At 68.3% G+C, this 114,319-nt stretch carries 105 protein-coding genes, 4 tRNA genes, 2 pseudogenes and 1 riboswitch (1 of these 112 cut by a window edge); of the genes and pseudogenes, 53 read left to right on the top strand and 58 right to left on the bottom strand.

All coding sequences use genetic code 11. From position 1 onward, the window contains the following. The 5 genes from FDK12_RS00550 to FDK12_RS00530 all read right to left on the bottom strand — a co-directional run. Positions 1–613, bottom strand: partial view of a DNA-directed RNA polymerase subunit beta' gene (locus tag FDK12_RS00550; RefSeq protein WP_137367774.1) — the 5' end (the start) only. The gene continues 3,281 nt to the left of window position 1, outside the view; only the first 613 of its 3,894 coding nucleotides appear in the window; the start codon lies at positions 611–613; its stop codon lies off the left edge, out of view. Positions 614–788: 175 nt separating this feature from the next. After that, the gene (rpoB, locus tag FDK12_RS00545; RefSeq protein ID WP_137367773.1) at positions 789–4,298 is read right to left on the bottom strand and encodes a DNA-directed RNA polymerase subunit beta; all 3,510 of its coding nucleotides are present in this window, start codon (positions 4,296–4,298) and stop codon (positions 789–791) included. Positions 4,299–4,611: 313 nt separating this feature from the next. Further along, positions 4,612–6,234: a phytoene desaturase family protein gene (gene crtI, locus FDK12_RS00540; protein ID WP_137367772.1), complete on the bottom strand. Its 1,623-nt coding sequence runs from the start codon at positions 6,232–6,234 to the stop codon at positions 4,612–4,614. After that, positions 6,231–7,130 (bottom strand): phytoene/squalene synthase family protein, encoded by a 900-nt coding sequence (locus tag FDK12_RS00535; RefSeq protein ID WP_223263001.1) that lies wholly within the window; start codon positions 7,128–7,130, stop codon positions 6,231–6,233. Before FDK12_RS00535 ends, crtI begins: the two co-directional genes overlap by 4 nt. Next, positions 7,131–8,198, bottom strand: coding sequence for a polyprenyl synthetase family protein (locus FDK12_RS00530; protein ID WP_137367771.1), 1,068 nt, complete (start codon positions 8,196–8,198; stop codon positions 7,131–7,133). A 165-nt stretch (positions 8,199–8,363) separates the two neighbouring features. Between FDK12_RS00530 and idi the strand changes: the two genes are divergently transcribed. Both idi and FDK12_RS00520 read left to right on the top strand, forming a co-directional pair. Then, positions 8,364–8,951 carry an isopentenyl-diphosphate Delta-isomerase gene (gene idi, locus FDK12_RS00525; RefSeq protein ID WP_137368225.1) on the top strand — a complete coding sequence of 196 codons (588 nt, stop codon included), beginning with the start codon at positions 8,364–8,366 and terminating at the stop codon, positions 8,949–8,951. Positions 8,952–9,019: 68 nt separating this feature from the next. Further along, entirely contained in the window at positions 9,020–10,237 is a 1,218-nt protein-coding gene (locus FDK12_RS00520; protein ID WP_223263000.1) for an acetyl-CoA C-acetyltransferase, read from the top strand. Between the two features lie 115 nt (positions 10,238–10,352). Here FDK12_RS00520 and rplL read toward each other — a convergent pair whose 3' ends face one another. The 7 genes from rplL to FDK12_RS00485 form a co-directional block, all read right to left on the bottom strand. Then, on the bottom strand, positions 10,353–10,733 hold the full coding sequence (gene rplL, locus FDK12_RS00515; RefSeq protein WP_104118797.1) for a 50S ribosomal protein L7/L12: 381 nt from the start codon (positions 10,731–10,733) through the stop codon (positions 10,353–10,355). A gap of 57 nt (positions 10,734–10,790) precedes the next feature. After that, positions 10,791–11,390, bottom strand: coding sequence for a 50S ribosomal protein L10 (rplJ, locus tag FDK12_RS00510; RefSeq protein ID WP_137367770.1), 600 nt, complete (start codon positions 11,388–11,390; stop codon positions 10,791–10,793). Between the two features lie 357 nt (positions 11,391–11,747). Next, positions 11,748–12,452: a 50S ribosomal protein L1 gene (gene rplA, locus FDK12_RS00505; protein ID WP_137367769.1), complete on the bottom strand. Its 705-nt coding sequence runs from the start codon at positions 12,450–12,452 to the stop codon at positions 11,748–11,750. A 149-nt stretch (positions 12,453–12,601) separates the two neighbouring features. Further along, positions 12,602–13,033 carry a 50S ribosomal protein L11 gene (gene rplK, locus FDK12_RS00500; protein ID WP_104118794.1) on the bottom strand — a complete coding sequence of 144 codons (432 nt, stop codon included), beginning with the start codon at positions 13,031–13,033 and terminating at the stop codon, positions 12,602–12,604. A 122-nt stretch (positions 13,034–13,155) separates the two neighbouring features. Beyond that, on the bottom strand, positions 13,156–14,061 hold the full coding sequence (nusG, locus tag FDK12_RS00495) for a transcription termination/antitermination protein NusG (RefSeq protein ID WP_137367768.1): 906 nt from the start codon (positions 14,059–14,061) through the stop codon (positions 13,156–13,158). A 103-nt stretch (positions 14,062–14,164) separates the two neighbouring features. Next, the gene (gene secE, locus FDK12_RS00490) at positions 14,165–14,422 is read right to left on the bottom strand and encodes a preprotein translocase subunit SecE (protein ID WP_181036492.1); all 258 of its coding nucleotides are present in this window, start codon (positions 14,420–14,422) and stop codon (positions 14,165–14,167) included. A gap of 153 nt (positions 14,423–14,575) precedes the next feature. Beyond that, positions 14,576–14,648, bottom strand: a tRNA-Trp gene (locus FDK12_RS00485). 358 nt (positions 14,649–15,006) lie between these two features. On the opposite strand from FDK12_RS00485, the gene FDK12_RS00480 reads away from it, so the two are divergent. Next, entirely contained in the window at positions 15,007–16,242 is a 1,236-nt protein-coding gene (locus FDK12_RS00480; protein WP_137367767.1) for a pyridoxal phosphate-dependent aminotransferase, read from the top strand. Positions 16,243–16,297: 55 nt separating this feature from the next. Here FDK12_RS00480 and FDK12_RS00475 read toward each other — a convergent pair whose 3' ends face one another. Together FDK12_RS00475 and FDK12_RS00470 are read right to left on the bottom strand one after the other, a co-directional pair. Continuing rightward, complete coding sequence (locus FDK12_RS00475; RefSeq protein WP_317616694.1) at positions 16,298–16,978, bottom strand: response regulator transcription factor; 681 nt, start codon at positions 16,976–16,978, stop codon at positions 16,298–16,300. An 87-nt stretch (positions 16,979–17,065) separates the two neighbouring features. Then, positions 17,066–18,394: an ATP-binding protein gene (locus FDK12_RS00470; RefSeq protein ID WP_137367766.1), complete on the bottom strand. Its 1,329-nt coding sequence runs from the start codon at positions 18,392–18,394 to the stop codon at positions 17,066–17,068. A gap of 124 nt (positions 18,395–18,518) precedes the next feature. Between FDK12_RS00470 and FDK12_RS00465 the strand changes: the two genes are divergently transcribed. The 4 genes from FDK12_RS00465 to FDK12_RS00450 all read left to right on the top strand — a co-directional run bounded on the left by FDK12_RS00465 (position 18,519) and on the right by FDK12_RS00450 (position 21,659). Continuing rightward, on the top strand, positions 18,519–20,165 hold the full coding sequence (locus FDK12_RS00465; RefSeq protein ID WP_137367765.1) for a PspC domain-containing protein: 1,647 nt from the start codon (positions 18,519–18,521) through the stop codon (positions 20,163–20,165). After that, a complete protein-coding gene (locus FDK12_RS00460; protein WP_137367764.1) occupies positions 20,162–20,485 on the top strand; it encodes a hypothetical protein in 324 nt (107 codons plus the stop codon). The genes FDK12_RS00465 and FDK12_RS00460 overlap by 4 nt, the downstream gene beginning before the upstream one ends. Positions 20,486–20,524: 39 nt before the next feature. Further along, positions 20,525–20,770, top strand: a complete 246-nt coding sequence (locus FDK12_RS00455) for a PspC domain-containing protein (RefSeq protein ID WP_137367763.1) — start codon at positions 20,525–20,527, stop codon at positions 20,768–20,770. Between the two features lie 82 nt (positions 20,771–20,852). Continuing rightward, a complete protein-coding gene (locus FDK12_RS00450) occupies positions 20,853–21,659 on the top strand; it encodes a carotenoid biosynthesis protein (protein WP_189636212.1) in 807 nt (268 codons plus the stop codon). Positions 21,660–21,736: 77 nt separating this feature from the next. Here the strand turns inward: FDK12_RS00450 and FDK12_RS00445 are convergent, their stop codons facing one another. Beyond that, complete coding sequence (locus tag FDK12_RS00445; RefSeq protein WP_137367761.1) at positions 21,737–23,164, bottom strand: phytoene desaturase family protein; 1,428 nt, start codon at positions 23,162–23,164, stop codon at positions 21,737–21,739. After that, a complete protein-coding gene (locus FDK12_RS00440; protein ID WP_223262999.1) occupies positions 23,161–24,027 on the bottom strand; it encodes a UbiA family prenyltransferase in 867 nt (288 codons plus the stop codon). The genes FDK12_RS00445 and FDK12_RS00440 overlap by 4 nt, the downstream gene beginning before the upstream one ends. Positions 24,028–24,273: 246 nt before the next feature. On the opposite strand from FDK12_RS00440, the gene FDK12_RS00435 reads away from it, so the two are divergent. From FDK12_RS00435 to FDK12_RS00415, 5 genes are all read left to right on the top strand, one after another. Continuing rightward, on the top strand, positions 24,274–25,299 hold the full coding sequence (locus FDK12_RS00435) for a 6-phosphofructokinase (protein ID WP_104118784.1): 1,026 nt from the start codon (positions 24,274–24,276) through the stop codon (positions 25,297–25,299). Between the two features lie 4 nt (positions 25,300–25,303). Then, positions 25,304–26,026, top strand: coding sequence for a GNAT family N-acetyltransferase (locus tag FDK12_RS00430; RefSeq protein WP_137367760.1), 723 nt, complete (start codon positions 25,304–25,306; stop codon positions 26,024–26,026). A gap of 173 nt (positions 26,027–26,199) precedes the next feature. Continuing rightward, the gene (locus FDK12_RS00425) at positions 26,200–27,153 is read left to right on the top strand and encodes a DUF368 domain-containing protein (protein ID WP_189636211.1); all 954 of its coding nucleotides are present in this window, start codon (positions 26,200–26,202) and stop codon (positions 27,151–27,153) included. Between the two features lie 91 nt (positions 27,154–27,244). Beyond that, positions 27,245–28,438, top strand: a complete 1,194-nt coding sequence (locus FDK12_RS00420) for an AI-2E family transporter (protein WP_137367758.1) — start codon at positions 27,245–27,247, stop codon at positions 28,436–28,438. A 75-nt stretch (positions 28,439–28,513) separates the two neighbouring features. Continuing rightward, a complete protein-coding gene (locus FDK12_RS00415; RefSeq protein ID WP_137367757.1) occupies positions 28,514–30,565 on the top strand; it encodes an acyltransferase family protein in 2,052 nt (683 codons plus the stop codon). A gap of 52 nt (positions 30,566–30,617) precedes the next feature. On the opposite strand, the gene FDK12_RS00410 is transcribed toward FDK12_RS00415, so the two are convergent. From FDK12_RS00410 to FDK12_RS00395, 4 genes are all read right to left on the bottom strand, one after another. Further along, a complete protein-coding gene (locus FDK12_RS00410) occupies positions 30,618–31,052 on the bottom strand; it encodes an ankyrin repeat domain-containing protein (RefSeq protein WP_137367756.1) in 435 nt (144 codons plus the stop codon). Continuing rightward, complete coding sequence (locus FDK12_RS00405; RefSeq protein WP_137367755.1) at positions 31,049–32,140, bottom strand: YgfZ/GcvT domain-containing protein; 1,092 nt, start codon at positions 32,138–32,140, stop codon at positions 31,049–31,051. Before FDK12_RS00405 ends, FDK12_RS00410 begins: the two co-directional genes overlap by 4 nt. An 87-nt stretch (positions 32,141–32,227) precedes the next feature. Continuing rightward, positions 32,228–32,827, bottom strand: a complete 600-nt coding sequence (locus FDK12_RS00400) for an FABP family protein (RefSeq protein WP_104118778.1) — start codon at positions 32,825–32,827, stop codon at positions 32,228–32,230. 231 nt (positions 32,828–33,058) lie between these two features. Continuing rightward, positions 33,059–33,811: a hypothetical protein gene (locus tag FDK12_RS00395; RefSeq protein WP_223262998.1), complete on the bottom strand. Its 753-nt coding sequence runs from the start codon at positions 33,809–33,811 to the stop codon at positions 33,059–33,061. A gap of 183 nt (positions 33,812–33,994) precedes the next feature. Here FDK12_RS00395 and FDK12_RS00390 point away from each other — a divergent pair, with 183 nt between their 5' ends. From FDK12_RS00390 to FDK12_RS00365, 6 genes are all read left to right on the top strand, one after another. Beyond that, on the top strand, positions 33,995–34,702 hold the full coding sequence (locus tag FDK12_RS00390; protein WP_104118777.1) for a winged-helix domain-containing protein: 708 nt from the start codon (positions 33,995–33,997) through the stop codon (positions 34,700–34,702). A gap of 222 nt (positions 34,703–34,924) precedes the next feature. Further along, positions 34,925–35,896, top strand: a complete 972-nt coding sequence (mshD, locus tag FDK12_RS00385) for a mycothiol synthase (RefSeq protein ID WP_137367754.1) — start codon at positions 34,925–34,927, stop codon at positions 35,894–35,896. A gap of 89 nt (positions 35,897–35,985) precedes the next feature. After that, positions 35,986–38,208, top strand: a complete 2,223-nt coding sequence (locus FDK12_RS00380) for an RNA degradosome polyphosphate kinase (protein ID WP_189636210.1) — start codon at positions 35,986–35,988, stop codon at positions 38,206–38,208. Beyond that, positions 38,208–39,176 (top strand): NUDIX hydrolase, encoded by a 969-nt coding sequence (locus FDK12_RS00375; RefSeq protein ID WP_137367752.1) that lies wholly within the window; start codon positions 38,208–38,210, stop codon positions 39,174–39,176. Before FDK12_RS00380 ends, FDK12_RS00375 begins: the two co-directional genes overlap by 1 nt. A gap of 158 nt (positions 39,177–39,334) precedes the next feature. Then, positions 39,335–39,574 (top strand): hypothetical protein, encoded by a 240-nt coding sequence (locus FDK12_RS00370; RefSeq protein WP_104118773.1) that lies wholly within the window; start codon positions 39,335–39,337, stop codon positions 39,572–39,574. Positions 39,575–39,696: 122 nt separating this feature from the next. After that, positions 39,697–40,416, top strand: a complete 720-nt coding sequence (locus tag FDK12_RS00365; protein ID WP_137367751.1) for a 4'-phosphopantetheinyl transferase family protein — start codon at positions 39,697–39,699, stop codon at positions 40,414–40,416. 23 nt (positions 40,417–40,439) lie between these two features. Here the strand turns inward: FDK12_RS00365 and FDK12_RS00360 are convergent, their stop codons facing one another. Both FDK12_RS00360 and FDK12_RS00355 read right to left on the bottom strand, forming a co-directional pair. Further along, complete coding sequence (locus tag FDK12_RS00360) at positions 40,440–41,807, bottom strand: M1 family metallopeptidase (protein ID WP_137367750.1); 1,368 nt, start codon at positions 41,805–41,807, stop codon at positions 40,440–40,442. Beyond that, positions 41,804–45,715 carry a Pls/PosA family non-ribosomal peptide synthetase gene (locus FDK12_RS00355; RefSeq protein WP_137367749.1) on the bottom strand — a complete coding sequence of 1,304 codons (3,912 nt, stop codon included), beginning with the start codon at positions 45,713–45,715 and terminating at the stop codon, positions 41,804–41,806. Before FDK12_RS00355 ends, FDK12_RS00360 begins: the two co-directional genes overlap by 4 nt. Before the next feature lie 168 nt (positions 45,716–45,883). Between FDK12_RS00355 and FDK12_RS00350 the strand changes: the two genes are divergently transcribed. From FDK12_RS00350 to asd, 6 genes are all read left to right on the top strand, one after another. Continuing rightward, the gene (locus FDK12_RS00350; RefSeq protein WP_137368220.1) at positions 45,884–46,663 is read left to right on the top strand and encodes a thymidylate synthase; all 780 of its coding nucleotides are present in this window, start codon (positions 45,884–45,886) and stop codon (positions 46,661–46,663) included. Continuing rightward, complete coding sequence (locus tag FDK12_RS00345; protein ID WP_137367748.1) at positions 46,660–47,226, top strand: dihydrofolate reductase; 567 nt, start codon at positions 46,660–46,662, stop codon at positions 47,224–47,226. The genes FDK12_RS00350 and FDK12_RS00345 overlap by 4 nt, the downstream gene beginning before the upstream one ends. A 107-nt stretch (positions 47,227–47,333) precedes the next feature. Beyond that, positions 47,334–48,266 carry a hypothetical protein gene (locus FDK12_RS00340; RefSeq protein ID WP_137367747.1) on the top strand — a complete coding sequence of 311 codons (933 nt, stop codon included), beginning with the start codon at positions 47,334–47,336 and terminating at the stop codon, positions 48,264–48,266. Between the two features lie 16 nt (positions 48,267–48,282). Next, positions 48,283–48,966, top strand: a complete 684-nt coding sequence (locus FDK12_RS00335; RefSeq protein ID WP_137367746.1) for a hypothetical protein — start codon at positions 48,283–48,285, stop codon at positions 48,964–48,966. Position 48,967: 1 nt separating this feature from the next. Then, positions 48,968–49,384, top strand: coding sequence for a hypothetical protein (locus FDK12_RS00330; protein ID WP_137367745.1), 417 nt, complete (start codon positions 48,968–48,970; stop codon positions 49,382–49,384). An 84-nt stretch (positions 49,385–49,468) separates the two neighbouring features. Further along, positions 49,469–50,608: an aspartate-semialdehyde dehydrogenase gene (gene asd, locus FDK12_RS00325; RefSeq protein ID WP_137367744.1), complete on the top strand. Its 1,140-nt coding sequence runs from the start codon at positions 49,469–49,471 to the stop codon at positions 50,606–50,608. On the opposite strand, the gene FDK12_RS00320 is transcribed toward asd, so the two are convergent. Beyond that, positions 50,605–51,399, bottom strand: coding sequence for an ANTAR domain-containing protein (locus tag FDK12_RS00320; RefSeq protein ID WP_189636209.1), 795 nt, complete (start codon positions 51,397–51,399; stop codon positions 50,605–50,607). The genes asd and FDK12_RS00320 overlap by 4 nt on opposite strands. A 155-nt stretch (positions 51,400–51,554) precedes the next feature. Between FDK12_RS00320 and FDK12_RS00315 the strand changes: the two genes are divergently transcribed. Together FDK12_RS00315 and FDK12_RS00310 are read left to right on the top strand one after the other, a co-directional pair. After that, positions 51,555–51,983, top strand: a complete 429-nt coding sequence (locus FDK12_RS00315) for a hypothetical protein (RefSeq protein ID WP_137367742.1) — start codon at positions 51,555–51,557, stop codon at positions 51,981–51,983. Between the two features lie 205 nt (positions 51,984–52,188). Then, entirely contained in the window at positions 52,189–53,739 is a 1,551-nt protein-coding gene (locus tag FDK12_RS00310; RefSeq protein WP_137367741.1) for an LTA synthase family protein, read from the top strand. Between the two features lie 13 nt (positions 53,740–53,752). On the opposite strand, the gene FDK12_RS00305 is transcribed toward FDK12_RS00310, so the two are convergent. The 8 genes from FDK12_RS00305 to FDK12_RS00270 form a co-directional block, all read right to left on the bottom strand. After that, entirely contained in the window at positions 53,753–54,844 is a 1,092-nt protein-coding gene (locus FDK12_RS00305; protein ID WP_223262996.1) for a UDP-N-acetylmuramate dehydrogenase, read from the bottom strand. Beyond that, positions 54,841–55,281 carry a MaoC family dehydratase gene (locus FDK12_RS00300; RefSeq protein WP_137367740.1) on the bottom strand — a complete coding sequence of 147 codons (441 nt, stop codon included), beginning with the start codon at positions 55,279–55,281 and terminating at the stop codon, positions 54,841–54,843. The genes FDK12_RS00305 and FDK12_RS00300 overlap by 4 nt, the downstream gene beginning before the upstream one ends. A gap of 2 nt (positions 55,282–55,283) precedes the next feature. Then, a complete protein-coding gene (locus FDK12_RS00295; RefSeq protein ID WP_104118764.1) occupies positions 55,284–55,733 on the bottom strand; it encodes a MaoC family dehydratase N-terminal domain-containing protein in 450 nt (149 codons plus the stop codon). 115 nt (positions 55,734–55,848) lie between these two features. Continuing rightward, positions 55,849–56,079 carry a hypothetical protein gene (locus tag FDK12_RS00290; protein ID WP_137367739.1) on the bottom strand — a complete coding sequence of 77 codons (231 nt, stop codon included), beginning with the start codon at positions 56,077–56,079 and terminating at the stop codon, positions 55,849–55,851. Positions 56,080–56,113: 34 nt separating this feature from the next. Then, entirely contained in the window at positions 56,114–57,100 is a 987-nt protein-coding gene (locus FDK12_RS00285; RefSeq protein ID WP_223262995.1) for a DUF2797 domain-containing protein, read from the bottom strand. Next, on the bottom strand, positions 57,097–58,146 hold the full coding sequence (locus FDK12_RS00280; RefSeq protein ID WP_137367738.1) for an ATP-dependent DNA ligase: 1,050 nt from the start codon (positions 58,144–58,146) through the stop codon (positions 57,097–57,099). The genes FDK12_RS00285 and FDK12_RS00280 overlap by 4 nt, the downstream gene beginning before the upstream one ends. A gap of 40 nt (positions 58,147–58,186) precedes the next feature. Further along, on the bottom strand, positions 58,187–59,668 hold the full coding sequence (locus FDK12_RS00275) for an ATPase (protein ID WP_189636208.1): 1,482 nt from the start codon (positions 59,666–59,668) through the stop codon (positions 58,187–58,189). A 114-nt stretch (positions 59,669–59,782) separates the two neighbouring features. Beyond that, complete coding sequence (locus FDK12_RS00270) at positions 59,783–60,367, bottom strand: helix-turn-helix domain-containing protein (RefSeq protein ID WP_137367737.1); 585 nt, start codon at positions 60,365–60,367, stop codon at positions 59,783–59,785. Between the two features lie 91 nt (positions 60,368–60,458). Here FDK12_RS00270 and FDK12_RS00265 point away from each other — a divergent pair, with 91 nt between their 5' ends. The 3 genes from FDK12_RS00265 to FDK12_RS00255 all read left to right on the top strand — a co-directional run bounded on the left by FDK12_RS00265 (position 60,459) and on the right by FDK12_RS00255 (position 63,429). Continuing rightward, positions 60,459–61,568, top strand: coding sequence for an NAD(P)/FAD-dependent oxidoreductase (locus tag FDK12_RS00265; RefSeq protein ID WP_137367736.1), 1,110 nt, complete (start codon positions 60,459–60,461; stop codon positions 61,566–61,568). Further along, positions 61,558–62,187 (top strand): class I SAM-dependent methyltransferase, encoded by a 630-nt coding sequence (locus FDK12_RS00260; protein ID WP_137367735.1) that lies wholly within the window; start codon positions 61,558–61,560, stop codon positions 62,185–62,187. The genes FDK12_RS00265 and FDK12_RS00260 overlap by 11 nt, the downstream gene beginning before the upstream one ends. Positions 62,188–62,259: 72 nt before the next feature. Further along, the gene (locus FDK12_RS00255; protein WP_137367734.1) at positions 62,260–63,429 is read left to right on the top strand and encodes an RtcB family protein; all 1,170 of its coding nucleotides are present in this window, start codon (positions 62,260–62,262) and stop codon (positions 63,427–63,429) included. Positions 63,430–63,514: 85 nt separating this feature from the next. Here the strand turns inward: FDK12_RS00255 and FDK12_RS00250 are convergent. From FDK12_RS00250 to FDK12_RS00220, 7 genes are all read right to left on the bottom strand, one after another. After that, a tRNA-Met gene (locus tag FDK12_RS00250) sits at positions 63,515–63,588 on the bottom strand. 55 nt (positions 63,589–63,643) lie between these two features. Beyond that, positions 63,644–63,715 (bottom strand) — tRNA-Thr (locus tag FDK12_RS00245). Between the two features lie 127 nt (positions 63,716–63,842). Beyond that, positions 63,843–65,756, bottom strand: coding sequence for a DEAD/DEAH box helicase (locus FDK12_RS00240; protein WP_411266136.1), 1,914 nt, complete (start codon positions 65,754–65,756; stop codon positions 63,843–63,845). Between the two features lie 332 nt (positions 65,757–66,088). Then, positions 66,089–66,745, bottom strand: a complete 657-nt coding sequence (locus FDK12_RS00235; protein ID WP_137367733.1) for an MOSC domain-containing protein — start codon at positions 66,743–66,745, stop codon at positions 66,089–66,091. 39 nt (positions 66,746–66,784) lie between these two features. Further along, positions 66,785–67,459, bottom strand: a complete 675-nt coding sequence (locus FDK12_RS00230; RefSeq protein WP_137367732.1) for a response regulator — start codon at positions 67,457–67,459, stop codon at positions 66,785–66,787. Beyond that, positions 67,456–69,075, bottom strand: a complete 1,620-nt coding sequence (locus FDK12_RS00225; protein WP_137367731.1) for an ATP-binding protein — start codon at positions 69,073–69,075, stop codon at positions 67,456–67,458. The genes FDK12_RS00230 and FDK12_RS00225 overlap by 4 nt, the downstream gene beginning before the upstream one ends. Continuing rightward, complete coding sequence (locus FDK12_RS00220; protein WP_137367730.1) at positions 69,075–70,379, bottom strand: glycosyltransferase 87 family protein; 1,305 nt, start codon at positions 70,377–70,379, stop codon at positions 69,075–69,077. The genes FDK12_RS00225 and FDK12_RS00220 overlap by 1 nt, the downstream gene beginning before the upstream one ends. 139 nt (positions 70,380–70,518) lie before the next feature. Here FDK12_RS00220 and FDK12_RS00215 point away from each other — a divergent pair, with 139 nt between their 5' ends. Continuing rightward, a complete protein-coding gene (locus tag FDK12_RS00215) occupies positions 70,519–71,724 on the top strand; it encodes an amidohydrolase (protein ID WP_137367729.1) in 1,206 nt (401 codons plus the stop codon). A gap of 10 nt (positions 71,725–71,734) precedes the next feature. After that, positions 71,735–72,160: a hypothetical protein gene (locus FDK12_RS00210; RefSeq protein WP_137367728.1), complete on the top strand. Its 426-nt coding sequence runs from the start codon at positions 71,735–71,737 to the stop codon at positions 72,158–72,160. 454 nt (positions 72,161–72,614) lie between these two features. Here FDK12_RS00210 and FDK12_RS00205 read toward each other — a convergent pair whose 3' ends face one another. Both FDK12_RS00205 and FDK12_RS00200 read right to left on the bottom strand, forming a co-directional pair. Next, positions 72,615–73,778, bottom strand: coding sequence for a cystathionine gamma-synthase (locus FDK12_RS00205; protein ID WP_137367727.1), 1,164 nt, complete (start codon positions 73,776–73,778; stop codon positions 72,615–72,617). Between the two features lie 28 nt (positions 73,779–73,806). Then, a complete protein-coding gene (locus FDK12_RS00200; protein ID WP_137367726.1) occupies positions 73,807–75,183 on the bottom strand; it encodes a cystathionine beta-synthase in 1,377 nt (458 codons plus the stop codon). Between the two features lie 295 nt (positions 75,184–75,478). On the opposite strand from FDK12_RS00200, the gene FDK12_RS00195 reads away from it, so the two are divergent. Together FDK12_RS00195 and FDK12_RS00190 are read left to right on the top strand one after the other, a co-directional pair. Beyond that, on the top strand, positions 75,479–76,453 hold the full coding sequence (locus FDK12_RS00195; protein WP_137367725.1) for a DNA-3-methyladenine glycosylase family protein: 975 nt from the start codon (positions 75,479–75,481) through the stop codon (positions 76,451–76,453). A gap of 59 nt (positions 76,454–76,512) precedes the next feature. Then, complete coding sequence (locus FDK12_RS00190) at positions 76,513–76,803, top strand: putative quinol monooxygenase (protein WP_104118917.1); 291 nt, start codon at positions 76,513–76,515, stop codon at positions 76,801–76,803. An 88-nt stretch (positions 76,804–76,891) separates the two neighbouring features. Here the strand turns inward: FDK12_RS00190 and trxA are convergent, their stop codons facing one another. Beyond that, positions 76,892–77,284, bottom strand: coding sequence for a thioredoxin (gene trxA, locus FDK12_RS00185; RefSeq protein ID WP_137367724.1), 393 nt, complete (start codon positions 77,282–77,284; stop codon positions 76,892–76,894). Between the two features lie 89 nt (positions 77,285–77,373). Here trxA and FDK12_RS00180 point away from each other — a divergent pair, with 89 nt between their 5' ends. Next, complete coding sequence (locus tag FDK12_RS00180) at positions 77,374–77,805, top strand: DUF1810 domain-containing protein (RefSeq protein ID WP_137367723.1); 432 nt, start codon at positions 77,374–77,376, stop codon at positions 77,803–77,805. A gap of 124 nt (positions 77,806–77,929) precedes the next feature. Here the strand turns inward: FDK12_RS00180 and FDK12_RS00175 are convergent, their stop codons facing one another. After that, entirely contained in the window at positions 77,930–78,370 is a 441-nt protein-coding gene (locus tag FDK12_RS00175) for a MarR family winged helix-turn-helix transcriptional regulator (protein WP_137367722.1), read from the bottom strand. A gap of 94 nt (positions 78,371–78,464) precedes the next feature. Between FDK12_RS00175 and FDK12_RS00170 the strand changes: the two genes are divergently transcribed. After that, positions 78,465–79,061, top strand: a complete 597-nt coding sequence (locus FDK12_RS00170; protein ID WP_137367721.1) for a DUF6314 family protein — start codon at positions 78,465–78,467, stop codon at positions 79,059–79,061. A 277-nt stretch (positions 79,062–79,338) separates the two neighbouring features. On the opposite strand, the gene FDK12_RS00165 is transcribed toward FDK12_RS00170, so the two are convergent. After that, positions 79,339–80,112 (bottom strand): CPBP family intramembrane glutamic endopeptidase, encoded by a 774-nt coding sequence (locus FDK12_RS00165; RefSeq protein ID WP_189636207.1) that lies wholly within the window; start codon positions 80,110–80,112, stop codon positions 79,339–79,341. An 88-nt stretch (positions 80,113–80,200) separates the two neighbouring features. Beyond that, on the bottom strand, positions 80,201–81,187 hold the full coding sequence (locus tag FDK12_RS00160) for a helix-turn-helix transcriptional regulator (protein WP_137367719.1): 987 nt from the start codon (positions 81,185–81,187) through the stop codon (positions 80,201–80,203). A gap of 104 nt (positions 81,188–81,291) precedes the next feature. On the opposite strand from FDK12_RS00160, the gene FDK12_RS00155 reads away from it, so the two are divergent. The 3 genes from FDK12_RS00155 to FDK12_RS00145 all read left to right on the top strand — a co-directional run bounded on the left by FDK12_RS00155 (position 81,292) and on the right by FDK12_RS00145 (position 85,055). Next, positions 81,292–81,759: a VOC family protein gene (locus FDK12_RS00155; protein WP_137367718.1), complete on the top strand. Its 468-nt coding sequence runs from the start codon at positions 81,292–81,294 to the stop codon at positions 81,757–81,759. A gap of 208 nt (positions 81,760–81,967) precedes the next feature. Next, on the top strand, positions 81,968–82,792 hold the full coding sequence (locus FDK12_RS00150; RefSeq protein WP_223262994.1) for a PhzF family phenazine biosynthesis protein: 825 nt from the start codon (positions 81,968–81,970) through the stop codon (positions 82,790–82,792). Positions 82,793–82,949: 157 nt separating this feature from the next. Next, positions 82,950–85,055 (top strand): acyltransferase family protein, encoded by a 2,106-nt coding sequence (locus tag FDK12_RS00145; RefSeq protein ID WP_137367716.1) that lies wholly within the window; start codon positions 82,950–82,952, stop codon positions 85,053–85,055. Positions 85,056–85,135: 80 nt separating this feature from the next. Here the strand turns inward: FDK12_RS00145 and FDK12_RS00140 are convergent. Then, a tRNA-Tyr gene (locus tag FDK12_RS00140) sits at positions 85,136–85,217 on the bottom strand. A gap of 88 nt (positions 85,218–85,305) precedes the next feature. Next, positions 85,306–85,674 (bottom strand): hypothetical protein, encoded by a 369-nt coding sequence (locus tag FDK12_RS00135; protein WP_137367715.1) that lies wholly within the window; start codon positions 85,672–85,674, stop codon positions 85,306–85,308. A gap of 163 nt (positions 85,675–85,837) precedes the next feature. Between FDK12_RS00135 and FDK12_RS00130 the strand changes: the two genes are divergently transcribed. Beyond that, positions 85,838–86,326, top strand: a complete 489-nt coding sequence (locus tag FDK12_RS00130) for a YajQ family cyclic di-GMP-binding protein (RefSeq protein WP_137367714.1) — start codon at positions 85,838–85,840, stop codon at positions 86,324–86,326. Between the two features lie 100 nt (positions 86,327–86,426). Here the strand turns inward: FDK12_RS00130 and htpX are convergent, their stop codons facing one another. Next, the gene (htpX, locus tag FDK12_RS00125; protein ID WP_137367713.1) at positions 86,427–87,305 is read right to left on the bottom strand and encodes a zinc metalloprotease HtpX; all 879 of its coding nucleotides are present in this window, start codon (positions 87,303–87,305) and stop codon (positions 86,427–86,429) included. A 119-nt stretch (positions 87,306–87,424) separates the two neighbouring features. Next, complete coding sequence (locus tag FDK12_RS00120; RefSeq protein ID WP_137367712.1) at positions 87,425–88,711, bottom strand: MFS transporter; 1,287 nt, start codon at positions 88,709–88,711, stop codon at positions 87,425–87,427. A gap of 135 nt (positions 88,712–88,846) precedes the next feature. On the opposite strand from FDK12_RS00120, the gene FDK12_RS14990 reads away from it, so the two are divergent. Continuing rightward, a complete protein-coding gene (locus FDK12_RS14990; protein ID WP_189636206.1) occupies positions 88,847–89,011 on the top strand; it encodes a hypothetical protein in 165 nt (54 codons plus the stop codon). A gap of 113 nt (positions 89,012–89,124) precedes the next feature. On the opposite strand, the gene FDK12_RS00115 is transcribed toward FDK12_RS14990, so the two are convergent. Together FDK12_RS00115 and FDK12_RS00110 are read right to left on the bottom strand one after the other, a co-directional pair. After that, positions 89,125–90,144 (bottom strand): hypothetical protein, encoded by a 1,020-nt coding sequence (locus tag FDK12_RS00115; protein WP_137367711.1) that lies wholly within the window; start codon positions 90,142–90,144, stop codon positions 89,125–89,127. 44 nt (positions 90,145–90,188) lie between these two features. Then, the gene (locus FDK12_RS00110) at positions 90,189–90,899 is read right to left on the bottom strand and encodes an esterase/lipase family protein (RefSeq protein WP_137367710.1); all 711 of its coding nucleotides are present in this window, start codon (positions 90,897–90,899) and stop codon (positions 90,189–90,191) included. A 91-nt stretch (positions 90,900–90,990) separates the two neighbouring features. Here FDK12_RS00110 and FDK12_RS00105 point away from each other — a divergent pair, with 91 nt between their 5' ends. The 11 genes from FDK12_RS00105 to FDK12_RS00055 all read left to right on the top strand — a co-directional run bounded on the left by FDK12_RS00105 (position 90,991) and on the right by FDK12_RS00055 (position 103,684). Continuing rightward, positions 90,991–91,452 carry a Fur family transcriptional regulator gene (locus FDK12_RS00105; RefSeq protein ID WP_137367709.1) on the top strand — a complete coding sequence of 154 codons (462 nt, stop codon included), beginning with the start codon at positions 90,991–90,993 and terminating at the stop codon, positions 91,450–91,452. A gap of 39 nt (positions 91,453–91,491) precedes the next feature. Further along, a complete protein-coding gene (locus tag FDK12_RS00100) occupies positions 91,492–92,979 on the top strand; it encodes a catalase (RefSeq protein ID WP_137367708.1) in 1,488 nt (495 codons plus the stop codon). 185 nt (positions 92,980–93,164) lie between these two features. Continuing rightward, positions 93,165–93,254, top strand: a riboswitch (SAM riboswitch). Positions 93,255–93,353: 99 nt separating this feature from the next. Further along, positions 93,354–95,024: an ABC transporter substrate-binding protein gene (locus FDK12_RS00095; protein ID WP_137367707.1), complete on the top strand. Its 1,671-nt coding sequence runs from the start codon at positions 93,354–93,356 to the stop codon at positions 95,022–95,024. A 5-nt stretch (positions 95,025–95,029) separates the two neighbouring features. Then, positions 95,030–95,989, top strand: a complete 960-nt coding sequence (locus FDK12_RS00090) for an ABC transporter permease (RefSeq protein WP_137367706.1) — start codon at positions 95,030–95,032, stop codon at positions 95,987–95,989. 27 nt (positions 95,990–96,016) lie between these two features. Continuing rightward, a complete protein-coding gene (locus FDK12_RS00085) occupies positions 96,017–96,952 on the top strand; it encodes an ABC transporter permease (protein WP_223262993.1) in 936 nt (311 codons plus the stop codon). Between the two features lie 100 nt (positions 96,953–97,052). Continuing rightward, on the top strand, positions 97,053–98,687 hold the full coding sequence (locus FDK12_RS00080) for a dipeptide ABC transporter ATP-binding protein (protein ID WP_411266147.1): 1,635 nt from the start codon (positions 97,053–97,055) through the stop codon (positions 98,685–98,687). 10 nt (positions 98,688–98,697) lie between these two features. After that, complete coding sequence (locus FDK12_RS00075) at positions 98,698–99,996, top strand: acyl-CoA dehydrogenase family protein (protein WP_137367704.1); 1,299 nt, start codon at positions 98,698–98,700, stop codon at positions 99,994–99,996. Next, positions 99,996–101,384 (top strand): NtaA/DmoA family FMN-dependent monooxygenase, encoded by a 1,389-nt coding sequence (locus FDK12_RS00070; protein ID WP_137367703.1) that lies wholly within the window; start codon positions 99,996–99,998, stop codon positions 101,382–101,384. The genes FDK12_RS00075 and FDK12_RS00070 overlap by 1 nt, the downstream gene beginning before the upstream one ends. Before the next feature lie 79 nt (positions 101,385–101,463). Next, on the top strand, positions 101,464–102,474 hold the full coding sequence (locus FDK12_RS00065; protein ID WP_137367702.1) for an adenosine deaminase: 1,011 nt from the start codon (positions 101,464–101,466) through the stop codon (positions 102,472–102,474). A 101-nt stretch (positions 102,475–102,575) separates the two neighbouring features. Then, positions 102,576–103,232 (top strand): YitT family protein, encoded by a 657-nt coding sequence (locus tag FDK12_RS00060; RefSeq protein WP_137367701.1) that lies wholly within the window; start codon positions 102,576–102,578, stop codon positions 103,230–103,232. 56 nt (positions 103,233–103,288) lie between these two features. Next, entirely contained in the window at positions 103,289–103,684 is a 396-nt protein-coding gene (locus FDK12_RS00055; RefSeq protein ID WP_137367700.1) for a hypothetical protein, read from the top strand. 53 nt (positions 103,685–103,737) lie between these two features. Here FDK12_RS00055 and FDK12_RS00050 read toward each other — a convergent pair whose 3' ends face one another. From FDK12_RS00050 to FDK12_RS00040, 3 genes are all read right to left on the bottom strand, one after another. Further along, positions 103,738–106,281: an MMPL family transporter gene (locus FDK12_RS00050; protein ID WP_137367699.1), complete on the bottom strand. Its 2,544-nt coding sequence runs from the start codon at positions 106,279–106,281 to the stop codon at positions 103,738–103,740. Between the two features lie 33 nt (positions 106,282–106,314). Next, positions 106,315–106,977 (bottom strand): TetR/AcrR family transcriptional regulator, encoded by a 663-nt coding sequence (locus FDK12_RS00045; RefSeq protein ID WP_189636205.1) that lies wholly within the window; start codon positions 106,975–106,977, stop codon positions 106,315–106,317. A gap of 239 nt (positions 106,978–107,216) precedes the next feature. Further along, entirely contained in the window at positions 107,217–107,963 is a 747-nt protein-coding gene (locus tag FDK12_RS00040) for a GAF and ANTAR domain-containing protein (protein ID WP_137367697.1), read from the bottom strand. Positions 107,964–108,161: 198 nt separating this feature from the next. Between FDK12_RS00040 and FDK12_RS00035 the strand changes: the two genes are divergently transcribed. After that, a complete protein-coding gene (locus FDK12_RS00035) occupies positions 108,162–109,079 on the top strand; it encodes a cation diffusion facilitator family transporter (protein ID WP_137367696.1) in 918 nt (305 codons plus the stop codon). Continuing rightward, positions 109,079–109,393, top strand: a complete 315-nt coding sequence (locus tag FDK12_RS00030; RefSeq protein WP_104118947.1) for an ArsR/SmtB family transcription factor — start codon at positions 109,079–109,081, stop codon at positions 109,391–109,393. Before FDK12_RS00035 ends, FDK12_RS00030 begins: the two co-directional genes overlap by 1 nt. 68 nt (positions 109,394–109,461) lie before the next feature. Here the strand turns inward: FDK12_RS00030 and FDK12_RS00025 are convergent, their stop codons facing one another. From FDK12_RS00025 to FDK12_RS00005, 5 genes and pseudogenes are all read right to left on the bottom strand, one after another. Further along, a complete protein-coding gene (locus FDK12_RS00025) occupies positions 109,462–109,893 on the bottom strand; it encodes a DUF779 domain-containing protein (RefSeq protein WP_137367695.1) in 432 nt (143 codons plus the stop codon). 8 nt (positions 109,894–109,901) lie between these two features. Further along, a pseudogene (locus tag FDK12_RS00020) lies at positions 109,902–110,135 on the bottom strand (aldehyde dehydrogenase family protein); the annotation flags it as partial. Positions 110,136–110,272: 137 nt separating this feature from the next. Further along, the gene (locus FDK12_RS15145; RefSeq protein WP_223262992.1) at positions 110,273–112,192 is read right to left on the bottom strand and encodes a M23 family metallopeptidase; all 1,920 of its coding nucleotides are present in this window, start codon (positions 112,190–112,192) and stop codon (positions 110,273–110,275) included. Between the two features lie 166 nt (positions 112,193–112,358). Then, positions 112,359–113,711, bottom strand: coding sequence for a GAF domain-containing protein (locus FDK12_RS00010; RefSeq protein WP_137367694.1), 1,353 nt, complete (start codon positions 113,709–113,711; stop codon positions 112,359–112,361). A gap of 61 nt (positions 113,712–113,772) precedes the next feature. After that, a pseudogene (locus FDK12_RS00005) lies at positions 113,773–114,319 on the bottom strand (pyridine nucleotide-disulfide oxidoreductase); the annotation flags it as partial.

Below are 114,319 nucleotides of genomic sequence, written 5' to 3'. Positions count from 1 at the left end.
TCTGGCGGTCGGCCGAGTCGCGTGCCTTCTTCTTGTCGGCAGCCTTGGCGCCTTCTCCCTCGAGGCGGGCAAGCTCGTCCTCGAGGTCCTTGGCGATCGCGGCGATGTCGCCATCGCGCTGGTCCGTCATCTGCTTCTTCTCGAGGTCGTGCTCGGCCTGGAGGTTCGGCAGTTCGGCGTGGCGGTTCTCTTCGTCGACCGACGTGATCATGTAGGCGGCGAAGTAGATGACCTTCTCGAGGTCCTTGGGGGCAAGGTCGAGGAGGTAGCCGAGGCGCGACGGGACGCCCTTGAAGTACCAGATGTGCGTGACGGGAGCAGCAAGCTCGATGTGCCCCATGCGCTCACGGCGCACCTTGGCACGGGTTACCTCGACACCGCAGCGCTCACAGATGATGCCCTTGAAGCGCACGCGCTTGTACTTGCCGCAGTAGCACTCCCAGTCGCGGGACGGGCCGAAGATCTTCTCGCAGAAGAGGCCGTCCTTCTCGGGCTTGAGCGTGCGGTAGTTGATGGTTTCCGGCTTCTTGACCTCGCCGTAAGACCAGCCACGGATTTCATCCGCGGTGGCAAGGCCGATTCGCATGAGGCCGAAGGAGGATTCGCTGGACATAGGGTCCCTGTTCTCTCTTTGTTCTCTAAATTCTTGAAGTCTTATGGGGTGCGGCGAGCGTCCAGGCCCTGCACCGGACCGGTGTTCGAGAAAGCGGCCTTTAATATTTCAAGGCCGTCCGCGGCCGCCAGAAATTTCGTTGGCCGCGGTCGAACACCGGTTCGGGGCGTGGAACCTAGACTTCCTCGACAGAACTCGGCTCGGCCCGTGAGAGGTCGATGCCCAATTCCTCCGCGGCCCGGAAGACTTCTTCATCCGAGTCACGCATTTCAATCGTGGTGCCGTCGGTGGAAAGGACTTCCACGTTCAGGCAGAGCGACTGCATTTCCTTGATCAGGACCTTGAAGGACTCGGGAACGCCCGGCTCGGGGATGTTCTCGCCCTTGACGATGGCCTCGTACACCTTGACGCGTCCGTGGATGTCGTCCGACTTGATCGTGAGGAGTTCCTGCAGCGTGTAGGCCGCACCGTAGGCCTCGAGGGCCCACACTTCCATCTCACCGAAGCGCTGTCCGCCGAACTGTGCCTTACCACCCAGCGGCTGCTGCGTGATCATGGAGTACGGGCCGGTGGAACGCGCGTGGATCTTGTCGTCCACCAGGTGGTGGAGCTTCAGGATGTACATGTAGCCGACGGAGATCGGGTCCGGGAACGGCTCGCCGGAGCGGCCGTCGAACAGTCGCGCCTTGCCGGACTCGCTGATGAGGCGCTGTCCGTCACGCGTGACGTTCGTGGAGCCGAGCAGACCGACGATCTCGTCCTCGGTCGCGCCGTCGAACACGGGGGTTGCGACGGTCGTGGTGGCGATCTCCCGGGGAAGGTTCGGGAGGTTCTTGATCCACTCGGGCTCGCCCTCGATCTTCCAGCCCTGCTTGGCAGCCCAGCCGAGGTGGATCTCGAGGACCTGGCCGACGTTCATACGTCCGGGAACACCGAGCGGGTTCAGGACGATATCGACGGGGGTGCCGTCCTCCATGAACGGCATGTCCTCGATCGGCAGGATCTTGGAGATGACGCCCTTGTTGCCGTGGCGGCCTGCGAGCTTGTCACCGTCCGTGATCTTGCGCTTCTGCGCCACGTACACGCGGACGAGCTGGTTGACGCCCGGGGGCAGCTCGTCGTCGTTGTCGCGATCGAAGATGCGCACGCCGATGACGGTTCCCGACTCACCGTGGGGAACCTTGAGCGAGGTGTCGCGGACTTCGCGGCTCTTCTCGCCGAAGATGGCGCGCAGCAGGCGCTCCTCGGGGGTCAGCTCCGTCTCACCCTTGGGGGTGACACGGCCGACGAGGATGTCGCCTGCCTCGACCTCGGCACCGATGTGGATGATACCGCGCTCGTCGAGCGCACCGAGTACCTCCTCGGAGACGTTCGGGATGTCACGCGTGATCTCCTCGGCACCGAGCTTGGTGTCGCGGGCGTCGACTTCGTGCTCCTCGATGTGGATCGACGTCAGGACATCGTCGGAGACGATGCGCTGCGACAGGATGATCGCGTCCTCGAAGTTGTGGCCCTCCCAGGACATGAACGCGACGAGCATGTTCTTGCCCAGCGCGAGCTCGCCCTGGTCGGTGGAGGGACCGTCGGCGATGATCGTGTTGTACTCGACGCGGTCGCCCTCGGAGACCAGGACGCGCTGGTTGTACGCGTTGCCCTGGTTCGAGCGGGCGAACTTCATGATCGGGTAGTTCGTCTCGGTGCCGTCGTCGTTCAGGACGCTGACCAGGTCGGCCGACACCTCGTTGACCACACCGGCCTTCGTCGCGGTGACGGCGTCGCCGGCGTCGACGGCCGCGTTCTTCTCCATGCCGGTGCCCACGAGGGGACGCTCGGAGCGGAGCAGGGGAACGGCCTGGCGCTGCATGTTCGCACCCATGAGGGCGCGGTTGGCGTCGTCGTGCTCCAGGAACGGAATCATCGCGGTGGCGACGGAGACCATCTGGCGCGGGGAGACGTCCATGTACTCGACCTCGTCGGGCGCGACGAGCACGGGCTCGCCGGAACCACCACGGGTACGCACGAGAACCATGTCCTCGACGAACGTGTTCTGCTCGTTGAGGGGCGCGTTCGCCTGGGCGATGAGGCGCTCGACCTCGTCATCGGCGGTCAGGTAGTCGATCTGGTCGGTGACGACACCATCGACGACCTTGCGGTACGGCGTCTCGATGAAGCCGAAGGCATTGATCCGGCCGTACGAGGCGAGCGAACCGATGAGGCCGATGTTCGGGCCTTCAGGGGTCTCGATGGGGCACATGCGGCCGTAGTGCGACGGGTGGACGTCACGGACCTCCATGCCGGCGCGGTCACGGGACAGACCACCCGGGCCCAGCGCGGACAGGCGACGCTTGTGCGTCAGTCCGGCGAGCGGGTTGTTCTGGTCCATGAACTGCGACAGCTGGGAGGTTCCGAAGAACTCCTTGATCGCGGCCACGACGGGGCGGATGTTGATCAGGGTCTGCGGCGTGATCGCCTCGACGTCCTGAGTGGTCATCCGCTCGCGGACGACACGCTCCATGCGGGAGAGCCCGGTGCGGACCTGGTTCTCGATGAGCTCGCCCACGGCGCGGATACGACGGTTGCCGAAGTGGTCGATGTCGTCGACCTCGACGCGCAGTTCGACGTCGCCGCCGTCACGCTTGCCACCGAGGGTCTTCTCGCCGGCGTGCAGCGCGACCAGGAACTTGATCATCGCGACGATGTCGTCGATGTTCAGTACCGAGGCGTCCGGATCCGTGAGGTCCTTGTCGATGCCGAGCTTGCGGTTGATCTTGTACCGGCCGACCTTGGCGAGGTCGTAGCGCTTGGGGTTGAAGTACAGGTTGTCCAGAAGGGTCTGGGCAGCCTCGACCGTGGGGGGCTCGCCCGGTCGCAGCTTGCGGTAGATGTCGAGGAGGGCGTCCTCGCGGGTCTCCGTCGCGTCCTTCTCCATGGTCGCGCGGATGGAGTCGTACTGGCCGAACTCCTCGAGGATCTGGCCTTCGGTCCAACCGAGGGCCTTGAGGAGCACCGTGACGGACTGCTTGCGCTTGCGGTCGAGGCGGACGCCGACCTGGTCGCGCTTGTCGATCTCGAGCTCGAACCATGCACCACGCGACGGGATGATCTTCGCGCTGAAGATGTCCTTGTCACTGGTCTTGTCGGCGGTGCGCTCGAAGTAGGCACCCGGCGAGCGGACCAGCTGCGACACGACGACACGCTCGGTGCCGTTGATGACGAAGGTGCCCTTGTCGGTCATGAGGGGGAAGTCGCCCATGAACACGGTCTGCTGCTTGATCTCGCCCGTGTTGTTGTTCATGAACTCGGCCTTGACGTACAGGGGCGCGGAGTAGGTCGCGTCGCGATCCTTGCACTCGGCCATCGTGTACTTGGGGTCGGCGAATTCCGGCTCGGAGAAGCTCAGGGACATGGTGCCCTGGAAGTCCTCGATCGGGGAGATCTCTTCGAAGATGTCGGCCAGACCGGAGGTCGTGGCTACACCCTGCAGTCCCTTTTCCAGCGCTTCCTCGACGCGAGCCTTCCAGCGCTCGTTGCCGACGAGCCAGTCGAAGCTGTCCGTCTGGAGGGCGAGGAGATTGGGAACGTCAAGCGGTTCGTGAATCTTTGCGAATGAGAGCCTTGGTGCGGCGCCGTCGGCGTCGACCTGGCTGGTAGCGGTTGCATTATTAGAGGTGCTCGGGGCGACCAAGAGGGATCCTTCCACAGACCGTCAGGCTTGTCAGCGCTTCGCCTCAGCACCGCCACCGCAGTATGCTGCGGGGATCTCAGTACTCACCAGAGTCTGCTCGCGTGAATCCCAACCATGGGGCCAGGTTAAACGACGAGAGCAGAGCAAAGCCCACCGCTATATGAAGGCTGAGGTTTAGAGGGAAGACGCAAAGACCTACACTACGGTACGCGCGACGAAATGTCCACTAGCCTCTTTCCCCCGATTGCGTCAAGCCCGGCTCGCCCTCGCCGACGAAGTCCGCCGGGCCAGCCGGGCCTTCTGCCCTCCCTCGCTAGCGGAGGGCGGGTTCCGGCAGCGGGCCGGTGCTGGTGTCCCCGCGCAGTCGCTTGACGATGAGTTCCGCGCTGATCAGGCACATGGGGATGCCGATGCCCGGAACGGTGGAGCTGCCTGCATAGAAGAGGTTCTCGACCCTCGCGCTGCGGTTCGAGCCGCGGAAGAAGGCGCTCTGCTTGAGGATGTGGGCCGGTCCGAGCGACGTGCCGCGCCAGGCGTTGAGATCGTCCGCGAAGTCCTGGGGTCCGTAGCTGCGCCGGACGACGATCCGCTCGGCGAGGTCCGGCACGCCGGTCCATTCGGCGATCTGTGCGATGACCGCGTCCGCCAGTTCCTCCACCCGCGCGTCTCCCCCACGTTCCAGTCCCCCTTTGCCGATACCCACGTCGGCCGGGATGGGAACCAGGACGAAGACGTTCTCGTGGCCATCCGGCGCCACGGAGTCGTCTGTTGCGCTGGGGCGGCAGACGTAGAGCGACGCCGGCGAGGGCACGGAAGTCTCAGCACCGAAGATGCGGCCGAAGTTGTCGCGCCAGTCGGTGGTGAACAGCAGGGTGTGGTGTTCGAGCTGCGGCAGGCCGCCCCGGACGCCGAGGTAGAGCAACAGGGCGCTGGGCCCCGGCACACGGGTCTTCCAGTACTTCTCCGGGTAGCTCTGCAGGTCAGCCGGCAACAGCTCGGTCTCGGTGTGGTGGAGGTCGGCGGCGGAGACGACGACGTCGGCGTCGATCGACGTCGTCGTGCTGTCCGTCCTGTACGTGACCGCTCGCACCGTCGCCGACCGTCGGTCCAGCGGCGACCTGCCGGGGGCGCGCGGAACGGTATCGATGGAGACGACGTCGGCGCCGGTGCGGATCTCCACTCCGGCAGCGGTCGCGACGCGACGCATGGCCTCGATGAGGGTCGTGAAGCCCCCCATGGGGTAGAGGACGCCGTCGTCGAGGTCGAGATGGCTCATCAGGTGGTACATGCTCGGCGCGTCGAACGGCGAGCTGCCGAGGAACACGGCCGGATAGCCGAGGATCTGCTGGATCCGCGGGTCCTTGAAGCGCTTCTCCACGAAGGACTGCAGCGGCTGCAGCAGGAGCGAACCGATCCGGGGAAGGCGCCTGAGCACGTCGGGCCGCACGAACGGGAGGAAGGACTGGAAGGTCGAGTAGAGAAAACGCTTCTTTGCGATCTCGTAGGCGTCCTCGGCGGAGTCGAGGTATTTCGAGAGCTGCTCGCCGGCCCCCTCCTCCATCGACTCGAAGAGCTTCGTCACGGCCTCGCGGTCGGCAGGGACGTCCACGGTGTCGAACCCGTCCTCGAAGATCACCCGGTAGCCGGGGTCGAGCCTGACCAGGTCGAGCTGTTCCGCCGCACTCGTTCCCATCAACGTGAAGAAGTGGTCGATCACCTCGGGCATGAGGTACCAGGACGGGCCTGTATCGAAACGGAAGCCGTCCTGCTCCCACGAACCGGCGCGTCCGCCGACCTGTTCGCGCCTCTCGAGCAGGGTGACGCGGTGGCCCTCCCTGGCCAGCAGGGCCGACGTCGCCAGCCCACCGACGCCGCCACCGATCACGACGACGTTGCCGGCGCCGACCCGCACGCGCTCATTCTGGTGGATGGTCATGCCGTCCTCTCCTGCGCGGCGGGTGCCGGTACCGCGCGACCGGTGAAGGCTTTCGCCATGATGCGGGCCTTGACCGGGTTGGGGACCCGGACCCGTGCCCGCAGGAGCTCGTGCGCCGGGGTGGCGCGCAGCCTGACGGCGAGTTCGGTGAACAGGCCCTGGGCGAGGGCGACAGCGCGGCGCGGCGTCGCCGGGAGGCCCGGAAGCGCTGCCGCCGAGATGCGCAGGTCCTCGTCGATGTCGTCCAGGAGGCGGAGCTTGTCCGCCTCGGTGAAGCTTTCGGGGCTTATCCCGGGAAAGTAGCTGCGCCCGAGGGTCGAGAAGTCCTCCGCCAGGTCCCGCAGGAAGTTGATCTTCTGGAAGGCCGCACCCAGGTGCCGCGCTCCGTCCACCAGGACGGCCTCCTCGTCGCCGGTCACCTGGTGTCCAACGAGGAACGCCCGCAGGCACATCAGCCCGACGACCTCCGCGGACCCGTACACGTACAGGTCGAAGGACTCCTGGGTGTGCTCGCTCTGGCTGATGTCGGCCCGCATCGAGGCGAAGAACGGCCGCGTGAGGTCCACCCCGATGCCCGTCTCCCGGGCGGTGACCGCGAAAGCGTGGACCACCAGGTTGGCGCTGTAGCCCGCGCCCATAGCAGCCTCCGTCTCCCGCTCGAGGTCATCGAGGAGCGTCTCGACGCCGCCCGGAGGTATACCTGCCCCCGCAGCCGCGCCGTCGACGACCTCGTCCGCCACGCGCACCAGCGCGTACACGGCCTCGATATGGCTACGGGTGGTGCGATCGAGGACGCGGGAGGCCATGCCGAAGGACGTCGAGTAGGAGCGGATGACACCCGCCGAAGCCTTGAGCGCTGCGGCGTTGTAGCGGGCGAGGGAAGCGTCGACGCCCACTCAGCGCACCCTGTCCACGACGGCCGTCACCACGGGACCGAGCGCGGCCCGCAACGCCGGAGGCACGACGCCGGCGTCGAGGTGGGTACGCGCACGTGCCGCGTATTCGGAGGCGAGGTGGGCCGAGTAGTCCCTGGCGCCGCTGTCGACGAGGATCCCGCGCACGTAGTCGGCGTCGGCGGCCGACATCGAGGGTCTGCCGACCAGCGAGGAGATGCTGTCCCATTCCGGCCGCGCCGACACGTAGGACATGAGCGCCGTGCGCTTGCCCTCGCGTAGATCCCCCCAGTTCGTCTTCCCCGTGCGCGTCTCGTTCCCGAACACGCCGAGCAGGTCGTCCGCGATCTGGTAGGCGATACCGGCGTCCCGCCCGAAGTCACCCAGCCGCACGATGACCTCCTCCTCCGCACCCGCGAGGACCGCTCCGGCCTGCAGCGGCCCCTCGAAGGAATACACCGACGTCTTGAGCCTCGCCATGCGGACGATGGCTTCGAGTGGCGGCATCGCGGGGTCCAGCGAGGTCTCGATATCCAGGAACTCTCCAGCGGCAGCCGCGAAGACGGCTTCGTCGAGGATCTCGCCGAGGCGCCGCTTGGTCACGGGAGCGGCTTCGACGCGCTCCAGCAGCCGGTACGCGTTGGAGAGCGCGAGGTCACCCGCGACCACTCCCGCCGAGAAGCCCACGTGCCGGGCCTCGTCCGGCGAGGCGCCGGCGGCCTCCGCGATGGCGCGGTAGCGACCGGAGACGTTGGGGACGCCCCGACGGATGAAGTCGCGGTCGATGACGTCGTCGTGCACGATCAGGGCCGTATGCAGCAGTTCGAAGGCGGCGCCCACTTCGGCGGCGTTGCCGAGGTCCCGGCCGCCGAGCATCTGGTAGGCGGACATCACCATGCGGGGACGGAAGCGCTTCCCGCCCGCCGTGCAGCGCTCGAGGGTTTCCCACAGGGAGTGGTACCCGGGTCCGATTTTCGCGGCCCGATTCTTCGACTCCTCGAAGAACCGCAGCAGGGCACCCTCGACCTGCTCGAGCCCGGCAGGCTCGATCAGCAGAGTGTCCATGTCCATAGGTAAAGTAAACAACGGATAAGAGGCCGCTGACGACAAAGCTCGCGGCCGCAGCCGGGCCCCTCGCCCGGCCCCGCCGTACTCCGTCCGATGGTCCGACCACCGGCGGACGATCGGACGGACCACCAGCGGAAGAGAGTCACGATGGCGAGCGAAGCAGGAACCATGCACCCCGGCGCCGTCGGAGGCAGCGGCTCGGCTGCCCTCCCGGAGGTCGTGGTGTTGCTCGCCGAGGACGGCACACCGCTCGGCACCCACGACAAAGCGACGGTCCACACGCTCGACACCCCCCTCCACCTCGCCTTCTCGGCGCACGTGTACGACGACGCGGGGCGCATCCTCGTGACGCGCCGCGCGCTCGGCAAGAAGGCCTGGCCCGGCGTCTGGACCAATTCGTTCTGCGGGCATCCCGCTCCCGGCGAGTCCTTCGAGCAAGCCGTGGACCGGCGGGCCGCCCAGGAACTCGGATTCTCCGTCCGCGACATCCGGGCCGCCCTGCCGGACTTCCGGTACCGAGCGGTCGACGCGTCGGGCATCGTCGAGAACGAGATCTGCCCGGTCTACACGGCTGTCGCGGACAGTGCCGTCGATCCCCGGCCCGCAGAAGTCATGGACTTCCAGTGGGTCGACGCCGGTGAGCTCGTCCGCGCCGTCACCGCGACACCGTGGGCTTTCAGCCCCTGGCTGACCCTGCAGCTGCCCCTGCTGTACCCGCAGGGCGCCGACGGGCCGGGACCACGCACGCACCGGTGATCCCGGTTCTCCCATCACACGAGCGCGGGCTCGACAACGCCTAATCTGGTAGCGGCACCATTTCAACGATGAAAGAGAGTTTCGCCATGGCGACACCCACGCCGACCCCCGATGACGTCGTCATCGTCGGAGGCGCCCGCACACCCCTCGGGCGCCTCAACGGGCAGCTTGCCTCCTTCACGGCCGTCGAACTCGGCGGCCTCGCCATCGCAGGGGCGCTCGACCGGGCAGGTGTCGAACCCGCTGCGGTGGACGCCATCATCATGGGCCACGTCGTCCAGGCCGGGTGCGGCCAGAACCCGGCACGGCAGTCCGCGGTCAGGGCGGGCATCCCCTGGAACGTCCCCGCGGTCACCGTGAACAAGGTCTGCCTGTCGGGGCTCACGGCCGTGATCGACGCCGCCCGTTTGATCCGCGGCGGTGAAGCGCGGGTCGTCGTCGCGGGCGGACAGGAATCGATGACCAGGGGGCCGCACCTGCTGCCCGGCTCACGCCAGGGCTGGACCTACGGGTCCGTCCAGGCGCTCGACGCGGTGGCACACGACGGGCTCACCGACGCCTTCGACGGCGACTCGATGGGAGGATCGACCGAACGCGGCAACGTCCGCCTCGAGATCGACCGCACAGCCCAGGACTCGGTCGCCGCGGCTTCGCACCAACGCGCGGCCGCGGCAACGGATGACGGCGTGCTGGTGGAGGAGATCATCCCGGTCACCGTTCCGCAGCGCAAGGGCGACGACGTCGTGCTGACAGCGGACGAGGGGATACGGCCCGCGACGACGGTCGAATCGCTCGCGAAGCTGCGGCCGGCATTTTATCCCGACGGCGCCATCACGGCGGGGAATTCGTCTCCGCTGTCCGACGGTGCCGCTGCGCTCGTCGTGACGACGCGCTCCTACGCGGAGGAAGCCGGCCTGCCCGTGCTGGCCGTCGTCGGACGGCCGGGCCAGGTCGCCGGCCCCGACAATACCCTGCACTCCCAGCCGTCCGCCGCCATCCGGCAGGCACTCTCCCGAGCGGGCTGGGCCACGACAGACCTCGACTTCATCGAGATCAATGAAGCCTTCGGCTCCGTGGCCGTGCAGTCGTTGAAGGACCTCGACTATCCGCTCGAGAAATGCAACATCCACGGCGGTGCGATCGCCCTCGGTCACCCGATCGGAGCCTCGGGCGCACGGCTCGCCCTGCATGCGGCGATGGAACTCGCGCGTCGCGGCAGCGGGAAGGCCGCCGTCAGCCTCTGCGGGGGCGGCGGCCAGGGCGAAGCCCTGTTGCTGTGGCGCTGACAGGTCCACCCGTCCTCCTGCACGCCTGACGACGAAAGAGCCCCGCTTCGCGAGAAGCGGGGCTCTTTCGGACTGCAGCGGACGCGGCGCGAGCCGCCCCGTCGGCAGAGAGGTGTTACTTGAGGGTAACGGTGGCGCCGGCAGCCTCGAGGGACTCCTTGGCCTTCTCTGCGGCTTCCTTGGTTGCACCCTCGAGGACGGCCTTGGGAGCGCTGTCGACAACGTCCTTGGCTTCCTTCAGGCCCAGCGAGGTGAGCGCGCGGACTTCCTTGATCACTGCGATCTTCTTGTCGCCGGCAGCCTCGAGGATGACGTCGAATGCGGTCTGCTCCTCTTCGGCGGCTTCGCCGGCTCCGCCACCGGCGGGGCCTGCAACTGCAACAGCAGCAGCGGTGACATCGAAGGTCTCCTCGAACAGCTTTACGAAGTCCGAGAGTTCAATGATGGACAGTTCCTTGAAAGCTTCAATGAGCTCTTCGTTGGTGAGCTTCGCCATGGGAGGCGTCCTTCCTTTAGTGGTGCTCTGCACCGGAGTGTGTGGATCGAAGGGAAACTAGTTCGCTTCGGGTGCTGCGGCTTCCTCGGCGGGAGCCTCCGCGGTGGCCTCTGCGGGAGCAGCGGCTTCCTCGGCAGCAGGAGCATCAGCGTCGGCTGCAGGTGCAGCGCCGCTCTCCTCCTCGAGCTTGATGCGCAGTGCATCGACGGTACGAGCCAGGGCGGACATCGGCGCCTTGAGGACACCGGCCACCCGGGCGAGCTGGAGTTCGCGCGACTCGAGGGCTGCCAGGGCAACGACCTCGGATGCGTTGAGGGGCTTGCCCTCGAAGATTCCAGTCTTGATGACGAGCTTCGGGTTGGCTTTCGCGAAATCCGTGAGGCTCTTGGCCGCAGCAACGGCGTCACCCTTGATGAAGGCGATCGCGGTGGGTCCGGAGAGCTGGCCATCGAACGCGTCGATGCCGGCTTCCTTCGCCGCGATGCCGGTCAAGGTGTTCTTGACGACGGAGAACTTGTTGTCCGCGCCAAGGGCACGGCGCAGTTCCTTGAGCTGAGCAACAGTGAGCCCGCGGTATTCGGTCAGGACAGCAGCGGTGGAATCCTTGAAATCGGTAGTGATCTCGTCCACTGCAGAAACCTTTGTTGGCGTTGCCATAACCCTCCTTCCGGGGATATGCGCCGGCTTTCCAGCTCCAATAAAAAACGCCCCGCGCAGATGCACGGGGCTTTGCTCGACACGGGCAACAACCCATGGAGAGGAGCTTCGTTCACCTGCGTAGGCCGTCCCTCACGGGAACTTTCGGATCCTGCTCCTTCTTCCCCGCCGCGCACGGATGCACTGCTGGAAAGTGGAGGTGGACCGACCGACGGTCTTTGGTAGTTAAAGACTACGGGACTCGCGGATCCCTACCAAATCGGCGCCCGGACGCCGAGCTGCCAGCCACCAGCCTTACGACGAAGAAGCCCCGCGGCACAGGCCGCGGGGCTTCGGGGGTCATGCCGATGCAGGGAACTATCCGGCGAAGACCTTCGTGACGCTCGGGTCGACGGAGATGCCGGGACCGAAGGTGGTCGAGACCGTAGCCTTCTGGATGTAGCGGCCCTTCGAAGCCGAAGGCTTCAGGCGGAGGATCTCCTCGAGCGCTGCAGCGTAGTTCTCGCCCAGCTTCTGCTCGTCGAAGGAGACCTTGCCGATGATGAAGTGGAGGTTGGAGTGCTTGTCGACGCGGAAGTCGATCTTGCCGCCCTTGATGTCGGTGACAGCCTTCGCCACATCCGCCGTGACAGTACCGGTCTTGGGGTTCGGCATCAGGTTGCGGGGGCCGAGGATCTTTCCGAGGCGTCCCACCTTGCCCATCAGGTCGGGGGTGGCGACCGCTGCGTCGAAGTCGGTCCAGCCGCCGGAAACCTTCTCGATCATGTCGTCGGAACCGACGAAGTCAGCACCGGCAGCAATGGCCGCCTCTGCCTTCTCGCCTGTTGCGAAGACCAGGACACGGGCGGTCTTGCCGGTGCCGTGGGGAAGGTTGACGGTCCCGCGAACCATCTGGTCCGCCTTGCGGGGGTCCACTCCGAGACGGAGGGACACCTCGACCGTGGCGTCGAACGACGAAGGGTTGGTCTCCTTCGCGAGGACTACCGCCTCGAGGGGCGCGTACTGCTTGTCCGCCTCGATCTTCGCGGCAGCTCCCTTGTATGCTTTGCTGCGCTGTGCCATCTGCTTGTTCTCCTTATGCAGTCGTGGTCGTCGGACCGCGCTGGGCCCTGCCACTCACGACGTCGACCGCGGGATGCGGCGCCGTCGTGCTGTGAATTGGTGGTGTGCCCTGTCCGGGTGTGCCGGACCGGGCGTTGGTGAGGCTGCTACTAGCCCTCGACCGTGATGCCCATGGAGCGGGCGGTGCCGGCGATGATCTTCGCGGCGGCCTGGACGTCGTTGGCGTTGAGGTCTTCCATCTTCATGGTGGCGATCTCCTCGACCTGGGCGTTGGTCAGCTTCGCCACCTTGACGGTGTGAGGCGTACCGGATCCCTTTGCGACACCGGCTGCCTTCTTGATCAGCTCGGCTGCCGGCGGGGTCTTGGTGATGAAGGTGAACGAGCGATCCTCGTACACCGTGATCTCCACGGGGATGACGTTTCCGCGCTGGGATTCCGTGGCGGCGTTGTATGCCTTGCAGAATTCCATGATGTTGACACCGTGCTGACCGAGCGCGGGACCGATGGGAGGAGCCGGGTTGGCGGCGCCTGCATTGATCTGCAGCTTGATGAGGCCGGTGACTCTTTTCTTGGGGGCCATGAAAGGGTCCTTCTCTTGCATTGCGTTCCCGCGGGACAGGAGCGTCCTGCGGGGTGGTGGCCATCATGGCGTGATGGCCGGACGGCGCTTCCCGGCCAAGCACGCCGGGAGGCGCCGAAGCTTTACTGGATCTTGGTGACCTGGTTGTACGAGAGCGTGACCGGGGTCTCGCGCTCGAAGATCGAGACGAGCACGACGAGCTGCTGCGACTCGTGCTTGATCTCGGAGATCGTCGCAGGCAGGGTCTCGAAGGGACCCTCGTTGACGGTGACCGACTCGCCCACCTCGAAGTTGACGGTGGCAGGCGTGAACTGCGGCTGAACGGGCTTGCCCGACTCCGCGTCCGTGTGCACGATCGTGTGCTCGAGCATCGAGAACACCTCGGAGAGGCTCAGCGGAACCGGGTTGTGGGCATTGCCCACGAATCCCGTGACGCCGGGCGTGTGGCGGACGGCACCCCAGGACTCATCGGTGAGTTCCATGCGGACCAGGACGTAACCGGGGATGCGGACGCGGTTGACGATCTTCCGCGTCGTGTTCTTGATCTCGACGACCTCCTCCATCGGGACCTGGATCTCGAAGATGTAATCTTCCATGTCCAGGGTCTGGATGCGGGTCTCGAGGTTCGCCTTCACGCGGTTCTCGTAGCCTGCGTAGGAGTGGATGACGTACCAGTCACCCTCCTGGCGGCGGAGCTTGGCCTTGAACGCCGCGACGGGATCCTCCGCGGGGGCTTCCGCTGCGGCGGCCTCGTCGCTCTCGGAGCCGGCGGCCTCGTCGACGGCTTCCGTCGCCGTCGCCACGATCTCGTCGGCATCTGCGTCGGCCTCGTCGGCCTGCACCTCCGCATCGTCCGCGAGGAGTCCGTCCTCGGCGGCGACATCGGTTGCGGCGGGGTATTCGGACGACTCGGAATCGTCAGCAGGCACGTCGAGGTCGGAGGCTTCCACATCCGCCTCCGTTCCGTACTCCTCGTTCTCCAGACCATCTTCGGGAGTGATCTGCCGTTCGAGTTCTTGCTCGGACACCTAGCCGCCTGCTTTCTGACATTCTTCAGGGTTGTCTTGCTTGCCTGTACTCAACCCGACACCACAACAACGGCACCGGAACGTGCATTCCCCCGGAAAGGGGTCAGTTCTCGCCGAAGACCCACACCGCACCGGCCCCGAACAGGAGGTCCAGGGCGGTCACGAGGAGCATCATGATGACCACGAAGATGAGGACGGTGATGGTGAACCTGACCAGCTCCCGGCGGGTGGGCGTGACGACCTTCCCGAGCTCCGCGAGGACCTGGCGGATGAACAGCATGATGCGCCCGAAGAACCCGCGCTGAGGAGCCTTCTTCTCGGAGGGGCTTCCCTTGGAGCTGCTCGCAGCCGTATCGGTCACCGTCAACCTCATCAATCTGTGTGGTGTTCCAGCCGGACCACCAGTGGCGCCCCCAGCTGATCATGTTTACCGCCGCGCGGGGCCTGTGCCTGCGCCGGGGCTTCGTGATCTGTTTCTGCCGTGCCTTCGCCATCCATCCGCGAAGGCCACGCGCAGGGCAGACAGGACTCGAACCTGCAACCTGCGGTTTTGGAGACCGCTGCGCTACCAATTGCGCCACTACCCTTTGGTTTTGAACCGGTACAGCTTCCACTCCGGACGGGCCGGTGAGGGCACGAACCATCATGGTGTTTCAACACCGAGGAACAAGTCTACGCATTCACCGCCGGAACGTCGAACCGAGGAGCCGGGCGGGAGTCGACGAGGCATACCGCGACGTCCGTCCGGTCGCCGCGCTCCATGGGTCACCGCGGTCCCGGGTGTCACTCGGCACGCGTCACTTCCCCTGGCGCCGAACCTTACGCGCGTCACGCGTGGCCGGTGGGCAGCTCCCTGCCCTAGCCGCAGGGCCGCCTCATTCCGGCCCGAACACGCCCAGCACCTAAGCTGGAAGCTGACACGACACCGCCAGCGAACGGGACCCGATGAACACGACGACCGACGACTCCATCCGAGCAGCCCTCCCGCGGATCTCCCGCCGGATCGACTCCATCGCGGAGTCGGCGACGCTGGCCGTCGATGCCAAGGCCAAGGCCCTGAAGGCGGCAGGGCGACCGGTCATCGGTTTCGGCGCGGGCGAACCGGACTTCCCGACGCCCGGATACATCGTCGAAGCGGCGATCGAAGCCGCGCGCCAGCCGAGGTTCCACCGCTACTCCCCCGCCGGAGGGCTGCCGGAGCTCAAGCAGGCCATTGCCGAGAAGACGCTGCGCGACTCCGGTTATGCCGTCGATCCCGCGCAGGTCCTCGTGACCAACGGCGGCAAGCAGGCGGTGTACGAGTCCTTCGCGGCTCTCCTCGATCCAGGCGACGAAGTCCTCGTGCCGACTCCGTTCTGGACCACGTATCCCGAGGCCATCCGGCTCGCCGGTGGAGTACCCGTGGAGGTCTTCGCCGGTCCCGAGCAGGGCTACCTGGTCACTGTCGACCAGCTCGAAGCCGCGCTGACCGCCCGCACCAAGGTGCTGCTGTTCGTGTCGCCGTCCAACCCCACGGGAGCGGTCTACGGCGCGGACGCGGTCCGCGAGATCGGGGAATGGGCCGCCGCCCGCGGGCTCTGGGTCGTCACGGACGAGATCTACGAGCACCTGACCTACGACGGCGTTCCCTTCACCTCGATCGCAACGGCGGCTCCCTCCCTCGGCGACAAGGTGGTCATCCTCAACGGGGTCGCGAAGACCTATGCGATGACCGGATGGCGCGTGGGCTGGATGGTCGGCCCGAAGGACCTCATCAAGGCCTCGACGAACCTGCAGTCGCACGCCACGTCGAACGTCTCGAACGTCCCGCAGATGGCAGCGCTCGCGGCGGTCTCCGGTCCACTGACCGCCGTCGACGAGATGAAGGTGGCATTCGACCGCCGCCGTCGTGCGATGGTCTCCGCCCTGAACGCGATCGAGGGCGTCGAGTGCCCCACTCCGCACGGTGCCTTCTACGCCTACGCGGACGTGCGTGCCCTGCTCGGGCGCAGCTTCGACGGCGTCGCACCGGCGACCTCCGCCGAGCTCGCCGCCCTGATCCTCGAGAAGGTCGAGGTCGCCGTCGTGCCCGGCGAGGCATTCGGTCCGAGCGGATACCTCCGGCTGTCCTACGCGCTCGGCGACGAGGACCTCGCCACGGGCGTCGGGCGCCTGCAGGAGTTCCTCGGCTCCGCCCACTGACGTCCCCCGACGTCCACCGACGGCTGCGGTACCGGCGGCTGCGGTACCGGCCGGGTCAGAGCAGCTTGCGCTCCGTGGCCCAGCGCGTGAGTTCGTGGCGCGAGGACAGCTGGAGTTTCCGGAGCACCGCGGACACGTGTGTCTCGACGGTCTTCACGGAGATGAAGAGTTCCTTCGCCGTCTCCTTGTAGCTGTAGCCGCGTGCGATCAGCCGCATAACCTCCAGCTCGCGCGCGGAGAGCCGGTCGAGTTCGTCGTCGACGGCGACGGAAGCCGTTCCGAAGGCATCGAGGACGAAGCCGGCCAGCCGCGGCGAGAACACGGCGTCGCCTGAGGAGATGCGCTGCACGGCGTCGGTGATCTCGGGTCCTGAGATCGTCTTGGTGACATAGCCGCGGGCCCCTGCACGGATGACGGCGACGACGTCCTCCGTCGAATCGGAGACGCTCAGGGCGAGGAACCGGGACCGCGTTCCCCGGGTCGTGCACCGGTGGATCACTTCCGCGCCGCCCCCTCCGCGACCTCCCGGCAGGTGCACGTCGAGGAGCACGACGTCGGGCTCCGTGGAGCTGACTACCGCCTCCGCCTCCTCCACCGTCGCCGCCTCGCCGAGGACGCGGATCGACGCGCCCAGCGCCGCACGGAGGCCGGAGCGGAAGATGGCGTGATCGTCCACGATGACCACGGTGACGATCACCGGTGCTGCCTCGTCCACCGCTTCGTTCTGGCTGTCCACGTCTCCCTCTCCTGGCCGCCCTGCGACCGTCCGCCCCTGTCGCGCCCATAGTTCTCCGCCGTTGCGGCGGCAGTCCGTCACGCCAGCCTAGACGCCGTTCCGGGCAGACCTGGGCAGACGGAGGCGCACCTCGGTGCCGGCCTCGTCACTGCGGAGCTCCGAAGAGCCACCGTGCCGGCGCATCCTGCTGTGGATGGATTCGCGGATCCCCAGGCGATCTGCCGGCACCGCGTTCGGATCGAAGCCATCGCCCCTGTCCCGGATGAACACCTCGACGGCGTCGGTACCGGCCTCGAGATAGACGGAGACCGCGACCCCCGCATGTTTGGCGGCGTTGAGCATCGCTTCCCTCGCCGCCTGCGCCAGAGCGTCCTCCGCCGGGCCCAGGACGGCGTCTCCCACGGCCACGACTGCGACAGGATGCCCGTAAAGGTCCTCGATCTCGCCCGCCATGACGCGCAGCCGCTCAGCGAGGCTGCCGGGGTCCTTCGCCGGGTCGGCGAAGAGCCACTGGCGCAATTCGCGCTCCTGCGCCCGCGCCAGCCGCAGCACATCCGTCTCGGAATTCGCCCGGTTCTGAATCAGCGCGAGGGTCTGCAGCACGGAGTCGTGCAGGTGTGCAGCGATCTCCGCGCGCTCCGTCTCACGTACCCGGGCCGCACGCTCCGCCTCGAGGTCGCGCCACAACGTAAGGCCCCACGGTGCGAGGACCAGGGCGACCCCGGCGAGGACGGCGAGCACCGCCACGACCGTGGCCATCGTCAACGTCCACGAGCCGGTGCTCGACAGCGCGACGAGGACGCCTGCGACGACGAGCACGATGCCCGCGAGGAGGCGCAGTGTTCCGCCGGCCCGTCCCGCGCCCGCCCTGTTCATGACCCGGGCCCGACGCACCTCGTCGAGTTGCGACCATGCCAGAGCTGCTCCCGTGGCCACGACGGCGATCGGGACGAGGAAACCCCAGTTGACCTGCACTCCGAGCAGTTGCACCACGAGCACCGCCGCCGCGAGCAGCAACCCCGTTCCGAACAGGATCTCCCGTCGGCCCGCGCGCAGCGTCCGATCATCCAGCCCCTCCGCATCGAAGGGACCCTGCTCCGGCGAACGGGATGCACCGGCCGCCGACGCCTGTCCAGAGTCCCTTGCCGCGGCACCGTCGTCGGACGGACCGGGCGTCCCGACGTCGTGCATGAAGGCTGCCGGCCCGGTCTGCCTCCCTGCCTGCGCCGCCTTGTCCGCTGCGGTCGGCACGAAGATCCAGAGCCAGGCGTACAGGAGCACACCTGCGCCCGAGGCGAGGGTCAACAGCGCCATCCCGATGCGGACCCAGGAGGGCTTGATCCCCAGATGGACCGCGAGTCCGGCGCAGACACCGGCTATCACGCCGTCGGATCTGCGCAGCAGCGGGGGTCTCATGTCCTCATCAAAACATGCACCTGCAGGGTGGGAGCCCCTCCCGGAGCAGATTCAGGGGGCGCTCAGGGTTTAATCAGGGTAGGCCCCGATAGCCGCACCGGACCGTCGAGGGAAGGATTGAGGCATGACATCAGCACCAACACCAGGCGGGCCGTCCTGGCAGCAAGATCCGGCCACACCCGCTCCTGCGGAGCCTCCCGCGTCATCGTCGTTCTTCCGTTGGATCCGGGGCCTCGACATCACCAGGGCCCCCGATCGCTGGGTCGGCGGAGTCTCGGGCGGCGTAGCCCGCCGCACGGGCCTCGACCTGGCCCTGGTGCGCGGCCTCATCGTGATCCTCGCGGTCTTCGGCGGCATCGGCGTGCTGCTGTACGGGCTCGCCTGGGCCCTGCTTCCGGAACCGGACGGACGCATCCACGTCGAGCAGGCCGGCCGCGGATCCTGGACGTCCGGCCTCACCGGAGCCGCAGCGCTCGTGGCGATCGGTCTCTGGCGCCCGAACCTGCCGTTCCTCGGCGAGGGCGGTGCCGGCGGCCTCCTGTGGACGCTGTTCTGGATCGGCGCCGTCGTGCTGTTCGTGTACTGGATCATCAACCGGTCCGGCGGCGGCCGCATCGTGCACGGAGCACCAGGCGGTCCACAGGACGTCGGCGGAGGCCCTGCCGGCACACCCCACAGTCATGGAGGGCCAGCGGCCTTCCCGCCCGCGCCTTTCGGACCGGCGAGCCGGCCCGTGCCGCCCACGCCCGGTGAACGCATGGCCTTCACACCCTCCGCCGGCGCCCCAACGAGCGGCACCGGACCAGCACTCCCTCGCACCGCGCCTGATGGGGACGACGGCGATCCCGACGTGGGCCGCGCGCGGGACGAGACGCTCGAGCAGAGGACCATTCCCCTGCCACAGCATCCGGGAGCGCTGACTCAGCCCCTGCCCGCCTCCGCCCCCCTGCCCCACAACCCCGCCGGCACCGGGTGGACCGGCTCCTCGACGTGGGCAGGATCGGGGTCGCAGTATCCGGCGCCAGGGTTCTACGGAGCGGGATCTCCGCCGTCCGGTTCCAGCCCGGGAACCGCCCGCCCCCGCCCCGCGCGGCCCTCCGGATCCGCGACGGCGCTCCTCGTCGGCGGAACGGTCATCCTCGCGGCAACACTCCTGACGCTCGACTACCTGGACGTGCTGGACCTCGTGAATCCGGCAGTGGTCGCCCTCGCAGCGGCTGCGATCGTCCTCGCCCTCGGCGTCGTGGTACTCGGGGCTCGTGGTCGAACCTCCGGTCTTGTCGGTCTGACGGCGGCGCTCGCGACCATCGGTGCACTCGTCTCGTCCTTCACGATCGTGGGAGGGGCCTGGATCGTGGCGCAGGAGAACCGGACCACGCCGACGTCCCTGCGGGCAGCGGAGGGCGGTTACAGCATCATGGCGGCGCACACGACGATCGACCTGACGGAACTGCCCCGGCCGGCGAGCGACATCACGGTGCCGGTCAACTCCCTGGCCAGCGGCGTGACGGTGATCGTTCCGGAGGACGTCTTCGTACAGATCCGGACGCGCATGGCCCTCGGAAACGCCGAGGCGATCAGCGACGCTCCGCCGCTCGGCGAGTCCCGCTCCGAGTTCAGCGACCGGGAAGGACTGCTGCAGCTGAGCAACGGCGAGCTGAATCCTGATGCTGCCGGGGCAGCCCTGATCCTCGAGGTGCGGGGCGCGCTCAGCGACGTCTCGATCACCACCGCCCCCGGCACCGACACCCTTGCAGGAGACACACCATGAGCACTTCGATCACCGAGCAGAAGCGACGCCCACGCGTCACCACGATCGTCTGGGGGGCCTTGATCCTCGCCATCGCCCTGCTCGTCCTCCTCAGCCAGTTCATCGCGCTGTCGATCGATCCGGTGGTGGTGGCGCTCGGCCTGCTGATCGGCGTCGGGCTCGCCCTGGTCGCCGGAGGGATACTCTCCCTCCGCTCCCGGGCGACGGCCGACGGCGGAGATACGGACCGATCAGCGAACGAAGCCGGACGGGACGGCGACAGGGACGGCGACAGGGACCACGACAGAAACCACGGCTCGGATACCACCGCGCCCTACTGACCATCCCCACAAGCACAGACCACCAACGAAAGGCACACCATGCAGTCCTTCTACCGTTTCCTCCGCTCCTCCCCCATCAAGCGCGGTCCGGGAGGGATCCTCGGCGGCATCGCCTCGGGCATCGCACACCAGTACGGGTGGCGCGTGAGCTACGTACGCATCGCGATGCTCCTCAGCTTCCTCCTCCCGTTCATCGGTCTTCCCCTCTACCTGGTCCTGTGGCTCCTCCTGCCGACGACGGACGGCAGCATCGCCTTGGAGAAGGTCGTGTCCGGGTCCCGGTGACGGGTGACAAGCACAGGAAGGGCCATCCGCGCAGTCAGCGCGGATGGCCCTTCCTGCTGCATGACCTGCAAGGATGGATGCCGTGTCGAGAACCACCGCTCCCCGCAACGTCCCGCGCCTGCTCATCGCGTCGTGCGCGTTCCTGTTCATCTCCGGATACTTCGTGGTGCGGTTTCCCGACGTGGAGGGCGCGAGCTACGCGTCGTACGCCTTCAACCTGCTGATCGCGCTGCCGGCGTTCATCGCGCTGGTCCGGCAGCTCGGCGCCGCCCGCGGGTCCGCGGCCCTCGTGGCAGTGTCGCTCTTCGGCTACCTGATCGAGGGATTCGGCGTCGCCACCGGAATGCCGTACGGCCGGTTCTACTACGGCGATCCCCTGGGTCCCACGATCCTCGGCCTCGTGCCCTACCTGCTGCCCCTGTCCTACGTACCCCTGGTCATCGGCGCCGTGGCTGTCGTGTCGGGTCACGGGACGACGCTGCGCAGGATCGTCCTCGGCGGCCTGATGCTGGTCGTGATCGACGGCGTCCTTGATCCGGGCGCCGTGTCCCTCGGCTTCTGGATCTGGCCCGACGGCGGCCCGTACTACGGAGTGCCGCTCTCCAATTACGGCGGCTGGCTCATCTCGGGGCTCATCGCGTCCGCGCTCGTCACCTGGATCGGCGGCCGGCGGCTCACCGAGGTGCCGCTTCGGCCGGGCCTGCTCGACAGCCTGCTGGTCTCGATGTTCCTGTGGCTGGGCGTCTGCATCTTCTCGGGGCTCGTGTTTCCCGCCGTTCTCGCCGCTGCACTGATCGTCCTCGTGGGGCGGCGTCGCCTGCAGCTCGCGCGCTCGGCCACCACGGCACGCAGGGACGACGACACCGTCCCGGCCGCTCCGCGATCCTGACCGCAGAGACTCAGTGCAGCCGGTGCCAGCGGCTCCGGCGGAACGAGTGGTCCGCGCGATGCTTAGCGGGCTCTCGATCAGGCGGCGGGACCGAGCCGATCCAGCAGCTTCTGCGTCGACATCATCGCCCCGCCGAGCACGGCCGGCAGGCCTCCGCCCGGGTGCACGGACGCTCCGACGCGCCACAGCCACGGCCGCAGGGGATCCGAGTAGGGCGGGAGGTGGAACGGTCCGCTCAGCCAGGCCGGGTGCACCGCGCCGTACAGCGCCCCGCCGGCGGATCCGCGCTCGCCGAAGTACCCCGGGTCCAGAATCTCGTAGGTCTCGAAGTAGTCCTCGACGGGCTCCGGCAGTCCCAGCACGTGCGTCGTCCGATCGAGTTCGTGACGGACGAAGGGATCGTCGAGGCGATAGGTCTTCCCGTTGGCCGGCGCGGTGAGGAGCAGCGCCAGGGTCGGGGACGAGTTCGGGTAGACCCCGTTCGCCGGGTAGTAGTTGACGAACGCCATCGTCTGCTCGGGTTCGTCGCCGGTCTCGAGCCGCGCGTACAACGCGGCTGGGTCGTCGGGCATGACCACTCCGTGGCGCGGCGTGCCCTCGGGCAGTGGCCGGGCCAGCACGGCGTAGATCGCCACCGCCGAGCAGGTGAGCTTCCCCGGCACTCGCGGAGCGCGTCCGGACAACAGGCCGCCGAGCCGGTTGGCGTCGATGCCGCTCACCACGGCGTCGGCCGGGTAGGTGCCCCCGGCCGTGGTGACCCGGCGTCGCGCGATGCGCTGCACGGGTTCACCCGTACGGATCTCGACGCCGGCGTCGACGGCAAGCCGTTCGAGCGCCAGTACCAGCTCGTAGACGCCGCCGTCGGGGATCCAGACGCCGTCGTTCGCCATGATCGCCGGCATGCTCGCGTACAGCGCGGGCGTCCTGGTGGGACTCACGCCTGCATTGAGCGTGTGGATCGCGATGACCTCGCGCAGCCCTTCCGGCAGCCAGTCCAGGCTGCCCAGGTAGCTGCGCGTCGTCAGCCTCCGGCCGTACAGCCCGGCGAGTTTCGCCAGCGCAGGATACGCCGTGGCCTCGAGCGGGCCGGTGGTGAGCAGTCGCGACACGTCGGCACCCAGGATGCCGTGCTCGGCGGCGAAGCGCGTCCATGCCTCGTGCCACGGGTGTCCCTCGGGCACCGGCAGCACGCACTCCTCCCCGCGGTAGTAGTAGGTGCCGACCTCCGGCAGCCTCTCCAGCCGGAGGTCGGCGATGTCCGAAGCACTGCCGGACGCGGACGCTCCGACGGCATCGAGCCTCTGCAGGAGGTCCTGCCAGACGGCCGGGAAGGTGAACAACGACGGCCCGGTGTCCATCCGCTGCCCAGCGACCTCGATGCGCCGGCTCTTGCCTCCGACGTCGTCGGACGCCTCCAGCAGGGTGACGCTGTGACCCGCTCGTCCGAGCAGGGCGGCAGCGGTCAGGCCACCGATACCGCCACCGACGACGACGACACGGCTCACCGGTACAGGCCCAGCGTGAGGCCCACCACGAGCTGGACGCCTGCGACGGTGCCGGCCACATAGGGGAACGCGATCGAGTACCGGTACAGCCGGTGCCCCGTCGCCGGCCGGGGATCCCGGTAGAGGCCGACCAGGAGCCAGCCGGCGATCAGGGCATTCACCACGGCGACCGGGATGCTGACGAGGGCGAAGCATGCGGTGGAGAGAGCCCACCAGGCCCCGCTCCAGCCGACGACGCCGCGCACCCCGAGCCGGACCGCCGTCGTCGTGATGCCCACGCCCCTGTCCTCGTCGATGTCCTGGACGGCGTCGTACGTGTGCTTCGCCGCGCTCCAGGCCATGAGGCCGAGCGCCGCGGACCAGACCGGCTCGTCGCCCAGGGCGTAGGGCACGAACACGAGCGGGAGGGCGTAGGCCGCATTGCTGATCGAGTCCAGGTACGGCCGGGCCTTGAAGCGCAGCGGCGGCGCCGAGTAGAGGACGAACACGACCGCGTAGAGCGCGATCCATGCGAGCGCCACCGGCGGGAGGGTGAGGGCGAACCAGGCGAGGAACGGCAGGTTCGTGACGAGGACGGCGACCCAGATGGCCCGGACCTCGGAGGCCCTGATCCTTGCGCCTTCGAGCGAGCCCTTCCGCGGATTGAGGGCGTCCGTGTCCTGGTCGAAGATGTCATTGACGCCATAGATGAGCAGGTTGAACGGCAGCGTGAGCCAGACCAGGAGCGCACATGCCTCCCACTGCCACAACGAACCGACGAGCCACATGCCGACCACGCCGGTGCCCAGGGTATTGATCCACAGCACCGGTCGGGAGATGGACACCATGCGCAGCGCCGCTGGCGCAAAACCTGCCTGGGGCACTGCTGTGTCCTCCTCGGACCTACGGGGTGACGATCCGCGGGAGCTGCGTCCGCGTGCGCCGGATGGTGCCAGCCTACGTGGTCCGTAGCGGGGTGGACGGCCCGGGAACGACGAGTCACCCCCAGTGTTCCCGACAGTGTGACGCAGTCGGGTGGGGAGTCCCGTGTGTGTCTAGAATCATAGTTGGGCCCGACGGTGTGCTCCTGATGAACCACCCACCCCCCTCGTCGAAGGAACCCACGCCCCATGAAGATCGGAATCCTCACCAGCGGCGGCGACTGCCCCGGGCTGAACGCCGTCATCCGCGGCGCGGTGCTCAAGGGCATCAAGACCCACGAGCAGGAGTTCGTCGGATTCCGCGACGGGTGGCGTGGCGTCGTCGAAGGCGACATCATCGACCTGCCCCGCCATGCGGTCCGGGGCATCTCGAAGCAGGGCGGCACGATCCTCGGGACCTCGCGGACCAATCCCTTCGAGGGCAAGGGCGGTGCGGAGGCCATCAAGGAGAACCTCGACCGGCTCGGCATCGACGCGATGATCGCGATCGGCGGAGAGGGCACGCTCGCGGCTGCCAAGCGCCTAACGGACCTGGGCCTGAAGATCGTCGGCGTCCCCAAGACCGTCGACAACGACCTCGACGCCACGGACTACACCTTCGGCTTCGACACGGCCGTGCAGATCGCCACCGAGGCCATCGACCGGCTCCGCACCACGGGCGAGTCGCACAGCCGCTGCATGATCGCCGAGGTCATGGGCCGCCACGTCGGCTGGATCGCGCTGCACGCGGGCATGGCGTCCGGCGCGCACGCCATCCTGATCCCGGAGCAGCAGACCAGCATCGAACAGATCGCCGAGTGGGTCTCGACGGCGAACGCCCGAGGACGTGCACCCCTCGTCGTCGTCGCGGAGGGTTTCGTGCCCTCGCACATGGAACAGGCGCACTCGGAGCGCGGGCTCGACACCTTCGGCCGCCCCCGTCTCGGTGGTATCGCGGACCAGTTGGCCCCGGAGCTCGAGGCACGAACGGGCATCGAGACCCGGGCCACGATCCTGGGCCACATCCAGCGCGGCGGAGTCCCGACGTCGTTCGACCGCGTGCTCGCCACGCGCCTCGGCATGGCCGCTGTCGACTCCGTCAAGGACGAGCTGTGGGGCACCATGGTCTCGCTCAACGGCACGGAGATCGCCCACGTCGGCTTCGAGGCGGCACTCGGCAACCTCAAGCGCGTTCCGCAGCACCGATACGACGAAGCTGCGATCCTCTTCGGCTGAGCTCGTGGAACTGGACCCGGGAACCGTCTCGATCATCCAGCTCGCCTGGTCGCGGCTGCTGGGGCTCGACGACGACGCACTTGCCGGCGGCGGCCCCGACCGCCTATACAGCCTCGACGACGACGCATCCGTGCTGACCTTCGTCACCCTGTTCGGGCAGGAGGTGCTCAAGGGACCGGCGTGGGCCATCGACGCAGGGCGGAGCATGTCGGGGCTCGAGCTGCGCAGCCACTCGGCGCTGCTCACGCTCAGTCGCAACCACGGGGGACGCGGTCTCGGTGAGGCGCAGCTGTACTTCTGCGACGTCCTGCCACAGTTCGACGGACCGCCCGCCGTCGTGTCCCGCGAGCAGCTGCTCGTCCGCGCGCTCGAGCGAAGGTGCCCGCCCGACGACGTGGCGGAGGCTGGCCTCGGCGGGGCCGAACACGCCTTCGTGCTGGTGGCAGAGGGCGACGACGCGGACAACGGGCAGCCGACGCCGCTTGCGGGCGCGGGGTACGACATCTGGGAGGGCATCCTGGCGCACACCGCCGTCATCACGCCGCCTGACGAACGACGCAAGGGATACGCGCAACGCATAGCCGCCGTCGCCGTCGAGGAAGCGATGGCTGCCGGCCTCGTCCCCCAATGGCGCGCGCGCACGGACAACACCGCCTCGCAGCGCACCGCCCGACGGGCGGGTTTCGCCTTCGCCGGGACACAGACCTCGGTCATCCTCGACGCCTGACACCGAGCAGCGGGCCGGCGCGAGGGTAGCCCCCGCCCGGGCGACGCAGCAGTGGGTATCCGGCTATCAGCGTTTTCCCAGCGAGTCACGGTCGGCCATCGATCATGTTACGGAACAGCAACCGTGCCCCCGATCGAGCCGTTCGACCGACGTCGGTTGTTAGCGTTGAACCGGTGAAATTCTCCCCTCGCCTCGGCACACAGCCCGCGACCACACTCCGGTCGACCCTCGGCACCACGTTCTACGGGGCCCTGATCGGTCTGGTGGAGCTTGTCCCGGGGGTCTCCGGCGGTACTGTCGCACTGGTTCTCGGGGTGTTCGACCGCGTGGTCGCCTCGTCCAATCACCTCATCCGAGGCTTGGCTCGCATCGTCCTGCGACGCGACCGACAGGGTACAGGGTCTCGCCTGGCCGGTGTCGAGTGGACCCTGATCCTGCCCCTTGCCGTCGGCATGTTCGTAGCCCTGTTCGCCCTCTCGAAGCCCCTGCACACTTTCGTCGACACGCAGCCGACACTCTCCAGCGCCCTGTTCCTCGGGATGGTGGCGGCGAGCTTGCTGGTGCCCATCACCATGGCCCGGGACGCAGGTCCCTCGACCACGAGCTCGAGGGTTCTCGGACCCGTCGCCGTATGTGCAGTTGCAGCTGTGGTGTTCGTGCTCCTGGGCCGGCCGTCATTACAGGTCGAGGATCCGTCCGGGTGGGTCGTGGTCCTCAGCGGAACGGTCGCGGTCTGCGCCTTGGCCCTCCCCGGGCTCTCGGGCTCCTTCATCCTCCTGACCCTCGGCATGTATGAGCCGACGCTCGAGGCGGTCAGCACCCGGGACGGCGGCTACTTGTTGCTCTTCATCGCTGGTGCCGCCCTCGGACTCGTCTCCGTGGTCCAGGCCCTCTCGTACCTCCTGCGCGTGCACCGGCGAGCAACCCTCCTGGTCGCGACAGGGCTTATCCTCGGTTCGCTCCGGGCACTGTGGCCCTGGCAGGACGGCAGCGCCCTCCTTGCACCCGACGACGCCTGGGCGGTCCCGCTGCTCGCGTGCGTGGGCGGTGCAGCCCTGGTCCTCCTGCTGTGGTGGCGCGACCGCCGGTCAGTACGGCCCGCAATCCTGTCGACGCGCGCTCGGTGACGGCGACTCCACGCAACGTCCCGCCGAGCACACTGGCAATTCCGAGCTACGGTGCGGTCCCGCAGCGGACTGGCTCCATGGAAGGGCAGACATGACGGACGAACAGGAAGTACCTTCGACCAGCGCCGATGAGGAACAGCGGGAAACGGTTCCCCCGCGTGCGATGCTGGGCGATATCCGTAGCGGAGCAGTTCTCTCGGCGCTCACGACGACGACCGCCCTCCTCGGGCGAACGCTCATCATCGCCATCGCGATCGCAGGACTGGTGTATCTGCTGTCGGCGCTGCGGGTGATCGTCCTCCCCCTCGTCCTGGCCCTCCTCCTGTCCTCGGTCCTGTGGCCTGTCAACAGGATCCTGCGGTCGTTCCTGCCCCGCGCGGCAGCCGCGGTGACCACGGTTCTCGGCCTGCTGGTCGCGGTGACCGGAGTCGGGTGGGCGGCAGCGAGCCTGTCCGTGGACGGCGTCCGCGAACTCCTCAGCAAGGCCGTGGACAACGCACGACAGCTCGGAGACTTCGCGGAGTCACTGCCCTTCACCGTGCCCGACGTCGACGTACTCATCACGTCCGCACTGGGCTGGCTCCAGGCACACGCGGGTCAGATCCTGTCCCAGGTCTCCTCGGGACTCGGAACGGTCGGGTCCGTGACCGTGACGGCGCTGCTGGCACTGGTCCTCACCTTCTTCTGCCTGAAGGACGGCGACCGCTTCTCCCGCTGGCTGCTCAGGTGGACGACCGGGACTGTCTTCGTGCACATCGCGGAAGTGTCCACGAGGAGCTGGAGGACCTTGTCCGCATATGTGTCGTCACAGGCTGCCGTGGCGCTCGTGGACGCCGTGTTCATCGGTACGGGGTTGTGGATCCTCGGGGTGCCGCTCGCTCTCCCGTTGGCGGTCCTCATCTTCTTCGCAGGGTTCCTGCCCGTCATCGGCGCCGTTGCTACCGGGTTCCTTGCGACGCTCGTGGCTCTGCTGTCGGATGGCTGGATCACGGCGCTGATGGTATTGGGCATCGTGCTGCTTGTGCAGCAGCTCGAAAGCAACGTCCTGCAGCCGATCCTGGTGGGCAAGTCACTCAAGCTTCATCCCGCTGTGGTACTCACGGGGGTGACTGCAGGAGGTTCGCTGTTGGGCATCGTGGGAGCATTTCTCGCGACACCCGTCATCGCCGTAGCCGTGGTCCTCCTCCAGTACGCGAGGGAGCAGATGCTCGAACCTACTTCACCGACCCCCCGTGATGCCGCCGAGGAACCGACCATGATCGGGACGGGGGCTCCCGGTAAGTGATGGACGAGTATGAGGCTGAGGACCGCGCCGGTAGGATTGGACACCGTGTTTGCCGTGAACGCTGGAAAGACGAGCATGAGTAGGATTCGGTCTTCTGTTCCCCGACGGGAGAGCAACGGCACGGGTGGGGGTTACCGTCCGGAGGTCCAGGGCCTGCGCGCGCTGGCTGTACTCATGGTCGTGTCCTATCACATCTGGTTCGGCCGGGTGTCGGGCGGGGTCGATGTCTTCCTGCTGATCTCGGCATTCCTGCTGACGTTGTCGTTCCTGCGGAAGGTCGAATCCGGGCGCCCGCTGGACCTGACCCGCCACTGGCTGCACCAGTACAAGCGGTTGCTTCCGGCTGTCGTGGTCGTCATCCTCGGCACGCTTGTCGCATCCAGCCTGCTGGTGCCGCAATCGCGATGGTGGGACATCATGGGACAGTCATGGGCGTCGCTGTTCTATGTGCAGAACTGGATACTGGCCGCCGACACTGTGGACTACTACGCCGCCGATCACAGTCAGGCCAGCCCTCTGCAGCACTTCTGGTCGCTGTCGGTGCAGGGGCAGGTCTTCATCCTCTGGCCCGTGCTGTTCCTTACCAGTGTGCTGGTGTCGCGCCGGTTGCAGCTCAGGTTCCGCAGTGTCGTCCTGATCGTGTTCGGTGCATTGTTCGTCGCCTCGCTGGCGTTCTCCGTCCGGGAGACCTACACGAACCAGGCATTCGCGTATTTCGACACGCGCGCCCGGCTGTGGGAATTCGCCTTCGGCACGCTGCTCGCGCTGGCATTGCCGTACGTCCGCCTGCCGCGCGTCGGCCGCATCGTCGCGGGCTGGGTCGGCGTGCTCGCGATGCTGAGCGGCGGTTTCCTGCTTGATGTGCAGGGCCAGTTCCCAGGATATGTAGCCCTGTGGCCGCTGATGGCGGCTGCCCTCGTGATCGTTGCAGGGCAGACCCGGAGCGCTGTCGGAGCGGACCGGTTCCTGTCGTCGAAGCCGCTGGTGCGCCTGGGGAATCTGTCCTACGCCCTCTATCTGTGGCACTGGCCCGTGTTGGTGCTGGCGTTGGCATGGCAGGACCGCCCGACGCCGGGCGTACTCGGAGGCCTCATCATCATCGCGGTGTCCCTCGTGCTGGCCTACGCCACGATGCGCTTCGTCGAGCGCCCCCTGCGGGCACTGACGTGGGCCGACAGACGGCGCCGGAATGCCGTGATCGTGCTCGCGGCGTGCCTGGGGCTCGTCGCAGTTCCCCTGACCGCCTGGCAGCAGAGCCTGAGGATCGAATCGGAACAGATTGCGGCCGAGGCCAGCAGAAACAACCCGGGGGCCCTGGTGCTGGATTCGCGCTTCGGGGTCACCGCCCCCGAAGGGGTCCCGCTCGTCCCTTCCGCAAGCACTGCCGCCCACGACTACGCCAGCCTCCATGCTCCCTGTTCAGGGAGGTACGGCACGGACGCCCCACTGCTGCAGGGGATGGGCTGCTCCGTCATCGTCGACCAGGAGGCGCCGGATCGCACCATTCTCGCGGTGGGGAACAGCCACGTCCAGCAGTGGCTCGCTGCCATCAAACCGATGGCGGAGGAGAACAACTGGGCAGTGGTGGCCGTCGTGAAGGGTGGGTGCCAGTACGTCGGCCACGAGGAGACGGTAGCCCCTGACTGCAACGAGAGGAACACCCAGGCCACCGACTACATTCTCGGTCTCCGTCCGGACGTGGTGTTCACCACGGGAACCTACTCGATCGCCGATGCACCCTTCGAGTTGCTTCCCGGTGGGTTCAGTCGGGGTGCCTCCGACCTGATGTCCCAGGGCATCCCCATGGTGGCTGTCCGCGACAACCCCCGCTTCCATCAGAACATGATGGAGTGCGTGGAGAAGTTCGGGGCGTCGTCGGAAGCGTGCAACCCACGAGAGGCCGACGCACGCGACATGGGAGAAGTATCGCCCATCGCGCAGATGGCAGCCATCACTCCGGGCCTCTCGACCATGGACCTCAACGGCTACATCTGCGTCTCGGAAACCTGCCCCGCCGTCATCGGGAACGTTCGCGTGTACCTCGATGACAATCACCTCACTGCTACCTACGCCGGGACGTTGAGGCCGTTCTTCGAGGAGCAGTTCAGGGACGCCATCGGATGGTGACCGGCACGAGCATCCGTTCGGGAGGTATCCCCCGCTTTTCGAACAGCTCGAGCTAGCCGAACAGCTCGAGGAGCTCGGTGCGCCCGAACATCTCCGCGGCTGCACGGGCCGACGGCGTCCCCGCCTCGGGATCCGCTCCGGCCGCCACGAGGAGCCGGACGACGTCGGTGTGGCCCTTGAAGACGGCTCCCGCGAGCGGCGTCTGACCTCGGTCGTTGGCCTGATCGACGTCAGCGCCCCGTGCCAGCAGGTCCCGTACGACGGCCGGATGCCCGTTGTAGGCGGCCAGCATCAGCAGGCTGTCCCCCGCGGTGTTCGTCAGGGCGAAGGGCACCCCGGCGTCCAGGTACCGCACCAGCGTGGTGGTGTCACCCTGCCGCGCGGCATCGAAGAGCGCATGGGCCAGGGCGATCGCTGCGGCAGCGCCGTCGTCCGTGCCCGCCGCGGCGGTGCCGCCGCCGGTCCCGTCGCCTCCACCCGCGCTCATCGCGGCGACCTCAGGAACCCGGTGGCGCGACCGACGACCTGACCGGCGTCCGGCGCCACGACGACCTGCTGGCCGGCCGCATAGATCTCCTCGCCGTCCTGCACGATGAGGTCCGCCGACGCATCAGCGGACCGCTTGAGGACCGCAAGCGCGATCGGGCCCATCTCGTAGTGGTGCGCGACGGACGTCACCCGGCCCACGGTGCGGCCCTCACTGACGACGGCGCTGCCGGGGGCGGGAAGGGTGTGCTGGCTGCCGTCGAGATGGAGGAAGGTGAGCCTGCGCGGTGGATGCCCGAGGTTGTGCACGCGCGCAACCGTCTCCTGGCCCTTGTAGCACCCCTTGGCCAGGTGGACGGCCGTGCGCATGAGGTCGAGCTCGTGGGGAATCGTCTTCTCGTCGGTCTCGAAGCCGGGCCGCGGGCGCCAGGCGGCCACGCGGAGGGCTTCGGCGGCGAGTGACCCGGCGAGGGCAAGACCCGTCGCAGCGACGACCTCCTCCAGGCGCTCACGAGGCACGAGGTATTCGAACCAGGGCCGCTCCCGGCCGGGGTGCTCGCCGTCATCGACCGTGGAGTAGGCGTAGCCGCCCGCGCCGATCGACGGCCAGGGATCCTCCCAGGTGACGACGGCGTCGGCCACCTCCGGCAGGGCCCTCGTCGCTCCGACCACGGCCCAGGCATGCGTGACGTCCTCCACCTCGACGCGCAGCATGAACTTCATGCGCTGGAGCCAGGCTGCCAGCGGGGCCGCCTCGCCGCCCTCGGTGACGAGCCAGGTCGTCGCGCCGTCGTCCACGACGTGCGCCGAGTACTCGATCCGTCCCTGGACCGTCAGGAGCAACGTCTCGGTGCTCTGCCCGGGCCGGAGGCCGAGCAGCAGCTGGGATGACAGGCTGTTGAGCCAGCTGAGGCGGTCGGGGCCCGACACCGTGACCACTCCGCGGTGGGAGAGGTCGACGACGGCCTGCCCGTCCGCCAGCAGGCGCTGCTCACGGAACGGATCGCCGTAGTGGGAGGCAACCCCGGCGTCCGCTCCGCCGCCCTCGACGGCACCGGGTCGGCTCAGGAAAGGGCTTGATGGGATCATGACGGTATAACGCCTCTCGGGCGGGGCTATTCCTGCTGGTCGGCGCCGGGGTGCACGGTGCGACCGCGGATCCGGTTGTCCGCGCTGTCAGGGGGCTTTCTTGAGGATGGCCGACGCATGCGCCTCGAGGGAGTTGCCGTCCGCTGCCACGTCCCAGCGCCAGTAGAGGTTGCCTTCGACCAGTCCGAACAGGCGGGTGGCGGCGGAGTACTCCTTGGAGTGCTGTCCGCGCATGACGAGGTCGGTGCTCAACTGGATCTGCGGGCCCTTGATGCTCCCGTAGTAGAGCTCGGCGATTCCGCCCGGGTGCACGATCGTCGCCGTGATGTCGAAGCCACCGGCCGCGTTGCGGAACTGCTCGACCTCGTCGGCCGTCTTCAGCGCCGGAACGATGTCCGCGGGGCTCAGCCCCGGACCGACGTCGGCGTCGTTCAGCTTCCGGTCGAGCGCCCAGAAGCCCGTCTCGACGGACAGCGGCCGCAACTGCGAGCCCTGCTCGTCGATGAGCCAGGACTCTGCGCTGTACTGCAGGTAGGGCAGGCCGTTCTGCGAGAACACGACGCGCTGGGAGAAGCGCTCCGACTCGGCCGTTCCCTCACCGAGCATCCCTGTCCCCTCCCAGGTTCCGAGGAGCCACGACAGTGGGACGAGCTCGGGTGTCAGGTCGGTGGGCAGTTCAATCGACATGGGTTCTCCGGGTCAAGGGGCTTGCTGGGACTACTTCTGGCCCTTGTACAGGCGCGAGATGACGAGGGCTGCGAAACCTGCCATGCCGAGACCGGCGACGACCAGCAGCGAGATGAAGAAGATTTCAAGAGCAAGAATGGACATGCTTCCATCGTAACGCGCAGCCCGGACACGGCGGGACCGCTCGGGCGGGCTCCCTGCGCCTTGGTCGGGGGATCGCGTCAGGACGCGTCAGGAGAGGAAGAGCTTGTCGAGGAAGTAGACGACGGCGCCGATCGCGAGCACGGGCGTCACGCCCGACGCCACGGCGGCAATGGCCGGCAGGGATGCCTCACGGGCGACCAGCAGCCGGCGCGTCCCTGCGATCACCGTGCCGCACGCGAGCCCTACGACCGCGGCGGACAGGGCCGGCACGTCGGTGAACAGCAACCCGCCGAGAGGACCGGCGAGCGCCGCGAGGAGGACGACGGCCGGGGCGACCAGACGGTCGGGGAATGGCAGGAGGCACACTGCGATGGCCACCAGGATGCTGATTCCGGTGACCAGCATCACGCCGGAATCCGAGGCGTTGACGGCCAGCCGCTCGGCGGCGACCCACCCCGACCCCATGGCGACGGCGACGACGCCCGAACTCGCTCCGAGGGTCGACTCCAGCCGGTGGCTCTGACCGGTCCCGCGGATGAGCTGGATCATGAAGACGGCGCCGACTCCCAGCGCGACGGACGCCGGGAACCAGGCGAGGAATGACGGGCCCGGGATGGTGGCGGTCAGCACGACGGCAAGCAGGGCGCTCAGCCCGATGGCGGCGGACTGGCTCTTCCTCGCGGGCACACCGAGAACGTAGGGCCATCCGACGGCAGCCAGGACGACGGCGGCGCCGACGATCAGTGCCACCGCCGTCAGGGAGATGTAGGAGGACGCGACAATCGCCCCTGTCGCCACTGCTGCTGCTCCGGCCGCAGCGGCCACGCTCGTCCTCTTCACCCCAGCAATACTGCCCTACCCCCACGTGCGCTGGGAAAACCGGGGCCTGCGGACCAGTGGCGCACGTGCGCCGCATCACAGCCCTGCGGCTATACTTGTCAAAATCTCTACCGCCTTCGCCTCCCCTTCGGGAACGACGGCACCGCTGCCCGATGATGCGCATTCCCGACCCGTGGAGGACACATGCCGCACATCCTGATGCTCACGAACACCACTGGCTCGTCCGTCGACATCCTGCCGGCCCTCGAACTGCTCAACCACAAGGTGCACATCCTCGCAGCGGAACCGACGGCGCTGCTGGAGACCGAGCCCTGCGACGTGGTCCTGGTGGATGCCCGCAAGGATCTCGTGGGGGCCCGCTCGCTGACCCAGCTCCTGAAAGCCACCGGCCTCAGCGCCCCCCTCGTCCTCGTCCTCACCGAGGGTGGCATGGCGGCGGTCGCCGCGAACTGGCTGGCGGACGACGTCGTACTGGACACCGCCGGGCCGGCAGAAGTAGAGGCGCGGCTCCGCCTCGTCATCGCGCGGTCGACGGCGGCCAGCGAGGAGACGAGCACCGAGATCCACGCGTCGGGCGTCGTCATCGACGAGGCGAGCTACACGGCGAGGGTCGGCGGTGAACCCCTGAACCTGACGTACAAGGAGTTCGAGCTGCTGAAGTACCTCGCGCAGCATCCGGGGCGTGTCTTCACCCGCGACCAGCTCCTGCACGAGGTGTGGGGCTACGACTACTACGGAGGCACGCGGACGGTCGACGTCCATGTGCGGCGACTGCGCGCGAAGCTGGGGGCGGACCACGAGCAGCTGATCGGTACCGTGCGCAACGTGGGCTACCGGTTCACGCTGACCCGCCTCCCCGAGGACCGCAGCTCCGTCAATCAGGACGCCTGAGCCCGGCTCCGTCCGCGACGACGACACGAAAAAGCCCCTCCACCCGTGGGTGGAGGGGCTTTTCCCGTGCCGGCCGTGATGGACCGGACCTTGGTGGAGGACATACGGGTCGAACGTATCGCGGGCACCCCACTGGTGCATCCCCCTCGAGCAGTTCACGACACTACCGCACAACGGGGCCGGCACCAAAACGATGGTCGGCAACGGGACTAGGCTGAACGCATGACCGCTGCGCAGCACGTTCCCACTTGGTCCGTCGACAGGATCGTGGGCGCCCCGCCCGCTCCCCTCTCCACGGAGGTGCACCGGCTCACGGCCGCGGCGACCGAGGCGGACGGGAATCCCCCGCTGTCGGAACAGACGCTCGTGACGCTGCGGGCGCAGGACGCCGGTGACCGGTTGCTCGTGTTCACCGTGCGCACCGCGGGGCAGCAGGACAGCGAGCTCGCGGGCGTGGCCGTCGTCACCGGTGGTGTCACGGGCGACACCGGGGACGGCGCCGTCCTCGAACTCGTCGTCGCACCGGACTGCCGTGGTGAAGGCGCGGGGACGGCCCTCATCGAGGCGGTCCTGGCGGAGAACATCACCGGACTCCGTGGCTGGTCCCACGGCAACCACTCCGCCGCCGCAGACCTTGCCGCCCGCTTTGGTTTCCGGCCCGTGCGGGAACTCTGGCGCATGCGGCTGACGCGTGCCGCCGTCGAGCAGAGCGTCCCGGCGCTGACCCTTCCCGAGGGCGTCGTCCTGCGCCCGTTCGTGCGCGGCGAGGACGAGGAGGCGTGGCTCGCGGCCAATGCCGCGGCTTTCGCCCACCACCCCGAGCAGGGCTCCACCACACGCGCGGACCTCGAAGCCCGCATGGACGAGGATTGGTTCGACGCCGACGGCTTCCTGCTCGCCGTGCGCGAGGGCGACGGCGCGCTGCTCGGCTTCCACTGGACCAAGATCCACCAGGGTGTCGGTGCGCACCCACCGATGGGCGAGGTGTACGTGGTGGGGGTCACGCCCGACGCCCAGGGCATGGGCCTCGGGAAGGCCCTCACCATCGCCGGCATCGAATACCTCCACCGCAAGGGGCTGCAGGCCATCATGCTGTACGTCGACGCGGACAATGCCGCGGCCGTGGCGCTCTACCGGAAGCTCGGTTTCACCCGCTGGGACGTCGACGTCATGTACGCGAGCACGACGGCGTAAAGCACCTTGTAAGGTTTGTTTCGAGGCGTGCCCGGCCGGTCGGCCGCGGTACTCACCACACCATGCCCGCCCACGCTGCAGGAGACGCAATGGATTCAGAGACCAAACGCCGTGGTGCGTCACTGTACGGATCGTCCGAGACGGCTCCGGCCCGGGCGACCCAGGACCGCATCGACATCCCCGACTTCGCTCCCAGCCTCCTGCCCTCCGGCGACATCCGGCCGGACCGCTTCCTCGACCGCGAGATCAGCTGGCTCGACTTCAACGCGCGCGTGCTGGAACTGGCCGAGGACCCGGAGCTCTTCCTCCTCGAGCGCGTGAACTTCCTGTCCATCTTCGCGTCCAACCTCGACGAGTTCTTCATGGTGCGCGTCGCCGGACTCAAGCGTCGGATCGCCACCGGCCTGGCCGTTCCGTCGGCCGCGGGCCTCAGCCCGATCGAGCAGCTCGAGAAGATCATGCAGGACGGCTACCAGCTGCAGCAGCGGCACGCCGTCGTGTTCGCGGAGCAGATCCGCCCCGCGCTCGCGCAGGAGCAGATCTACCTGACCACCTGGGAGGAACTCGACGACGCCGCGCGTGCGGAGCTCCGCAAGGTCTTCGCCGAGAAGGTCTTCCCGATCCTCACGCCGCTCGCCGTGGACCCCGCGCACCCTTTCCCGTACATCTCCGGGCTGTCCCTGAACCTCGCCGTCGTGGTCCGCAACCCGATCAGCGAGAAGGAACTCTTCGCGCGCGTCAAGGTGCCCGACCAGCTGCCGCGCCTGATGTCGGTCGACGGGCCCCGGGCGGGCAACGTCGCGGGACGCATCGCGCGCTTCATCCCGCTCGAGGAGGTCATCGCCGTCCACCTGGACCAGCTCTTCCCGGGCATGGAGGTTCTCGAGCACCACCTGTTCCGCGTCACGCGCAACGAGGACCTCGAGGTCGAGGAGGACGACGCCGAGAACCTCCTGCAGGCGCTCGAGAAGGAACTGCTGCGCCGCCGCTTCGGCCCGCCCGTGCGCCTGGAGGTGACGACGGACATCAATCCGAGCATCCGTGCGCTCCTGTCCCGGGAACTCGGCGTCGAGGCGGACGAGGTCTACAACCTGCCGGCCCCGCTGGACCTGCGCGGCCTCAGCGTGATCGCCGGGATCGACCGGGGCGACCTGCACTACCCGAAGCACGTCCCGCACACGAGCCGGTACCTCAACGAGAGCGAGACCTCCAAGGCCGCGAACGTCTTCGCTGCAATGCGCCGGCGGGACATCCTGCTGCACCACCCGTACGACTCCTTCTCGACGTCGGTACAGGCGTTCCTTGAGCAGGCCGCCGCGGATCCCAAGGTGCAGGCCATCAAGCAGACCCTCTACCGCACCTCGGGCGACTCCCCCATCGTGGACGCCCTGATCGACGCCGCGGAGGCGGGCAAGCAGGTCCTGGCGCTGGTGGAGATCAAGGCCCGCTTCGACGAGCAGGCGAACATCTCCTGGGCGCGCAAGCTCGAGCAGGCAGGCGTGCACGTGGTGTACGGCATCGTGGGCCTCAAGACCCACTGCAAGCTGTCGCTCGTGGTGCGGCAGGAGATCGACGGCCTGCGCCGCTACTGCCACATCGGTACGGGCAACTACCACCCACGCACCGCGCGCTACTACGAGGACCTCGGGTTGCTCACGGCCAACGAGCAGGTGGGGCAGGATCTTTCGCGCCTCTTCAACCAGCTCTCCGGCTACGCGCCGAAGTCCACGTTCAAGCGTCTCCTCGTGGCTCCGCGGTCCGTGCGCTCGGGCCTCATCGACCGCATCGAACGGGAGATCGCGAACAAGCAGGCGGGCCTCGCAGCCCGCGTGGTCATCAAGGTGAACTCCATGGTGGACGAGGCGATCATCGATTCGCTGTACCGTGCGTCGCAGGCGGGCGTGAAGGTGGACGTGATCGTCCGCGGTATCTGCTCCGTGCGACCGGGGGTTCCCGGGCTCAGCGAGAACGTGACCGTCCGATCGGTCCTCGGACGGTTCCTGGAGCACTCGCGTGTGTTCGCCTTCGCGAACGGGGGCGAGCCTGCGGTGTTCATCGGGTCGGCGGACATGATGCACCGCAACCTCGATCGCCGCGTGGAAGCCCTCGTGCAGCTCAGCGAGCCCGAGGACATCTCCTACCTGATGAACCTCATGGACCGTTACATGAACCCCGCTGTCTCCAGCTGGCACCTCGACGCGAGTGGTGAGTGGACACGCCACCACAAGGATGACGACGGCGTGCCCCTCGAGGACATCCAGTCCTGGCTGCTCGCCTCCAGGGCCCGCCAGCGGGCGGTGGCCCGCCGCTGATGGTCCCGACGACGAAGGACGCGCCCGCCGGCACCACCCAGGGTACGGGCGTCACCGTTGCTGCTGCCGGGACGTTGTGCTGGCGCATCGAGAAGGGCCGGCTCGAGGTCCTGATCATCCATCGCCCCCGCTACAAGGACTGGTCCTGGCCGAAGGGCAAGCTCGATCCGGGTGAGACGACACCCGAGTGCGCCGTCCGCGAGACGTTCGAGGAGGTGGGACTGAGCGTCAAGCTGGGGATCCCGCTTGCCACGATCACCTACCCCGTCGCATCGGGCGACAAGGTGGTGCACTACTGGGCCGCGAAGACAGAGCGGCTCCGACCGGCCCCGGACGGCAAGGAGGTCGACCGGGTGCTGTGGGTGTCGCCCGAGAGCGCGCGCGACATGCTGAGCAATCCGTCCGACGTCGAACCGCTCGATGCCCTGCTCGAGGCACACCGCGCGAAGGACCTGCAGACGTGGCCGCTGATCGTGGTGCGGCACGCGAAGGCGAAACCGCGGTCCTCGTGGAGCAGGGCGGAGGGCGAGCGGCCCCTCGCGGCCACCGGTCGCAGGCAGGCCATCGCGGTGAGCCGCCTGCTGCAGGCCTGGAACCCGGAGCGCGTGGTGAGCAGCCCCTGGGTGCGGTGCGTCCAGACGATCTCGCCCTATGTGAACCAGCGCAGCGCGAAGCTCAAACTCGTCGACGCGCTCACCGAGCATGACGCCTCGCGCAAGCCGGCGCGCGCGAGGGCCGCCGTCGAGCGCGTCATCGACAAACGCCGTCCCGTGGCGATCTGCACGCATCGCCCCGTGCTCCCGCTCGTGTTCTCGGTGCTCGGTGAGCACATGACGAGCGCGCTGCGGGCGCTCCTCCCGGTGGAGGACCCCTATCTAGCGCCCGGCGAGGCAGTCATCTGCCAGGTCAGCAGCACGAACCAGGGGCGCATCGTCTCGGTGGAGCAGTTCCGCGCATACGACGACTGATCCGGCGGATTCAGCGCGCGTGCATCCACTCGTCGTCCGGAGATGATCAGCCCACGTAGCTTCATCGCCGGTGTTGGCTCCGTTCATCGAGCGTTTACGCGGTGGACCTAACGTCGGTTCCTCATGCAGGGACCAGCACCGACGACGGGAATGCAGCAATGGCCGATGTGAAGAGCCTCGTGCGGGGCCTGGCGCCGCACGAGATCGAGGAGATCCACAGCATCGGCCCTGCCGGGCCACTCACGCCCAAGCTCCTGCACGCGATCGACCGCGCTGCCGGGGGCCCCGGCGAGGGCCGTGGCTACTACGTCTACGGGACTCCTGCCGACCGCGACCGCCCCCGCCCCTTCGTGCTGCGCGAGGATGTGTGCGCCGAACTGTTCGGCGTCCGCCACTAGGCCCTGACGCAGGGTTCACGCGACGTGGCCGTGCCGCACAACGGGTGACCTCACCCGAGCACCGCGTTTTCGCGGCAGGATGGTGGAATGACCACCGCAGCAGACGTCGGTCCAGGCATCAGGTGAACCGGCCGCAGATCCCCACGAACAGTGTGGCCCTTCGCCTGCTCCGTACTGCGGAAGGCACCGCCCTGCCGCCGGTTGCCGAGATGCGGTCGGTCCTTGATGAGGCGGAGCGCGCCCGGGCAGCGCGGATGCAGGACACCGGTACACGTTCATCCTTCGTCGCCGGCCGGTACGCGCAGCGCCTGCTGGCGGCTGAACTGCTGGACGTCCGGGTGTCCGACCTCGCCTCGTGCTTCACGTGCCTCTCCTGCGGGTCGGAGCAGGGGCTGCCGGACCATGGCAGGCCCGGCTACTCCCTGAACGGCGAACCCGTCCCGCTGGCCCTCAGCCTCTCCCGGGCCGGCGGATTCGTCCTGCTCGCAGCCCTCGACACGCGTGGTGCCGATCCGGTGCCCGGTGCCTGCGGTGTCGGTGTCGGCGTGGATCTCGAGTCGATGACCGGCACGGCCTTCGACGGCTTCGACGACGTAGCGCTCACCCGGGCGGAGCGGGATGACGTCGGCCGGCTTCCCGAGGTGCAGCGAGCCGCCGCGCGTACCCGCTTGTGGGCACGGAAGGAAGCGCTGCTCAAGGCTTTCGGGACAGGCTTCGCCGACAGGGACCCCAGTCAGGTGGATGTCCTGCGGGACGGACGGATCCAGGACCTGCAGGGCGTGGACGGCATCGCCCTCGAGCAGGAAGGCCTCGTGGCTGCCCTCGCCGTCGCCCCGCTCTGAACGGAGCGCAGGGAGGGTGATGCTCACAGGGCCGGCAGTTCCTCCCTGAACAGCCAGCGTGTCAGCAGTGCCTCGACGTCGACCCCGGCCAGTGATCGGGCCGCGAGCGCGATGAAGTCCGGCGTGGTGACGGAGGCGAACCGGTGCGCCTCCGTCCAGGAGCGCAGCAGCGCGAAGAAGGCGTCGTCGCCCGCCGCGGTCCGCAGCACGTGCAGAGCGAGGGCACCCCGCTTGTAGACACGGTCGTCGAACATCTCAGGAGCGCCCGGATCACCGACGGCGAGGTCCTGGCGCTCGGCGCTGAGCCGCTCGTGGGTCGAGCGTGCCCGCGCATCCGCCGTCGTCGATCCGCTGGCCTCGGACCAGATCCACTCGGCGTAGCAGGCGAACCCCTCGTGGAGCCAGATGTCCTGCCAGCGCGCTGCCGTGACCGCGTTGCCGAACCACTGGTGCGCGAGTTCGTGGGCGATCAGCCGCTGTGCGTCCCAGTCCTGGCGGAGGTGGTTCCGGCCGATGATGGAGAGCGTCTGGGCCTCGAGTGGGATCTCCAGTTCGTCGTCGGTGACCACCACGACGTACTGGGCGAAGGGGTACGGCCCGAAGCGATCCTCGAACGTCGACATCATCTCGTGGTTCCTCGCGAGCGACGTCTTCGCGGCCGGCACGAGGGACGGCGGCACGGCGGCGTACTGCGGAACGGGGGCCCCCGGGTCCCGCTGCGCGGCGTGGCCGGGGAGGGCCACGGCAGGCTGGGCGGGATCGTTCAGGGCGACGAGCTCGTACCGGCCGATCTGGACGGTCGCGAGGTAGGTCGCCATCGGCTCCGCCTGCTCGTACACCCAGGTGGTACGGCTGGACTTGCCGATGCGGGAGACGAGGACCCCGTTGCAGATCGCACGGTAACCGGCATCGGTCGTCACCGTGAACCGGTAGGAGGCCTTGTTCGACGGGTGGTCGTTGCACGGGAACCAGGACGGCGCCCCGGTGGGCTGGCCGGCGACGAGGACGCCGTCGGTCAGTTCCTCCCACCCGACGTCACCCCAGGTGCCGGAGATCGGTGCAGGATTCCCCTCGTACCGGATCTCGAGCCGGAACTCCGCGTCGTCGGGCACCGCGTCCCGGAAGGCGACCACGAGCTTGCCCGCCCGGTCCTTGAAGGATCGGATGCGAACGGTATCGGACGTGACCTTGGTGGTGCGGAGGCCGCCCAGGTCGAGTTCCAGCCCCTGCAGCTCCCGCTGCGCCGTCATCGTGAGGACAGCGCGCCCGGACAACCGGTTGCTGGCCAGCTTGTAGTCGAGGGTGAGGTCGTAGTGCCCTACGCGATAGGAGGTGCTGCCGTTGTCCGGCGTGTAGGCGTCCGGCGCAGCGCTCTCGGGACTACTGCTCACGCACCGTCCCCCGGGCCGGACCAGGAACTGACGGGATTCCCCATCCAGTAGCTTCCAGCGGGGACGGTCTCGCCGCGCATCACGAGCGACGCCGGTCCCACGGTAGCGCCCGTGGCGATGTCGGCAGCCGGAAGGATCACGCTGTGCGGGCCCAGGGTTGCTCCTGCGGCGAGCTCCACGGTGTCCATGCTCATGATCCTGTCATGGAAGAGGTGGGTCTGCACCACGCACCCGCGGTTGACCGTCGAACCGCTGCCGAGCGTCACGAGGTCTGCCTCGGGCAGCCAGTAACTCTCGCACCAGACTCCTGACCCGATCCGGGAGCCGAGCGCGCGGAGCCACCAGACCAGCGCCGGGGTCCCGCTGGCGGCCCGGGCGAACCAGGGCGCGCTGACGCTCTCGATGAAGGTGTCCACGACCTCGTTGCGCCAGATGAAGGAACTCCACAGCGGGTGTTCCCCCGCAGCGATCCGTCCCACGAGGAGCCACTTCGCCACGACAGCGCTCCCGGCAGCAATGGCGCCGAGCACCATGAACACGATGCCGCTCAGCACCGCGGCCAGCGGGTACCCGCCCCGGAGGGCCAGGGCATCGAAGACCACGAGCGACGTCGCAGCGATCATCACGGTCAGGATGATCGGCACCACGCGGCAGAGCTCCCAGAACGCCCGGGCGGCCTTGAGCCGGCGGAGCGGCTGGAAGGTACGGCTCTGGTCCCCCGTGACGGCGAGACGGCGCAACCGCGACGGCGGACTCCCCAGCCATGAGCTGCCGGCCTTCGCCTTGGCCGGCGTCGCGGAGAGAACCGCGACGAGCGAGTTCTTCGGGACGCGTCGTCCCGCCGACGTCATGCCCGAGTTGCCGAGGAACGCGCGCCGGCCGATCTTCGCGGGAGCGATGCGGAGGTAGCCGCCACCGAGTTCGTAGGAAGCCACCATGGTGTCGTCCGCGAGGAAGGCACCCTCGCTGATCGTGGTCATCTTCGGTATCAGCAGGACGGTGGAGGCCTCCACGTTCCTGCCCACGCGGGCGCCGAGCAGTCGCAGCCAGACGGGCGTGAAGAGGCTCGCATACAGGGGGAAGAGGATGTCGCGCGCGAGGTCGAGGACGCGTTCGGTCGCCCAGATCTGCCAGCCGATCCGGCTGCGTGCCGCGTAGTGTCCCTCCCGCAGCCCGAGGCCGAGCAGGCGGACCGTGACGAGTACGAGGAGCGAGTTAGTGACGAGCCAGAGGACGGCCGAAAGAACGACCACTCCCACCAGTGACGGCCCGGCGGCCGACAGGGAGGGCGCGCCCCGGAGCGCGGCCACGACCGGCAGGGACGCGACGACGGCGGCAACGTACGGGATGAGCGACAGGGCGCCGGACGCAGCGGCGAACGCCACGAACGCCAGGCGGGCGCGTAGCCGGGACTGCGCGGGTGGGGCTTCCGGCCAGTCCTGCTTCGCCTTGCCGGCTCGTGTCGCAGGTGATCCGGAGACGAGATGACCCGGCTTGACGACGCCCTGGACCGCGGACCCCGGGGCGACTTCCGCACCGGCTCCGATCCGCGTCCCGGGCATCAGCGTGCTCCGGGCACCGACGACTGCTCCCGCCCCGATCGTCACGGCGCCGATATGGACACGGTCCCCGTCGATCCACCACCCGGACAGATCCACTTCAGGTTCCACCGATGCACCGGCACCGAGGGTCAGGAGCCCCGTCACGGGCGGCACGGAGTGGAGTGCGACGTCGGGCCCTATCCTCGCACCGAGCGCCCTCGCGTAGACGGGCACCCAGGGAGCGCTCGCCAGGCTGACGGCCCCGACGCTGTCCGAGATCTGCTCGGCCAGCCAGAGACGCAGGTGCACCTTGCCGGAACGCGGGTAGACGCCCGGCTCCACCCGGCCGAGGAGCATGCGTGCTGCGAGGACGGACAGTGCCATGCGGCCGAACGGGCTGACGAAGACGACCCAGGACAGCGCGACCCACCACCAGGACAGTGTGGGCGCGGCAGTGAGGATGCCGACGCCGGCGAGCACGTTGCTCGCGATCATCGCGTAGGTCAGCCAGCGCATGCCGGTGAGGAACTGCAGCGGGATGCCCATGATGGTCTGGAAGACCTGCGACCTGCGGGCGGTGCCCCGGACCGTCCTGACGGGCGCTGCCGGTTGCTCGCCGCCGTCGCCCGTGCTCGCTGCGAACGCCGCGAGTGCCCCGAGCCGGGGATGCGCGTAGATGTCCGCGACGGTGATCACCGGGTAGCGCACCCGAATCAGCGAGACGAGCCGGGCAGCGGCGAGGGAACCTCCGCCGTGCAGGAAGAAATCGGCGTCCTCGTCGGTCGCGACGGCGCCCAGGACGGCGGCCCACTGGTCCGCGATCCACTGTACGCGCGGGTCGAGGTCCTGCGGCTCGCCCGGTCCGCCGACGCCGGCGAGTGGCCAGGGCAGGGCGTTGCGGTCCACCTTGCCGCTGGTCTTCGTGGGAAGCGACGCGGTGACGGTCAGCAGCGGCACGAGCGCTGCGGGAAGGCGGTCCGCGAGGAGGTCCCGGAGCTCAGCGAGGTCGGGCTCACCACTGGCGGGGACGAGGTAGCCCACGAGCAGCTGGTTGCCGGAGGGCGTCGTCTGCACTGCCGAGGCAGCACCGGCGATGCCCGGCAACGACTGGAGGGCGGCGTCCACCTCGCCGAGTTCGATGCGGCGACCGCCCAGCTTCACCTGGTCGTCCGCCCGGCCCGCGAAGACCAGTCCGGCGGACTCGAGCTGCACGAGGTCCCCGGAGCGGTAGGCACGGTCCCACCCGAGGGTGGGCATCGGGGCGTACTTCTCGGCGTCCTTGGCCGGGTCGAGGTAGCGGGCCAGGCCCACTCCCCCGATGATCAGTTCTCCCGTGGCACCCTCCTCCACAGGGATGCCGGCCTCGTCGACGACCGCGAGGTCCCAGCCGTCCAGTGGCAGGCCGATCCGGACCGGTCCCGGACCGCCGAGGCGCGCGGCGCACGCCACAACGGTGGCCTCGGTGGGCCCGTACGTGTTCCAGACCTCGCGGTCATGGACCGCGAGGCGCTGCGCGAGTTCGGGAGGGCAGGCCTCACCGCCGAAGATCAGCAACCTCACGTTCTCGAGGGAATCCGAAGGCCACAGCGCTGCCAGGGTAGGCACCGTGGAAACGACGGTGATCCCCCGTGCTATCAGCCACGGCCCCAGGTCCATCCCGGTACGCACCAGCGCACGGGGGGCCGGCACGAGGCAGGCCCCGTTCCGCCACGCCAGCCACATCTCCTCACAGGAGGCGTCGAACGCGACGGAGAGACCGGCGAGGACACGATCGGCGGGCCCGATGGGCTCACGCTGGAGGAAGAGCCGGGCCTCGGCGTCGACGAAGGCCGCTGCCGACCGGTGTGTCACGGCCACTCCCTTCGGCGTGCCCGTGGAACCGGAGGTGAAGATGATCCAGGCGTCGTCGTCGGGCGTCGGGTCGCCGGTACCCCCATTGGTTCGGCCTGCTCCCGCGGCCACCGAGAGGCCCTGTCCTACGACCGCGACCACGCGGGACTCCGCGAACACGACCCGGGCCCGCTCGTCGGGGTCGTCCGCGTCCACCGGGACGTAGGCGGCACCGGCCGACAACACGCCGAGGATCGCGATGTAGAGCTCGTTGGTTCCCGACGGGATGCGGACTCCCACCGCATCTCCGCGGCCTACACCGGCGCCGCGCAGCGCCTCCGCGAACTCTTCGGCCGCGGCGACGAGTTCCGCATAACTGAGCGCGGCCGTTCCGTCGTCGAGCGCCGACGCGTCGGGGTGTGCCGCGGCGGTCGCTCGCAGGATGTCGAGGAGCGTACGGGGGTCCGGTGCGAGCCCGGATGCCACGAACTGTGCGGGGTAGGGCGCGGCGGTGGTCTCGGGCGAGGGAATGGTCACGGCTGGAGTCTCCCGGTGAAAAGTGAACGGCAGGTGACCGGCGTCGCCGTCCGCCCGGCCTCGGCGCAGTCTACCGGGCCGCCGCTGCAACCCGCGGCGCGATCGTCCTAGACTGGCTGGGTGAGCACCCCCATTCCCACCCCCTATGAGGATCTGCTGCGCGATGTGATGGCGAACGGCGCGGCGAAGAGTGACAGGACGGGCACCGGAACGCGAAGCGTCTTCGGCCGGCAGTTGCGCTTCGATCTCCGCGAGTCCTTCCCGCTCATCACCACCAAGCGCGTGCACTTCAAGTCCGTCGCACTCGAACTGCTCTGGTTCCTCCGCGGCGACTCGAACGTCCGCTGGCTCCAGGAGCGGGGCGTGTCGATCTGGAACGAGTGGGCCGACGACGACGGCGAGCTCGGCCCGGTGTACGGCGTGCAGTGGCGTTCGTGGCCGACACCTGACGGCGGGCACATCGACCAGATCGCGCAGGTGGTCGAAGCCCTGAAGACCGATCCCGATTCGCGCCGGCACCTCGTCTCGGCCTGGAACGTGTCGGAGATCTCCAACATGGCGCTCCCCCCGTGCCATGTGTTCTTCCAGTTCTACGTGAGCCCGGGGGTCGACGGGAGCCCTGGCACCTTGTCCTGCCAGCTGTACCAGCGTTCCGCCGACACGTTCCTGGGGGTACCGTTCAACATCGCGTCCTACGCCCTGCTGACCCTGATGGTGGCCCAGCAGACCGGTCTCGAGCCCGGCGAGTTCATCTGGACCGGCGGCGATGTCCACGTGTACGACAACCACGTGGAGCAGGTCACGGAGCAGTTGTTGCGTGCGCCGTACCCCTACCCCCGCGTCGAACTGAAACGGAAGCCCGAGAGTATCTTCGACTACACCCTGGAGGACTTCGACGTGGTCGACTACCAGCACCACCCGACCATCAAGGCGCCGGTGGCGGTATGAGCGAAGCGCCCTCCGCCGGCACCCTCAGCGTCTCCGATGCCGTCGGATCCGCTCCTGTCATCGGCATGATCTGGGCCCAGACGGAGGACGGCGTGATCGGCAGGGACGGCGGTATCCCCTGGCATGTCCCTGAGGACATGGCACACTTCAGGGCCACGACGACGGGACATCCCGTCATCATGGGCCGTCGGACGTGGGAGTCCTTCCCGGAGAGGTTCCGCCCCCTGCCTGATCGCACGAACATCGTGATCTCGGGTTCCACCTCGGCGGACCTCCCGGGCGCGGTCCTCGTGGACTCGCTCGACTCGGCCCTCGAGGCCGCGCAGGGCAGCCCCGGTGCCGAGGAGATCTGGATCATCGGTGGTGGCCGCGTCTATGCAGACGCCATGTCCCGCGCCAATGCCGCGCTCGTCACCGTCGTCGAGTCGACGGTGGAGGGGGACACCGTCGCGCCCGCCCTCGGGCCCGACTGGACGCTTGCCGCGCTGACCCCCGAATCCGGGTGGCTGGAGTCGTCGGGCGGCACGCGGTACCGCATCAGCCTCTGGATCAGGCAGGACTAGGACGACCGGCGATGGGCAGCTCTCCCCATCGCCGAATGGTCCCGAGCCGCCTAGGCTCGACCACGCACGGTCCCGACCACGGGATGATCGAAGGACTGGGGAAGAGAATGTCGGACGTCTGGGGATCCAACCCCGCGCAACTGCGCGAACTGGCGCAGTTGTGCTCGCAGGGCTCGGCCACGATCACGGCGGCGAGCACGGCCATCAGCTCCGCGGTCAACAATCCGTTCATGTGGCAGGGCCGCGACGCCGATCGGGTCCGGCAGCAGTGGAACGGGTCGATGCGCCTGCAGATCCTCGAGGCGACGAATGCGCTGGAGAAGGTCTCGGCCGAGTTGCTCGGCCATGCGGACGAGCAGGAGACGGCGAGCGACGAGGGTGGGGGCGCCGCTGGGAACCCCACACCGTCTGCGCCCGGCACCGCGCCCGGCACTGCGCCGTCCGGCGATGACTCGCCGAACGCCTGGGACATCTACAACACCCTCAAGGCGATCCCGAACATGCGGGCGGGCCTGTACGACATCGCCACCCTCCTCCACAGGGGCGGCCCGTTCGATAAGGCCGCGTTCGCGGCACTGCGCAACTCCGACGCGCTGAGCGGGATCTTCAACACCTCGTCCGACCTCTTCGACGGCAAGTGGCACACGGCGCTGGGCCTGGCGGAAGGAACGAAGGCGTTCGCCGCGTTCGACGTGCTGGGCAAGAGTCTGGGCGTCCTGGGAACAGGGCTGGACGTATGGGACGCCGTCGACAGCTATCAGCAGGGCGACTACGGCGACGCAGTGTACTCCACCGCGAAGGCGGTGCTGGGTGGACTCTCGTTCGCCCCTCCACCCGTCGGCACCGCAGCCATGGTGGCCAGTGGTGCGCTGGCGCTCTACGACAACGTGCCGATCATCCACGACAGCGTCAATGCGGTGGGCGCCGCGATCGGCGAGGGCGTCGCTGATGCGGCCGATGCCGTCGGTGACGCGGCCGATGCTGTCGGCGATACCCTGTCCGACGGCGCGGAGGCCGTCGGGGACTTCTTCGGATTCTGACGACTAGGACATCGACATGACTGGAACCACCACCGGGACCACCACCGGGACCACCACCGCCACGGCAGCCGGGACCCCGACCGCCTATCCGGGAACCCTCGGCTTCGGCTATGCCGAACTGGCCGCCCTCCTGGCCATGCGGCCCGGACCGCAGTCGACCGCGAGCGCCGCGGCACTTCGCATCACGGCGGAGGCTGCGGACGGAAACGTCATCCGGGCAGGCGCGTCCTCGCTCGTCGCGCACGGGCTGGCGACCGTCGGTGATGAGCGGGAACTCGTCGTCGCGGGACCCGCCGCAGCCGTCCTCTCGGCCCTCTCCGAGGCCGAGCGCCGCGTCGACGTCGCACTGCTGGCGCCGGATCGGACGGGCGACAGTGTCCTGCAGGTGGAATCGTCCGAGTTCGCCATCCTGCTGCAGCCGCGATCCTACTTCGCCTGGTTCGCCATGCCACAGGCTCCGGCCCTGTCCGGTGCCGAGGCTCTCCTCGCGATGATCTCGACGCACCTGGACGCGACCCCCGCCGGCGGTGCCAGCGTGTACCGCAGGGAGACTCCGGACAGGGGCCGGCTCCTGGTGAAGAAGGGCGAGGGCGGGTGGACGGTCGGGTACACGGACACCGGCAGCGACAACATCGCGTTCCGCGAGGGCCTGGACGATGACGCCCTGCTGGCAGAGCTCGCTCTGGTGCGGGGCGACTGACGTGGTGTACGACGCAGCACGACAGCGCCGGGACGACGCCGCCGCGGCGGAACACGAACGCCTCGTCCGTGAGTCCGGGCAGCAGCGCATCCTGTCCCGCGGGAGGAACGGCGAACTGGTCAGCTACCTCCCGGAGGAATTCGGCAACGGACGCACCGGTATCGGCCCGAAGATCAGTACCGCGCGGGGCTACATCGTCCTCGTCGCCATCGCAGGCGCGGTGTCGGTCTTCCTGACGATCATCGTGGCATCGCCCTACTTCGATCCCCGGCCGAACCCCCCGCTCTTCGTCTGGGTCATCCCGCTCATGCTCTTCGGGACGACGGCCCTCTTCGCGCGCTACATGGTGATCGAGGTGCGGGCGGACCGGCTACGGAGGGAGCGCGGGCTGCCGACGCCTTCCCAGCAGCCCTTCTGACCTCCGCACCAGCTGCCGGGGTCGAGCGAGGGACCTCGGTCACAAAGCGCGACCCACGGAGGCTGCGCGCCTAAACTGGACAGCATGACTTCAGCACCCGAAAGCTCAGCCCTGCCGTCCGTCGGATTCGTGGGCTGGCGCGGCATGGTCGGCTCTGTCCTCATGCAGCGGCTCCAGGACGAGGGCGACTTCGCCCGCATCAACCCCGTCTTCTTCTCGACCTCGGCCGCCGGGGGTTCCGCGCCGTCGTTCGCTGACGGCGCCGGCACGTTGCAGGACGCGTACGACGTCGAGACCCTCGCGAAGCTGCCGATCATCGTGACGGCACAGGGTGGCGACTACACCGCCGAGGTCTATCCGAAACTGCGCGACGCCGGCTGGTCCGGCCTCTGGCTCGACGCGGCCTCCACGCTGCGCATGGAACAGGACAGCATCATTGTGCTGGATCCCGTCAACCGGAGTGCCATCGACGAGGGTCTGGCAAGGGGCGTCCGCGACTTCATCGGTGGAAACTGCACGGTGTCCTGCATGCTGATGGGCCTCGGCGGGCTCTTCCGCAACGGCCTCGTCGAATGGGGCACCTCGATGACCTACCAGGCGGCCTCGGGCGGCGGTGCCCGCCACATGCGCGAACTGCTCAACCAGTTCGGCGCGCTGCACGGCACGGTCGCGATGAACCTGGATGACCCCGCATCGGCGATCCTGGACATCGACCGGGCCATCCTCGCGAAACAGCGGCATCCGAGCCTGGAAGCAACGCAGTTCGGGGTGCCTCTGGCCGGATCGGTCATCCCCTGGATCGACAGCGACCTGGGCAACGGCCAGTCGAAGGAGGAATGGAAGGCCGGTGCGGAGACCAACAAGATCCTGGGGACCGACACGCGCATCCCCTTCGACGGCCTGTGCGTCCGCGTGGGAGCAATGCGGTCGCATTCCCAGGCGCTGACCCTCAAGCTGACGCAGGACCTGCCGGTGAGCGAGATCGAGGCGATCATCGCCGCGGACAACGAATGGGTCCGTGTCATCCCGAACACGAAGACGGACACGCTGGCGGGGCTCACCCCGGTCGCGGCCACGGGGTCGCTCGACATCCCCGTCGGGCGCATCCGCAAGCTCGAGATGGGGCCGGACTTCATCAGCGCCTTCACGGTGGGCGACCAGCTCCTGTGGGGTGCGGCCGAGCCACTCCGCCGCATGCTGATGATCGCGACCGGCAACCTCTAGACCGCGTCCTCCCGGGTCGTCATCCCTGCTCGCGGAGGGACCGCGGTCTGGTAGACCAGCGCAGCGGCGACGTCCCGCAGCCTGACGTTCGCTTCGTTCGACATCTTCCGCAGCCGTGCGAAGGCCTCATCGCTGCCACACCGGTGCCGGCCCGTCAGGATGCCCTTCGCCTGGTCGATGACGGCGCGGGACGTCAGTGCTTCCTGCAACTGCTCCACCTCCCGCTGCGCGGAGTGGTAGAGGCTCGAGTGCGCCATGGCGGTGGCCGCGTATTCGGCGAAGCGGCGGGAGGTCTCCGCGGAGGTGCCCGCCGGAACCTCCCGCAGGTAGCCGAGCACCTTGACCAGGTCGTCGCGGTAATCGGTGACGTCCTCCACCTGCTGCAGGAGAGCGACCAGGTCGCCGTCGTCGTTCATCACGGGAAGGTTCACCGGGCTCCAGTAACGCTCGTGGAATGCGCCCGGCTCGGACGGATCAGGGACGTCGAAGCGCTGGATGTGCATGACGTCGGGTTGTCCGGTCGCGATGACGCGGTCGAGGGATTGGCGCATCGTTCGTGCAGGAGCGTGGTCGGACTGCAGCGGGTTCTCCTGGAACACCTCGAATGCCTGACGTCCGACCAGCATCTCGCGATCCAGGCCCGTCGACTCGGCGAACGCCCTGTTGACATCGAGGATGACGAAATCCAGGTCCATCAGCGAGTAGCCGGACGTCGCGACGTCGAAGGCCAGGGACCTGAGGGAAACAGCCGCACCGGCCGATCGACGCTGAGCTGGATGTTGTTCGGCCACGCGCGTTCTCCCTGCCCGAGACGATCCCGCACGGAGCCGGGCCAGCGCGTGCAGTCGTACAGCATCGATGCTAGTCATTCCTGCCGTCATCCGTCTGCCCGGCTCCCCTTCCGCGCACCGGGGAAAAAGTCGGTGGCCGACGGCAGGATGTGCGCATGGACCACCTCAACGCAGACACCATCCTCGATCGCTTCTTCGCGGCGAGCGGGCACACGCGGCACCCGGAGAGCCTCCTGCGGTACGAGCGGGTGCAGATGCACCTCCGGGCCTACCTCGAGGACGGCGGAGCCGCGCTCCTGGACGCGGACGACCGGCAGCTGATCAGCCTGGAGCGGCAATTCGGTACCGATGCACCGTACGCGCGCATCATGGGCGCCCGCGAAATGCTGCATGCACTTCCCGGCTTCCTCGCTGCACCCCAGCTTCTGCCCGACTTCCACGACCGGCTCGCACAGATCAGCGTCGCGTCCCGGCTGGCCCAATGGCTCTGCTCCCGCCGCCTCGTCCAACGGGAGGACAGCTGGGACGACGTCGTGCTCACGCGCGCCGCAGCCGAGCAGGCGCGCCGGTCCGCCGTCCTGTAGCCGGCGCACCAGAAGTCGGATCCGAGCAGTGTGGGCTCCGCCCGCCGGGGGTCCGTGGACTACCCCTACCCGGTGTACAACAGATTGCTTGAAGGTGAACCAAGGTTGAACAGGTAGCATAGCGGGGCTAGTCTTCTATGGGCCCGGAAGGGCCGTATGTCAAGGGCGCCCGGCCGACGGGTACCTGAGAACGCGAGGTGTTGCCATGTCTGACCGGATCCGTGCGCTGACCCGACGGGTTGGCTCCGTTATGGGCAGCACCCTGGTCTACGTCCTGATCTGGGCGGGGCTCGTGCTGCTCATCGCCGCCCTCGGCATCCGTTTCTACTGGGGCAAGATCTCAGTGAATCAGCTGCTCCTGAATCTGATCTCCGTTCAAGTCGACGGTGGGGGCGGCGCGATCGTCTGGATCGGCGTTGTGGCTATCGGTGTCGTCCCCCTGCTCGTCACCGGCGGGATCGCCTTGCTGCGGTACTTGCGGCGCCGGAAGCGCCGCTTCGGCCGCCACATGCAGTCGCGTCGTTCAGCACGGGCGACGCGCATCGTCTGCAGCGTCGCGGTGGCCGCGATCGTCGTCGCCGGCAGCTCGGCCTTCGCCAGTGCGGTGGGAGTGGTCGACTACATCAAAGCGGCGAACTCCGATTTCGATCTCGGCGACTACTACGTCAAGCCGATCGTCACCGATGACGAGCACAAGCGCAATCTGGTGCTGATCTATCTCGAATCCGGCGAAGCCACCCTCGCCGACGGCCAGCTCTTCGAGAAGGACGCGTTCGCTCCGTTGAAGGAGGTCACGACGTCGTCGGACGGCTGGCAGAGCATAAAGGGCCTCCAGGAGTATGAGGGTGGAGGCTGGACGATGGCCGGTATCACTGCCACCCAATGCGGTGTTCCGCTGAAGGGAATGGGCACCGTCTCGGGTAACGCAGCCCTCAACGAGCTCGGCGGTGTGATCGACACGTACCTCGGAGGGGCCACGTGCCTGGGCGACGTCCTGGAGGACCACGGCTATACCAACGTCTTCCTGGGCGGCGCCGACGCCTCCTTCGCTGCGAAGGACACCTTCCTGAGGAGCCACGGTTACTCCGACGTGAAGGACCTCAATGTCTGGCGTGCCGCCGGTGAACCGGAGGAGAGCATCCGCGACTGGGGCCTGAGCGACGAACGCCTCATGGCCCATGCCAAGGACGAGATCGACGAGCTGCATGCCGAGGCCGCGAGAACCGGCCAGCCGTTCAATCTCTCTGTGCTGACGCTGGACACCCATGAGCCGGTACACGTCTTCGACTACTGCCCTGTAGATACGGAGGACGCGGCCACCTCGGTATTTTCCTGCTCGATGGCCCAGGTGGCCGGATTCGTGAGCTACATGGAGGAGAAGGGTTACCTCGACGACACTGCCGTGGTCATCATGGGCGACCACCTCAAGCAGATGAGCGCCGGGAGCGCATTCCACGAGCAGCTGGCCGCCAGCGACAACCGAAGCATCTTCAATCGGATCTGGATCCCGGGCGAGAACCCGGGAAGCACGCTGCGCCCCGACGTGGACCAGATGAACCTGTACCCCACCATTCTGGAGGCCGCCGGCCTGACTCTGCAGGACAGTGAAGCTGGGCTTGGCGTATCTGCCTTCGCTCCTAGTGTCTCCAGCAATTCAGCGCAGGCGATGATGCCGGAACCCTACGCCGAGTTGCTCAACTCGCGTTCGGAGCAGTTCTACGCGACAGCCTGGGCAGGCCAGGACGCCCCCCAGTAACGCTGCCGCCGCGTCAGAGCGAGCAGTTGACCAGCAGCGGTTCCGGTTCGAGCCGGATCCCGAAGGATTCTTCGACGCCGTCCCGCACGAGCCGGGCAACCGCCAGGAGGTCCGACGCCGAGGCGCCTCCCCTGTTGGTGAGGGCAAGCGTGTGCTTCGTCGAGAGGGACGCGCGCCCTTCCGCCACAGCATGGCCTTCGTCGTCGCCGAGCCCGAACCCCTTCGAGAACCCTGCGTGCTCGATCAGCCAGGCGGCGCTGAGCTTCACGTCTCCGGCCGCTCCCGTCGCATACCGGGGAGCGTCCTCGGGGAGCCGGTCGGCCACCTCCTGGGGCACGATCGGGTTGGTGAAGAAGGATCCCGTGCTCCAGGTGTCCGGGTCAGGCGCGTCGAGCACCATGCCCTTCCCCGCGCGTAGCTTCAACACCTCCCGCCGCACGTCGTTCGCGTAGGCGCGGGCGCCCACCTCGATGCCGAGCGCGCGGGCCAGTTCGGCATACTTGACCGGCTTGCTCATGCGCCCCAGCCCGAGCTGGAACTCGACGCTCAGCACCACGTAGCGGGGCGAGCCGTTGACCGTGCTGCGCTTGAGCAACGAATCCCGGTAGCCGAATCTCAGCTCGAAGTTGGTGAAGCTCTTGATGCTGTCGGTCTCGCGGTCGTAGGTGCGGACCGTCGCGATGGTCTGCGACACGTCCGAACCGTAGGCCCCGACGTTCTGCACGGGCGTGGCTCCCGTGGAACCGGGGATACCCGAGAGGGCCTCCAGACCGGAGAACGCGTGCAGCACGGTGTACCGCACCAGTTCGTCCCAGTCCTGGCCGGCCTGCACCTTGACCATGACGCCGCCGCACGTCGCGTCGTCGTCGTCGACCGTGAAACCCCTGGACACGATGTGAACGACCGTCCCGTCGAAGCCCTCGTCCCCGATCAGCAGGTTTGAGCCCCCGCTGACGATGAGCAGCGGGTCACCCGCAGCATCGGCGGCACGGACGGCCTCGACGATCTCCCGTTCCGTCGCGGCCTCAACGAACGAGCGCGCCGGTCCCCCAACGCGGGTGGTCGTGAGGTCGGCGAGATTCACCTGCGTGGCGGGCGCGCTCACGCCAGCCTCACCACGGCCTGGGCCTTGACGAGGACCTTCTGCCCGGCGGAGGTCACCGTGAGGTCGACGCGCGCCGTCGAGCGTTCGGTGTCGATCTGGCCGACGACGCCGGTAACCTCGACGACCGCACCCGGCTGGCCGGGCTGCGCCGTCGTATCCGTGACGACCACGGGCTTGGTGAACCGCGTCTGGTAGTCGACGACGGCGGCCGGGTCGCCGATCCAGTCGGTCACGAGCTGGACGGCAGCGCCCATGGTGAACATCCCGTGGGCGATCACGCCGGGCAGGCCGACCCCCTCGGCGAAGGCCTGGTTCCAGTGGATCGGGTTGAGGTCGCCGGAGGCGCCTGCGTACCGCACGAGGTCGGTCCGGGTGATGTCGACGGTGGCGGAGCCGATGTGCTGGCCCACCTCGAGCGAGGCAAGGGAGACGGTCATGGCTACTGGTCCTCCCCTCGGACGAGGATGGACGACGTCGTCGTGGTCGTCGCTTCTCCGTCGACGGTCGAGATCTCCGCACGCGTGGTGATCATCGCTCCCCCGCCCATGGCCCGCACCTGGTCGACGTGCAGTTCGGCGACGAGCTGGTCCCCCGCGAGGATGGGTCGATGGTGGACGAACCGCTGGTCCGCGTGGACCACGCGGGTGAAGTCGATGCCCGCGCTCGGATCGCTGATGAGCTGCGCGTCGGCCCGCTGGGCCACGATGATGGCGAACGTGGGGGGCGCCACGAGGTCGGCATGCCCGAGGGCTGCCGCGGCGGCCACGTCGTAGTGGGCCGGGTGTGTCGCCTTGATGGCCCTGGCGAAGTCCCGGATGGCCTCGCGGCCCACTGAGTAGGTCTCTCCGGCGGGGTAGCTGCGCCCCTGCAGGTCTGGGTCGATGGTCATGGAACCTCCGGTGGAAGCGTCGTCGGGCATGGATGCGGAGAAGCTGGGGATGTGCGCGTGCCGGCACGGGGTGCCGTGCGGGTCGAGGTCCCGGCACCGGCGGAGCGAGGGAGGGTCAGGACAGGTCCTTCAGACGCCGCCGGACGTCGCGCGAACGGACCACCATGCCGGCGAGATGGCACACCATCCCGGCCACGATGACCGTGATGCCCGCGAGAACGACCGCGCGCTGGTCCGACGTCGCGCCGACCACCGCGATCAGGATGCCGATCGCCGTGGTCACCAGCGCCGACACCACCAGCCTGCGGTACAGGTCCGAGCCGGTCTCCCAGGGCGTATTCAGCATGATCCGATTCTACTGCGGGTTCCGCTGCTGCCGCTCAGAACAACGCCTCCTGGACGGCCGGCACCGGCGTACTGAAGTCACCGAACCGCAGGCGCCTGCCCTTGAGCCCGGACAGATCGGCGACGAACACCAGGTCCGCACCGTCGATGGCGACGAGGGCCGACGGACCGAGCACCTCGAGGATGGTGAAGCCGTGCTGCCCGCTCCCGAGCGGCTCGGCATAGGGCTGCAGGCCGTGGTGACCGAGAACGGCGGACCACGACGACGGCGGTTCGAACTCCTCGTGCACCACCTCGAAGCCGTCGAGGCCGAGGCCACTTTCGAGGAGTCCCCTGGCTGCCAGGGCTAAACCGTCGTTGACGCGTTCGAGCCGTGCGGTCGGTAGCGGCGAGCAGAGCGAGGATGCCTTCGTGCTCGACCTCACAGCCTGCTGGATGCCGACCGAACGGGTGACCTCGTCCTCCAGGACCCTGACAACCCGGCCGTCGTCGGCATGCGCCACGTACTGGGCCACCACCGCTCCCTGCTCCACGAGGCGGGCGCGCTTCCTCGGGTGCGAGGCCGTTCCGACTTTGCTCGAGCCATCGGCGAACGTCGCGACGTACAGCCAGTGGGGCTGGTCGAGGTAGCGCTTGAGCCCGGCCGGTGCGATGCCGGAGCGGTGGATGTCGTGCATGAACCGGACGTCGTCCTGTGCGAAGCATCGGGCGCACTGGTAGCCCCGCTCGGCGGGCGCTTGGTCGGCGCACTGCACCCACGTGCGGTCGTCCCGGCCGTGCACCCGGTGGTACCCGAGGCAGAACCTCCCGTCGGCGGCGATCTCGTAGGCCACCCTCGTCCCGGGCCGGAGCACGACATCGAGCAAGCGGTCGTCATCGGTGGCTGCGGCGGCAGTTCCAGTCCCTCCGGGAACGCCCTCGCTCGGCACGGCGTGCAGTGACAGCACCGGTACCCCTGCGCGCCAGCCCGCGCCGCTGCACAGGTAGAGAAGGCTCCTCCGTCCGGCTTCGGCGGAGGTCACGCCAGCACCCTGCTGAGATCGTAGGCGGCAGGGATGTCGAGCTGCCCGAACGTGCACGATCGCGGCTCCCGGTCCGGCCGCCACCGTTCGAACTGGACGGTGTGGCGGAACCGGTCGCCCTCCATCTGGTCGTACCGCACCTCCACCACGCGCCGCGGCTCCAATCGGATGAAGGACACGTCCTTCGAGGACGCGAAGCGGCTGCGGTCGGTGGCGCCCCGTTCGATCTCGCCTGCGTCGTCGCGCATGACGTCCGGTGCGAGCTCCTCGACGAGTTCCAGCCGCCGCTTGTCGGAGAACGCCGAGATGCCTCCCACGTTGCGCAACCCGCCGTCGTCGTCGTACAGGCCCAGCAGCAGCGAGCCGACCCCCTGCCCGGACTTGTGCACCCGGTAACCGAGCAGCACGACGTCGGCGGTGCGGTGGTGCTTGACCTTGAGCATGAGCCTCTTGTTCGGCTCGTACTGCGCAGTCAGGGGTTTCGCGACGATGCCGTCGAGTCCCGCACCCTCGAACTCGACGAGCCAGCGCTGCGCGAGCTCGACGTCGCGGGTGACCTGCGACAGGTGCACGGGAGCGGAGAAGGACTCGCCGATGCCCTCGAGCGCCTTCCTGCGATCGACGAACGGCATGCGCGTCAGGTCGTTGTCGTCGATCGCGAGGAGGTCGAAGGCCACGAACGACGACGGCGTCTGAACGGCGAGCAGGCGAACCCTGCTGTCGGCGGGATGGATGCGCTGGGACAGGGCCTCCCAGTCGAGCCTCTCCGCACCGGGCTCCCCCCGGCGCACCACGATCTCCCCGTCGACGACGCAGCGCTCGGGCAGGTTCTCCAGCAGCGCATCGACGAGTTCGGGGAAGTACCGGGTGAGCATCTTCGAACCCCGGCTGCCGATCTCGCAGGTACCGTTCTCGATGCGCACGACAGCCCTGAAGCCGTCCCACTTCGGCTCGTAGAGGAGTCCGCCGGAAACGCTGTCGGGACCGGGCACGGAGTCCACGGCTTTCGCGAGCATGGGCTGGATGGGAAACGGCAGCTCGGTCATGCCTGATCCTGTCTGAAGGTCGGGAAGCACGGCAAGCGGTCTAGAGCCCCTCGGCCACCGCAGCCGCCGCGGACAGCCATGCGCGCTGCGTGGCCGGGCGCAGGGCGCCGTAACGGATCCGACCCTTGATCAGAGCCGCATCGAAGGGAATGGTGACCGCGCGGCGGGCGAGCTCGCCGAAGCCGTCCGCGATCGACTGGCTCTGTGCCTGGGTCCCGTTCTTGTCCGACTGGCTCACGATGACCACCGCGCTGCGCGCGAGCTCGGAGTAGCGACCACCACGCGCGCGCAGAGCCTCCAGCAGGAGCGCCCCGGCTTCGGCGTGCTCCTCGAGCGTCGTCGTGGCGATCACGAGCTGGTCCGTATGGTGGATCATCCGCAGCCAGCGCTCGGCGGTCTCGTCGTTCCCCGAGTCGACCACGGTCAGGCGGAAATACTTGGACGCCACTTCGTGGAGCGCGTCGAAGTCGTCGGCCGTCACCTTCTGCTGGGAGGCGAGGACGTCCGGCTTGGAGCGCAGGACGTCGAACTTGTCCTCGGTCTGGTGATGGACGTACCGCGCCAGCAGGGCCGACTGCGCGGACGGTGCCAGGAGCGCGTCCGCCTGCGGTAGGAGATCCAGGACGGTGGCCTCGTGCGGGCCCTGCTCGGTCCGCCAGCCGAGCGTGCCGCGGGCGTCGTTGTTGTCCCACGCAAGAACGGGCCCGCCACCATTGCGCGCGAAGACGGCCGCGAGCATGACCGAGGTGGGCGTCTTGTTCGCTCCGCCCTTGCCATTGACGACGGCGACGGTCCGGGGGCCCGGCCAGCGCCGGCTGACCGCGGTGACATCCGCCCTGATCGCGAGTTCCCGCCGTGACGGCGGGATGCTCAGCCCCAGCCGTGCGAGGACGCCGCGCCATCCGCTCTCGGCGGGGACGACGGCGGTATCGGGTGCGAGGAACGACGCCCGTCCCTCGCGCGGGCGCAACCCCGTCGGCGCGTGGTCCGGACCCGGGACCGGCACGCGGCGAGGGGGCGCCGGCACGGCCGGTAGCGCTAGATCCGGGGCGACGGACGGTGCCGCTGCCTCCTGCCCGGCAGGCGACGGGCGACGCCTGCCGATCGGTGACGGCGCGGTCCTCGCTGCGGCGGCGTCCGGCCCGGGTGCGACGGCAGTCGGGATACCGTCCGCTTCCGGCGCTGCAGCGGGGGCACCCTGGATCGCCGGCTGGAACACCGGCAGGCCTGATGTGCCCGGTACGGCAGGTGCGTCCGATGCGTCGGGGGCCTGCCCTGTCGCCCGTCCGCCGGAGGTGCCGGTGGGAGTGCGGCGCAGGGTAACGTCGGCGTCGTCGTCGGGGTGGCCCGGCTCGCCCGGAACGCCCTTGTCCGGCGCGACCGGGTCCGTCGCGGGATCCGGCGCGAAGCGGTCGGCGAAGCGTGGCTGTTCCGGCGACGCTGCGGCGCGGCGGCGGCTCGCCCGGGTGGGGAAGCCACCGGAGGGGTTGTCGGGGGTGAACCCCGGCTGCTCGTTCGTCATCGTCGTTCCGTCCCCGTCGGCCCGCGGTCGGGCCGCTCTCTGATCGCTCGGCTCAGTTCATCCTATAAGGCCGTCGCGTGCCGTCTGTCGCCTTCTCCGGCCGGCCCGACTGCCTCACGATCGCTTCGGCCGTGCGCGGACGTGCATCCGCTCACCCTGCTGCCCGAAGAGGCTGATCATCTCGACGGGCTTCCCGTCCGCACTGGCGAACCAGTGCGGCGTTCGTGTGTCGAACTCTGCTGCCTCGCCGGGCCCGAGCACGAAGTCGTTGTCCGCGAGCACCAGCCGCAGGGAGCCGTTCAGGATGTACATCCATTCGTAGCCCTCGTGGACCTGCAACTCCGGTTCCGTACCGCGTCCGTCTCCGGCGATCACCATCTTGAAGGCCTGCACGCCCCCGGGGCGCCTGGTGAGGGGGATCGCCGTCATGCCGTGGTGCTCGATGGGCCGGAGGTGGATGCGCGGGTCTCCGGTGGGCGGAGCACCGACGAGGTCATCGAGCGGCACTCCGTAGAGCTGCGCGATCGGCAGCAGCAATTCCAGGTTCGGCCGGCGCCGGCCGGATTCGAGCCGGGACAGTGTGCTCACCGATACACCGGAGGCAGCAGACACCTCTCCGAGCGTCAGGTTGCGCTGAACGCGAAGCGCACGAAGACGTGGACCAACGGCGTCGAGCACGGAGTCGAGGTCTGAAGCCATGGTGCGATTTTGCCACATCAGCAAGGAAGTTTGTCACTTCTACCTGCCGTGCGGATGCTTGGAAGACAAGCACCACGGAAGGAGACCCAGCATGTCAACCACCAGCCAACCCCTCCAGGATCGGTACGACGCCGTCGTCGTCGGGGGTGGTGCGGCAGGCCTCAGCGCCGCCGTCACCCTGAGCCGCGCCCTGCGATCCGTCCTCGTGATCGACGCCGGACAACCGCGCAACGCAGCTGCCCGGGGCGTCCACGGTTTCCTCACCCGGGAGGGCATGGATCCGCTCGCACTGCTCGACACCGGCAGGACGGAGGCGGAGTCCTACGGCGCTACGATCGTGCGCGCCGAAGCCGAAGCCGTGCTGCGGACCTCGGAAGGGTTCGACGTCGTGCTGACGGACGGGCGCAGTGTCACCGGACGACGCATACTGTTCGCCACCGGCCTCTCGGACGGGCTGCCCGAGATCCCGGGCCTCCGTGAACAGTGGGGGGCGGGCGTCGTGCACTGCCCCTACTGCCACGGCTACGAGATCCGCGGGCAGCGCATCGGGGTCCTCGGCACGGGCGCCCTGTCCGTCCACCAGGCCCTCCTGTTCCGGCAGTGGTCGGATGACATCACGCTGTTCCTCAACGACTCCCTCACTCCCACCGATGAGGAGTGGGACCGGCTCGCCGCCCGCGCCGTCCGGGTGGTGGAGGGCGCGGTGACATCCGTCGACAGCGCAGGAGGAACGCTGACCGGGGTGACGGTGGCAGGTGGACACACCTTCGACCTGCAGGCCCTCGCCGTCGGGACGCGGATGGAGTCCCGGAGCATCCTGCCCGGATCACTCGGTCTCACGACGCAGCAGCATCCGTCGGGGATGGGACACTTCATCGAGCCCGGCCCCATGGGGGCGACGGCGGTACCGGGGGTGTATGTTGCGGGCAACGTCTCGAATCTCGGTGCACAGGTGATCGTGGCCGCGGCCGAGGGCACCATGGCGGGCGCGGCGATCAACGCCAATCTCGTGGAGGAGGAGACGGCGTGGGCCGTCGAGGCCCATCGCGGTCCCTTCTCCGCGGCGTCCGAGGCGGACGTCTCGGCCCGGGTGCTCGGGCTCCGGCGGCACGGGCTGGAGGACGGGCTCGCCGGCGTCTCCACGGCCGCACGAGCAACGGTCGACGAAGCAGCGGATAAAGGAGCACGCCGTGCAGGTTGAGTACACGCAGGAGTTCTGGGACGAGCGCTACCGGCAACGGCCGAGGATCTGGAGCGGCAAGCCGAACCGACAGCTCGTCGCCGGCGTGGCGGACCTGCCTCCCGGCAGGGCTCTCGACGTCGGGTGCGGGGAGGGAGCGGATGCTGCCTGGCTAGCATCCCGCGCCTGGAACGTCCTCGGCATCGATGTCTCCGACGTGGCGCTCGCACGCGCCCGGGCCCATGCGGAGGAGCTCGATCCTCCGGTCCGGGACCGCCTGGAATGGCGCCACGTGGATCTGCTGTCCGCACCGGATCTTCCGAACGGCCTGGACCTCGTCTCCATTCAGTTCATGCATCTGCCCGACCCCGATCGGTCGCGCATCTTCCGCTCCCTTGCGGCCCTGGTCGGAGTCGGCGGGACCCTCCTGATCGTCGCGCACGATCCCTCGGACCTCCACTCGGGGATCGGCAGGCCGCCGCAGCCCGAGCTCTTCTACACGCCGCAGCAGATAGCCGAACTGCTCGACGACGCTTGGGACATCCGGGTGTGCGAGTCGCGTCCGAGGACGGAGCGCACCGGGGACGGCCGGGACGTGACCATCAGCGACGCGGTGCTCCAGGCAGTACGGATTCGCTGACGCGTCCGCAAGGGGCAGGGCGGGATGGTGCACCGCGTGCTTCCCGACCTGCCCCGTCGGTAGCCTCGACGGATGCAGTGGATCACCGAGAAGTACGTCAACTTCGCCAGCATCATCGACGACGCGACGCTGGCACAGAACCGCATGACGAGCTCGATGCCGTTCGTGTATCCCCACTTCGCCTCGATGCCCGACGCCCACCTCGGCCTGGGGTGCGCCGTCGGCTCGGTCCTGCCGACCCTCGGCGCGATCATCCCCGCAGCAGTCGGCGTGGACATCGGCTGCGGCATGGTGGCTGTCCGCACCGACTACACGGCTGACGACGTCGCCCGCCTCGAGCGCCGCGCGCTGAGGGTGGCCATCGAGCGGTCCGTACCCCTGTCCGCGGGCAACAACAACAAGCGGCTGAGCGCGTCCGCCAGACCCCGCATCGAGTCGCTCGAGCAGGACGCGCACTCGGCCGGCTTCGATCCGGCGAGCTACGTCAGGGACTGGCGCCTGCAACTCGGCACGCTCGGCTCGGGAAACCACTTCATCGAGGTCTCGCTCGACGAGCAGGACGACGTCTGGCTCTTCCTCCACTCGGGCTCCAGGGGTATCGGCAACCGCATCGCGCAGCGGCACATCCGCGCGGCCCAGGACTACTGCGCACAGAGATCGATCACCCTTCCCCACCGGGACCTCGCCTACCTCGAGGAGGGCACGCCGGAGTTCGACCGCTATATCGCCGAGCTGATGTGGGCCCAGAAGTTCGCGCTGCTCAACCGCGAGGAGATGATGGATCGCGTGGTCCGGCAGTTCAGCGACTGGGTCGGGAAGCCTGTGGAGGAACGCGAGCGCATCAACTGCCACCACAACTACACGCAGCGGGAGAAGCACTACGGCAAGGACGTCTGGCTCTCGCGCAAGGGTGCCATCGCCGCGGATCCCGGGCGCCCCGGCCTCATCCCCGGCTCGATGGGTACCCGCTCGTACGTGGTGACGGGCGGGGGAAACAGGGAAGCTCTGGACTCGGCACCGCACGGGGCAGGGCGTGAGTATTCCCGCAACGCGGCCCGGGAGACCTTCACGCAGGAACAGCTCCGGGCCGCCATGCGGGGCATCGAGTTCCGGGACACCCCGGCGTTCCTGGACGAGATCCCGGCGGCCTACAAGGACATCGACGCCGTGATGGAGGATGCCCGGGACCTGGTGGAGATCCGCCACACGCTTCGGCAGATCATCAACGTGAAGGGCGACTGACGGGCGACCGAGTGGCCGAGTGACCGAGCGCGGGAAGCCCGGATACACAGAAGGCCCCGGAGCCGAAGCTCCGGGGCCTTTCCTGTAGCGGTGCCGGGACTCGATCCCGGGACCTCACGATTATGAGTCGTGCGCTCTAACCAGCTGAGCTACACCGCCCTAAATGAGGCTGCCCGCACCGATCGGATGATCGTCACGGGCCCCCTCATTTACGAGCCCCCCACCGGAATCGATCCGGTGACCTCGTTCTTACCAAGAACGCGCTCTACCACTGAGCTAGGGGGGCAACAGCAAGAAACTTTACCAGTTCCCGGCCGCTGGAGCGAAATCGGCAGCCGCCCTGATCGGCGGTTCCCGGTTTCCCCATCGGACCCGCGCTCAGCGCGGGTCCGATGGAACCGACTAGTCGGGTCCTACCACTGCTCGGACTGGACGCTGGAGCGTCCTGCTCCGGCTCCTGCACCCTTGGCACGGGGCTTCCGGTTGGCGTCGCCCGTGAAGCGGGTGTCGCCGTCGCGCTTGGGGAAGTCCTTCTTGAAGGGCTTCTTGAACTCGCCGGCGCCGCGGTTGCCCGCAGGCTTGCGCCCCTTGTCGAGCTCGAGGTGGATGAGCTCACCGCCGATGCGCGTCTTGGAGAGTGCGCGCAGCTGATCGGTCGAGAGGTCCGCCGGCAGTTCCACCAGGCTGTGGTCGGCGCGGATGTCGATGCCGCCGATCTGCGAGGAGGACAGGCCGCCCTCGTTGGCGATGGCGCCGACGATCGAACCCGGCATCACGCGCTGGCGACGGCCGACCGCGATGCGGTAGGTGGCGTTGCCCTCGGTGAGCGTGCGCGTCGGGCCACGCGACCCGAAGGCATCCTTGCGACCCTCGGCACGCTCGCGCTGCCCGGCAGGGGCGACCGGGATGTCCTGCACGAGGATCGGCTGGCCACCCTGCGCCATGACGGCGAGTGCAGCAGCGATCTCGTTGGCCGGCACGTTGTGCTCACGCTCGTAGTTGGCAATGAGGTCGCGGAACAGTGCGACATCCTTGCCGGCCAGCGTCTGCGTGATCTTGTCCGCGAACTTGCTGAGGCGCAGCTCGTTGATCTTCTCCGTGGAGGGCAGCTGCATCTGCTCGACCGGCTGGCGCGTGGCCTTCTCGATCGAACGCAGCAGGTACTTCTCACGGGGAGTGATGAAGAGGATCGCGTCACCCGAACGGCCCGCGCGGCCGGTGCGGCCGATCCGGTGCACATAGGACTCGGTGTCATTCGGGATGTCGTAGTTCACGACGAGCGAGATGCGCTCCACGTCGAGGCCACGGGCTGCGACGTCCGTCGCCACGAGGATGTCGATCTTGCCGTCGCGCAGCGCCTCGACCGTGCGCTCACGCTGCTGCTGCGGGATGTCTCCGTTGATGGCTGCGGCCGAGAAGCCCCGTGAACGCAACTTGTCCGCCAGGTCTTCGGTAGCAGCCTTGGTGCGGACGAAGGCGATGATGCCGTCGTAGTCCTCCACCTCGAGGATGCGGGTCATCGCGTCCAGCTTGTGCGGGCCCATGACCTGCAGGTATCGCTGGCGGGTGTTGGTACCCGTCGTCGTCTTGCCCTTGACCGAGATCTCGGCCGGATCGTTCAGGTACTTCTTGGCGATGCGGCGGATGGCCGGAGGCATGGTCGCAGAGAACAGTGCGACCTGCTTCTCCGCGGGAGTCGAGGCGAGGATCTTCTCGACGTCCTCCGCGAAGCCCATGCGCAGCATCTCGTCGGCCTCGTCGAGCACGACGTACTCGAGGTTCGAGAGGTCGAGCGACCCCTTCTCGATGTGGTCGATCACGCGGCCGGGGGTACCCACGACGACCTGCGCGCCACGGCGGAGTCCGTTGAGCTGTGGTCCGTAGGGTGATCCGCCGTAGACGGGAAGGACGGTGAAGCCCTCCATGTGCTTGGCGTAGGAGGTGAAGGCGTCGGCTACCTGGAGCGCGAGCTCGCGGGTCGGTGCGAGCACCAGGACCTGGGTGTTCTTGCTGGGCCCACCGTTGACATCGGCCAGTTCGGCCATCTTGGACAGCGCGGGAACGGCGAACGCGGCGGTCTTGCCGGTTCCGGTCTGCGCCAGTCCGACGACGTCGCGCCCTTCGAGCAGCACGGGGATCGTCGCTGCCTGGATGGGCGAGGGCTTTTCGTAGCCGAGGTCGGTCAGCGCCGCGAGGATGCGGCCGTCGAGGTTGAGCTCGGTGAAGCGGATGTCCACGCCGTCGTCGTCGGACTGCGCCGCGGGGGCCGCGGCTACTGTTCCGGTGAGGGTGGAGTCGATGTTCTGCTCGGACAGGTTTTCAGGCACGGGAAATAATCCTCCAGGTAGGTGCCGGACGGCCCTGACAGGATGGAGCCCGCAGTGCCGAATGAACGTAGAAATCCGGCACTTTTTCAATCCCGAGGCCGAACTCCTCGCCACACGGGTTCACTGTGACAGCAGTGATGTGTGACTTTTCTTCTAGCCGGCGCTCCCTGATGAATCTGCTCGCGAGTCTGTGCTCCGAGCCCCAACACAACCTATCCGGCCCTGAGGGGCGGAAATAAAGGGAATACCGGTGTGGGGGATGTTTCCAGTCTACGTCATACGCGGGCGGTCGCGCTCCAGGGAAGGCGTTGCACGAGGTGACGTTCGGCACGTCAGGCCGGCGATGCCACCTTCAGTGCCTGGAGCGCCGACTTACGCACCTGCGGCGTGAGCGCGATCTGCCCCGACGCTCCGGCGTCGAGCAGGGCCTGCGCCTGCCTCTCATCGAGGCCCGCGTAGACCTGGGCAGCGGTGATTCCGTGCTCCGGGGCGCTCACCACGCGAATGGTGTCACCTGCGCAGATACTGCCCCTCGTGACGACGCTCAGGTAGGTGCCCACGCGGTTGGCCTCGGCGAAGCGCCTTACCCATGAGCGCTCGCCCAGGTAGCGCGCGAAGTTCACGCACGGCGTGCGGGGCATGGTGACCTCAAGCACCACCTGATCACCCACGGCCCAGCGTTCGCCGATGACGGCGTGGGAGGCGTCGATCCCACCGACCCGGAGGTTCTCACCGAACAGGCCCGGCGTCACCTCACGGCCCAGCTGCTGCGTCCAGAAGTCCGCATCCTCCTGGGAGTACGCGTAGAGGGCCTTCGTGGGTCCACCGTGATGCTTCCTGCTGGCCTGGATGTCGCCGGTCAACCCGAGCGCATGCACGTTCACTGCTCCCGCGACCGCACGCTTGTCGATCGCAGTGACACCGGTGGAGTCCTTGGTGGGCAGCAGTTCGTGCACGCGACAGACAGCGAGGAGGGTTCCAGTGGTCATGGCGACCATCCTATGCGCCGGCCTGCGCCTCGTTCCGGGTCAGGGCTGGAAGCGATACCCCATGCCGCTCTCGGTGACGAAGTACCGGGGCGCGCCCGGGTCGCGTTCGAGTTTCTTGCGCAGCTGCGCCATGTACACGCGAAGATACTGGACGTCTTTCGCGTAGGCCGGGCCCCAGACGTCGAGCAGCAGCTGCTGCTGCGACACGAGCCGGCCAGGATGGGCGATCAGCCTGTCCACGATCTTCCATTCCGTCGGTGTCAGCCGGACATCCTGCCCGTTCCTGACGACGCGCCGCGCGCCGGCGTCGAGCGTGAAATCCGGTGTCTCGATGACGGGGGCCTCCGCCTCGACGGCAGCGCGTCGGCTGGCCGCGCGGAGGCGCGCCAACAGTTCGTCCAGTCCGAAGGGTTTCGTGACGTAGTCGTCGGCACCGGCGTCGAGGGCGTCGACCTTGTCCTGGGAACCGTGCCGGGCGGACAGCACGATGATGTGTACCTGCGACCAGCCGCGGATCCGCCGGATCACCTCGACGCCGTCGAGGTCCGGGAGACCGAGGTCCAGCACGATGATGTCCGGGTGGTGCTCGGAGGCGGCGGCGAGGGCCGTCTCGCCGTCGACCGCTGTCACGCACTCGTAGCCGTAGGCGCGCAGGTTGATCTCGAGGGCGCGGAGGAGCTGCGGCTCGTCGTCCACGACCAGCACACGGATCACAGCTCCACGGCTCCCGTCGAGATCGGCAGCCGGATGACGAGCGTGAGTCCGCCGCCCGGCGTCTGTTCGGCGTCGAGCACGCCGCCCATCACCTCGGTGAAACCCTTCGCCACGGCGAGCCCCAGGCCGACGCCGGCACCCGACGGTGCGTCGTCAAGGCGCTGGAACGGGCGGAACATGGCGGCGACGTCGTCCCGGGACACCCCGTGTCCGTGGTCGACGACCCTCAGCTCCGACGCCGGGAAGCCGTCGATGAGCGCCTTGCCCGTGCCACCCACGGACGCGGTGATCTCGACGGGAGAGTCCGGGGCGTACTTCACCGCGTTCTCGACGATGTTCGCGAGGACGCGCTCCAGCAGTCCGGGGTCGGCCTCGATGGCAGGCAGGTTAGGTGGGATGGACACCTGCACGCGGTCCTCCGCGACGTTCGCCAGGGCGGGCGTGACGACCTCGCCCCACGTGAGCGGGCGTAGGTGCGGATTGACGGCGTCGCCCGTGATGCGGGACATGTCAAGGAGGTTGTTGACGAGTGCCTCCAGCCGGTCGGAGTAGCTCTCGATGGTCTCGAGCAACTCGCCCTCGTCCTCCTTCGAGAAGGTCACGTCGGAGCGCCGCAGGCTGCTGACGGCGAGCTTGATCCCGGCGAGGGGGGTGCGGAGGTCGTGCGAGACCGAGCGCAGGATGGCCGTGCGCATGACGTTGCCCTCGATGAGCCTCCTGTTGGTGCGCGTGCTCGCGATCAGCTCCTGCCGCTGCAGCAATGACCGCAGCTGACCGGCGAAGGCGGTGAGCAGCCCGCGCTCACGTGCCGAGAGCTGGCGCCCGTAGAGGGCGAGGGAGACGTCCCCGTCCACCTGCTCGACGGCTGTCGCGCCGTCCAGGGTGAAACGGTCCGTGTCACGCCCGGAGCTCGGTTCCGCGACCGTCCGCCCGGAGTGCCCGCCTGCCTCCGGAGACCTTCGTGATCCCCGTGACTTCCGTGACTTCCGTGAGTCCAGTGCCTCCGCGATTCCGGGGTCACGCGGACGCACCGCGAGCGAGCGGCGTTCCAGCCGGTGCCCGCCGGGCGACGTACCGGCATCCGGCTCGGCGTCGGTGCCGGACCCTGCAGGACCGAACAGGGCGACGGCGTCGACGTCGAACTGGGCCTGGACGTGCTGCAGGAAACCCTGCAGCGTGTCCTCCTCGGCGAGCACGCCGCGCGCGAGTTCGCCGAGCAGCGCGGCCTCCTGCTGGGCCATGGCCGCTTCCCGGGACCGTCGGGCGGACAGCCCGACGACGAGCGATACAGCCACCGCCACCGTGATGAAGATCAGGACCGTCACGACGTCCTCGGCGTCGGAGATCGCGAGGGACCCGAACGGCTCCGTCGAGGTGTAGTTCAGGATGATGCTGCTCCACAGCGCGGCCAGCAGGGCGGGCCACAGGCCACCGATCAGCGCCACGGCGATGACGCCCGCGATCTGGAAGAGCACGTCGATGGCGAGCAGCGAGGTGCCGACCGTGAACACGGCCGCCTCGAGCAGCGGCGGCAGGACGAGGGCGACAGCGCACCCGGCCGCGACCCGCACGCGGCTGACAGGAGCCGCGAGGGTTCGCCGGGCTGCCGTGGCCATCAGCGCGTCCGACTCGCGGCGGTATCTTCGTCGGCCGTTCCTGGCGTCCCCCGAAGAGCGTTCCCAGCCGGCAGGGGCCGCAGCGCGCGCGACAGGAGAACCCAGAAGACGGTGATGGCGAGCGCGCAGAAGACGCCGGCGCTGGAGGCCATGAGCCACCCGGTGGCGAGCTGGGAGTTGAGGTCCTCGGCGCCGAGGAGCACGCCGATGGTCTTCGGCGAATAGATGAATACCGCAAGGGTGACGACGAAGAGCACCCCGGCCGTCCTCCGGTAGACCCGCAGCTCGGCGGGAAGCCGCACCGCCTGACCGGCGAGGACCGCCAGCACGACGACGATCCACACCCAGTGGTGCGACCACGAGATCGGCGAGATCAGCAGCATGAGCAGGGCCGTCATGGCGATCGGCGTGAAGCGGTCCCCACGCTGCGCAGCCGAACGGATGATGAACACGGTCACGGCGACGAGCAGGAGCGAGAGGAGCAGCCAGGGAAGGGTGGACGGAAAACCGGGACCCATGAAGTGCAGGATGGCCCCGCGGATCGAGAGGTTGTCCACATAGCCTTCGCCGCCGATGCGGCCCGTGTCGCGCAGCATCTGCAGCCAATAGGTCGCCGATTCGGCGGGAAGGAGGATGAACCCGACGGCGATGGTCCCGAAGAAACCGCCAGCCATGGTGAACAGGTGCTTCCACTCCCCCCGGACGAGGAAGTACAGACCGAAGACCAGCGGCGTCAGCTTGATACCGGCGGCGATACCGGTGAGCAGGCCGGTCGGCACGCGGCGGTGCGGTCCGGACAGGAGGTCGGCGGCGATCATGGCGAACAGCAGGATGTTGACCTGTGAGAAGGCCATTGTCTCGCGCCAGGGCCCGAGCAGGCACACCAGACCGGTGCCCGCGATGGCGAGCGGCAAGGCCCTGGGGTGCTTGAGGACGTCCCCGGTCCTGTGGAATCCGCCGAGATAGCGCGTAATGAACAGGGAGATGATCGCCGCGATCAGCACCGATAGTCCGACGAAGAGGATGGCGCCCGTCTCGGCGCTGACGAGTGTCAGCACGGTGAAGGCCAGGGCGGCGAACGGTGGGTAGGTGAAGAGGAGCGAGCCCTCACCCTCGCCGAAGGACCGGCTGTAGAGCGAGCCGTCGCCGTCGACCACCGACTGGCCGCCCATGCGGTACACCCGGAAGTCGAGCCCGATGAAGTCGGCCCAGGCGAACGCCCAGGCGATGAGGCCCGCTGCCACCATCACCGAGGCGACGACGCCCAGCGCCCGGACCGGTGCCGGGGTGCTGCGCTGGCTCATGCTTTTCCTCCGAAGACAGTGGTGGCGCCGTCCTGGAACCCTGGAACGGCTCAACCAGTGTAGGCACGGCCCCGGCCAGGTCCTCGCGTGCCGATATGGTGGAAATCACCCCCGTTCCCTGCGAAAGGCCGATGCACCGATGTCCTCCCCCAGCGGCACCACCCCGTCCGCTCCCATCACCGCCTTCACCAATGCGCATGTCGTGCCCATCGACGGCGAGCCGTTCGACGGCACCGTCGTCGTCGAGGACGGCCGCATCACGGCGCTCGGTGCCGACGTTCGCGTGCCCGATGGCGCTTCGGTCATCGACGCGGGCGGCAAGTGGCTGCTGCCCGGATTCGTGGACGCGCACGTGCACCTCGGCACGCATGAGGAGGGCGAGGGCACGGCGGGCGACGACACCAACGAGATGACCGACCCCAACACGGCCGGTGTCCGGGCGATCGATGCGATCAATCCCTACGACCCCGGGTTCGACGACGCCCTCGCGGGTGGTGTCACGACCGTGAACGTGAACCCCGGGTCCGGGAACCCCATCGGCGGGCTCGCCGTCGCCATCCACACGCACGGGCGCTACCTCGAGGAGATGGTGCTCCGCTCCCCCAGCGGGCTGAAATCAGCACTCGGCGAGAACCCGAAGCGTGTCTACGGCGGAAAGGGCAAGACGCCGTCCACTCGTCTGGGCACCGCACTCGTGATCCGCGAGGCCTTCATGAAGGCCCAGAACTACCTGGGCAAGGCCGAGGAGAACGCGCGGGACCCGCACCTCGAGGCACTCGCCATGGTGCTGCGCCGCGAAATCCCCTGGCGTCAGCACGCGCACCGCGCCGACGACATCGCGACCGCCATCCGCATCGCCGACGAGTTCGGTTACGACCTCGTGCTCGATCACGGCACCGAGGCGCACCTGCTCGGCGACGTCCTGGCAGAGCGCGGGATTCCTGTCCTGATCGGGCCCCTCTTCACGACCAAATCGAAGGTCGAGCTACGCGGCCGCTCCATCGCTAACCCGGGCAAGCTCGCGAGGGCCGGCGTCGAGATCTCGATCATCACCGACCACCCCGTCATCCCGATCAACTTCCTGGTCCACCAGGCCACCCTGGCGATCAAGGAGGGTCTTGACCGGGAGACGGCCCTGCGCTCGATCACCCTCAACCCGGCGAAGGTCCTCGGACTCGCGGATCGGCTCGGTTCCCTCGCCGTCGGCAAGGATGCGGACCTGGTGCTGTGGAGCGGTGACCCGCTCGATGTCATGCAGCGCGCCCTGCAGGTATGGATCGGCGGTACCGAGGTCTACTCCTACAACACCGAGACCCGCAGCGGCACTGTCGCTCCGCGGGGCTAGGAGCGCCCCGGTGCGTTCCCCCCAGAGCGCCCTGCCGCCGCGGCCGTTCACACTGCGTGCCGCGCTCGTCCTGTGGCTCGCCATCGCGGTACTGCTGCTCATCGCGGCCGGCACGTTCCTCACATCGGCGGCCGTTCAGGACCTCGACCGCGCCGGGTTCATCGGGCTCGGCGCGCTCTTCGGGGCGCTCGCCGTCCTCCAACTGGTCCTCCTGCTCCCGCTCCGTCGGGGCAGGAGGAGTGCCCGCGAGCTGCTGAGCACCATCGGCATCATCGTGGGCGTCCCGATCCTCGTGCGCGGGACCCCGGGGCTGTCCCTGATCGCGGGGGTGATGCTGGTGGCCGTGCTGCTGATGTGGCTGCCGCAGAGCAGCGACTTCTTCCAGCTGACCCAACCGAAGGCGAAGAAGCGCTTCCGGCTGCCGAAGGGCCGCTAGCGTACTGCCCGGTGCGGGGCGTTGCTCGCGCCCGGCGGGTCGCGGTCCTTCGCCCCGGGCTCGACGCCGTCGTCCTACGCAGCCGGTCGCCGTCGTTCCCTCGCAGCCGCGTCGCCGTCGTTCCCACGCAGCCGGTCGCCGTCGTCCCGGTTCTTCGCGCGCCGGCCGCCGTCGTCCCCGGTTCTTCGCGCCGGCGCGCGTGGTCTGCGGGCATCACGCCGCCGGTCGCCAGGTCGGGCGGGAACCGCGGGAACGACGGCGGGACGCCCTCCGCAACCGCTTGCCGGTGCGGCGTTATGCACGGCTTTCGTCCGCGAAGGGCGTGTTGCGCCGGGACACGCCGTGCCAAATGCCCGTCCTTGCCGGGAACCCGTGCGCGAAGCCGCTTCGCCGACCTGCTGGACGCGCGAAAGGCCCCTCCGGACGGAAGGGCCTTTCGCATGAGGGACAGGGACTAGCGCAGCGCCGAGATGGCCTGCTCAAGGTCGCCGATCAGGTCCTCGATGTCCTCGATGCCCACCGACAGCCTGATGAGGTTCTCGGGGACGGCGAGCTCGGTGCCCTTGACCGAGGCATGCGTCATGTCCGACGGATAGTTTATGAGCGACTCGATGCCGCCCAGGGACTCCGCCAGCAGGAAGACCTGCGTCGACTCGGCGACCTTCTTGGCAGCGTCCGCCCCGTCCTTGAACGTCACGGAGATCATGCCACCGAAGTCCTTCATCTGAGCCGCCGCGAGTTCGTGGCCCGGGTGGTCGGCCAGGCCCGGGTAGTACACGCGCTCGACCTCGTCCTGGTCCTGCAGCCATCGCGCGATGGCCATGGCGTTCGAGGAGTGCCGATCCATCCGGACGCCCAGAGTCTTGAGCCCACGCGTGGTGAGCCAGGCCTCCATCGGAGCGGACACGGCACCGGCCGCGAACTGGATGAACCCGATCTTCTCCGCGAGCTCGTCGTCGTTCACGACGACGGCCCCGCCGCTGGCGTCCGAGTGGCCGCCGATGTACTTGGTGGTCGAGTGCACGACGACGTCGGCGCCGAACGTGAGCGGCTGCTGCAGGTAGGGCGAGGCGAAGGTGTTGTCGACGACGAGCAGGGCGCCGGCGTCGTGCGCCAGCTGGGCCGTCGCGGCGATGTCGGTGATCTTCATCATCGGGTTCGACGGCGACTCGACCCACACCATCCTGGTGTTGTTCGCGGCGATGGCCGCCTGGACCGCAGCGCTGTCCGCCATGTCGACGGCCGTGTTGGTGATACCCCACTGGGACAGCACGCGGTCGATCAGTCGGTAGGTTCCGCCGTACGCGTCGTTGCCGAGGACGATGTGATCGCCCGGGCGCAGCGCGGCCCGGATGAGGGCATCCTCCGCGGCGAGACCCGAGGAGAAGCTGAAGGCATGCTTGCCACCCTCCAACGCGGCGAGCTGGGTCTGCAGCGAGTTCCGGGTGGGATTGGTGCCACGACCGTACTCGTATCCGTTGCGCAGCTTGCCGATGCCGTCCTGCGCGAACGTGGTGGTCTGGTACAGGGGCGGGATCACCGCACCCGTGGTGGGGTCGGGGGTCTGGCCTGCGTGGACGGCCCGGGTGTTGAAACCCTGGGCGTTCGAGTGCGTCACGATGCTCCTGGAATTCGCGGTGGGGTTGTTACTTGCTCACATACGTCAGCAAGTCATGGCGCGTAAGAATTCCCACGGGCGACCCGACGAACGTCACCATCAGCGTGTCGCTGTCCTGGAGGCGCTCGCGTGCCGTTGCGATGGACTCGAGCGACCCGATGAGGGGCAGTTTCCCATCCATGTGCTGGGAGACCTGGTCCGTCAGCTTGGCTTCCCCTCGGAAGATCTTCGCGGTCAGGGAACGTTCGTCGACCGATCCCAGCACCTCGCCCATCTTGACCGGCGGCTCCTGAGACAGCACCGGGATGCTCGAGACTCCGTACTCGTTCATGATCGAGATGACATCGCGCACGGTTTCGGTGGGATGCGTGTGCACCAGGTCCGGGATGGATCCACTCTTGGCGCGCAGCACCTCGCCGACGCTGGCGTCGTCGCCGCTGTCCATGAAGCCGTAGGACTTCATCCAGTCGTCGTTGAAGATCTTGCCGAGGTAGCCGCGCCCGCCGTCGGGCAGGAGGACCACGACGACGTCGTCCGCCGTCAGGTCCTTCGCGACGCGCAGGGCGGCGACGACGGCCATGCCGCAGGAGCCGCCGACGAGGAGCCCTTCCTCGCGGGCGAGGCGCCGGGTCATCTCGAAGCTCTCGGCGTCGGTGACGGCGTAGATCTCGTCCGGGATCGAGGGGTCGTAGGAATCGGGCCACATGTCCTCGCCGACGCCCTCCACGAAGTAGGGGCGCCCGGTGCCGCCGGAGTAGATGGAGCCGTCCGGGTCTGCGCCGATGATGCGCACGGGCCCGCCCTCGCGGTCCGCGGACACCTCCTTCAGGTACCGACCCGTACCCGTGATGGTGCCGCCCGTGCCGACGCCGGTGACGAAGTGCGTCAGCTTGCCGTCGGTGTCGTTCCAGATCTCGGGGCCGGTGGTCTCGTAGTGGCTCAACGGCCCGTTCTGGTTGGAGAACTGGTCCGGCTTGTAGGCGCCCGGGATCTCGCGGACCAGGCGGTCGGAGACGCCGTAGTAGGACTGCGGGCTGTCGGGTGCGACCGCCGTCGGGGTGACGACGACCTCGGCGCCGTACGCCTTCAGGACGTTGCGCTTGTCCTCGCCGACCTTGTCGGGTACGACGAAGACGCACTTGTAGCCGCGCTGCTGCGCGACGAGGGCGAGCCCGACGCCGGTGTTGCCGGAGGTCGGCTCGACGATGGTGCCGCCGGGCTTGATCTTGCCCTCGGCCTCGGCGGCGTCGAGGATCTTCGCCGCGATGCGGTCCTTCACCGATCCGCCCGGGTTGAGGTATTCGACCTTGGCGAGGACGGTGGCTGCGATGCCGTCGGTGACGGAGTTGAGCTTGACCAGCGGGGTGTTGCCGATCAGGTCAACGATGGAATTGGCATACTTCATGACTACAAAGTTACCGGCTGGTGCTTGCGCAGCCGCGCCGCCGTTACGTCGCGGGACGTGGAAGGCCCCCGGGGGACCGCTCGGAACGAGCACGTGGAGGCGAGGGCGGCGAATGACGGTGGTCTCCGCGTCGACAGGTTCCAGATCACGCGTTGACGCGGGATCCTGAGAGGAACGGGAACGACGGCGTCGCTCGGCGCGGCAATCGCGCAGGCCGTCAGCGGCTCGTCCCGCTGGCACTCCGATCCGCTCGGGATCACCGGGGGCAGCTGGTGCAGCGTGGCACCATGGATGCATGACCATCGCTCCCGCCGTCGTGCCCGCGGGCGCCGAGGCCATGGAGTGGATTCCGGACGGACCGTACACCTTGGCCGGCACCGTCGGCACGTTGCAGTGCGGGCCGCACGACCCATCCTTCATCGTTCAGGGACCCGATCACTGGCTCGCCTTCCGGACCGTCGACGGCCCCGTCACGCTGGCCCTGAGGCAACGCGGCTCGTTGAACGACAGTCGTGTCCAGGCCACGGCGTGGGGGCCCGGCGCGGCGCGGGCGCTCGAGTCCGTTCCGCGACTGCTCGGTGGCGACGACGACTGGAGTACGTTCGACAGCTCGGAGTTCCGTGCGACGCTGCCCGAGGTCGCCCGCAAGGGGCGGTACCTCAACCCCGGCCTGCGCCTGCCCGCGAGCGGCCGCATGCTCGACACCGTAGCCCGCGCGGTCCTCGAACAGAAGGTCACCGGCATCGAGGCCAAACGCGCCTGGCGCTACCTGCTGACCCGGTACGGCGACCCGGCTCCCGGGGCGGGGACCTACGCTCCGCCAGGGCTCCGCCTTCCCCCGACCGCCGAGCAGTGGCGCCGAGTGCCATCCTGGGACTGGCACAAGGCCGGGGTCGATTCCCACCGCTCGGCGACCATCCTCAAGGCAGCCCTCGTCGCCAGCGGCCTGGAACGCCTCGCGTCCCTGCCGGGTGGCGACGACGTCCGCGCCGGTTTGCGATCCGTTCCGGGCATCGGCGTCTGGACAATCGCGGAGGTCGTCCAGCGGACCCACGGGTGCCCCGACTCGATCTCGATCGGCGACTACCACCTCGCGGCCTACGTAGGGGCCGCACTCACGGGTCGGCGCACCGACGACGCCGGGATGATCGAACTGCTCAGGCCGTGGAAGGGGCAGCGCCAGCGCGTGGTGCGGTCCCTGTATGCGAGCGGTTTCCGCAAGCCGACCTTCGGCCCCCGCCTGTCCCCGGAGGACCATCGCCGGCGCTGACAGGAGCCGATATGACGCAACGAAGCGGCGCACGGAGGCGCCGCCGCTAGGGTTGGAGCATGAGCCACACCGTAGACGTCACAGCAGTGTTCACCCCCCTCGAGGGCGAGTTCTTCCGCGTGAAGCTCGCACTCGACATCGCCATCGAACAGGTGGTGCAGGAGCCGGGATGCATCCGGTACGAGATCACGGACGCGCAGGAGGACCGCATCGTGCTGACGGAGCAGTGGGAGTCCACCGAGCTCCTGGACGCGCACCTGCGCGGGCCCGCGGTACAGGATCTCGGCGAATCGCTGAGCGCGCTCCTTGCCAAGCCGGCCGAGGTCGTCCGTTCCGACCAGGCCGCCTGAACTTCAGCGGCATTCCCACGACGACGAAGCCCCGCACTCGAGGAGTGCGGGGCTTCGTCGCGCTGGAGGATCCGTTGCGGAGGAAGCGTTACTGCGCGTCGGCAGCCGGGCTGCCGCCCTCGGTCTGCTGCTGGGCGATCTGCTCGTGCACGGCTTTCATGTCCAGGCCCTTGACGGCCTCGACCAGTTCGGTGAACTGCGTGGCGTTCAGCGCGCCGGGCTGGGAGAACACGAGCACCTTCTCGCGGAATGCCATGAGGGTGGGAATGGAGGTGATGCCTGCGGCAGCGGCGAGGGACTGCTCGGCCTCGGTATCCACCTTCGCGAAGGTGACGTCATCGTGCTGCTGCGACACGGCGTCGTACACCGGGGCGAACTGCTTGCAGGGTCCGCACCAGTCGGCCCAGAAATCAACGAACACGATGTCGTTGCCCTCGATGGTTTCCGGGAAGCTAGCCTCAGTGATATTGATTGTCGACATCCCTTAACGCTAGCGATCCCGGCTTTCCCTGTCAGGCCTGTTCGCTACCGATGAAGCGCCCCAACCGCTCTGCACAGCCGGAGGTACGAGTGACCGACCCGTATGACCTGACGCGATTCGTCGAGGCCCAGAACTCCGAGGGCACCTATGAGCAGGCCCTTGCCGAGTTGCAGCGGGGCCGCAAGACGGGGCACTGGATGTGGTTCGTCTTTCCCCAGATCGCCGGACTGGGCAGCAGCCCGACCTCGGTGAAGTACGCCATCACGTCGCTCGACGAGGCGCGGGCGTACCTGTCGCACACCGTTCTCGGACCCCGACTCATGGAGAGTGTCCATGCCCTCCTCAACCTGCAGGGCGGGGATCCTGTCGCGGTGCTCGGCGGGATCGACGCCCGCAAGCTCCAGTCCTCCATGACGCTCTTCAACCGGGCCAGTCCGCAGGAGCCGTGGTTCACGGCAGTGCTGGATCGCTACTACGACGGCGCGGAGGACGAGGCGACGACGTCGCTCCTCGCGGACTGACGCCGCCGCTCTCCCGTTCCTGCCGGCGGGTCTCTGCGGAGTGCATGAGCGACCGACAGGGTGTGGGCGAGGATCGTCAAGGAGCCGTGGTTGCGGGACAGTCCGCTGGACGCCGCGGGTACTGCTAGGTGGTGTGGTTGAGTTTCTCGATGATCGGCAGGGCGGCTGCGAGTGTCGCCCTCTCATCGTCGTCGAGCTGCTCGAGCAGGGCCGCCACGCGCTCGTTGCGGCGCAGGCTCGCCTCCTCCCAGGCGGCGCGGCCCTTGTCCGTCAGCTGTACCAGGACGGCGCGCGAGTCCGTGGGGTCCGGCTGCCGGCTGACAAGGCCCGCTTGTTCGAGCTTGATGATTTGCTCCGTTGCCGACGGAACCCGTATGCCGAGGTTGGCGGCAACGCGGCTCACGCGCAGGGGCTCGTCGGCAGCCATGCTCAGGGTGCTCATCTGCATGGTGGTCAGTTCGCCGTCGCCGTCCATGGATCGGCTGAGATAAACAGCGTGACGCAACGTGGTGCGGAAGGACTGCGCCAGTGCAAGCAGCCGCCGGTCGGTCGGGGAATCGGTCATAGTTAGGTAGCCTAACATTCCGAGCCGAGCACGACAAGGTGCGCGGAGGCAGGGGTAGCGCTAGCGTGGCAGTGAATCGACGTCAGGGGACATTGTGCAGGACGCAGCACCGCCTACCGCGCAGGCAGGGCTCCCCGACGACCACCTGGACCGCATTCTCACCGAGGTCGACGACGCCATCGCCCTCCTCGCCGGGACCTGGTCGACACACCGCGCCCTGCTGGATCGAGCCAGTGGTACGGCGGGCATCTTCACAGGCACGACCACCTTCACCCCCGCTGACGGCGGCCTCCGGTGGGACGAGGCGGGCACGGTTTCCTGGCCGCATTTCCGCGGTCCGGCCTCCCGCTCCTATTCGATCGAGGGAGATGGATCGACGATAGCGGTTTACTTCGAGGACGGGCGGTTACTCTGCCGGCTCGACCTGAGCCAGGGTAGGGCACGCGATGACCACGCCTGCGCGCCGGACACCTACCGCGTGGAGTTCGCCGTCACCTCCCCGGACACCATCGAGTACTCCTGGGACGTCACGGGCCCGGCGAAGGACCTCCTGCTGACGACGACCCTCACTCGCGTGACCCAGCGAAAGCTGAAGCCGGGGCCACGTCAGCGAGCGGCGGGACCCGGCGCGGGGTCCGGTGCCGCCACCCGAGGGCCGGCAGGGTTGGACAACGACACCGGCGAACGCTGAGGGAACACCGGGCGGCCTGCCCGCCGACCGGAGTCAGCGGCGGAGCAGTCCGCCTTCGGCTGCGTCCGACAGGACGCAGACCCGCCAGGAGCCTAGGGAGTGTGGGACGGCAGTCCCTGGCGAAGCGACGTGGAGGACGAGCCGTCAGCCCCGGCTCGTCCGGAGGCCTGTGCGGGGAGCGGATCGCTACCCGCCCGGTCGTCGTGCGCGGGGCGACCCTCCGCAGGCCGGGCGAGCCCCAGCCGACCGCGGGTTGCGACGAGGATGACCAGGGCGATCACGGCCATGGCAAGGAGCTCGTGGATCTCGTGCACTCCGCCGAGGGCGCTGACCTTGAGGCCGGAGGCGGCATTGACCGCGGTGTGCGCAGCGACGACGGCGAGAGCAGTCCGCCGCCGGCGATGTTGAAGACGAAGCCGAGGACGATCGCGATCGCCACGACAAGGATGACGTAGATGGGGAACGAGATGGCGGACTGCGCGGTGGCCATCGACCAGAGAGGCGCGTGCCACACGGCCCAGATGATGCCCAGCATGACGTTTGCGGCCACGGGCGGCAGTGCCGCCTGCAACCGCGGCAGGGCGAAACCGCGCCACCCGAGCTCTTCATTACCTCCGCCGACCAGGGCGATGAGGACGATCATGCCGGGCAGGGCGGCGATTCCGGTACCGAGCCCCTGGATGTCCAGGGCTCCGCCGGCAAGCAGCGCGATGCCACCGGAGGCAACCAGTGCCACGAAGATCAACGCACCGATGATGAAGGGACGCCCTCCGCCCTGCCTTCTGGGGAGGTAGCGACCGAACAGCGCGCGGAGGCCTGCGCGACCATCGAGCCGGGCAGTGACGACGGTGGCGGCAACCGCCGGACCGAAGCTGCCGAGGATGACGAGGGCCATGGTGGACGAAGCTCCCGGCGCCATCAGTGGGCCGGCCCACCAGACGAGCCAGGAGAACGCGAAGGCGATGGTGAAGAACGCCGCGAGTCCTCGCGGCGGAAGCAAGCGGGCGTCGGCGGTTGGAAGTGCGGTGGCAGACGGTGCATGAGGAGTCATGGGCTCACTTTCCCATACGGCGTAGGGGAATCCAACGTCGTATGACTCAGAAGGTCTGACCGACGTCATGAAAGAGGTCGGCGAGGCATCAGGCCGCCGTTCTGGCGTTACGGATCGCGAGTCGCGCGAATGCTTCAACGAGGTCTGGTGGATGGACGACGTCGATGTCGGTGTCGAAGCGGTTGAGGGATGCGGCGAGGGCTATCCACGACCATGATCCGGCCTCGAGACTGCACCGGTCCGGGCCGAGATCCTCGACGACGCCATCCCCGGCGAACGGAAGCACGTCGGATGCGGGTCGGTGAAGGACCACTTTTCCGGTGCAGGGCCATCTGGTGCTGACACTCCCGCTCGAACCCCTGAAGCGCGCGGACACATAGATGCCGATGTCACCGCCCGGAACCTGCCGCGCCGCGAACCGGGAACCCATGGGCGAGCGGGGCGTGATCCTGTCGACGCGGAAGCTGCGCCAATCGTCACGATCAAGGTCCCAGGCGATGAGGTACCAGCGCCCGCCCGAGGTCACGAGGTGGTGTGGCTCGGCCCTCCGCGGCGCCGTGGCCTGGTCTTTCTCGCCTGGCCGGCTGCCGGCATAGTCGAAGCGCAGCACGGAGCGCGCTCGCACAGCAGTCGAGATCGTGATGAGCACGTCCGCGGACACCGCTTCGCGCGTTGCGTCGTCGCGCCGGGCGGGGATCGCCGTGAATTCCAGAGCGTCGAGGCGATGCCGCAGCCGGGCCGGCAGGACCTGACGCACGGTGGTCAGCGCGCGGATCGCCGCCTCTCCGATGCCCACTCCGGAGACTGTTGCCGCCTGCAACGCAACCGCAAGGGCGACCACCTGTTCGTCGTCGAACAGCAGTGGGGGCAACTCGCTACCGGCATCGAGACGATATCCGCCGTCGGGGCCCATGGTGGCACGGATGCTGTATCCCATCTCGCGCAGCCGATCGACGTCGCGGCGCACCGTCCTGTGGCTGATGTCCAGGCGCTCGGCCAGCAGGGCCCCTGGCCAGTCCCTTCGCATCTGCAACAGGGACAGCAGGTTCAGCAGCCTCGAGGTGGTCGTTGTCATGGTGCCGATCCTATGGCCGGTGTAGGACCGAAGCTGTCCTATACCCCTGTCAGAGTCGGTGTCGTCAGGGAAGAGCCCCGGCCCAGTTCTTACAAGGAGCAGACATGAGCATCACGACAACCACCCACCTGAATCTCCATGGCGAGGCCCGAGCGGCCCTTGCGTTCTACCAGTCCGTTTTCGGAGGCGATGTCACGATCGCGACCTATGGCGATGTCGGGATGCCCCGGGAGGTTCCGGGCGCAGAGGACGTCGTGTTCGGGCAGGTCGAGACCGACACGGGTTTCCGCGTTATGGCATACGACGTCCCAGGTCCGTCCAGCAGCTCGGCCGGCGCTCCGGGAACCACCCGGCGGGAGAACGGCGTCACCATCACCGACCGGCCGTTCTTCGTCTCGGTACGCGGCGAGAACCTGGACGAGGTGCAGGGCTACTGGAGCAGGCTCTCGGCCGAGGCATCGGTCATCGAGCCCTTCGCAGCGTCCGCCTGGAGCCCAGGTTTCGGCATGCTGACCGACGGGTTCGGCGTGACCTGGATCCTCGATGTCGCCCCGACCCGCATCTCCGGGTAACGCCTGTCCAGGGCTGCGGCGCGGACACGGAGGTTCCCGCGCCGCAGCCTCCGGTTCCACCCGCTTGCAGCGGTGGTCACCCTGCGCTCCGGGAGAACACCCACCCCCGGCGTCCCAAGGGGTTGCAGACGACCGGTCGTGGGGCGGGGGCCACTGATTCGGAAGTGGACCGCGAACGGCAGTCCACTTCGACCCTATGCTCGCTTCCATGGAAATTCTCACGTACCGAGCATTCATCACGCCCGACGCGAATCCACGGTCGGGCAATCCGGCGGGGGTGGTCATCGGCGCGGAGGCACTGTCCCGGGCGGACATGCTCACCGTCGCGAGGGACCTGGGCTTCAGCGAGACCGCGTTCCTCACCGAGACCACGCCCGGGTCGACGCGCGTCCGCTATTTCAGCCCTCGGGACGAAATCGCTTTCTGCGGTCACGCGACCATCGCTTCCGGAGTCGCACTCGCTCGGCGAGGAGCCGGACCTGTCGTCGCTTTCGATACCAACGCGGGAGAGGTGCTCGTGGAGGTCTCGTCGGACCGGGCGACCCTCACTGCGGTCGACACGGGGGTCGCACCTTTGAGCGACGCACTGCTGGACGAGTTGCTCGCCGCTCTTCGCCTGTCGCGCGACGACCTCGACCCCGCGCTGCCCCCGGCGTTCGTACGCGGCGGGAATCCGCACCCAGCCGTCTTCGTGCGGGAAGGCGTGCTCGCTTCTCTCGATCACGACGGCGAAGCGGTTCTGCGACTTCAGGAGCGTGAGGGCTGGGACGGGACGATCCCCGTCGTCCACCGCCTGTCACCCGGCAGGTTCGCCTCCCGCAACCCCTTCCCGCGCGGTGGCATCCGGGAAGACCCCGCCACTGGCTCCGCTGCGGCAGGTCTCGGTGCCTATCTTCGTGCAGGTGGTCACCTTGCCCTGCCCGCGGTGATCGAGGTCGAGCAGGGTGCGGAGATCGGGCGTCCCTCGTTGATCACCGTCGACATCCCGCTCGAAGGTCGTATCCGTGTGACAGGCGCGGCCTCGGAGCTGTAGCGAACCCGGGCGGCGTCGAGGGAAGTGCCGGAGGGCGGATTATCGCCCTCGTCGTACCGGACGGGCTGACCGAATCCGAGCGTACGCCGGGTGGTACCGGCGGCTACCCTGACGAGAGCAGCCCCGGGAGTCGCACCATTCCTCTGGAGGTCCTTCGGTGACAAGTACCCTGCTTCGCTCGGCGACGCTCCCGACGGATGCGGTGAAGGCGTCGTCGTTCCGTCCCGCCATCCAGGGTCTGCGCGGCCTGGCAGTCATCTCGGTGCTGCTGTACCACCTCGACGTACCCTTCGTGCCGGGCGGGTTCGTGGGAGTCGACGTCTTCTTCGTCATCTCCGGGTTCCTGATCACCGGGCTCCTGATCAAGCAACTCGCCACGGCAGGGCGGATATCCCTCGTCGAGTTCTATGCCCGCAGAGCCAGGCGGCTGCTTCCCGCGGCGACCCTCGTCCTCGTAGTTACGGCGGCCCTGACCGCAGTGTTCCTGCCGATCACCCGGTGGGCGTCGATCGGCTGGGACATCATCGCTTCGGCTCTGTACGTCCAGAACTGGCGCCTTGCCGGCGACTCCGTCGACTACCTCGACGGCGACGTGGGCCCGGGCCCGCTGCAGCACTTCTGGTCCCTCGGTGTGGAGGAGCAGTTCTATCTGGTCTGGCCCCTGCTGCTCATCGCCGCCGGCTGGCTCGCGACGAGGCGGAAGCGTCGTGCCGGACCGATCGCCGCGGCAGACCTGAGCCGGCTGCTGCTCATCGGGCTCGGCCTTGTGCTGCTGCCATCGCTGGCGTGGTCGGTCTACTTCACTGGAACAGAGCCGGAGCCCGCCTACTTTTCCTCGACGACACGGTTCTGGCAGCTCGCACTCGGCGCGATTCTCGCCGTGATCCCCGCGCGCCTCGAGAGGTTACCGAGCCGCGCCGCAGCGATCATGGGCTGGACCGGGATGGCCGGCATCATCGGCTCGGCCGTCCTGATCGACGGATCGCTGCCCTATCCGGGTGCAGCTGCCCTGGTTCCCGCGGTCTCGTCCGCCCTCGTGATCGCAGCGTGCACCGGGCGAGCACCACTCGGGCCGGCACACGTCCTCGGTACCCGGCCCATGACCTTCGTCGGAGACATCTCCTACTCCCTGTACCTCTGGCACTGGCCACTCATCGTCCTGGCGACGGCGGTCCTCGGAAAACTGCACGGCACAGCGGTCATCCTCGTCGTCGGATTGTCCGTCGGCCTCGCCTATCTGACCTACCGCTATGTGGAGAGGCCGGTCAACCGTTGGGGGGCGCTCACCGTGGCTCCCCTGCGCGCGCTCTGTGCCGGTTCCGTTCTCGTGCTGGCCGGAGCGATCACGGGCGGGATGCTCGTGAACACGGTCCGTGCGGAGGAGGCTCGGGCGGAGGACGGAATGCGCCAGGCGGGCGATGTCCGGAACGGCGCCCTGACCCTCCCGGGCGACCCCCGCTCGTCCGGGTTCCGGCCGCAGGAGACCGCTGAATACATCACACCGATGCCCATCGTGGCAGCCGAGGACTTCCCGACCTGCGACTCCACCAGGATCAGTCAGGCCCACATCACGTCCTGCCAGTACGGCGATACGGCATCCGAGCGCCACGTCGCGCTGGTGGGCGACTCGCACGCGAAACAGTGGATCCCGGCACTCGACGGCATTGCCCGGGACAAGGGGTGGAAGCTCACGGCCTACATCCATGACGCCTGCCCCTTCGCAACCGGGGAACTCGAGCGGAAAGGGCGGCTCTACACCACCTGCATGGAGTGGAACGCCCGGATGCAGGACCTGCTGGGACGTGATGACCGTCTCTCGCTGGTCATTACCAGCAGCTACACGGAGAGCGCCGGCATCGCGGACGCGACGGAAGACGTCGCTTCCATGTCGGAGGCGTTCCAGCGATCGTGGAGCAGCTTCACCCGCCGTGGCATCCCTGTCGCCGTCATCAGGGACACTCCAGCACCCGCCATCAACGTCCCTGACTGCGTTGACCTGAACCTCGGGGATCTGACCGAATGCTCCGTGCCACGCAGCGAAGCAGCGGATGACAAGGGGCTGGCTCAACTGATGGCCGCAGCATCCCTTCCCGGGACTACCGTCATCGACCTCAACGACTCCATCTGCCCCGCCACGAGGTGCCCGGCCGTCATCGGCGACGTCCTCGTCTACCGGGACACGGACCACCTGACGGCGTCGTACGTCCGGTCGCTCACTCCCCGGCTTGCGGAACCGCTCGAGGCGCTGGTCGACGCCGGGTAGCTCCCACAGGTCCGAGGGATTAAACGCCAGAGGCCGGTACTTCCTCTATTCCTAGCGGAAGTACCGGCCTCTCCTTGCTGTGGCAGATGAGGGATTCGAACCCCCGTAGGCGTTGCCAGCTGATTTACAGTCAGCCCCCTTTGGCCGCTCGGGTAATCTGCCGAACGTCTTCACAGGAAGACCGCCCGCAGCAAGCGCGGGCAAGACAACTTTACAGACAAACAGCCGCTGTGACGAATCCGCGCTGGCGCTAGAGGCCCGCGGCGATCCTGCGCTCGATCTGCGCGTAGAAACCGTCCGCCTGCTCGGGCGTGACGAGACGCATCAGGACCGCCTGGTCGAGGTCGTCACGGACCCCGGCGAGCCGTACCTGCGCAGACGTCGTTCCGCTTGCAACGGCGACCGGCGATGCGACCGTCACCGACGACGCCGGGTCCGGCCCGAGCGTGATGTCCCCCGCTTCGTGGTCCACATCCGCAGCGACGGCTCGCGGCGGCACGGCCAGCGCCGGCGCCGCCGTGGCACCGGTCAGGGATGCCGCGGCGGCTGCCGCGAGGAAAGACCCCGCTACCGCCGTGCGGAGACGGACCTGGTAGCGCCGGTGTCGTGGGTCAGGCATGGGACTCTCTCCTCGAGGGGTGTGCTGGTACTCCTACCGTTCCATCGGACCGTGTACGCGTCCCCGGAGTGGCCTGACCGCTCCCTGTGAAGCGCTCGGCCCAGCCGTCCGGGGGTTGCAGATAGTCTTTAACGCAAGAACCCAACCACCCCGAGGAGGCATCGTGGCGAGTGAATCCACGTTCGACGTCGTAAGCAAAGTGGACAAGCAGGAGGTCGCCAACGCGCTGAACCAGGCGCAGAAGGAGATCGCGCAGCGGTACGACTTCAAGGGGGTCGGCGCGGAGGTGGACTTCAGCGGCGAGAAGATCCTCATGAAGGCGAACTCGGAGGAGCGCGTCCTGGCCGTGCTCGACGTCCTGCAGTCCAAGATGATCAAGCGCGGCATCTCCCTGAAATCCCTCGACACGGGCGAGCCCTACCCGTCCGGCAAGGAGTTCCGCCTCGAGACGACCATCAAGGAGGGCATCGCGCAAGACATCGCCAAAAAGATCAACAAGCTGATCCGTGATGAGGCCCCCAAGGGCGTGAAGTCGCAGATCCAGGGCGATGAACTGCGCGTCAGCTCGAAATCACGCGATGACCTGCAGGCCACCATGGCGCTCCTCAAGAACTTCGATGAGGCCGACCTCCAGTTCGTGAACATGCGCTGACAGTGCCTTCTCTGTAACAGCTTTGACGACGTAACAGCTTCGACGACGACGGCGGCCCCACCTGCGAAAGGTGGGGCCGCCGTCGTCATCGTGGCATCCCTCAGGTGAGCGGGCGTCCCGCCATGCCCTCGAGGCGCGCGATGCGCTGGTCCATGGGCGGGTGGGTCGCGAAGAGCTTGCCCATGCCTGCCCCCTTGAACGGATTGGCGATCATGAGGTGTGAGGTGTTCACCAGTCGCTGATCCTGCGGGAGCGGAGCGCGTTGCGTCCCTCGCTCGAGCTTGCGGAGCGCTGACGCGAGGGCCAGCGGGTCGTCCGTCAGGATCGCACCGTCCTCATCGGCGTCGTACTCGCGCGTCCGGCCGATGGCCGTCTGGATGAGCCCCGCCGCCAAGGGTGCGAGGAAGGCGAGCAGCAGGGCCGCGATCGGGTTGCCGCCCTGGTTCCGGTTGCCGCCCATCATGCCGGCGAACGCGAACATCTGGGCCACCGAGGTGATGACGCCGGCGACTGCGGCAGCGATGGATCCGGTGAGGATGTCCCGGTTGTAGACGTGCATGAGCTCGTGCCCGAGGACTCCGCGCAGCTCCCGCTCGTCGAGCAGCTGCAGGATGCCCTGCGTGCAGCACACCGCGGAGTTCTCCGGGTTGCGGCCGGTCGCGAAGGCGTTCGGGGCCATGGTCGGCGAGACGTAGAGCCTCGGCATGGGCTTGTTCGCCCGCGTGCTGAGCTCGCGCACGATCCGGTACATGGCCGGCGCCTGCTGCTCGGTGACCTCGACGGCGCCCATGCTGCGGATCGCGATCTTGTCGCTGTTCCAGTAGCTGTAGGCGATCGAGCCGACGCCGAGCAGGGCGAACAGCCAGATGAACATGGAACTGCCGGTCGCTCCAGCGATGACTGCGCCGAAGACGAGGAAGATCCCCATGAGGGCGCCGAACAACAACGCCGTCTTGGCACCGTTGAAATGGTTGTGCACTGCAACTCCTTGTACTGGGTGGGCCGGGCGGCTCCTTCAGTAGAACGGGGAATCCCAGCGGCCTGTTCCACTCATCGTACGGGGGTTCGCTTCGCGGCCGGCGGAGAGGACCGTGACGGTCACGGTTCCGGCCGGCGGGAGTCGTACTGGAGGAAGCGCGGCTGCCACCGCGCGACCGCGAGCACGAGCGCGGCACACGCGACACCTCCGACGACGGCGGTCCAGCCCTCCCCCAGCCACGATGCCTGACCTCCGGCGACCATGTCGCCGGCACGGGGACCACCGGCGACGACGACGATGAACACTCCCTGGAGGCGGCCACGCATGGCGTCCGGCGTCGCGGACTGGAGAATCGTGTTCCGGAACACGCTGCTGATCGAATCCGCGATACCCGCGAGGACGAGGCAGGCCGATGCCGGCAGTACCCATGCGGACAGTTCCCCCTCCCCCGGGGTCGGTAGGGATGACGAGCCGGCCATGACGACCACGAGTCCGAAACCGGCCACCGAAGCGCCCCACCCCACGATGGACCAGACGACGGCCTGGCCGTGCTTGTGGATGCGCCCGAGTGGCCCGGAGAACAGGCCCGCCAGCACCGAACCGAAGGCGGCCGATGCGAGCAGGATGCCGACCGTCAGTTCTCCCCCGCCGATCAGCACGGCTCCGACCGCGGGGAGCAGCGCCCGCGGCTGGGACGTGATCATGGCGATGAGGTCCAGGATGAACGTCATGCGGATGTTCGGCCGCGTGCCCAGGAAACGGAAGCCCTCGAGGACCGTCGCGAGCCCGGCCCTGCGGGTGGGACCTTCCGGAGGCATCGGCGGGAGGCGGAAGACCGCCCAGACGGCGAAGGTGAACGTGACGACGTCGACGGTGTACGTCCAGGCGTAGCCGAACTGTGCGACGAGCAACCCGGCGAGCAGCGGACCGACCGTGAAGGCGAGTCCGAAGGTGATCATGCTCAGCGCGTTGGCGGCAGGCAGCAGTTCGGGCCGGACGAGGCGCGGGATGATCGAGCTCCGCGTGGGCTGGTTGATCCCGGCGGCACCGGACTGGATCGCGATCAGGATGTAGAGGAGCCACACGCTGTCCACGCCGGCCCAGGCCTGGATGGCGATGGCCATGGTGGTGCCCCACAGCGCGAAGCCCGAGTACAGCGCGACCTTCCGGCGATCCTGCGCGTCGGCGATCGCTCCGCCGTACAGGCCCGCGACGACCAGGGGTACGAGGGCGAAGAAGCTCAGCAGGCCGACGCTGAAGGTGGACTGCGTGAGCGAGTAGACCTGCAGGCTCACCGCGACGATGGTGAGCTGCGTGCCGATCGCCGAGAGCGCTGTGCCGATGTACAGCCTACGGAACGCCGGACTCTCCCTCAGCGGTGTGATGTCGGCGAGGAGTCTTGGCACGGGGAAAGTCTAGCCGGGTGATGATTCGCTCCGGCAACGGTTGGCGAGGTGGAAAAGGAACCGACGGTCGTCGTCGTGCACCCGGACATGACTTGATCCACCGGGTCCGCTCCGCTGTCTCCCTGCACTGGTCCCATGAGCAGCTCTGCAGCCCTCGAGGGGTGTCAGATCATCCTGGTGAATGACGACGGAGGGGTGCTCCTGCTCCGCGACTGGTTCCTCCAGTCCGAGATAGCGGCCATGCAGCCGGCCTACGAGGACAACGCGGTACTCGAAGGCTTCTTCTCCGACCACCCCTGACAGGCTCGACGTCGGCAGGACGGGGACTCGCATGCGGTGCGCGGATCCCTATCGCTGCTCCCCGTCGGACCGGGTGGCTGCGGACCGGCGACCGTTGGGTGGGGCCGGAGCTGTTACGGACGCCGGTACCGCTTGGCGGTCACGTCCTGCATGAGGTCTCCGAACATCTCGGTCATGGAGACGGCCACACCCGCATGCCGCGCGATCAGGTCCGCTCCGTCACCGAGTGCCGCTCGGACGGCGTCCAGCGCCGGTGTCGCTCGCCCCGCGGCGGCAGCGCGCAACACCTCCAGGCGCTCCGGACCGGAGGTATGGCCGAGCTCGAACAACGTCCAGTGGAAGAGGTGCATCAGGGCGGTATCACGGTCGAAGCCGTCATGGGCAGGCATGCATTCCGACTCCTCCACGGTGAGGTCGAACTCCCGGTGGAGCGACAGGCCGAAGTCCGTGAAGAGGAGTCTGCCGTCCCGGACGAGGATGTTCCCCGGGTGCACGTCGAAGTGCTGGAACCCCTGCCCGTTCATCCACCCCGTAGCCTCGATGAGCTGCTCGACCGCGTCGGGGAAGACGGTCGCCGCCGTGCCCTCGGCCAGGCTTCTCCGCACCCGGTCCCCCAGCGTCTCGGGCACATATTCGAGGAAGAGGACCAGACTGCTCGTTGCATGCCGCACGGCTGACAGCTTGCTCTGGACCGAGGGCCAGTGGTGGCCCCACCGGCGGGGAGGACCATCGCCGTCGAACTCGCTGAGGTCCGCTCGGCACTTCGCATCGATGACTCTCCATCCGAGCAGGAGCGGGAAGAAGTCCGCTGCTCCCGTTCGGACCCACTCGGACGTCGTCCGATGCGCGGCCAGTTCCCGGCCGACCGCATGGGTGGGGCTTCCGATCCCGTAGTGCGAGACGAAAGGAAGCGGGAGCCGACTCGTCGTGGCTGTGGGATCCGCTTCCTCGACAGCCGTGAGGGGAAGCTGCTTCACGAAGGCAGCCGCTCCGCCGATGCGCACCGTCAGGGTCGTTCCGCCGATCCCGACGCCAACGCGTTCGGCGGTGTCGACAAGCATCCGTACGCCGGCGTCGTCCAGTCCGTCGAGCACGGCAGTGATGGCTCGGGCGTCGTCGAGGCGGACCGTCATCGCTCCACCCTAAGCGTGCGGCGCTCGGAGCGCCGCCCGAGGTCTCAACCGGAGGCGGCGTCCCGCTCCCCCGCCTCGATGGCGCGGTCGATCTCCTGCAGCACGCGCGTGTCGGCGATCGGACGGAAGTGACCCATCGTGTCGAGCTGGACGTTCCGCGCGCCCTCGACGTAGCTGCCGCCGGGGATGTGGGGATCGAAGCGGCCGTAGATCGAGGTGATGTGGCCGTTGAGCTCGAGATTGGCACGCAGGGCCCGCAGCGTCCTGTCGTGCGGGGAGAACGCCCGGATACTGGGCAACAGGAAGAAGTTCGCGTAGATCGAGCCGGAGAACGGCGTGTTCACGGCCACCAGCCGCGTGATCCGCCTGGTGACGCTGGACATCGTCATGAGGAACTTCCCGATCAGGCCGCCCTTGCTGTGCGCGACGACGACCACGTCGGTGAGGTCGTTCTCCTCGAGGTACCCGGCGGCAAGCTGGGCCATGGCCTCCACGGTGCCGCGGTTGTAGCCCAGCTTCTGCACCACATGGACGGGATGGCCCGCACGGTGAAGGTGGTCGGCGATGGGCCGCATGAACTGCCAGGTCTCGTAGATGCCGGGGATCAGCAGGACCGGAGCCTTGCCGGCGGGACTTCCGGGAGGCGGAGTCAGGTAGTGCGCAGGATCGGCGCGGAAGACGAACCCGTGCACCTGCCAGAAACCGACATAGGCGTAGTCCAGCAGCCAGGCCCAGCCGCGCTTGATGAGGATCACCCTCTCCACGGTACCCACCGCACCAGCACCGTGGTGTGCGAGTTGGGCGCGCCTATTATGACTAATTCAGAATTACTGGTTTGATGGAGCCATGACGCAGACAGCCAGGACACCGGAGGCCCGCAAGGCCCAGTGGTCCGCTGCACTGCATGCCCATCATCGCCGCGTGACACGCCAGCGCCTCGCCGTCCTCGCCGCCGTCGAGCAGTGTCCGCACGCGACGGCCGACGACGCCGCGACCGCCGTTCGCGCGGAACTGCCCCACATCACGGTCCAGTCCGTCTACGTGATCCTCGCCGACCTCACCGACATCGGCCTGCTGCGGCGCATCGAGACGCCGCACTCCCCCGCCCGCTACGAGACCCGCGTGGGCGACAACCACCACCACGCCGTCTGCACCGGATGCGGCCGCATCGAGGACGTCGACTGCGCGGTGGGACACGCGCCCTGCCTGACCCCGGAGTGGTCCCCCGGCGCCTCGCGCATGACCATCCAGATCGCAGAGGTCCTCTACCAGGGCCTCTGCGACGGCTGCCGCACGGCAGCCCCCTGAGCCACCACCGATCCCTCAACCCCTAGGAATAGGAGCACTATGTCCGCGAACTTCAGCACCACGCAGTCCGGCGCCCCCGTCATCGACGACAGCAACTCGTCCGTCCTCGGCCGCGACGGCGCCATCCCGCTGACCGACCACTACCTCGTCGAGAAGCTGGCCCAGTTCAACCGCGAGCGCGTCCCCGAGCGCGTGGTCCACGCCAAGGGCGGCGGTGCGTTCGGTGTCTTCGAGACCACCGAGGACGTCAGCATGTACACCCGCGCCGCGCTGTTCCAGAAAGGCGCGACGACGGAGACCCTCCTGCGTTTCTCGTCCGTCGCGGGCGAGCAGGGTTCACCCGACACGTGGCGCGACCCCCGCGGCTTCGCCCTGAAGTTCTACACCTCCGAGGGCAACTACGACCTCGTGGGCAACAACACCCCTGTGTTCTTCATCCGCGACGGCATCAAGTTCCCCGACTTCATCCACTCCCAGAAGCGCCTCCCCGGCACGAACCTGCGCGACGCCGACATGCAGTGGGACTTCTGGACGCTCAGCCCCGAGTCCGCACACCAGGTGACCTGGCTCATGGGCGACCGCGGCCTGCCGAATTCGTGGCGCACCATGAACGGCTACGGCTCGCACACCTACATGTGGATCAACGAATCGAACGAGAAGTTCTGGGTCAAGTACCACTTCAAGTCCAACCAGGGCCACGAGGTCCTCACGGTCGACGAGGCGGAGGCACTCGCCGGTTCGGACGCGGACCACCACCTGCGCGACCTCTCCGAGAACATCGCGAAGGGCAACCACCCGAGCTGGGACCTCAAGGTCCAGATCATGCCGTACGACGACGCGAAGACGTACCGGTTCAACCCGTTCGACCTCACGAAGGTGTGGCCGCAGGGCGACTACCCCCTGATCCCGGTCGGCAGGCTCACGCTGAACCGCAACCCGGAGAACTACTTCGCGCAGATCGAGCAGGCCACGTTCGCGCCGTCGAACTTCGTGCCCGGCATCGCCGCCAGCCCTGACCGGATGCTGCAGGCCCGCATCTTCTCCTATGCCGATGCGCACCGCTACCGCGTGGGCACCAACCACGCGCAGCTGCCCGTGAACATGCCGAAGAACGAGGTGCGCAACTACTCGAAGGACGGCGCGGCACGCTACTACTTCAACTCCTCCTCGACCCCCGTCTATGCCCCGAACTCCGTGGGCGGTCCGGCGGCAGACCCTGCGCAGTACGGAGCGCACGGCGGCTGGGAGAACGACGGCGACCTCGTCTACGCGGCGCACTCCCTGCATGCCGAGGATGACGACTTCGGCCAGGCCGGGACGCTCTACCGCGAGGTGTTCGACGACGCGCAGCGTGCCCGCTTCCTCGAGACCATCACCGGTGCGGTCGGCGGCGTGAAGAGCGACGAGATCCGCGCCCGGGCCGTCCAGTACTGGGCCAACGTCGACGCCGAGCTGGGGGCGAAGCTCGCCGCGAACCTCGGTTCCGGCGTCGAGCCCGCCACCGAGTCGGAAGCAGCTCTCTACTAGGCGACCACCAGCTCCCTGCACGAACGAAAGGGCGGACCCGCAAGGGTCCGCCCTTTCCGTGTCCCGCCCCCCCTGGGAGCCGCACCATCGCGGAATGTTTCGCTGGAAGTCCTGCGCGTCTTGATCGCCCGACCGATCTGCGATTACATCGCCATAGTCCGTCGGGTTCGCTCCCCGGGACTGAAAGACCATCCAGAGCGGCTGAGAGACCTGGCTCGTTGAAGCCGCAGCAACCACCCCGCCGGGGCCGGTGCTACTGCCAGGACCGATGGAGATAGCCTTATCCCCCCGTTGGTGACGACCGACCTCTCGTCGGTCCGAGCCCTCCTGCGTGCGCGGATAGGGAAGCCTCGATCACGACTGAGAGGACCGGCATGACTTCCCGCACCGTTTCGAGCCACAACGACGCCCGACTCCGCCCCGTCCTGACGCGAAGGTCACTGCGCATGACGGCGATGTTGGGCATCGCAGCCCTCGCGCTCACTGCCTGCGGGTCGACGGCGGACACCGCTGCGCGGCAGGACGCTGCCTCGGGAGAACCCGTCGAGGGAGGAACCCTCGTGTACGCGGAGGTGACGCCGATCAACAATTGGCAGACCCAGGCCGCACGCTTCTACGAGAAATCGAACGTCCTCAACAGCGTGCTGGACCGCCTGACCTACTTCGATCCCGAGCAGGGCGAACTGGTGCCCTGGATCGCTTCCGAGTTCTCCGCCAACCCGGAAGCGACCGAGTTCACGTTCACCATCCGCCCGGGCGTGACGTTCAGCGACGGCACGCCCCTGGACGCCGAGGCGGTCAAGCTGAACCTCGACGCGCTGGGTCTCGGCATCGAAGCCGCACAGATCCAGCCGAACGTGGACTTCGCCGGGTACGCGTCGGCCGAGGTGATCGGTGAGGACCAGGTGAAGGTCACGCTGTCCTCCCCCAACGCGAACTTCCTCCGGGCCACCTCGTCCGTCACCGCGGGCCTGGTGTCGCCGGCAACACTGGAGCTTGATGCGGCGGGACAGTCGGCGATCAGCAAGATCTCCGGCTCCGGTCCTTTCGTCTTCGAGTCCGAGAAGCCGGACGAGGAAGTGGTGCTCGCCAAGCGCGCGGAGTATGCCTGGGCACCGGAGACCTCCGCCAACCAGGGGGATGCGTACCTCGACAAGGTCGTCGTCAAATACCTGCCCGAGGTAGCCCACCGCGCCGGCGCCGTGCAATCCGGGCAGGTGGACCTGGTGCGGGGCCTCCAGCCCCTGGACGAGAAGACGCTCGCGGGGAGCGGGAACCAGGTGCTCCCGGCCGAGGGCGTGGACCTCACGGCGAACATGGCTGCGGTCCGGATCGGCAGCGGGAAACTCGCCGATGAGGAGGTGCGCCGAGCCCTGCAGATCGGCATCGACCGGCAGAGCATCAAGGACACCGTCCTGTCCGACAGCTACGAGCTCGCCGCCTCGGTGCTGAACCACAAGGCCCCTGGTTTCACCGACCTGTCCGACGAGCTCGAGTACCAGCCGGAGGAAGCCCGGAAGCTGCTCGACGCCGCCGGCTGGAAGGTCGGAGCGGACGGCATCCGGGAGAAGGACGGCGTGAAGCTGGAGGTCACCGTCACGAGCTCCAACAACTCCGTGGTGATCAAGCCCGCCTTCGAGCTCATCGAGCAGCAGTGGCGCGAGATCGGGGTCAAGCTCAACAACCGCGCCGGTGACAACACCTTCCTGGCCACCGCCATGCCCGATCCGAACGTGGAATTCTTCGGAACCCGCCAGTTCATCTACGGGGGCCTCGGCCCCATCTTCGAGCCCGCCAACAACACCATGACGCACACCAGCGATCCGGAGCTCAATGCGATCTTCGCCGCTGAGCGCGCTGCTGCTCCGGGTCCGGAGCGGGACGCCCTGCTGGCCGAGGAACAGCAGGCACTGGTCCTGGACAAGGCCTACTCGCTCGTGCTGTGGGACGAGGTCCAGGTGTACGGTGCGCACAGCGGAACGCACGTCGAGTTCACCTCCGGCACGGCACCTGTGTTCCAGGGCGCTTGGAAGACGGGCGGCTAGCGCTGGTGGCACGCTACCTCGCGCAACGGATCGGGCAGGCACTGCTGGTGGTGTGGCTCGCCTACACCCTCGTCTTCCTCGCCGTGCAGCTCCTGCCCAGCGACCCCGTGACGATCTTCCTGACCGTCGACTCGGCGGTCGACCAGGCCGCGATCGACACGATGAAGAGCCAGTACGGCTACGACCAGCCCCTGCCGGTGCAGTACGTGCACCAGCTGCTGGGACTCTTCTCGGGCGACTTCGGCTACTCGCTGGCGTCGGGCGAATCGGTGAGTGACAGGATCAGTGGTGTCGCCGGATCGACGGTGGTGCTGGCGGGCTCCGCCTTCGTCACCGCAGTACTCATCTCGGTCCTGCTGGTCGCCGCCGCCACCCTCACCCGGTCGGGTGCCACCCGTCGGTTCCTCGTCAACCTGCCTCCCCTGTTCTCCGCGGTACCGGTGTTCTGGCTCGGGTTGGTCCTGCTGGAACTGCTGTCCATCCGCTGGGGCGTGATGTCGCTGTTTCCGGACGGCTCCTTCCTGTCGCTGGCCGTTCCCGTCCTGGTCCTCGCCGTCGTCGTCTCGGCCCCGATGGCCCAGGTACTGCTCAAGAGCATGGCCCATGTCTACGAGCAACCGTTCATCGACGTCCTGAGGGCCAAGGGCGCCTCGCGGTCATGGATCTTCTTCCGCCACGCGCTCAAGAACGCGGCAGGGCCGGCCCTGACGATCACCGGTATCACGGTGGGGACACTCTTCGCCGGGTCCGTCATCACGGAGACCGTGTTCGCCCGCTCCGGTCTCGGTTCGGTGGTCCTCCAGGCCGTCACGACCCAGGACGTCCCCCTGGTCCAAGGGCTCGTGCTCCTGACCGCGACGGTCTTCGTGGTCGTCAACCTGGTGGTCGACCTGCTGTATCCCCTGCTCGATCCGCGCATCCTCAAGAGCAACCGCCAGGGGTCCCCACGGGCCCTCGCCGCCTGACGACCAAGACACGATCGAGGTATCTCCATGCCCGCCACCAGGAATTCCCAGCTCCCGGTCCTTCCGGCCGCAGCAGCACCGGCGATGCCGGTCGGCCCCGACGCGTCGTACGCGGCGATCGACGACGTCGGCCTCGTGCACCCGGCCGCACGGCGCCGTCGCAGGGTGCTCCGCAATCCTTCCCTGTGGGTCCTGGCCCTGCCCCTGACCGTGATCGCAGCCTGGGCGCTCGTACCCGACTGGTTCACCGCGTACTCGCCCCTCGACGGCACCCCGAGCGAGAACTTCCAGGCGCCGAATGCCACCCACCTCTTCGGTACGGATCATCTCGGCCGCGACGTCTTCGCCCGCGTGGTGCACGGAACGCGGCAGACACTTCTGACCGCAGGACTCGCCGTCCTGATCGGGCTGGTCGTGGGCTCGGTGGTCGGGCTGGTGGCGGCGACCGCAGGACGTGCGGCGGACGCCGTCTCCATGCGACTCGTCGACGTGCTGCTCGCCGTACCCGGCTTCCTGATCTCCCTCGTCATCGTCACGGCTTTCGCTCCCGGGCCCGTGTCCCTCGGGGTCGGTGTCGGCATCGCCTCGGTGGCGTCGTTCGCACGCGTCGTCCGATCGGAGGTCCTGCGTGTCCGGAACCTCGACTTCGTCGAGGCGTCCTTCCTCAATGGCGGCACCTACTGGTCGGTGGTGCTCCGCCATGTCCTCCCGAACGCCAGCGGACCGGTCCTGGCGCTGCTCGCCGTCGACCTCGGGGCGGCCATCCTCGCGATCTCAGGACTGGGCTTCCTCGGATTCGGCGCCCCACCACCCACTCCGGAGTGGGGACTGCTGATCGCGGAAGGACGCCAGTACCTCGGCAGTGCGTGGTGGCTGACGTCGTTGCCGGGCGTGGTCATCGTGGCGACCGTCATCCTGCTGGCTGCCCTCGGGCGGCAGCTGTTGAAAACCTTCCGGATCTAGCCAGGAGCACACCGTGAACACCCGAGAAGCACCCACACGCCCCCGTACGGAAACGGCCCCTGATCGGGTATCGCACGTTCCGGACGAATTGCTGCTCGACGTGCGCGGGCTGAGGATCGAGTACGGCCACGGCGACGCAGCCAGGACCGCCGTCGACCGCGTGGATCTGGCTGTCCGCCGCGGCGAGATCGTCGCGCTCGTCGGCGAATCAGGATCGGGCAAGTCGACCCTTGCGAAGTCGATCATCGGCCTGCTCCCGGCGGCGGCTCGACGGACCGCCGGCTCGATCGTCCTGGGCGACACCACCCTGACTGACGCCCGGGAGAAGGATCTCGAGAAAATCCGGGGCGTCCGGATAGGGCTGGTGCCTCAGGACCCCGGCGCCTCCCTCGACCCGGTCCGGACCATCGGCTCACAACTGGCAGAGGTCTTCCGGCTGCACCGCGATGGCCCGCGCCGCTCCCGCCGATCGGTCCGGGCCGACGTCATCCGGCTGCTCGACCTCGTCGGGATCGACCGCCCCGAGGACCGGCTGAAGCAGTACCCCCACGAATTGTCGGGCGGCCTCAAGCAGCGTGTCCTCATCGCGATCGCCTTCAGCCTGCAGCCCGAACTGCTGATCGCCGACGAGCCGACCTCCGCCCTCGACGTGACCGTCCAGGCCAGGGTTCTGGACGTGTTCGAACGGCTCGCCCGGGAGTTCGGCACGGCCGTGGTCTTCGTGACCCACGATCTCGCGGTCGCCACGGACCACGCCGTGCGGATCGTCGTCATGCGTCGGGGACGTATCGTCGAGGACCGCCCCGTCGCCGACATCCTCGCCGAGCCCGAGGACGAGTACACCGCGAGGCTGCTCGAGGAGGCCTCACCGCACCCCCCTGCCGAGGCCCGATCGGTCTCCGTGGCAGGACCCGGCGCGACACCCGCTATCGAGGTACGGGGGCTCATCCGGGACTTCGACAGGGCCGGTGAGCACCACCGGGCGGTCGACGGCGTGTCCTTCAGCGTCGCCCCGGGCACGACCTTCTCCCTCGTGGGGGAGTCGGGGTCGGGCAAGTCGACGACCGCGCGCATGATCCTCCGGCTCCTGGACCCCACGGCGGGGCAGGTACTCATTCAGGGGGAAGATGTCACCTCGGTCTCCGGCGACCAGAAGAGGGAGCTGTGGCGGAGCCTGCAACTGGTCTACCAGAATCCCGACTCGGCCCTCGACCCCCGGCTGCCGGTCAGGAAGATCGTCGGTGAGCCGCTCCTGAACTACCGGATCGGCACCCGCGCGGAGCGGGACGGACGCGTGGCCGACCTCCTCGGGCAGGTGGGCCTCGCTCCCAGCCTCGCCGGCAAACGCCCCCTCGAACTCTCGGGCGGGCAGCGCCAACGCGTGGCGATAGCGCGGGCGCTCGCGCTGGGCGCACGAACGCTGGTGCTCGACGAGGCGCTCTCAGCCCTCGACGTGCTCACCCAGGCGCAGATCCTCCGCCTCCTCGAGGATCTGCAGCAGGACCTCGGACTGACCTACCTCTTCATCTCGCACGATCTGCACGTCGTGGAACGGATCTCGACGACGGTCGGCGTCATGCGCCGGGGCCAACTCGTCGAGACGGGCCCGACGGCGGACGTCTTAGGCAACCCTGCCAGCGAGTACACCCGCCTGCTCCTCGACTCCAACCCCGGCCACCGGCTGCGCGCACTGACCGATTCCCGCAGCACAGCTGCCCTCTCCTCCTCCCGCTAAGGACACCTCCATGACCGCTACGGCAAACACACCGCCCCGCCAGGCGACCGGCAGCACGGACCCCGACGACCCACGAACGGTCCCGGTGACCGGCGAGGCCCGGTATGCGGAACTGGCTGCCCGCTTCCGGCCCGTCTTCGACCGTATCTCCGAGGGGACGCTGGACCGCGAGGCGAACCGTATCCTGCCCTTCGACCAGGTGGAGTGGCTGAGGCAAGCAGGATTCACGACCCTTCGCGTGCCGGCACGCTTCGGCGGCGACCCGGTGAGCCATGAGCACCTCTTCCGGCTGCTGATCGAACTGGCCGAGGCGGACTCCAACGTCTCCCACCTGCTCCGGTCCCACTTCTCCTTCGTCGAGACCGTCGCCCTGCAGCCCGCCGAATTCCAGGAGCGCTGGTTCCCACGCATCGCCGCGGGGCAGATCTTCGGCAACGCAGCCACGGAGCGTGGTGGAAACGCGCTGGGTACAACCCGGACGCGGCTCCGCCAGGAGGACGGGCAGTGGTTCCTGACCGGTGAGAAGTACTACACCACCGGCAGCATCTTCGCTGACTGGGTGGTCGTCATGGCGAGCACGGAAGGCCTGGACGGTCGCCAGTACGCCCTCGTGAAAGCCGACGATCCGCGGGCCACCATCGTGGACGACTGGGACGGTTTCGGCCAGCCGCTGACCGGCACGGGGACCGCGCTCTTCGACAGGGTGCCCGTGCACGCCGGGGACATCCTCCAGAGGAAGGTGACGAGCACGCTCGAACCCGCGTTCTTCCAGCTCTTCCTGCTGGCTGTCCTGGCTGGGATCGGGCGCGCCGCGCTCCGTGACACCCGCAACCTCGTCGGAGCTCGGACCCGGACCTTCAACACGGGCTCCGGCGGGTTGTTCCGCGACGACCCCCAGATCCAGGAACACGTGGGACTCCTCGCCTCGAAGGTCTACGCGGCAGAAGCGATCGTGACGGCTGCTGCACGGGATCTCGATGCCGCCGTCGATCCCCTCCTGGCCCTGTCTCCCGAGGATTCGTTCCTCCGTGCCGAACTCGCCGTCCAGCAGGCCCACGTCGCCGTGCCCCCGCTGGTGCTCGCGGCCACCGGGGAGCTCTTCGACGTGACCGGAGCCTCGGCCGTCAGCAGGGGTAAGGCGCTGGATCGCCACTGGCGCAACGCCAGGACCGTCGCGACGCACAATCCCGCCCTCTTCAAGGCTCGCTCCGTCGGTGACTACCTCATCAACGGCACCATCCCGATCGGCCTCAACAGCATCGGCGAAGCCACAGTTCCCCAGTCGTCCACAACCGGAGGTACCCCCTGATGTCAGTCTTCTCCGAGCGGCCCCGGCTGCTCCTCAGCGCATTCGCGATGAACACCACCAGCCACATCCTCGGCGGGCAGTGGCGTCATCCCGAGGCACAGCAGCACCGCTCCAACGAGCTCGGCCTGTGGACGGACCTCGCCCGGCGCCTCGAGGACGCGAAGTTCGATGCCCTGTTCCTCGCCGACGTCGTCGGCCTGTACGGGAACCATGGCGGTCGCTGGGACTCCCATGTGGAGCGGGGCATGCAATTCCCGGCTGCTGATCCGCTGATCCTCCAGTCCGCGCTGGCGGCCACGACAGAGCACCTCGGGTTGGCGCTGACCAGTTCCGTCGTCCAGTCCCACCCGTTCCAGTTCGCCCGACAGCTCTCCACCCTGGATCACCTGAGCAACGGGCGCGCGGCATGGAACATCGTCACGAGCGTCCTGGAGAACTCGTTTCGCAACTTCGGCAATGACGGGCTCCTCGAGCACGACAGCCGCTATGACTGGGCCGACGAGTACCTTGAGATCTGCTACAAGCTGTGGGAGGGCTCGTGGGACGAGGGCGCGCTCCTGCAGGACAAGCGAACGGGTCGCCACGCGGACCCGACGAAGGTCCACAAGATCAACCACAGCGGTGCCCGGTACGCCGTCGAGGGCCCGCACCTCGTGGCCCCGTCGCCGCAGCGCACCCCGCTCCTCTTCCAGGCCGGCTCCTCGGGCCGCGGGCAGCACTTCGCAGCAGCGAACGCCGAAGCCGCCTTCCTCTTCGCGCCGAACGTCGGCTACGTGGAGAAGGTGACCTCCGCTGTGCGCGCCACCGCGCGCCAGCTGGGACGCCGCGACCAGGACATCAAGTTCTTCGCGGGACTGTCCTTCGTCGTCGGGTCCACCGAGGCCGAGGTGAAGGCGAAGCAGGCCGACTTCGACGAATACCTGGACCTCGACATGATCGTGGCGCACATCGGCGGCGGCATCGGCGTCGACCTCGGCGGTCTGCCGCTCGACACCACGCTCGGTGACCTGCGCACGGACGGCGCCCGGGGAGTCCTGGAGTCGGTCTTCGCCTCGGTCCCGGGCGGCAACCCCACCATCGCCGACCTGGCGAGGTACCGCGCCTACAACCAGCAGATCGCGGGGACCCCGGAACAGATCGTCGACCAGCTCGAGACCTGGCAGGATGCCGGGATCGACGGGATCAACATCATCAACCAGATCCTGCCGGGCTCCTACGTCGACTTCATCGACGGCGTCCTGCCCGAACTGCGCAGGCGCGGGCTGGCCCAGACGGAGTACCGTCCCGGTACCCTGCGGGAGAAGCTGTTCGGGGAGGGGCCGCAGCTGCCCGACCGTCACCCGGCGGCCGGCTACCGCGGCGCCTTCTCGGAGGTTCCGGTTCCCTGATCGCCGTCCTGTGGCGGACCGGTTCGAACTCGTTCGCGCCGGTTCGCCACGCCGGCCTGCGCTCTCCTAGGCTGGACGGATGCTGCCACTGCCCTGCGCCGAACTGCACCTGCACATCGAAGGGACGCTGGAGCCGGACCTCATCTTCGAGCTCGCCGGGCGCAACGGGATCTCGCTGCCCTACGCGGACGCGGCCGACCTCGCGGCCCGGTACGCGTTCTCCGACCTGCAGTCGTTCCTCGACCTGTACTACGCGGCGATGACCGTACTGCGGACCGAGCAGGACTTCGAGGACATGACGCGGGCGTACCTGCGGCGCGCCTCGGCGGCGGGGGTCCGTCACGCCGAAATCATGATGGACCCGCAGGCGCACCTCGCCCGCGGCGTCGCGCTCGAGACCTGCGTCAACGGCGTGGCCGCGGCGCTCGCGACCAGTGAGGCGGAGTTCGGCATCAGCACGGCGCTCATCGCCGCATTCCTGCGCGACCGCCCCGCCGCGGAGGCCCTCGGGGTGCTGCGGGAACTGATCGCCATGGACGCTCCGATCATCGGGATCGGGCTCGATTCGGCGGAGGTCGGCTTTCCGCCGTCGCTCTTCGCCGAGGTGTACGATCTCGCCCGGACCGCTGGGCTGAAGTGCGTCGCCCATGCCGGGGAGGAGGGACCGCCCGCCTACATCCGGGAAGCGCTCGACATCCTGCGCGTCGACCGGATCGACCACGGTATCCGGTGCCTGGAGGACGACGCGCTCGTCGAGCGCCTGGTCGCGGACCGCGTCCCGCTGACGGTATGCCCGCTGTCGAACGTGCGGCTCCGCGCCGTCGACACCATCGCCGACCATCCCCTGCCGCAGATGCTCGCCCGCGGTCTGAGCGTGTCCGTCAACTCGGATGATCCCGCCTACTTCGGGGGCTACCTCGACGACAACGTCCAGGCCCTCGAAGCGGCGTTCGGTCTCGGTCCCGACGACCTCGCGATGCTCGCCGCGAACTCCTTCCGTTCCGCCTTCCTGCAGGAGGACCGACGGACGGTCCTCCTGGCCGAGGTCGACTCCTGGCTGGTTGCCGCCCGGCGGTCCGGCGTCAGCTGACCCTTCCTGGTCGTGCCGTCCCCCTGCCCTGCGGTGTGGTTTCCTTCACATCCCCGGTAAATCGTGGCTGGGATCGTGCGGGCCGGTGATACTTTGCGGCCATGAGGATTGCAGCCGCCCGGCCGGACACCGAGGAGACCGTCGAGACCGAGGAAGCCGTTCCGATCGTGAAGCACTCGGCTCTGGAGGACATCCTCGGCATCATCACGGGCACCTTCACGGTCTCCCTCGGACTGTTCCTGCTGAAGGCCAGCGGTGCCGTCACCGGAGGAACCGCCGGCCTCGCCCTGCTCCTGAGCTACGTGGGCGGTCTTCCCTTCAGCGTCCTGTTCTTCGCCGTCAACGTGCCGTTCTTCGCGCTGGCCGTCTGGAAGAAGGGCTGGGATTTCACGCTGCGGACGATGGCCGCCGTCGCCCTCGTCTCGGGCTTGTCCTACCTCCACCCGCTGGCCCTGGGCGAACTGACGCTCGATCCGCTCTACGCGGCCCTCGGCGGAAACCTGCTGGCCGGCGTCGGGCTGCTGATCCTCTTCCGGCACAAGGCGAGCCTCGGCGGGTTCAACATCCTCGCGCTCATCCTGCAGGAGCGCCTCAACTGGCGCGCGGGGTACGTGCAGATGGCCCTCGATACGGCGATCGTCCTCGCCGCCTTCGCCGTCGTAGAGCCGGCCGCAGTCCTGCTGTCCGCGGCAGGGGCTGTCCTGCTGAACCTGGTGCTGGCCCTCAACCATCGGCCGGGGCGCTACCTCGGCGCCTAGCTGCCCTTCCGAAGCGACCCCGGCGACTCTAGACTCGTCCGAGGATCGGGGGACTCATGGAGGGTACCGGAGCACGCTTCGCCGTTGTGCCTGAGGAGGACGGTCCTGTCCGTGTGCAATGGGCGCCGGCCATCGTCCTGAGGGATTCGGATGGTGCCTCGCTGACGGCCGAGGTCCAACTCCACCGCCCCGGGCACCGCGTCCACCTGCTGATGTTCCTCAACGGGATGACGTCCCTCAGCCAGGACGCCCTGGCGTACTTCGCGAAGCGCGCACCGTTGTCCGCTGTCGCCCTGGTGGGCCCATCGATCCTTGACCAGCCGTTGATCGAGCTGTACCTCGAGGTCTACCATCCGCCGTACCCGGTGGAGTACTTCGAGCGGGAGGGCCCGGCGCGTGACTGGCTGCTTCGCCAGCCGACCCTCGGTGCTCCCGGTCCGGGCACCCGGTAACCGCGAGCCCCATTCCGCGCCTGCCGCGGAGTGACCGCAGCAGGCGCGGGACGTTACACCAGGACGGTCTCGCGCTCCTTGTCCTCGCGCAACAGTTTCGCGCCCTCGACGTCGACATCGGGCAGGATGCGCTCGAGCCAGGCCGGCAGCCACCACGCGCGCTCCCCCAGCAGGTACATCGCGGCCGGCACCAGCGTCATCCGGACCACGAAGGCATCCAGCAGGACACCGAAAGCGAGCCCGAACCCGATCGGACGCACCATGGCGAGGTGCGAGAACACGAACCCGGCGAACACGGACACCATGATGATCGCCGCCGCGGTGACCACCCGGGCGCCATGGCTGAAGCCGATGCGGACGGCAGCCTTCGGATCGTCACCGTGGACGTACGCCTCGCGCATGCCCGAGACGAGGAACATCTGGTAGTCCATGGCGAGCCCGAAGAGCACCCCGATCAGGATGATCGGCAGGAAGCTCAGGATGGGCCCGGGATTGGTGACACCGAAGAAGCCCCCCAGCCAGCCCCACTGGTAGATGGCGACCGTCGCGCCGAAGCTCGCGAGCAGTGACAGCAGGAACCCGGCGGTCGCGATGACGGGAACCAGGATCGAGCGGAAGACCAGCAGCAGCAGGATCAGCGACAGCCCGACGACGATCCCGAGGTAGACCGGCAGGGCCTCCATCAGCTTCGCGGACACGTCGATGTTCGCAGCGGTCTGTCCGGTCACGGAGATCGCGACGCCGGTCTTGTCCTCGAACTCGGTCGTCGCTTCGCGGAGGTCGCGAACGAGGGTCTCGGTGGTCTCGCTGGCCGGGCCCTCCTCCGGGATCACCTGGAAGATCGCGGTTCGTCCGTCCTCGCTGACTGCGGCGGGGACGGATGCTGCGACGTCGGGCACCTCGCGCAGGCGGTCGTTGACGTCCAGCCTGAGCGCCGTGAGCTCGGCCTCGTCGGCCGTCTCCGGCATCGACCCGACCACGATCAGTGGCCCGTTGGTGCCGGCGCCGAACTTCTCGCCGATGGTGCTGTACGCCTGGAACGCCGTCGAATCGGCAGGCTCGGTTCCACCGTCCGGCAGCCCGACGCGCAACTGCGCAGCAGGGATGGCGATGATACCGAGGACGACGATGCCGGCGAGAACCGTCAGGATGGGCTTCCGGGTGGCGATGCCGCCCCAGCCCGCGCCTCTCGCGGCCCGTTCGTCCGACGCGGCGGAAGAGGCGCCCGCGACGTCGACCGCCGCGCCGTCGTGGTCCTGCGCCTTCGCCCAGCGGCGCCTCGAGATGATGCGCCGCCCGAACACCGCGAGCAGGGCGGGAGTGAGGGTCAGGGCGACGATGACCGAGACGGCGACCGTACCTGCCGCGGAGAGACCCATGACCGTCAGGAACGGCAGCCCCGGGACAGCGAGTGCCGCAAGGGCCACGATCACCGTGATCCCGGCGAACAGCACGGCGTTTCCCGCCGTTCCCGTGGCCTTGGCGATGGATTCCTGCAGGTCCATGCCGTGCAGCAGCTGCGTGCGGTGGCGATTGACGATGAACAGCGAGTAGTCGATCCCTACAGCGAGACCGAGCATCAGGGCGAGGACCGGCGAGATACTGTTCATCTCGATGATGCCCGAGAGGGCGAAGGTGATCCCGACCCCGACTCCTACGCCCACCACGGCCATGAGCAGCGGCAGACCGGCGGCTATCAGCGTGCCCAGCATCAGGATCAGGACGACGGCGGCGACGGCCAGACCGATCGCTTCCGTGGCACCGACGATGCCGGACACGTCCTCGACGATCTCCTTGCTGTAGTCGACGCCCACTCCGGCAGATCCAGCCCCGGCGGCAGCCGCCTGGACTGCTTCTCGCAGTTCGGGGGAGACTCCGTTGATCTGCTGCTCGAACTGCACACTGGCGACGGCGGCCGTGCCGTCCTCCGAGAGGAGCTCCACTCCCGAGCTGGCCTCGAGCTGCCGCTGGGCGAGCTCGAGCTCTGCCCGCCCGGACTCGAGCTGCTCCCGCCCGGATTCGAGTTCGGTCCTGCTGGCGTCGAGTTGCCCCTGCCCCTGGGCGAGCTGCTGCTCGGTGGCCGCAGCTTGGGCTGGCGGCAACTGTCCGCGCGCCTGCTCGAACTGCGACCGCTGCTCGTCGAGCTGGGCCTGGCCCTGCTCGAGCTGCTCCTCACCGGCTACGAGCTGCTGCTCGCTGGCCTCGAGCTCGGCACGTCCTGAGTCGAGCTCCTGCGCGCCGGACGCGACCTGGTCTGCGACGTCGAAAGGATCGACGACGCCGCGGACGCCGTCGAGCTCCGCGATGTCCGCGAGCGCCGACTGCACGCCTTCGCGCTGCTTCGCGGAGAACGGTGCGCCGTCGTCCGTGGTGAACACCACCGTTCCCGTGCCGCCGACAGCTTCCGGCAGTTCCTCCCGGAGGCGGTCCGAAATGCGCTGCGATTCAGTGCCGGGGATGGTGAAGTTGTTGGTCAGGGTGCCGGAGAAGGCGACGGCTGCGCCTCCGACGGCGAGCATGATCGCGAGCCATGCGGAGATGACCCACCACCGCCTCCGAAACGCGAACGAGCCGAGCCGGTAGAGCAGGAAAGCCATGGGAAAGTCCTAGCGGGAGTGGTAGTGAGGGAATCAGGAGGAGGACCGGGGACGGCCCGTCGAACCGACGCCCGGATCGGCGAAGCCGTCCCGCAGCATCGTCAGGACCGCGAGGATGCGGGCCTCCAGGTCGGTGCCGGAGTCGTCGCCGGAGGTGGGGGTGTCGGATGCCCAGTCGCGCATCGCAGCCTTGGTGCAGGAGAGGACGCAGCCGACGAGCGAATTGAGGTACAGATCCGATGCCCCGGAGCCGAGGCGACTGCGGAGCGCATCCACGATGCGCACCTCGGCGCGCTCCCAGGAGTGCAGCTGCGCGCGCAGCAGTTCCGGGTTCACCGCGGCCATCCGGAAGAGTTCGCCGTGCTGCGACAGCCCCTCCATCCGGGTGGTCTCGATGAAGGCGGAGATGATCGAGTCGAACAACGGCTCGTCCTGCGGGAGCTTGCCGAACACCTCGATCGCCAGGTCGAGGAACCCGTCGACCCGCACCGTCAGCGCGTCTTCCGCGCTGTGGAAGTAGTTGAAGAACGTGCGGCGAGATACGCCTGCGCGTTCGGCGATCTGATCGACCGTGAAGGCGCCCGGGCCGACGGATTGTGCGAGGTCGAAGGCGGCGTCCGCGATGGCACGGCGAGTATCGATCTTGTTCTGCTCGCGGCGACCCAGTGGTTCCACGCTGTCGGTTGCACTCAACACGGTCCAAGCGTAGAGCGGAACTTGCACGCTGTGCAACAAAGACACTCTGGACCACTCGGTGGCAGCACTATGCCGCGGCAGCTTGGCGTCCCGGAACTCGGGCGTTCGCGGCATAGCATCACGGGATGAGGGCGCCCAGCCCGTGGCCGGCCTGACAGTCAATCGTCGCGGCCCGGCGCCGCCCCGTCAGGGCAAGGCCCAGCGCCCCCCTCACGGCCAGGCCCAGCGCCGCGGGAGTGCTAGGCGCGGCCCCGAGCGCGAACGGGAAGGCTGCCGGTTGTCGCAAGTTGTTCTGCGACGGCGAGCAGCTTGGCGTTGGTCTGCGAGGAGACCTGCACCAGCATGATGAACGCCTGCCCCGAGGTGATGCCGTAGCGCTCCATCAGGATGCCCTTCGCCTGGCCGATGAGGTCCCGCGTGGCAATGGCGTCCTTGAACTGGTGCAGTTTCTGGGCATCGGAGAACGCCACCGCGGCGTGGGCTGCAACCAACAGGCCCACGTAGCCCGACTCTTCGCTGAATCCATGCGGCGTGCGGCTGGCGAGGTTGAGTGCCCCGAGGTTGTCCCCGTGCACGAACAGCTGGAAGGAGAGCATGCTGCCTGCGCCGGCATCCGCGGCCCTGGTCGAGAACTCCGGCCAGCGAGCCTCGTTCCGCAGATCGGGCACCCGGACGGTCTGCTCGTCGTAGACCGCGCTCACGCAGGGCCCTTCCCCCGTGCGCTCCTGCAACTCGTCGAGGGCTCTCGCGAGGTCACTCGAGGGGAACCTGGACTCGACCCGGCGACGGCCCGTGACCAGCGTGATGGATGCCTCCTCGGCCCCTGGCACGAGCTGGAGGGCCGCACGTACCAGTTGCTCGAGGACTGCGTCCTCGGAATCCTCGCGCTGAAGGGAACGGGCGAGTTCGCTGAGCCGTCCGGCGACGTCCTCCTCCGGGGCGATCCAGCCGTCCTCGCTCGTACTCTTGCCGTCGTCGGTCGCCATCGGCGAACATTCCTGCTTTCATCCCATGCCCGCCAACTTCGTGACCCTGCAGGCGTGTGGGCTCGATCGGTAGCTGCGGACACCCACCGTAGCAGAGCGCAGGGTGGCGGCCGCAGGAGCCGGGCGGCCTGATCCGCGAGCCGACCTCCTCCGGACCGTGACACCACCGCTGTTCACCCGTGGCTGTACTATCGATGCATGGGATCGCACCACCACCACGCTCGGCCCGACGAGGCGAATCGACGGCCCCTGGCCGGCGCCCTCACGATCACGCTCGGTGTCTTCGTCCTCCAGATTGTGGGGTCGCTGTGGACAGGCAGCCTTGCGTTGCTCTTCGACTCGGTGCATGTGCTGACCGATGCCGCCGGTCTCGCCATGGCACTGGGTGCAGCGACCCTCGCCGGTCGTCCCGCCTCCGCCCGGCGTTCCTGGGGGTTCCGCCGCGCAGAAGTCATCGCAGCCCTCCTGCAGGCGGCATTCCTCCTCGCCGTCGGTGCGTACGTGCTCGTTGAGGGTGTGCGACGCCTGATCACGCCCGAGGAGGTGGCTGCGCCCGAGCTGATCGTCTTCGGGGCGATCGGCCTCGCGGGGAACCTCGCCGCGCTCTGGCTCCTCGCACGGCATCGGACGGCCAGTTTCAACCTCCGCGCGGCCTTCCTCGAAGTGCTCAACGACGCACTGGGATCCGTAGCCGTCATCGCCGCTGCCGTGATCATCACGCTGACCGGGTGGATGCGGGCCGATGCCGTCGTCGCCCTGCTCATCGGCGCCCTCATCATCCCGCGGACGCTGATGCTGCTGCGCGAGACCATTGACGTACTCCTGGAGTCCACCCCCGTCGGGATCGATCTCGAGGAGGTACGGGCCCACATCGCCCGGCTGCCACAGGTCCAGGATGTCCACGATCTGCACATCAGCCAGATCGCAACCGGACTGCCGGTGCTCACGGCGCACATCGTCGTCGATGACGAGTGCTACCGGGACGGATCGGCCCACGCCGTCCTCGACCAGCTCCAGGAATGCGTCGGCCAGCACTTCGAGGTCGGCATCGACCACTGCACCTTCCAGATCGAGCCGCTGGGGCACGTACCCCATGAGACGGAGCTGACCCACTGATGCTCGAGACCCTGACCTCGACCTCCGTCCTCGAACGCGTGGGCACGGCGCTCTCCGACCCGACGCGCGTCCGCATCCTGGTGGCGCTCCGGGACGCGCCGGCGTATCCGAGCGACCTGGCGCTGCTTCTGGGCGTCAGCCGCCAGAGCCTGTCCAACCACCTCTCATGCCTGCGCGGCTGCGGGCTCGTGGTGTCCGTGCCCGAGGGCCGGCGCTCCCGGTACGAGCTCGTCGACCCGAAGCTGGGTCACGCGCTCACCGACCTGCTCGGGATCGTCCTCGCCGTCGATCCGGAGCACCACGACCACGCCTGACCTCCCGCTCCCGGCACGACGAAGGGCCCGGCAGGCGCTCTGCCTGCCGGGCCTTCTCGTGGTCCCGGCTATCCCATCAGCCGGGACCGGATGAGGAACCGCTTCCCTTCCGGCGCCTCGACGGAGAACCCGCTCCCCCGCCCAGGAACGACGTCGATGGTCAGGTGGGTGTGCCGCCAGTATTCGAACTGCTCGCGCGACATCCAGAACTCGATCAGGCGGGGGCCGTCGTCGTCGTTCCCTGCCGTTGCCGCACCCTCGCGACCCTCGGCGCCGGCCGTGATGTCCAGGACACCGAGCAGCACGTCCGCCTCGGCCGTGATGAACTCACCCGCCGGATAGCACATTGGCGACGACCCGTCGCAGCACCCTCCGGACTGGTGGAACATCAGGGGCCCATGGATGAGCCACAGCGTGTCCAAAAGCTCCACCGCGCTCGTCGTGAGTGCCACGCGGGACGTCGTCTCCCCCGGGATCGTCACCGAGGCCTCGACCGTCATGGCATTACCTAGAAGAATCCGAGCTTGGATTCCGAGTAGCTGACCAGGAGGTTCTTGGTCTGCTGGTAGTGGTCGAGCATCATGGCGTGGTTCTCGCGGCCGATGCCGGAGGACTTGTACCCACCGAACGCCGCTCCCGCGGGATAGGCGTGGTAGTTGTTCACCCAGACGCGGCCCGCCTGGATCTCGCGTCCGGCGCGGTAGGCGACGTTGCCGTTCCTCGACCAGACCCCGGCCCCGAGTTCCACAGCGTAGGAGGCCGCGGGTTGCATCGACGTTGCACGGCAGCAGCAGCACCGGGACGGGGCTGCCCAGGTCACGGTCACGGCGACGTGTGCTGGTGGCGACCCAGGGGGACGCCGAGCAGGATGCCGCACGCTCAGCCCTGCTCGCGAGAGAGAACCGCCGGTTCTCCGGGCGACGGCGCCCCCTCCTGCTCGGATCCCGATCCTGGTGCTGGTGCCGAGCCAGGGGCAGCCGGACCGTCAGCCCCTCGATCGGCGTCCCCGGGCTCGTCCGGACTGTCGGAGTCGTTCGGGCCTTCCGGGTCCTCCCAGTCGTCCGGGTCGCCCGGGCCGTCCGGATCCTCCGGGTCGCCGCAGGGTGTGTCCGCTGGTTCGACGTCGTTGCCGGGTGCAGCACTCGCCGGGTCGACGTCATTGCCCGGTGCGGAATCCGCGGCCGGCACCGTGGAAGGGCGCCCAGCGGCGTCGTTTGACGCCGCTCCGGGCCCGGCGTCGGTCGGCAACGCGTTCGGCGCGGGCGGCGGCACCGACACGACCTGCTGCTGCGGAGCCTCGGCGGGCACACCCGGCACTGCGGGCGCATGTTCTCCGTCTTCGGGTGATGGCGGGGCCGGAGTCAGGATTCCAGGATCGCCGGGCCCAGGCGTCGTCGAAGCGGTTGCATCAGTATCGGTCTCCGCCTCCGCAGCGGCATCCGCAGCCGTGCCCGCAGCCGTGTCCGCAGCCGTGTCCCCAGCTGTCGCGTCGGTGCCGCAGGAGGACTCCGGGCCCGGAGTTGTCGGAGCTTCCGGTGAAGGTGGCGTATCAGTCGGCGGGGCCAGCGACTCACCGGGCGCACGAGGTGGCGCCTGGGTCGGCGGAATTGGCGCTTCCGGCGAAGGCGGCGGAGCCGGCAGCTCATCGGGCGCACGGGGAGGCGTCTCGCTCGCAGGGGCCGGCACTTCCGGCCCGGGCGGAGTTGCACCGGGCGTCTCGCTCGCAGGAGCCGGCGCTTCCGGCGAAGCCGGCGGAACTGCACCCGGCGCAGGTGGCTGAGGAGCCTGCGCCACTCCCGGCGTCGTCGACGGCGGTGGCGTGACACCCGGCGTCCCAGCGGGCGCGGGTGGCGACGGAACGGGAGCAGTCGCGATCCCGTCGCCGCTGGGCTTCTCGGGGACGTCCAGCTCGTCGGGCAGGTCCGGCACCCGCGGAGGCACGTCGGACTCCTCGGCCTGCGCCGACGCAGCGGACCGGGTCGAGGACTGCGCCCACGCTGGAACGTCTCCCCCATTCGAGGCACCAGGGGTGTAGTCCCTCAGTTCGCCCGTTCGCTCGCCGTGCTCCGCAGCTATCAGCTTCCACCGCAGGGGGTCGACGTGCTCGCCGTTCAGGATCGTCTCGAAATGCAGGTGGCAGCCGGTCGACGAACCGCTCGTTCCCACTTCGGCGATCGGGTCCCCGCCATCGACGGACTCGCCCACGCCGACGGAGATGCGCTGCAGGTGGTTGTAACTCGTGATGAGACCGTTGCCGTGATCCACCTCGACGCGGTTCCCGCCGCCCCACAGATGCCATCCGACGGCACGGACAGTGCCGGCGTCGGCCGCGAAGACCGGCGTACCGCACGGTGCGGCATAGTCCTGGCCCGTGTGGAACTCACCGGCCTCGCCGGTGATGGGGCTGGTCCGTAGCCCGAAGGACGACGTGGGAGTGAGGGCGTCGAGGGGTGCGAACAAGGTACCCGCCGGAGGCCGCCGGGTCGTGCTGGCCGCAGCAGCAGAGATCGCGGCGTCATCCTTGCCTGTTTCCCGGGCGGACGCGCGGCGCCCGGGAGCCGTCGCGTCAAGCGCGTCGAGGGCACCCGATGGCACCAGGAGCGAGGGGCCCACGGTGCCGGTGGGCACGAGCGCGTCTCCCCGCGCAGACAACGAACCGGCGACATCGGCGTGACCGGAGGAGACGGACTCAGGATTCCAGCACTGCGGTGCGACTCCGTGGAAACCGATCAGGCACACCACCATCGCGAGGCTCGCGTTCATCCTCAGGCGCGAAGGCCCGACGATGCGCCCCTGCACCTTTGGCCCGCCTGGGTGAAGTCCAGCCTGCGCCACGAGAAGTCCCCTTGAAGAGTGCTGCATCCGGTGGGTCGGATCGTCGGGCAGCAGTGCCCTCAGGACGTTCGACCGTCGTGAACAACGGTAGACCGATCACCGCGTCACCGCGACGGTTTATTGCATTTCGCTAACGGGCGTGAGGAGCACGCGAACCCGGCGATGACGGCGTCGAGAGTTCCCCCTCGAGCCATTCGGCATGAGCGACGACGGCAGCACGGCGTGGCGAGCGCGGGGGCAGGACCCGGAGGGCGAGCTGCCATGCCTCGGTGTCGTACTCGGCTTCGGCGAGCGCAAGGTACTGCAGCACGGTGTCGGCGGCGCCGTCGTTCAGGACGGCGTCCCTGAGGAGGGCCGAGACCTCCACCCGAAGCCGTGTGATGGCCGGCGCCTGCGACCGGGGGAGAACGGGCCCCCGATAGATACCCAGCGCCATGCGGTGCGCTCCTCGGTGGAGGTAGTTGAGGACCTGGACCGCATCCACGACGAGCTCCGCCGGGAGCCGGTACGGGCGCGACTGGGGCACGATCGTGTCCCCGTGCCCCACCAGCACCCTGCGAAGCCTGAGCATCTCGGCCCTGATGGTCGTCACCGATGCATCGCCCGAGTACGCCATGCCCGCGAGCTGGTCCGCCGTCAGGCCCTCTGGATGCAGCGCCAGCAGTGTGAGCAGTTCCGCATGGCGCAGGCTCAGCTCCAGGGACGAGCCTCCGGCGTGGACGATGCCGTGGTCGGTGCCGAGGATCTGAAGACTGTTCCGGTACAGGCTGGCCCGCGTGCGGGGGGATCGCGTGCGCCCCACTGCAGGCAGGCGGCTCCGGAGCCGGTGGATACTCAGTTGCGCTTCCGCTGCGGCCACCGCTGCTTGGACGAGGGACAGTGTGTGGGTCGCGACCGCGTCCGCGGTACCGGTGATGTCGATGACGCCCAGGACGGTTCCCGAGTCGGGGTCGTGAAGCGGCACCGCGGTGCAGCTCCACGGATGCACCTGTGGACTGAAGTGTTCGGCTCCCGCGATCTGCACGCTGTGTTGCAGCGCCAGCGCGGTGCCCGGTGCGCTCGTTCCGACGGACGCTTCGGACCAGTCGGCCCCTGCCACGAACAGCATGCCCTCCGCCCGCCAACGCAGGTCACGGTCGCCATCGACCCACAGAAGCCGGCCGTTCTCATCGCCGACCGCGACCAGCATCCCGGACTCGAGGCTCGGCTGCACGAGCAGCCGGTCGATGACGGGCATGACAGCCGCGAGCGGATGCGCCTGGCGGTAGGACTCCAACTCTTCCTCGGAGCAGAACAACCGCGCCCGCGCGGACGACGGGTCGGGCAGGAACGCGAGCGAGCGAAGCCAGGAATCATGGACGACGCCGCGCAACTTCCCGTCGACACTGGCACCCTGACCCAGGGCCTCATGAGCGGCAACAGCCTTCCGCTGCACCACGTCGGAGGACAGCTCGGCTAGGGGGATCGAACGGGACGGCGACATCGGCACTCCGCTTCGTGACCTGCCCCACCAGAAGCGTGGGACAGGTCACAGTGTAGCCGGACTACTCACCTCGGGAAATCGCCACCATGTCCTCACGGGGGACCAGTTTGACGCGCTCACGGACCAGTTCTGCGTTGCCCGAGATGTTGACGAAGTTCGATCCGAGCTTCATCTCATGGGCGTCCAGCTTCAGCCACCCTTCCCAGGTCGTGTAGCGGACGCCGCGCTCTTCGAGGAGGTTGATGATGGCGTCCTCGGAAGGATCTTCCGCCGGCGGCAGGTTCAGTCGGTCCTCGAGCAGGAACCCGATCGTCTCGAGCGCGTCGCCCTTGGTGTGCCCGATGAGGCCCACCGGGCCGCGCTTGATCCACCCCGTGGCGTAGATACCCGGTACAGGGTTCCCGTCCTCGTCGATGACGCGGCCTCCCTCGTTCGGGATGACACCGCGCTTGGCGTCGAAACCCACCTCGGGCAGTTCGGACCCGAAGTAGCCGATTGCCCGGTACACGGCCTGGACGGGGTAGTCGATGATCTCGCCGGTTCCCCGGACATTGCCGTCACCCGTCAGCTCGGTGCGCTCGAACTTCATGCCGGCGACCTTGCCGGGA

This window comes from Arthrobacter sp. NamB2 (assembly GCF_005281365.1).
In the GTDB taxonomy this organism is placed as follows: Bacteria; Actinomycetota; Actinomycetes; order Actinomycetales; family Micrococcaceae; genus Arthrobacter_D.
The sequence above is the reverse complement of the archived record's forward strand: the minus strand, read 5'-3'. Positions and strand labels throughout refer to the sequence as shown.

Excerpts from the sequence above, each read along its gene's own strand:
- crtI (WP_137367772.1), bottom strand. The coding sequence starts at position 6,234 with ATGACCATCCACCAGAATGAGCGCGTGCGGGTCGGCGCCGGCAACGTC.
- FDK12_RS00530 (WP_137367771.1), bottom strand. The coding sequence starts at position 8,198 with ATGGACATGGACACTCTGCTGATCGAGCCTGCCGGGCTCGAGCAGGTC.
- idi (WP_137368225.1), top strand. The coding sequence starts at position 8,364 with ATGCACCCCGGCGCCGTCGGAGGCAGCGGCTCGGCTGCCCTCCCGGAG.
- FDK12_RS00520 (WP_223263000.1), top strand. The coding sequence starts at position 9,020 with ATGAAAGAGAGTTTCGCCATGGCGACACCCACGCCGACCCCCGATGAC.
- rplL (WP_104118797.1), bottom strand. The coding sequence starts at position 10,733 with ATGGCGAAGCTCACCAACGAAGAGCTCATTGAAGCTTTCAAGGAACTG.
- rplJ (WP_137367770.1), bottom strand. The coding sequence starts at position 11,390 with ATGGCAACGCCAACAAAGGTTTCTGCAGTGGACGAGATCACTACCGAT.
- rplA (WP_137367769.1), bottom strand. The coding sequence starts at position 12,452 with ATGGCACAGCGCAGCAAAGCATACAAGGGAGCTGCCGCGAAGATCGAG.
- rplK (WP_104118794.1), bottom strand. The coding sequence starts at position 13,033 with ATGGCCCCCAAGAAAAGAGTCACCGGCCTCATCAAGCTGCAGATCAAT.
- FDK12_RS00480 (WP_137367767.1), top strand. The coding sequence starts at position 15,007 with ATGAACACGACGACCGACGACTCCATCCGAGCAGCCCTCCCGCGGATC.
- FDK12_RS00470 (WP_137367766.1), bottom strand. The coding sequence starts at position 18,394 with ATGAGACCCCCGCTGCTGCGCAGATCCGACGGCGTGATAGCCGGTGTC.
- FDK12_RS00465 (WP_137367765.1), top strand. The coding sequence starts at position 18,519 with ATGACATCAGCACCAACACCAGGCGGGCCGTCCTGGCAGCAAGATCCG.
- FDK12_RS00460 (WP_137367764.1), top strand. The coding sequence starts at position 20,162 with ATGAGCACTTCGATCACCGAGCAGAAGCGACGCCCACGCGTCACCACG.
- FDK12_RS00455 (WP_137367763.1), top strand. The coding sequence starts at position 20,525 with ATGCAGTCCTTCTACCGTTTCCTCCGCTCCTCCCCCATCAAGCGCGGT.
- FDK12_RS00435 (WP_104118784.1), top strand. The coding sequence starts at position 24,274 with ATGAAGATCGGAATCCTCACCAGCGGCGGCGACTGCCCCGGGCTGAAC.
- FDK12_RS00420 (WP_137367758.1), top strand. The coding sequence starts at position 27,245 with ATGACGGACGAACAGGAAGTACCTTCGACCAGCGCCGATGAGGAACAG.
- FDK12_RS00415 (WP_137367757.1), top strand. The coding sequence starts at position 28,514 with ATGAGTAGGATTCGGTCTTCTGTTCCCCGACGGGAGAGCAACGGCACG.
- FDK12_RS00410 (WP_137367756.1), bottom strand. The coding sequence starts at position 31,052 with ATGAGCGCGGGTGGAGGCGACGGGACCGGCGGCGGCACCGCCGCGGCG.
- FDK12_RS00405 (WP_137367755.1), bottom strand. The coding sequence starts at position 32,140 with ATGATCCCATCAAGCCCTTTCCTGAGCCGACCCGGTGCCGTCGAGGGC.
- FDK12_RS00400 (WP_104118778.1), bottom strand. The coding sequence starts at position 32,827 with ATGTCGATTGAACTGCCCACCGACCTGACACCCGAGCTCGTCCCACTG.
- FDK12_RS00390 (WP_104118777.1), top strand. The coding sequence starts at position 33,995 with ATGCCGCACATCCTGATGCTCACGAACACCACTGGCTCGTCCGTCGAC.
- mshD (WP_137367754.1), top strand. The coding sequence starts at position 34,925 with ATGACCGCTGCGCAGCACGTTCCCACTTGGTCCGTCGACAGGATCGTG.
- FDK12_RS00380 (WP_189636210.1), top strand. The coding sequence starts at position 35,986 with ATGGATTCAGAGACCAAACGCCGTGGTGCGTCACTGTACGGATCGTCC.
- FDK12_RS00375 (WP_137367752.1), top strand. The coding sequence starts at position 38,208 with ATGGTCCCGACGACGAAGGACGCGCCCGCCGGCACCACCCAGGGTACG.
- FDK12_RS00370 (WP_104118773.1), top strand. The coding sequence starts at position 39,335 with ATGGCCGATGTGAAGAGCCTCGTGCGGGGCCTGGCGCCGCACGAGATC.
- FDK12_RS00350 (WP_137368220.1), top strand. The coding sequence starts at position 45,884 with ATGGCGAACGGCGCGGCGAAGAGTGACAGGACGGGCACCGGAACGCGA.
- FDK12_RS00345 (WP_137367748.1), top strand. The coding sequence starts at position 46,660 with ATGAGCGAAGCGCCCTCCGCCGGCACCCTCAGCGTCTCCGATGCCGTC.
- FDK12_RS00340 (WP_137367747.1), top strand. The coding sequence starts at position 47,334 with ATGTCGGACGTCTGGGGATCCAACCCCGCGCAACTGCGCGAACTGGCG.
- FDK12_RS00335 (WP_137367746.1), top strand. The coding sequence starts at position 48,283 with ATGACTGGAACCACCACCGGGACCACCACCGGGACCACCACCGCCACG.
- asd (WP_137367744.1), top strand. The coding sequence starts at position 49,469 with ATGACTTCAGCACCCGAAAGCTCAGCCCTGCCGTCCGTCGGATTCGTG.
- FDK12_RS00315 (WP_137367742.1), top strand. The coding sequence starts at position 51,555 with ATGGACCACCTCAACGCAGACACCATCCTCGATCGCTTCTTCGCGGCG.
- FDK12_RS00310 (WP_137367741.1), top strand. The coding sequence starts at position 52,189 with ATGTCTGACCGGATCCGTGCGCTGACCCGACGGGTTGGCTCCGTTATG.
- FDK12_RS00300 (WP_137367740.1), bottom strand. The coding sequence starts at position 55,281 with ATGACCGTCTCCCTTGCCTCGCTCGAGGTGGGCCAGCACATCGGCTCC.
- FDK12_RS00295 (WP_104118764.1), bottom strand. The coding sequence starts at position 55,733 with ATGACCATCGACCCAGACCTGCAGGGGCGCAGCTACCCCGCCGGAGAG.
- FDK12_RS00290 (WP_137367739.1), bottom strand. The coding sequence starts at position 56,079 with ATGCTGAATACGCCCTGGGAGACCGGCTCGGACCTGTACCGCAGGCTG.
- FDK12_RS00280 (WP_137367738.1), bottom strand. The coding sequence starts at position 58,146 with ATGACCGAGCTGCCGTTTCCCATCCAGCCCATGCTCGCGAAAGCCGTG.
- FDK12_RS00275 (WP_189636208.1), bottom strand. The coding sequence starts at position 59,668 with ATGACGAACGAGCAGCCGGGGTTCACCCCCGACAACCCCTCCGGTGGC.
- FDK12_RS00270 (WP_137367737.1), bottom strand. The coding sequence starts at position 60,367 with ATGGCTTCAGACCTCGACTCCGTGCTCGACGCCGTTGGTCCACGTCTT.
- FDK12_RS00265 (WP_137367736.1), top strand. The coding sequence starts at position 60,459 with ATGTCAACCACCAGCCAACCCCTCCAGGATCGGTACGACGCCGTCGTC.
- FDK12_RS00255 (WP_137367734.1), top strand. The coding sequence starts at position 62,260 with ATGCAGTGGATCACCGAGAAGTACGTCAACTTCGCCAGCATCATCGAC.
- FDK12_RS00235 (WP_137367733.1), bottom strand. The coding sequence starts at position 66,745 with ATGACCACTGGAACCCTCCTCGCTGTCTGTCGCGTGCACGAACTGCTG.
- FDK12_RS00225 (WP_137367731.1), bottom strand. The coding sequence starts at position 69,075 with ATGGCCACGGCAGCCCGGCGAACCCTCGCGGCTCCTGTCAGCCGCGTG.
- FDK12_RS00220 (WP_137367730.1), bottom strand. The coding sequence starts at position 70,379 with ATGAGCCAGCGCAGCACCCCGGCACCGGTCCGGGCGCTGGGCGTCGTC.
- FDK12_RS00215 (WP_137367729.1), top strand. The coding sequence starts at position 70,519 with ATGTCCTCCCCCAGCGGCACCACCCCGTCCGCTCCCATCACCGCCTTC.
- FDK12_RS00200 (WP_137367726.1), bottom strand. The coding sequence starts at position 75,183 with ATGAAGTATGCCAATTCCATCGTTGACCTGATCGGCAACACCCCGCTG.
- FDK12_RS00195 (WP_137367725.1), top strand. The coding sequence starts at position 75,479 with ATGACCATCGCTCCCGCCGTCGTGCCCGCGGGCGCCGAGGCCATGGAG.
- FDK12_RS00190 (WP_104118917.1), top strand. The coding sequence starts at position 76,513 with ATGAGCCACACCGTAGACGTCACAGCAGTGTTCACCCCCCTCGAGGGC.
- trxA (WP_137367724.1), bottom strand. The coding sequence starts at position 77,284 with ATGTCGACAATCAATATCACTGAGGCTAGCTTCCCGGAAACCATCGAG.
- FDK12_RS00175 (WP_137367722.1), bottom strand. The coding sequence starts at position 78,370 with ATGACCGATTCCCCGACCGACCGGCGGCTGCTTGCACTGGCGCAGTCC.
- FDK12_RS00165 (WP_189636207.1), bottom strand. The coding sequence starts at position 80,112 with ATGACTCCTCATGCACCGTCTGCCACCGCACTTCCAACCGCCGACGCC.
- FDK12_RS00160 (WP_137367719.1), bottom strand. The coding sequence starts at position 81,187 with ATGACAACGACCACCTCGAGGCTGCTGAACCTGCTGTCCCTGTTGCAG.
- FDK12_RS00155 (WP_137367718.1), top strand. The coding sequence starts at position 81,292 with ATGAGCATCACGACAACCACCCACCTGAATCTCCATGGCGAGGCCCGA.
- FDK12_RS00150 (WP_223262994.1), top strand. The coding sequence starts at position 81,968 with ATGGAAATTCTCACGTACCGAGCATTCATCACGCCCGACGCGAATCCA.
- FDK12_RS00135 (WP_137367715.1), bottom strand. The coding sequence starts at position 85,674 with ATGCCTGACCCACGACACCGGCGCTACCAGGTCCGTCTCCGCACGGCG.
- FDK12_RS14990 (WP_189636206.1), top strand. The coding sequence starts at position 88,847 with ATGAGCAGCTCTGCAGCCCTCGAGGGGTGTCAGATCATCCTGGTGAAT.
- FDK12_RS00115 (WP_137367711.1), bottom strand. The coding sequence starts at position 90,144 with ATGACGGTCCGCCTCGACGACGCCCGAGCCATCACTGCCGTGCTCGAC.
- FDK12_RS00105 (WP_137367709.1), top strand. The coding sequence starts at position 90,991 with ATGACGCAGACAGCCAGGACACCGGAGGCCCGCAAGGCCCAGTGGTCC.
- FDK12_RS00100 (WP_137367708.1), top strand. The coding sequence starts at position 91,492 with ATGTCCGCGAACTTCAGCACCACGCAGTCCGGCGCCCCCGTCATCGAC.
- FDK12_RS00095 (WP_137367707.1), top strand. The coding sequence starts at position 93,354 with ATGACTTCCCGCACCGTTTCGAGCCACAACGACGCCCGACTCCGCCCC.
- FDK12_RS00085 (WP_223262993.1), top strand. The coding sequence starts at position 96,017 with ATGCCCGCCACCAGGAATTCCCAGCTCCCGGTCCTTCCGGCCGCAGCA.
- FDK12_RS00075 (WP_137367704.1), top strand. The coding sequence starts at position 98,698 with ATGACCGCTACGGCAAACACACCGCCCCGCCAGGCGACCGGCAGCACG.
- FDK12_RS00070 (WP_137367703.1), top strand. The coding sequence starts at position 99,996 with ATGTCAGTCTTCTCCGAGCGGCCCCGGCTGCTCCTCAGCGCATTCGCG.
- FDK12_RS00065 (WP_137367702.1), top strand. The coding sequence starts at position 101,464 with ATGCTGCCACTGCCCTGCGCCGAACTGCACCTGCACATCGAAGGGACG.
- FDK12_RS00060 (WP_137367701.1), top strand. The coding sequence starts at position 102,576 with ATGAGGATTGCAGCCGCCCGGCCGGACACCGAGGAGACCGTCGAGACC.
- FDK12_RS00055 (WP_137367700.1), top strand. The coding sequence starts at position 103,289 with ATGGAGGGTACCGGAGCACGCTTCGCCGTTGTGCCTGAGGAGGACGGT.
- FDK12_RS00050 (WP_137367699.1), bottom strand. The coding sequence starts at position 106,281 with ATGGCTTTCCTGCTCTACCGGCTCGGCTCGTTCGCGTTTCGGAGGCGG.
- FDK12_RS00040 (WP_137367697.1), bottom strand. The coding sequence starts at position 107,963 with ATGGCGACCGACGACGGCAAGAGTACGAGCGAGGACGGCTGGATCGCC.
- FDK12_RS00035 (WP_137367696.1), top strand. The coding sequence starts at position 108,162 with ATGGGATCGCACCACCACCACGCTCGGCCCGACGAGGCGAATCGACGG.
- FDK12_RS00030 (WP_104118947.1), top strand. The coding sequence starts at position 109,079 with ATGCTCGAGACCCTGACCTCGACCTCCGTCCTCGAACGCGTGGGCACG.
- FDK12_RS00025 (WP_137367695.1), bottom strand. The coding sequence starts at position 109,893 with ATGACGGTCGAGGCCTCGGTGACGATCCCGGGGGAGACGACGTCCCGC.
- FDK12_RS00010 (WP_137367694.1), bottom strand. The coding sequence starts at position 113,711 with ATGTCGCCGTCCCGTTCGATCCCCCTAGCCGAGCTGTCCTCCGACGTG.